Below are 104574 nucleotides of genomic sequence, written 5' to 3'. Positions count from 1 at the left end.
ATCGCCAGCGCGTCCTGCATCACCTGACAAAGCGCGCCGAAAAGCTTGGCATGAAGCTCATGCCTGCGCAGACCATCGAATAAAAAAGCAAATACAAAACAATCATTTGGTGTGTGTTTCTTGAGAGGACGTAGCCCCCACACCTAAAACTGATAATTTATGTTATGTAAAATATAATAAATCCCACCCAGGCACACCTCCTGCGCCGCCAACCCGTGCCGCCTCACCGGAGGAACCCATGACGTCCGCCCCCACATCCGGGCAACCCACCGGCGCCGGCTCGCACTCTGAGCCGACGCGCGCACAGCGCGTCGCCGCCTGGCTCGGTCTGTGCGCGGTGCCGCTCATCTGGCTGCTGCATCTGGCGCTCGGCGTCACGCTCGTTTCGACGGCCTGCGCCGACGCTGTCACGCAGGATCCGATGCCAGGCTGGCACGGCACGCAGTGGATCCTCGGCATCGCCTCGGTCTGCGCGCTCGTGCTTGCGCTCGCCATTACCTATGCCGCCGGCCGCGCCTGGCGCAAGATTGCCTACGTCGCGCACGAAAAGCACGACGCCAGGCGCTTCATCGCATGGTGCGGCGCGACCGCTTCCGTGGCCTTCACCTCCGGTCTCGCTTTTTCGATCTGCATACTGATCGCGGTACCGATCGAGCGCCTCTGCACGGCCTTCGACTAGGCATCGTGTTCTCCGCGTTGCAAACGCCGCCGAACAGCCCGAATGCGCCTGCATAGCGCGCGGCGTTTTCGCTTTGGACTGCAGAAGATAACTTCCATCCATTGCTCGACACACTCGCCGCAGCGGGAGATCCACCGCCGCCGCATGCCGGGAGTCTCGCCGCTATTTCCACAACCGTTGCGCGCGCACCGTAGTCTGAGGAAATGGGGAGCGCAAGTTTTACCGGGTTTAAAAGCTCACCGAGAAGGTCGAACGCTATCGCTGGTATCCCGTGGTTCAGGTGCGGTGACGTATCGCTTCCAGGCGCGCCTTCGCAAATCGATTCGTTATCCGATGGATTGGATGACGGGATCGTAGCGCCATCCCTCGCGACTCCATTGCATCGTATGCGTCGGCGCGAGCGCGGCGATGAAGTCGGCGTCGTGCGAGGCCACGATCAACGCGCCCGGGAAGTCGGCTAGCGCCCCTTCGATCGCGCGCACGGATTCCAGGTCCAGGTGGTTGGTCGGCTCGTCGAGCAGCAGCAATTGCGCCGGCGCGCCGCGCCAAAGCGCGCAGGCGAGCGCGGCCTTCAGCCGCTCGCCGCCACTCAGGTGGCGCGACGGTTGCGTCACGCGCGCAGCATCGAGTTGCAACAGCGCGAGCCGGCTGCGCAATTCCCCTTCTGCGAGCGGCGTGTCGAGCAACCCGAGCTGTTCGACGATCGACCGGTCCGGATCGAGTTGCGCGAGCTTCTGGTCGAGGTATGCGCTGCGGACATGCGTCACGCTGCGCCCCGCATTGGGTGCAAGTTGTCCCGCGAGGAGGCGCAGGACCGTCGACTTCCCGCATCCGTTCGGCCCCGTCAGCGCCACGCGCACCGGGCCGCTGCACGACCAGTCGAGCGTGGCGGCAGGATCGTCGTGTACAAACCACGGCAGCCTCGCCGCTTCGAGCGTGAAGACCTGGCGGCGCGCGCTAACCTCCGCGCCCGGCAGCGCCACCAGCACGGGCGCATCGGGTTCGACGCGCGCGGCGGCCTCGCTAACGCGCTCATCGAGCGCCGCCTTGTGCTCGCGTTGTTCGGCCCTCACCTGCCCCATCACATTGCGCGCACCGCCCTTGATCCCCTCTTTCGCCATCGAAGACAGATTGGCCGTCTTTGCGTCACGCAATGCTCCGGCGGCATGTCGCTGGATCGTATCGTGTTCGCGCTGAAGCCTGCGCGCGGCGCGCTCGCGTTCGGTACGCGCATGGCTGAGCGCGCTTTCTGCCGCTTCGTGTTCCGCATCGCGCTGGCCGCGGTAGCTGGCATAGTTGCCGCCATAGTTTCGCAGTCCTCTGGGCGTGACCTCGACGATGCGCTGCATGTGCGCAAGCAGCGCACGGTCATGGCTCACGACGACGAGGCCGCCGCGCCATCCCGCCAGCGCGCCGCGCAGCCACGCGCGGCCGGCGGCGTCGAGGTGATTGGTCGGCTCGTCGAGCACGAGCAAGCCGGCGTCCGCAAGCAGTGCGCCGATCAGCGTGACACGCGCAAGCTCGCCGCCGCTGAGCGTTTGCGCCAATGTGTCGGACTCCAGATGATCGAGCCCCGCCGCATCGAGCGCCGTGCGCAGGCGCGCGGCGAGATCCCAGCGCTCGCCGATTACGTCGAAATCGCCGGTGTCGGCCGTGCCGTTTGCCACCCGCGCCAAGGCCGCGAGCGGTGCGTCGAGCCCTGCGATCTGGGCGACGGTCTGGCTGTCGTGCGACGCGTCGAGTGGCTGCTGGGCCGCGAACGCGACCCTGACGTGCCGGTCGATCGAGCCGGACGTCGGCGCGATTCGCCCCGCGATCAGTTGCGCGAGCAGGCTTTTGCCGACGCCGTTGCGGCCGACAATGCCCGTGGGAACGCGATCGAGAACGAGGTCGAGCGAGTCGAATAGCGTGACGCCGCTATCGAACCGGAATGAAGTGTGATGGAGTGCGACAAGCGTCGCCGCTGGCGTGACTCGAGCCATAAGCTTCTCCCGAATGTATGAAACCACTCGCGCAGCGTGCATGACGCTGGCGCGAAAACATTTTTGGGGAAAGCTTAGTTGTCCACTTTGGCTGAAGTCCGGTGTGCAGGTATGGAAGGCGCATGATAACAACGAGCGATGCCTGGCACAAGCCGTACGCTTTAAAAGCGGTCGATCATGCCGAACTGCACGCCGCGCACTGGCGCGCCCGGCCATGACGGCGGCAGACCGGTGACGTTCACGCCGCGCAGCGTGAAAGTCGCCTCATTCCGATTGCGCAGCCACCCTGCGCTCGCATAGAGCAGCACGCGCTTCGAGAGGTCATATTCGCACGCGGCGCTGAACTGGTCGGCGTCGTTGTCGGCGCCCGAGAGGTCGTGCACCCACGCGTAACCGACTGAAGCGCGAAATCGCGAGGTGATCGCATAGCGCGCCGAGACCGAAACGCCGTTGTTGTGGTTGCGCGGCGTGCCGCCATCGCCGTTGAAGTAAGCGAGAAATCCGGTCACCGGGCCGAGCACGTACGACACGCCGCCCAGATTGGCTCGTAGGGCACCATCGCCGTTTTGCTGTTGATGTGCGTAGGAGATGCGAAACGGCCCGTGCCGCCACTCGACGGTTTCGATGTTGCCCGCCAGCCCGTTACTGCCCGTGGACGGATCGCGCAGCGAGGCCATCAGCGTGGTCGAGAAACCGTAGATGTCGGGAGACAGATACGTGATCGCGTTGCTTTCGTATGGCGTGATCTTCGAAAGATTGTTGAGGCCCGAAGCGATGGTGCCCGCGCCGAACGCGTCGAGTTGTCCCTTGAACGGAATATAGATCGGCGAGTATTGCCGCCCCACCCGCACCGTGCCCCACTGTGTGCCGAGGCCTATCCACGCCTGCCGGTTGAAGATGGTGTTGGCTACGGCAAAGGTGCCGTCGTTGGAGCCGAAGCCGTTTTCCAGCTCGAACAATATCTTGATGCCGCCGCCGATGTCCTCCACGCCGCGCAGCCCGAAGCGCGAGCCGCGATACGCGCCCGAGTCCATGCGCGCGACCCAGCCCGCGCCTGGATTCGTCACTTCGATGCTCGTGTCGAGTGCCCCGTACAGCGTGACCGAGCTTTGCGCGTGTGCGCTTATCGTGTGCAACGTGGCGAAGGTTGCCGCAGACAACACCGCCCAGGCGCGCATCGCGCGCAATGTTCGACTCATGAGGGAAAAGCGGGTGAAGCGCACTAGCGGTGCGTCGCGTGCTGCATGAAGGGCGGCAGGCGCCGTGCTTGTGGCCTGCCGCCGCGTGGAAAAACCGCAAGCGGCGGCCACCCGGTGCTGCCGGGCGGCCGCGCGTGGATTATTGCTTCGGCAGCGCGTAGGCAATCACGTAGTCGCCGAGCTTCGTGCCGAACGAGCCGTGCCCGCCTGCCGCGATCACGACGAACTGGCGGCCATTCACCGCGTAGGTCATCGGCGTGGCCTGGCCGCCCGCGGGCAGACGCGCTTGCCAGAGCCGGTTGCCGTTGTTCACGTCGAAGGCGCGCAGATAGTTGTCCGCCGTTGCGCCGATGAAAATCACGCCGCCCGCGGTCACCATCGGGCCGCCCAGCATCGGCATGCCCGTGCGGAAGGCCACGGGAATCGGCGAGCTGTCACGCGTCGTGCCGATGCGCTTCTTCCAGACGATCTGGTTGGTCTTGAGGTCGACGACGGAGATATAACCCCACGCCGGCTGCTTGCAAGGCAAACCAATCGGCGACATGAACGGATTCAGCGTCACGCCGTAAGGCACGCCGTATTGCGGCTGGATGCCCGCCTCCGTGCCGCTGCCCTTCGCGCCCGGTTGCGGCTCGAGCGGATTGCCGGGCCCGCGCGGAATGAGCCGCGAGACGAACGGCAGCGCGATGGGGTTCGCCACGGCGACCTGCCGGTCGGTGTCGATGGCGAGACCACCCCACTCGAACATGCCGAGGTTGCCCGGGAAGATCAGCGAGCCTTGCAGCGAAGGCGGCGTGAAGGTGCCTTCATAGCGCAGCTGGTGGAACATCACGCGGCAGATGAGCTGGTCGTACATCGTGGCGCCCCACATGTCGGCGTCGGTGAGATTCTTCGACGGCCGGAACGTGAGGGCCGAGAACGGTTGCGTGGCCGAGACGTGGTCGCCGGGCGCGGCGCCCTGCGGCACCGGCATTTCGGGCGCGGGCACGACGAGTGCGCCCGTGCGGCGGTCGAGCACGAACAGGTTGCCCGTCTTCGCAGGCGCGTACACCACCGGCACGGTCTTGCCGTCCTTGTCGGTGATGTCGGCGAGCGTGGGCTGCGAGGGCTGATCCATGTCCCACAGGTCGTGGTGCACCGTCTGGTAGAACCAGGCGAGCTTGCCGGTCGACGCGTGCAGCGCGAGCAGGCCCGTCGCGTAACGCTCGAGGTCGGGCGTGCGGTCGCCGCCCCAGATGTCCGGCGTCTTCACGCCCATCGGCAGATAAACGATGTCGAGCTTTGCATCGTAGGCGGCCGGCGCCCACGAGTTCGGCGAATTCCACACGTAGTGCTCGCCGGGGCCCGGAATCTTGTTCGGGTCCGCCGCGCCCGGATCGAACGCCCACAGCAGTTGACCCGTGCGCACGTCGAAGCCGCGAATCACGCCCGAGGGCTCGCGCGTCGAGAAGTTGTCTTCCACGGCGCCCGCCACGACGATCACCTTGTTCGTGACGACGGGCGGCGAGGTGGGCTCGTACATGCCCGGTGTCGTCACCGGCATGGCGTGCTGCAGGTCGAGGTCGCCGTTGTTGCCGAAGCCCGCGCAGCGCTCGCCCGTCAGCGCATCGAGTGCGTAGAGGTGGCCGTCGTTCACGGGCAGCAGGATGCGGCGCATGCAGGTGCCGTTCGCGGCGACCGGCGTCGCTGCGGCCGCGGGTGCGCTCGCGGGCGCGGCGGCTTCCGTCGCCGACGCGGGATCACTGGCTGGCGCAGCCGCTTCGGTGCCCGAAGCCGCCGCGGCATCCGATGCGGCCGCCGGCGTCGTCGCCGTCGCGCCCAGGTCCGCCGCCGCGGCGTTCACGGACGCCGCCGAAAGATCAACGAACGACACGCCCCGGCAGGTCACGTGCTGGAACGAGGGATCGGCCTGCAGCTTCGGATCGAACTTCCATTTGAGCTCGCCGGTTTGCGCGTCGAGCGCGAACAGGATCTGGTGCGGCGAGCACAGGTAAAGCAGATCGCCGATCTTGATCGGCGTGACTTCGTTGGTGATCTCGACCGGATCGTTGGGGCCTTTCGTGTCGCCCGTGCGGAAGGTCCAGGCCACCTGGAGGTTATGCACGTTCTCGGGCGTGATCTGCTGCAGCGGCGAATAGCGCGTGCCTTGCTGGTCGCGTCCATAGGCGGGCCATTCGGACGGCTCGATGCCGTCGACGTTCGGCGCGGGCGTGGCCCGCACAGCCGCGAGCGAGCCGTTGATCTGCTGCGGGTCGTTGAAGTGCGCATACACGAGCACGCCGCCCCACACGAGCAGTCCGACCACGAGCGCAAGCACGCCGAACTGGCGCGGGCGCTCGAGGTGCCAACTCATGAGCACGAGCAGCCAGATGCCGAACACCACCAGCACGCCCGAGCGCGGCACGAGCGCCCAGAAGTCCGGCCCCGATTCCCAGAGGCCCCAGATCGCGGTCCCGATCAGCACGATCGCATAGAGCACGAACGCCGAGGGGCTCGCGCGCCACAGCAGCCACGCGAAGACGAGCAGTAGCACGCCCGTCACGACGTAGTACGGCGAGCCGCCGAGCGACATGAGCCACGCGCCGCCAGCCAGCAGATACACCGCCGTGAGCAAGGTGAACAGCACGGAGATGACGCCGATGAAGCCCAGCGGTTTCGATAGTCTGGCCATGATCTCAACCTTTCTCGAAGAATGTCGTCTGCGATGGCGGAAAAAGCGCGGCGTCAGAACACGTGCATCATCCCGACGTAGGCGCCCGTCTGCGATTGGCCAGCCATGGGGCTGGTCGGCGTGCTCGAGTCGCGCGGCGTCGCGAACACCGAGAACGTGCCGTTCTTGCTGTTGTCCACATACGCGACCGTGCCATACAGGAAGGTGCGCGCACTGAGGTTGTACGTCGCGCCGAGCGCGTAGAGCATGGCGTGGCTCGCGGGGTCGTGCGAGGCGTCGCCACCGCCCTCGCCGACGTGAATATAGAAGCCCGCGGCGGTCACCGCCCACTTCGGCGTGGCCTGGTAGGTCGCGCCCAGCCAGTAGTGATCGGCGGTATCGGAAATGCCGGGCGGCGAATCAGGTGCGGAGTAATGCGTGTACGCGGCCTGGATCTTGAACTTCTGCACGCGCAGGTTGCCGCCCACGAAGTATTCGCGCGAGGCCGTGAAGATGTTGGAAAAGCGCCCGCTCGAATCGCGCAGTTCGTCGTAGATGCCGCGCAGGTCGAAGAGCGGCGAGTGATACGAGAGCATGATGCCGTCCGAGCGGCCGAACTCGCCTTCGGCGCCGGCGTTGAAGTTGCCTGGCTGGTTGCCGAACGAATACTGGCCCTGCAAGTCGAGGCCGTTCCATACCGGGCTGTGATATTCGATGTTGTTGCTCGTTTGTTGCCAGTTGCGCCCGCGCACGAGCGAGGCCGACGACACCGCCTGCTGCACGAACGGGTCGAATGCCCACACGCCGTCGCTGTCGATGAAGAGATTACGGCCGGCTTGCAGTTGCCCCCATGTGTCGTTCTTCAAACCGACATACGCGCGCCGCGACCAGAGCCGGCCGCCGCCCGTGGTGCCGTTCATGATCTGCACGGCGGTTTCGAGGTTGAATATCGCGGCGCTGCCGCCGCCGAGGTCCTCAGTGCCCTTGAGGCCGAACATGCTGGTGCCCCAGTCGCCGCCTTCGGCGCTCCAGCGGCTCGAACTGCCGCCGTTGCCGTTCGCGATGTGATTGAGGTATTCGATGCCGCCATCCACGCGGCCATACATCGTGACGCTCGATTGTGCGCTCGCGGCCGAACTGGCGGCGAGCAGGACCACTGCGCCCAGAGTCGTTTTCACGTTGGCTCCCTCGTGGAGTCTTCTTGCTTGGTCCGGTCCATGCCGGGGCGGATAACGTGGTTGAACGTGCAGACAAGCCGGCGTGGCCGGGCCCATGCCAGCCACATCGCGCACTAAAAAGCATAGCGCGTGGTGAGGAAAGCCGTATTCTGGCTGGACGGTGGACAGTTGCATGCGCGCGACGGCGCCGGTGGCGCTGAGCAAATTGCGTGCCGCGCCGCACCATGCGCGGCGCATCGTGGGGGCGCACACCACGCACGACAAACCGCACGCGAACGCGGCGCTGATCCGCGCGCATCACAACGCGACGCTTTCGAACATCCGCAGTTTCGGCCCGAAGATCCGCGCGGTGCGTACCGGCGAGATCGCGTTCGAACCTGCGGCGTGAGGTGATTGACGCTAGCGTGCGTCGTGCCGCGAATCGGCCTTCGCGGCGTCGCCACGCTGCGCCGGTTGCGGCTGAGCCGAGCGCACCGCGTGAAAAACCGGCAAACGCCAGCCGAAGTAGAGCGCGGCCAGCCGCAGCGACACGCAGGAAATCACGGCCACCCAGGGCGTCCAGAACGTCGACCAGCCCGCATACGTGAGCCCCACCTGCACGGCGGCCCCAAGCAGCGCCGCCGACGCATAGATCTCGCGCTCGAGTATGGCGGGCACGCGCGAGAGCAGCACGTCGCGCATCACGCCGCCGCCCACCGCGCTCACGATGCCGAGGATGATGGCCGGCTCCGCACTCTGGCTGTACGCGAGCGCCTTCTGCGCGCCCGCCACGGCAAAGAGCCCAAGACCGATCGCATCGAACAAGAGCACAGGATGACGCAGCCGCCGCACCTGCGGATACGCGGCAATGGTCAGTCCCGTCGCCAGCAGCGTGACGGCGAGGTAGGCCCAGTTCGCGAGCCCCGCGGGCGGCACCGCGCCGATGCACAGATCGCGGATGATGCCGCCGCCGCACGCCACCATGAAGCTCACGACGACGATGCCGAACAGATCCAGCCGCCGCTGCCGCGCGGCCACGGCGCCGGAGATCGCGAAGGCGAACGTGCCGATCAGGTCGAGTGCCGTATAGGCCGTGTGAGCGTTGAGATGCGCGCCCACGTGCGCCCCGAGTGCCGCGCTCACGCCGCCTCGCTTTCGCGGCCGACCCACGCAGCGGCCGCGCACAGCATCGCTTCGAGGCCGGTGCGCAAGGTGGGCTCGAGCACCGGCGCGAACTTCGGCGAGTGGTTGCTCGGGATTTCGTTGAGCTTCTTCGCGGCCCTGGCTTGTGCGTAGACCTCGGGGTCGGTGCTGCCCACGAACCAGAACGCGTACGGCACGCCCCATTCGCGGCCGAACACGCTGAAGTCCTCGCTGGCGGCGGCCGGCTGCGTTTCGTAGGCGCGCTTGCCGAACCATGCCTCGAAGGCCTTGCGCAGGCGCGCCGTGGTGGCGTCGTCGTTCACCGTGAGCGGGTAGCTCGACAGCGTCGTGAATTCCGGTTCGCGCGGTGCATTCGAGGCCGCGCATTCGGCGCAACAGATGCGGCGGATCGCGCCCAGCATGTACTCGCGCACGTCGTCGTCGAAGGTGCGCATGTTGAGCTTGAGCGTGGCGTCGTCGGGGATGATGTTTTCCTTCGTGCCCGCCTGCAGCGAGCCCACCGTGAGCACGGCGGCTTCGCGCGGCGAGATTTCGCGCGACACGATGGTCTGCAGGCGCAGCGTGGTGGAAGCCGCCATGATCACCGGGTCGATCGAGGTTTGCGGCTGCGAGCCGTGCGAACCGCGGCCGAACAGTTTCACCTTGAGGCTGTCGCCGGCCGAGAGGATCGTGCCGCTGCGATAGCCCACGGTGCCCGCCGGGCCCACCATCACGTGCTGGCCGAGGATCACGTCGGGCTTGGGAAAGCGCTCGATCATGCCGTCGCCCATCATGCTGCGCGCGCCGCGGCCCACTTCCTCGCCGGGCTGGAACACGGCAAGCAGCGTGCCGCTCCATGCGTCGCGATGCGACGCCATCAACTGTGCCACGCCCAGGAGCCATGTCACGTGCAGGTCGTGCCCGCACGAGTGCGCCACGCCGACCTGCACGCCCTCCTCGTCTTTCGCGGTCACGGTGCTCGCATACGGCAGGCCCGTGGCTTCGGCCATGGGCAGCGCGTCCATGTCGGCGCGCAGCATCACGACCGGGCCCTCGCCGTTGCGCAGCACGGCCACGACGCCCGTCACGCCCACTTCGCGGGAGACTTCGTAACCGAGCTTTTCCATGCGCTCCGCCACGAGCGCCGCCGTGCGGAACTCCTGCATCGAGAGTTCGGGATGCTGGTGCAGATCCTTGTAGAGCGCTTCGAGCTCGGGCAGCAGCGCGCCAATGGCGGGCGCCACGGTTTCGACCAGATTCGGCATGGACGACTCCTTCATGCGTATTTCATTGTGCAATGTGCGGCGTGCGCGCGGCGATCTCAAACACCGTCGATCAGGCTCTGCGCAAGCTTGGCGAGCAACTGATCGAGCGTCTTGCGCTCGTGATCGGTGAGGACGGCCGCGAGTTCGGCTTCGAGCTTCGAGCCGGCTTTTTCCGAGGCGTTCGCCACTTTCGCGCCCTCGGGCGTGACGCGCAGCACGACGCTGCGCCGGTCCTGCGCATGCGTGCCGCGGCCAATCAGGCCACGCGATTCGAGTTCGCCGAGCGTTTTGGAAAGCAGCGTTTTTTCGATGAGCGCGCGCTGCGAAACGGCCTTGGGCGTGATGCCCGGCTCGGCGCGGATGATGCGCAGCACGCGCATGGCGCGCACGTCGAGATCCCAGCGCTCGCGGTAGACCGCGTTGGCGCGATCCATCAGCAGCGCGCTCGTTTGATCGAGCCTGAAGGTGAGAAAATCGGAATACAAATGCGTGCTCCCCTCCGTACGCTAGCTGGACGCCAGTATAGTCAAATAGTTGAAAATTTCAACTATCTGGATCGAGGAAACACGCTTGAGCGGATGCAGGGATGCAGATGTGACAACGCGGCGGGTCCCCGTTTTAGAAGAAGCCCGCCGCGCCGTGGGAAACGTCCGGCGGGGGACAGATGCCCGCCGAAGTCATTGCCGAATCGACTTAGAACGCGTGACGCATACCCACCGTCACGGCGACCTGCGTATTGGTCGACGAAGGCGAGAGCGTGTTGATCATGGCGTGCGAAAGCACGGAGCCTTCCGGTGCGCCATGCACGTTCTGATACACGCCTTCGAGGTAGAAGTCGGTGCGCTTGCTGATGGCGTAGTCCGTTTGCAGCATCCCCGTGTTCCAGCCCGGGTTCGTGCCGTTGTAGGCGCCGTGCGTGTACGTATACGCACCCGAAACGCTCCATGCCGGCGTGAGCGCGTATTTCACGTTCGCTTCGAAGTTGTCGAGGCGCAGCGAACCGGCGAGCGAGCCGGCGGAGTCGTCGTTCGAGCCGAGATAGGTGCCCGTGCCGAACGAGTACACGCCTGCGGCGTTGTCGATCTGCGTATGGCTCCAGACGAGACCCACCGTGGCCGGGCCGTACGTGTAGTTGCCGCCGAGCGACCAGACACGCTGACGCTCCGCAAGGAAGTTCGCGCTCGTGTCGCTGGTGGTGACCGCGCCGCTGCTGTTGCCCGCGTTGTTGAACTGCAGGTAGCCGGCCGCGAGGTTCAGCGGGCCCTGGGTGTACGAAACAGCGAAGCCGTACGAGCGGTTGTTCGCGAAGTCGCCGGCCTTGTTGCTGAACGAGTACATTGTCTCGAACGTCACGCCGTACAACGTCGGGCTCGCGTACTTGACGGAGTTGTTGACGACCACCGAGTTCGCCGCGAGGTTGTCGTTCTCGAACGGGTGCGCCGCGAGGTTGCCGCCCCACGTGTTGGATCCAGCCGTGAGCGGGCCCACGAGGTCGTTCATCACGTCGAACTGGCGCCCGAACGTGAGCGTGCCGTACGGATCGCTTTGCAAGCCCACCCACGCTTGCGAACCGAAGCCGAGGCCCGAGAACGCCTGCGCGCCGTTGTTGAGCAGGAAGCCTTGTTCGAGCTTGAAGATCGCATGCAGACCGCCGCCGAGGTCTTCCGAACCCTTGAGGCCGAACACCGTGTTCTGCGTGGAGCTGCTGTTCAGCTGCCAGTTGCTATGGCCGAACTGGTTGTTCGTGTAGACGAGACCGGTATCGATCAGGCCGTAAAGGGTCACGCTGCTTTGCGCATGCGCCGAAATAGCAAAGGCGCTCAGCAGTGCCGCGGCGAGTAGCGATTTTTTCATGTTTTCAAGCTCCGGATTGGGCGGTGGGTCAATGCATCGAATTCAGGCGGCCGGCACCATCGACGTGCAATCTCATTCGCGTTCATTCCATTTCGGTGCAGATTCAAAAGCCAAAAGCTATCCGCCGATGATTATTGCGGGTTACGCAATTCATCGATGTTGAAAATGCAGTGGCAGAATGGAAATCGGGCGGTGAGTGCGGCGCGAATCGAATACCCGCATCATAGGGCGTCGAAAATAAAAATGGTGTCGAAATTCGAGCGACGTGGCGTCGATGGCACAACCGCGCCTGGCAAGGCTCGACGCGCATCGAGGAATGTGCGGGGCGTGAATATCGCCGGTCAAATTACATAAGGCTTTCGGGTTGTCGCATTAAAGCCGGCGAGAAAGGCCGATTATCCTCATCGAAAATCGCTGCGCTAATCGGCTCACGGAGCGAGTTGATGGCTCTTTTAATGCGCACTCTCTTTTGGCTTGATTCGTTTAAGCGGCCGGCGCAACCGAGGCGCCCGCTATTGCGTGGCGCACCAGGGCCTCTGCGACGAATCCCGATGCCTTCATCGTTTCGACGAACGCACCAAGCGCTTCGGCGGCCTGCGGACCGCGGCGCTTCGCGACGCCCATCGCCTGGCGAATCACCATGAAGCGTTCGTCGAGCAGACGCAAGCCGCCAACTTTCGCGGCATCGGCTTCGAGTTGCTGCTTTACGCCGGCGGCGACTTCGAGCCCTTGTTCGAGGAAGGTTTGCACGACGGTGGGCGAAGTCGGGGCGCGCACGATCTGCGCCTGCTTCAATTCGCGCGTGAGAAAGAGGTCATAGGCACTGCCCTTGCCCACGGCCACGCGATTATGCGGTTGATCGACTTCGGCATTGGTGCGCACCGGCGAATCGTCGCGAACCAGATAGAAGCCTTCGATCAGCACATAAGGCGCGGTAAACGCGATCGTTTCGCCTCGCTTGGGATCGACGGCAAAGAAGCCGAAGTCCGCACGTTCGTCGCTCACGGCTTCGACCGACTTGCCCGCTGCGTCGAATACGACAAGTTCGAGCGGCACGCCCAAATGCTGCGCGAAAGCACTCGCGAGATCGACGGAAACGCCGAACGGTTCGCCCGACGCCGCATCGCGATTCGCGAGTATCGGATTGCCGAGATTGATGGAGGCGCGCAACGTGCCCGTCGGCGCGAAGGCTTTGACGATAGCGGGATCGATGGTCATGGGGAGCGCGGGGCGAAATCGGGGTCTTTCGAGCATATCACCCCGCTCGCCTGTGCGCGCCCACCATCACGATGCGTGCATGGCTCAGCCCGTGTCGCCACCGGCGACCGGCAGGATCGAGCCGGTGATATAGCTCGCCTCGTCCGACGCGAGAAAGAGGATCGGCGCGACCTGTTCGTCGAGGCTGCCGTAGCGCTTGAAGAAGGTCGATTGCGTGACCTGGCGCACCGCCTCGCCCATCCAGGCCTTTTCCTGCTCGCTGTCGCCCGCGGCATTGCGCGGAACGCGGCGCGGCGGCGCTTCGGTGCCGCCCGGCGCCGTGGCGACCACGCGGATATTGTGCTCCGCGTATTCCATCGCCAACGATTGCGTCATCGCATTCACGCCGCCCTTCGCGGCCGAATACGGCACACGGCGAATGCCGCGCGTGGCGTTCGACGACACGTTGACGATGGTGCCGCGCCCGCGCTCGAGCAGATGCGGCAGCACGGCATGGCACGCGTATAGCGTGGGCATGAGCGAGCGGCGGATTTCCGCATCGATCTGCGCCGGCTCGAATGCCGCGTACGGACGCATGCGGATGGCACCGCCCACGCCGTTGATGAGAATGTCGATGCCGCCAAACGTCTGCGCGGCGAAATCCATTGCCGCTTTCGCGCCTTCATACGTTTCGAGGTCGGCGACGAAGCCCGCCGTTTGCGCGCCCTGCGCCTCGGCCGCGACTTCGGCGACGAAATCCGCGCGATCGACGAACACCACCTTGCCGCCTTCGGCCGCCGCCCGCAGCGCCACGCCGCGGCCGATTCCCTGCGCCGCCCCGGTGACGACGACGACCTTGCCTGCGAATCGTTGCATGATCATGCCGCCTTCGGGACTGCGTTGGGGGTGAACTTCTCGTAGTGGAAGCTGTTGGGCTTCACGCCTTCGTCGTCGAAATACTTGCGTACGGCGTCCACCATCGGCGGCGGGCCGCACAGATACACGTCGACGTCGCCATCGTTCAGGGCGTCGGCGGGAATATGCTGCGTGACCCAGCCTTTACGCGGATGAGTCGAGTCCGCGTCGGCGATCACGGTGGCGAAGCTGAAGTTCGGCAGCTTCGCCGCGTAGGCTTCGATGGCTTCGACCAGCACCAGGTCGAGGTCGCGGGTCACGCCGTAGATCAGGTGCACCTTCTGCTGCGCGTTGGTGCGCGCGAGCACTTCCAGCATCGAAAGGAACGGCGCCAGGCCCGTGCCGCCCGCGAGGAACAGCAGCGGCCGCTGCACGTCGCGCAGATAGAAGCTGCCGAGCGGCCCCGTCAATTCGAGCTTCACGCCCGCTTGCGCGGCTTCGAGCCACGTGCTCATCACGCCGCCCGGAATCTTCTTGATCAGGAAGCTGATTTTCGATTCGCCCGGCGCGGAAGAGAAGGAATACGAACGATGCTGACCGCTGCCCGGCACGTCGATGTTGACATACTGGCCCGGCAGGAACACGGGACCCGCTGCGTCGACGTCCAGTTCGAGCACGACCGCGGCGTCGTTGTGCTGTTCGACCTTAGCCACCGTGGCTGCAAACTTGCTCTGCGCTGTCTTGCAGACCGTGGAAGACGCGGGAATCGCGATCACGCAATCGCTTTCCGGCACCATCTGGCAGGTGAGCACGAGACCGCTGTCCTTTTCGTCTTCGGTCAACGCGTCCTCGATATAGTCTTCGCCCAGGTCGTAGCTGCCGCTTTCCGCGCGGCACTTGCAGGTGCCGCACACGCCGTCCGAGCAATCCATCGGCAGGTTGATGCGCGCGCGAAAGGCCGCATCGAGCACTTTCTCGCCTGCCTTGCAGTCGATGAAACGCGTTACGCCGTCTTCGAAATTGAGTGCAATCTTGTAGCTGGACATGGTGTCTCCTTCTATCCCATGTTGAAACTGAGGCTCGATGTCGAACGTGACTTCACACGTGATAGACGTCGAGCACCTGCCGGATGTAGTCGTTCTTCAGCACGATCTTTTTGTAGGCGATCAGGAAGCCGTCGCCGGCCTTACGCAAGGTGACGAACATCGTGCCGAAGAAATGATCCGTGGCCCGGTAGCGATGATTGAGCGTGTGGAAGTTGTAGCGCACTTCCACTTCGTCGCCGCGGTCCGCCAGCACTTCCACGTTCGTCACGTTGTGGCTCGTGCGCGGCTCCGGCATCGACGCGCCACTGCGTTCGGTCTTGATGCGGAATACACGGTCTTCGAGGCCGCCGCGATCGGGGTAGTACATCAGCGAGATCTGCGATTCGTGGTCGTCGGTGAGCTGGTCATCGTCGTCCCACGCGGGCATCCAGTACGTCACGTCTTCTGCGTAGCAGGCGAGCCACTCCTCCCACTGGCGATCGTCGAGCAGGCGCGCTTCGCGGTACAGCGCGGCGCAGATTGTCTGGTAATCGTTGCTCATGCCTGCGCTCCCGCTTGTTCGTGATTCCGTTCCTGCTCGAGGGCATCGCGCATGACGCGCACCCAGTATTCGTGCTGAACCACGAACAACCCTTCGTCTTCGCTGCGTTCGCCGGAAATGACCGGCTTGAGGCCCATCTTCTTCGCGTTGTCGTCCGCGCCTTCGACCCACAGCGGCGCGCCGCGCGAGAGATCGTTCCACATCGCCGTGGTGCCGGCGTAGCCCGCCTGGCAGGCGCGGAACTCTTCCAGGTCGTCGGCGGTGCCCATGCCCGTGACGTTGAAGAAGTCCTCGTACTGGCGAATGCGCGTCGCACGGTCTTCCGCGTTCTCGCCCTTCGGCCCGAAGCAGAAAATGTTCACTTCGGTCTTGTCCACGCTGATTGGGCGCACCACGCGAATCTGCGTGCTGAACTGGTCCATCAGGAACACGTTCGGGTAGAGGCACAGGTTTCTCGTCTGATTGACGATGAAATCGGCCTGCACTTCGCCCACGCGCGCCCTGATTTCGTCGCGATGCTTGTAGACCGGCCGCACTTCGGGGTTCATCGTGTTGGTCCACAGCAGGATGTGGCCGTGGTCGAAGCCGTAGACACCCGCCACCGACTTGCTCCAGCTATTGGCGTCCACCGCCTGGGTGCCGTCTTCCTTGCGGCGGCCCATGGTCGCGGCGTAATTCCAGTGCACGGTGCTGACGTGGTAGCCGTCGCAGCCGTTCTCCATCTGCATCTTCCAGTTGCCGTCGTAGACATACGAGGAGTTGCCGCGCAGCACTTCGAGGCCGGTCGGCGACTGGTCGACGATCTGGTCGATGATGATCTTCGCTTCGCCGAGGTAGTCTTCGAGCGGCTGCACGTCGGCATTGAGGCTGCCGAACAGAAAGCCCCGATAGTTCTCGAAGCGCGCGACCTTCTTCAGGTCATGCGAGCCCTGCTTGTTGAATTGCACGGGATACTCGGTGGTCTTTTCGTCCTTCACCTTGAGCAGCTTGCCGGTGTTGGAGAACGTCCAGCCGTGGAACGGACAGGTGAAGCTGCCCTTGTTGCCATGCTTGCGCCGGCACAGCATGGCGCCTTTGTGCGCGCAGGCGTTGATCACGGCGTTCAGCGTGCCGGTCTTGTCGCGCGTGATGACGACCGGCTGGCGACCGAGCCACGTGGTGTAGTAGTCGTTGTTTTCGGGAATCTGGCTTTCGTGCGCGAGGTAGACCCAGTTCTTCTCGAAGATGTATTTCATCTCCAGTTCGAACAGGTCGGCATTGGTGAAGATGTCGCGGCGGCAGCGGAACACACCGTTTTGCTTGTCGTCCTGCACGGCGGTGGACAGCAGGTGATCCAGGTCACTGGCTTTGTCGATGATGGCTGACATATTAGCTCTCCTATGCATACTCCACACGCGGTACGGAGTTCCTGCATCGGTGTCGATTGATGATCGCGGTGAAACGGGCGGCGGCGGCGTGACGCCGCCGCCGTGCGGGACGGTTACGCCGCGGCTGCTGCGCGCAGGCGGTGAACGAGCTGGTTGTCCGTGCCCTGGACCAGCGGCGTGAGCGTGAAGTTGAACTCGATGTCCTTGTACGTGTCGGCTTTCAGGCACGAGCGCCGTGCCGCCGGTCTTCTCGACCACCGGCGGAATCAGTTCTTCACGCGTCGCGTAGGCGAAGTCATCCCAGATCAGCGGGTCGCCTTCGATATTGAACTGCGTAGTGAGCTTGCGGCTGTTGTCGGCCGAGACGAAGAAGTGCACGTGCGCCGGGCGGTTGCCGTGGCGGCCGAGGCCGTCCAGCAGGCGCTGGGTCGAGCCCTGCGGCGGGCAGCCGTAGCCGACCGGCATGAGCGTGCGGAATTCGTACTTGCCGTCCGCGCCGGTCTTCACCGCGCCGCGCAGGTTGAAGTCGTCCTGTGCGCCGGTCGGGTCGAAGTGCGAGTAGAAGCCCTTCGAATTGGCGTGCCAGCATTCGACCAGGGCGCCGGCGAGCGGCTTGCCGTCGAGGCCGGTGACCGTGCCGTGAATGACGAGCGGGCCCGCATCGGCGTCGGCGTTGAGGTCGATGCGCGAAACGCTCTCGCGCACCGGCGCGCCTGCCACATACAGCGGGCCTTCAATCGTGCGCGGCGTGCCGCCTTCGAGACCCACCGCCTTGTCGGCGGCGTCCATGCGGATGTCGAGGTACTTCTCGAGGCCGAGACCGGCGGCCAGCAGCGCCGCTTCGCCGTCCTGGCCGAGCTTGTTCAGATAGTTCACGCCGGCCCAGACTTCATCGGGCGTGATGTCGAGATCGTCGATGGCCTTGAACAGGTCGCCCAGCAGTCGATAAACGACCTGCTGGAAACGCGCGTTGCCGCTGCCGCCGTTGAGATTCGCAGCGGCCTTCAGCAGGTCCTGCACTTCCTTCGTGTCGAATACTTTTGCGCTCATGGTGTTTGTCTCCTGGTGCTTGCTGGTATTGAGGGGGAATCAGCTCAGGCGTCGTTGTCCCTGACGGAGGACGGGTGGCGACACAACGGCGTGACGGTTATCTTCATGTACGGAAAAAGCGGCAAGGCGGTGAGAATGTCGTGCAGTTCTGCGTTGCTCTCGACATCGAAGATGCTGTAGTTCGCGTACTCGCCCACTAGTCGCCAGATATGGCGCCACTTGCCGCTGCGCTGCAGCTCCTGCGAGTACTCCTTTTCGCGCGCCTTGATTTCGTTGGCGACATTGGCCGGCATGTCGGCCGGGATGTTCACATCCATGCGTACGTGGAAAAGCATCGTCTTGTCCGTTTATCAGGTGTCCGGATTACTTCGTGACTTTCATGAGGCCATCGCGGGTGAAGCGCTTGACCTTCTCTTCGTCCAGTTCGATGCCGAGACCCGGGCCGTTCGGCACCGTCAGCTCGAAGTTGCTGTAGTCCAGCGGGGTCGTCAGAATTTCTTCGGTGATCAGCAAGGGGCCAAACAGTTCGGTGCCCCACTGCAGGTTGGCGAAGCTCGCGAACAGATGCGCCGATGCCACCGTGCTGAACGCGCCTTCGAGCATCGTGCCGCCGTACAGCTCGATACCCGCGGCGTCCGCAATCGTGGCCACGCGCTGCGCCGCGAACAGTCCGCCGCTTTGTTCGATCTTGATGGCGAACACATCGGCGCCCTCGTTCTTCGCGATCTCGAACGCGCTTTCCGGTCCCTGGAGGATTTCATCGGCCATCAACGCCACCGGGAACCGGCGCATGAGGCGCGACAGCGCCGCGGGCGAAGCCACCGGCTGCTCGACCAGCTCGCAGCCGGCTTGCGCCAGCGCGGGAATCGCCCAGGCCGCCTGCGTCTCGCTCCAGGCCATGTTGACGTCCACGCGCACGGCGGCACGATCGCCCACCGCCTTCTTGATGTCGGCCACGTGCTTGATGTCGGTCTTGAGGTCTTTCGCGCCGATCTTCAGCTTGAAGATCTTGTGGCGGCGCACTTCGAGCATCGCCTCGGCTTCGGCGATGTCCTTGGCGGTATCGCCTGAAGCGAGCGTCCATGCCACCGCCAGGCGTTCGCGGCGGCGGCCGCCCAGCAGTTCGCTCACCGGCACGCCGAGGCGCTTGCCCTGCGCGTCGAGCAGCGCGGTTTCCAGCGCGCACTTGGCGAAGTGATTGACCTTCACGAGCTTGCCCAGGTGCGCCATGAGCGCCTGGATACGCGTGGCGTCCTGGCCGATCATCGCCGGGGCGAAATAGGCGTCGATCGCCAGCTTCATCGCTTCCGGGCTTTCGGGACCGTAGGCCATGCCGGCAATCGTCGTACCTTCACCGATGCCGGTTACGCCATCGCTGCAATACACCTTCACCAGCATCAGGGTTTGCCCGTACATCGTGGCGACGGACAGCTTGTGAGGGCGAATCGTCGGCAGATCGACGAGGCGGGTTTCGATACGTTCGATCGTGGCGGAAGTCATGTCGAAGGCTGCGTAAGTGAGGAAAGTATGCTGGATTTATACACGCCGCGCCTGCGCACGATCCAATACTATTTGCGTCAAATTCAATACCTTTATAATATGGAAGCCCCGCAATCTCCCATGAACAGGCCGATATTGCGGCGCATCATATTCTCAGAGTATCGATAATTGGATGCTTCATTTGGGAAGGAACCATGGATCTCCGCCAGCTTCGTTACTTCGTTGCCGTCGTGCGCGAGCGCAATTTCACGCGCGCCGCGGAACAGCTTTGCATCGCTCAACCGCCGCTGAGCCGGCAGATTCAGTTGCTCGAACAAGAGATCGGCGTGCCCCTTCTGATTCGCAATACGCGACCGGTGCGCACGACCGATGCGGGGCGGCTCGTCTACGAGCAGGCCATGCAGATTCTCGGGCGCGTCGAACAACTGCAGGCCACCGCCAAACACGTGGGACTGCATCACCGCACCGTGTTGTCGATCGGCTTCGTCGCCTCCGTTCTGTATTCGGGGCTGCCGCCGTTGATGCGCAAGCTGCGCCAGAACGCGCCCGAACTCGACATCCAGATGGTCGAACTGATGTCGGTGCAGCAGATCGAGGCGTTGAAGGAAGGCCGCATCGACGTCGGCTTCGGACGCGTGCGCCACAGCGACCCCAACGTGGCCGGCATCGTCCTGCGCGAAGAGCCGCTGGCGGTGGTGGTGCCGATCGGCAGCGAGATGGCGCAGGAGTCGACGCCCATCCCCATCGAGCAACTGGCCGGACAGAAACTGATCGTCTACCCCAAGGAGCCGCGCCCCAGCTTCGCCGATCAGGTATTGAACGTGTTGCACGGCGACGGCGTGCAACCGGGTGAAGTGCTGGAAGTGCGCGAAATCCAGACGGCGCTGGGTCTCGTCGCGGCCGAGTTCGGCGTATGCGTGATCCCCGCTTCGGCGCGGCAGTTGCGCCAGGACGTGCACTACCGGCTGATCGACAGCGACCACGCGACTTCGCCCATCATTCTGAATCATCGCGTGAACGACAACTCCGTCTACGTCGATCTCGTGAAGCAACTGGTCAAGGAAATGTACGCCGAGCCCCAGACATGGCTGCCTGCGAAGAAGCAAAAGGCTTGAAGCGACGTGCCGCCTACGCCAGTTCGTTCAGGAATGCGCGCACGGCCGCGCCGATCTCGCGCGGCGAATCCTCCTGAACGTAATGGATTCCGCCACCACGGTTTCCCGCTGGGCACACCGTCACTGCGCCGCCAGCCGCTCCGCCGAAAAACGCAAGCCGTCGAAGAGCCGCTCTGCCACCCGCTCGGGAAAGCCTTCCGGCAGCGCCGCCGCGACTGCTTCGATCGCACCGGGCGTACGCGCCAGCACGCGCTCGATCAGCGGCCCCGCATCCGGCCCGTAGTGGCACAGCCGCGCGGTGGCGTCGAAATGCGTGCGCTTCACGTCGCGCATGCGATAGTGGCGCGCCTTGCCCCACACCGCCATGGCGAGCGACGCCTTGTGCCACGACCATTGATTGCCGCCGTCGCCCTCCACGGGCCAGATCGACATGACGTCATAGAGCGGCGCGAGCTGAAAGCGCCCTGCCGGCAGCAGGCGGATGCTGAAATTCTTCGCGTGACCGTCCGGCGCCGCGAGCATCCAGAAGACGATTTGCGCGGTGAGAAACGTATCGAGGTCCTCGCGCGCCTGCAGCGACTGGCGCAGGAGCCCCGCAATTTCGCGCACACCGGGGCCGCCGTGCGCTTCGTACTTGCGATGCGGCGGCACGCCGAGCGCCTGGCAGAAGTCCTCCTGCGGCAGCCGCAGCAGGCCACCGGTGCGCGAGCGCGTACGATCGAAGCGCTCCACGCTGAGCACCTTCTGCGCGCCGAACTGGAGGATCTGCGCCTGCGAAGCGGGCAACCCGTAGGCCCTCAGCAGTGCCAGGCAAAGCCATTCGTTCTCGACCGAGGTATTGAAGTCCACCTTGCGATGGCCGATCAGCCCCAGCGGCAGCTTGAGAATATGGGTGGTGGGCGTGGCGCCGCGCGGCAGCAGCCATTTGCCGCGGTGGCGCAGGAGCGCGGTCTTCTCCTGCGCGCCCGCCAGTGAAATGCGCAGATCGTCGGTCTCGAGCGCCCCACCGGGCAGCGCACCGGCCGTTTCGAGCAGCAGACGCTCGATGACGGCATCGCTCAGCGCCGTGCCTTCGATGCGGTCGATGCGCCCCGGCGTTTCGTCCTCGCCCAGCAGTTGCACCGCGCCCACGCAATCGCGCCCGATGGCCTTGAGCAGGTCGAAGGCCTCGAGCGTATCGGTGCGAAAGCGCGTGGCAATGCGGCGGCGAATGGGCTCGCTGTCGGGCAGGAGGTTGTCGAAATAGTGCGTCACGCGCTCGCCGCGCAACGGCACGTCGCCGATGCCGAACGGCAGCGAGAGCGAAAGCGGCCGGCCTACCGCCGAACGCTTCCAGGCGTCGTCATAGCGCAGCTCGGTGTCGCCGGCGGGCGTCATGACCCACGTGCCGACACGCTCGCCGTTGGCCCAGATCGATAGCGCGCGCGAATGCGATTTACGGCCCATGCTCACCACTCCGGCGCGCCGGCCGCCGCCTCGCGCGACTGCACGCAGAGTTCCAGCCCGTAGAGCGCGAACAAAGCGAGCATCTGCTCGAGCGAGAGGCTGGCGGCGCCCGTGGTTTCGAGCGCGGAAAGACGCGGCTGGCCGATGCCGAGATGCGCCGCGGCCTGCGCCTGGGTCAGGCCGCGCGCCTTGCGCGCCGATTGCAGAATCTCGCCAAGCCCGCCTGGCGTCTGGACGATGATCTTCATGGCATATTCCTGTGAGGCATAAATCGATTATATGCCTGTGGGGAATATTTCACAAATATCACTCACGCGAATAAATCGAAAACATCGCTCACACGAATAATCGCCCGGCGAGCCCCCTGGACCCGGCCCGCTTGCCGCGCACGGCGGCGCTCACGCGCGCGGACTCCTGGGCCCGCTCACGCGCACGCACGTCGAACGCACCGCCCGTCAAGGCCTGGTCGCGCAGCGTCACCGGCTTCTTGCCCGGCAGCAGCGGGAACACCAGTTCGGCGAAGCGGATCGCCTCTTCGAGGTGAGGATAGCCCGAGAGCACGAAGCTGTCCGCGCCGGCGTCCACGTATTCCTTCAGGCGCGCCGCCACGGTTTGCGGATCGCCCACGAGCGCCGTGCCCGCGCCGCCGCGCACGAGGCCCACGCCGGCCCACAGGTTCGGGCTGATCTCGAGCTTGTCGCGGCTGCCGCTGTGCAGCTCGGCCATGCGGCGCTGGCCCACCGAATCCATGCGCGCGTAGTTTTCCTGGGCGCGGCGGATGTCGTCATCGTCGAGCTTGCTGATGAGGCGCCCGGCGGCGGCCCACGCTTCGTCATTGGTCTCGCGCACGATCACGTGCAGGCGCACGCCGAGCCTGAGCGTGCGTCCATGGCGCGCCGCCCGCGCGCGGATATCGGCGAACTTCTGCGCGACGGCCTCGGGCGGCTCGCCCCACGTGAGATAGGCGTCCACGTGCTTTGCCGCCAGTTCGTGCGCCGCCGGCGACGAGCCGCCGAAATACAGCGGCGGATGCGGCGTCTGGACCGGCGCGTGAAAGTTCTGCGCGCCCTGCACGCGCAAATGCTTGCCCTCGAAGTTCACCGTCTCGCCGCGCAGCAGGTCGCGCCAGATCGTCAGGAATTCGTCGGCGGCTTCGTAGCGCTCGTCGTGCGAGAGGAACACGCCGTCGGCCGCGAGTTCGGTGGCGTCGCCGCCCGGCACGACGTTGAGCAGCAAGCGGCCGTTCAACGCCTGGTCGAGCGTGGCCGCCTGGCGCGCCGAAGCGGTAGGACCGCCGAGCGACGTGCGCAGCGCGACGAGCAACTTGATGCGCTGCGTGACCGGCGCGAGGCTCGCCGCCGTCACCCACGGGTCGAGGCAACTGCTGCCGGTGGGAATGAGGAGGCCGTCATAGCCGAGTTCTTCGGCGGTCACGGCGATCTGGCGCATGTAGGCGTTGGTCGGCGCGCGGCCGAAATCGGATTTGCCGAGGTAGCGGGTGTCGCCGGAAGTCGGCAAGAACCAGAAGATATCGAGGCTCATCAGTGATCCTGCTGCGGGTAAATGAAGGCGCGGGTGAAGACTGGAAGCGTGATGGCACGCGGCGCAATCGCGTGACTATCGCCGCCCGTGCGTCGAACTCAGTCGCGCCCTCATTGAAACAGCCTGCAGCGTTTTCCCCTACCAGTTAATCTGCAATTGCATATGATGTATTCGGCTAAACACCCGTATTTCCCCTTTCGCGAGGAACCCAGCCATGGACACCCGGACCGTCAAGATTCCCGGCCCCGATCATCCGATCACGGTCGAACCGGCGCACACGCGCGTGGTGGTGAAAGCAGGCGGCCGCGTGGTCGCCGACACGCGCCGCGCGCTCACGCTGCAAGAGGCGAGCTATCCTGCCGTGTTCTACATACCGCGCGAGGACGCCGACATGTCGCTGCTCTCGCGCACGGAACACAAGAGCTGGTGCCCGTACAAGGGCGAGGCTTCGTACTACTCGATCACGCCAGGCGGCGCGCGAGCCGTGAACGCGATATGGACTTATGAAACGCCGCATGAAGCGGTATCGGCGATCAAGGACCACCTTGCGTTCTATCCGAATCGTGTCGATTCGATCGAAACGTCCGACTGAGCGCCCTGCGCCGCCTTTCGATGCGTAGCGTATCGCCAGGCGAGGTGACATCTGCATCGTCGATGCCCACTCGGGCCCCAAGGTGTGCCAGGATTCGGTAATTCGTGCGGTGCAGCCCGCCGCACCCCGTTCCCTTACATCCAACCGACATGCAACAAGGCACCCCGGCCACCGCGGCCAGTTTTGCCAACATGGGCGTCGATCTGCTCGACTTCTTCGACGTGACGCCCACTTCGCTGTGGCTCGAAGACTATAGCCAGCTGCGCGCGCTGTTCGACCGCTGGCGCGCACAAGGCGTGACCAGCCTGCGCCAGTTCCTCGAAGACGATCCGCGCCGCGTGGCCGAATGCTCGGCCTGCATCCGCGTGCTCAAGGTCAATCGCCATACGCTCGATCTTTACGGTGCGCGGGACTACGAAGAACTCGCCGCGCATCTTCCGCAGGTGCTGCGCGACGACATGTTCCAGGCGCACGTGGGCGAACTCGAGCAGATGTGGGCCGGCCACGCCACGTTCGAGAGCAAGAGCGTGAACTACACGCTGCGCGGCCGGCGCATGGACATCCTGTTGCGCGGCGTGATCCTGCCGGGCCACGAAGCCGACTGGAGCCGCGTGCTCGTGGCCATCGAAGACGTCTCGGCGCTCGAAGAAGCGCGCCATCGGGCGACCGTGAGCGAGCAATACGCGCTCGGCGTTTTCGAACACTCGCCGGTTTCGCTGTGGGTCGAAAACTTCTCCGCCATTCGCGAGCTGCTCAACGAAGTCCGCGAGCAGGGCATCGTCGACTTTCGCACCTTCACCGACGTCCACCCTGAATTCGTCGAGCGCTGCATGAGCGAAATCCAGGTGCTCGACGTGAATCACTACACGCTGGGCATGTTTCGCGCACCGGACAAGGCCACGCTGCTCGCGCGCCTGCCCGAGGTGTTCCGCGACGAAATGCGCCCGCACTTCCGCGAGCAGTTGCTCGATCTCTGGGAAGGCCGCCTCTTTCAGCAGCGCGAGGTGGTGAACTACGCGCTCGACGGCAGCGAGGTCAACGTCCACCTGCAGTTTTCCGTGTTCCCGGGCCACGAAGCGCAATGGGACCTCGTGCTGCTCGCGCTCACCGACATCACGGCGCGCAAGAAAGCCGAGGCCTACCTCGAATTCCTCGGCAAGCACGACGTGCTCACGAAGCTCAAGAACCGCTCGTTCTATGTGGACGAACTCAATCGTCTGCATCGCAAGGGGCCGTTCCCGGTAAGCGCGATCGTCGTCGATATGGACAACCTGAAGACGGTGAACGACCAGCTGGGCCACGCGGCCGGCGACGCGTTACTGCGCCGTGCCGGTGAAGTGCTCGCGAAAGCGATCCAGAAGCCGTATCAGGCCGCGCGCATCGGCGGTGACGAATTCGCCGTGCTGATGCCCGGCGCCGACCTGCGCGATGCGGAAACCGTGGTGGACAGCATCACCAAACTGGTGGAGTTGAACAACCAGTTTTACGGCGGACCGAAGCTGAGCTTTTCAATGGGCTTTGCGAGCTGCGGGGAAGGCGAAAGCGTGGAAGCGATGCTGCGTGAAGCGGACGCGGCGATGTACGAGGCCAAGCGCCGCCGCAACGAAACGAGCCGCACGTCGCTGGAAGCCGACGCCGCGCGTGATGCGTGACGATCGAGAAACGCTTCGGATACCGTAAGAAAGGCGGGGAAGAAAAAGCGGCCGGCATGTGAACATGCCGGCTTGCCGTGGGCCTTGCGCCCTCGTTTCACGCACTCAGGCCAGCGGCGCGACGCCACCTGCCCGAGTGCGGGCCACCGCACTGGCGTGATGCTGCGCCGCGCGCCAGCAAGCTAGCCGGCAACGCGCGCGCCGCCATGACGGCGGACCTGGCATCACGACGCGTTGACGGCGTCCTTGAATGCCTTGCCAGCGGTGAACTTCACCGTCTTGGCGGCGGCAATCTGGATCTCCGCGCCCGTGGCAGGGTTGCGGCCCACGCGGGCGGCACGCTGGCCAGTCGAGAACGAGCCGAAGCCGACCAGTTGCACGGAGTCACCCGAGGTGACCGCACGCGTGACGACGTCGAGGATCGCGTCGATAGCTGCGCCCGTGGCTGCCTTGGTCTCGCCCGTGCTAGCGGCGACTGCGTCAATGAGTTCCTGTTTGTTCATCTGCTACCTGTGTTGAGTTGAGAAAACCTGCATACCCTACCTCACGCGGGCGAAACAGGCAAATCGCGTTGCATATGGAAACGCGCCGATCGCCCGCCCGGCACGTGTTTTGCCTCCGACGTGCATGACGGCGAAAGCCGAATCAATAGCACAACACGGAGTCAGTGTGTAGACAAAAACACGTTAAAAATGGGCAAAAATGCACAAAAACGACATTGCGGCGGTTTCAGGCGGGTTTATGCAGGAATAATTCGTGCAGATGGCCGCTGAGGCGTAGCGAAAATCGGCGATATTTCCGGTAATCACCAAGCCAGAAAAAAATGTCTCGCCGGGACTGCCGCCAGCCTGCTCTCCCCCCCTCGGAGAGGTCGCCCGGCAGCATCCGGCGAGCCAGCCGGGCCGCATCGACCGCGGCGCCTGGGTCGCCCCGCAGCTTCGGCGGCGTCCTCCGGAATGGGGATCGCGGCGGCCCGAATCGCATCCTGTCTTTCAGTTGCGCAACGTAAGGCGGCATGCGCGCCTTTCGACTCTGGTGTCGTCCGCGCAAAGGGAAATCGCGTCGTCAGCCAACGGATTGATCAGTGATGCTGATTACCGCGGTTCAGGTGAAAACCCATAGCACGCGCGCGGGCGCATCGGCGAGATTGGCGTAGCGAAAGCGGCAACGCGCTGGCAACTGGAAGCTGTCGTTGGCCCGCAGCGTCGCAGGCGCGTCGCTGCCCTCCACCCAGACCGTCAACTCGCCTTCGAGCACGAAGCCGCCCTGCTCGTCGCTGTCGTCCACGGGGCGCTCGCCGCTCGTCGCGCCGGGTTCGAGCCGGCTCTCCAGCATCGAGAAACCCGACGACATGCTGGGCGAAACGAGCACGTCCGTAATGCCGCCGCCATAGTAGAGCGTGCGCCGCTCGCCAGGCCGGGTGACCCACGGCAGCTCGCGCGGCATGCTCACGCTATAGAAGTACGTGGTGGGCGTCTGCAGCGCCTCGCCGATGGCCGTGAGATCCGCCACCGTGGGCCGCGAAAGCCCCCGCTCGACCTGCGAAAGAAAGCCGACCGAGCGGCCGATCTTTTGCGCGAGTTCGGCCAGCGTCACCTTCTTGTGCTTGCGCAGATCGCGAATGAGGATCGCGAGGCCTTCGATTTCGTCCTGCTGGTCCATGCGGTTCTCTCTGTCACACGACGTCGCGCAGGCGATACCACAGCTTGCCGAGCGCCTCGAGCGGCGCGGCGAAGCGCTCGCCGCCCGGAAAGCGCGGATTATGAATGCGCTCGTAGAGCGAGAGCAAATGCGGCTCGCCGAGGATGGCGTCGGCAACGGCACGCGCCGCCGCGAGCGTCGGCAGGATGCCGTGCCCGGAAAAGCCCTGCAGCCAGTAGCGATCGCGTGCGTGACCGACGTCGGGCGTGCGGCGAATGCTGATGTCGATATGACCGCCCCACGCGTATTCGAATTCGATGCCGCGCAACTGTGGAAACGCACGCTCGAGACTCGGCCGGATCGCGGCGCCGATGTCCTTCGGGATGCCGCCGAGATACGTGCACGCGCCGCCAAAGAGCAGGCGATCGTCCGGGCTCAGGCGAAAGTAGTCCGGCACGAACTGATTGTCGATCACGCAACTGTTGCGCGGCAGCAGCGAGCGGGCAAGCGCAGGGTCGAGCCTGCGCGTGGCGATCTGCCAGGTGCCCACGGGCAGCACGCGGCCCGCCAGCTCGCGATCGAGCCGGTCGATGTAGGCATTGCAGGCGAGCACCAGCGTGCCGGCGCGCACCGTGCCTTCCCGCGTGCTCGCCACGTAGCCCCCCGGCGTTTCGCGATAGGCGAGCACGCGGCTTTGCTCGAAGATGGCGCCGCCCGCGCGCTCGATGGCGTCGGCGAGGCCGAGCGCCAGCTTGAGCGGATCGAGATGCCCCGCCTCGGGATCGTAGAGCGCCGCGCGATAGCGGCGGCTGCCGATCCACTCCGGCATCTCTGGCTCGGTGATGACGCGCAGGCGATCGTAGCCCCACTTCTGCGCGGCCTCGTCGCGCGCGGCTTCGAGCATGGCGACACGCGAGCGCCGCACCGCCGCCCACAAGCTGCCTGGCCGGTAGTCGATGTCGAAGCCATGCCGCGCGGGCAACTCGCGCACCTCGGCGGCGGCCCAGCGCATGCTGTCCCACAGCGCCCGCGCGCCCGCCAGACCCAGCGCCTGCTCGAACGGCGGCATGTCGCACGACCAGCCGGGCAGCGCCTGACCGCCGTTGCGCCCCGAGGCGGCCCACGCCACGCGGCTCGCCTCGACAACCGCGACGCGGCGGCCGGCCAGCGCGAGCCGCAACGCCGTGTGCAGGCCGCTGAAGCCCGCGCCTACGACCAGCACGTCTGCGTGGTAGTCGCCTGCCAGCGCGGGGCGCTCGGGCAGCACCCCGCGCTGGGCGTAGTGACGGGCGTAATAGCTTTCGATATGACGAGTCGATTCGGCGAACATGACGGGTTCGTGAAATTTTTCATGTTAAATTTCATGAAAAACTAGCACGACAATTTCACGTGCGCAAATCGGCATATTCCCGGTGGCGACCCCCCCGGAGTCCGCTTAGCCTGGATCACGCCGGGCAAGTGAGGCCCGCGCCGGTGTTCGCGGTTATATCGTCATCCTCATCAACTGGTTAAAAGCCCGGCTCACGTCGCGTGAGCAGCGCATTGGCGATCCACTGCAACGCACCGCACAGCAGCAGATAGACGAGCCCGACGAACAGAAAGATTTGCGCCGGGTACACCAGAAGACGGTTATTGAGCTGATTGGCGAGGAACGTGAATTCCGGCACGCCGACGATATAGGCAAGCGACGTATCCTTGATCAACGCCACCCACTGGTTGACGAACGACGGCATCATGACCCGCACGGCTTGCGGCAGGATGACTTCGCGTAATGCCTGCCAGCGCGTCAAGCCCAGCGAAAGCGCTGCTTGCCGCTGGCCTTCGCTGATCGACGTGATGCCCGCATAGACCGAATGCGACAGATACGCGCCGCCGATCAGCGCCAGCGCGCACACGACGGTCGCAAGACCAGGAACGTCGATGTGCAGCAGGATCGGCATCAGGAAGAAGGTCCAGAAAATCAGCATCAGCACGGGTATCGCGCGAAAGAACGCGACCGCCGCGGTCAGCGCGAGACGGACGACGCCGCGCGTCATGGCGAGCGCGACGCCAAGCCCGAATCCGGTCAGCGCCGCGAGCAGCGCGGACACCACCGAGAGTACGATCGTCAATGCAACGCCTCCCAGCGGCCCCGCCGGAAATGCGCCGATCAGCAGATAACGCAAAGCGGGAAACCACGCGAACCCGTTCACGCACGGCCTCGCTGCAAACCGTGCAGGCCGGCGCGTTGCCAGAGCACCAATGCGACCTCGATGACCGCGATGGCCAGCACATAGAATACGGTCGCGGTGCCGAATGCCTGGAAGGTCCTGAAGCTTTCGGTATCGACCTGCCGCGACATGTACGACAGTTCGCCCACGCCTATCGCCATCGTCAGCGACGAGTTCTTGATCACGTTCATGTATTGGCCAGCGAGCGGCGGCGTGGCGATGCGCAACGCTTGCGGCAGGATCACGTAGCGCAGGGTTACGTACCGGCGCATGCCAAGCGCCGCGGCCGCCTGCCACTGCGCGTGGTTCACGCCGCGCAAGCCGGCCAGAAACTCTTCGCCGATGAACGCCGTGGTGTAGCAGGTCAATCCGACCCAGCCGGCGAACAATTCGAAGCTCGGCCAGCGCAGCGTGAGCGGCCCAAGCGTCGCCACGTGCGGCGTGTTAAGCCAGGTCATCCACCCGGACGGCAGAACGGCTGCGACGCCGAAGTACCAGAACAGCAATTGAACGAGCAGTGGAGAATTGCGGAAGACGAACACGTAGAGCGCCGCAGCGCGCGCAATCGCGCGAGTGCGGGCCGTGCGCGCAACTGCCAGCAGAAAGCCCAGCGGCGTCGCACACGACGCCGCGCAGGCAGAGAGCATCAGCGTGACGAAGAAGCCTTGTTCGAGCCACGCGAGATACTTCGGTTCAAGCCAGTTATGCATGAATCAAGCGCCGCGCTCAACTGTTCTTTTGCGGGTCGCCGATCTTGAAGAGACGGGGCAGCGGCGCTGCACTCTTCGGGCCGAACCACTTGTCGTAGATCTGCGCGGCCTCGCCGTCGCTTTCCAGGTGCGTCAGCGTGCTGTTCACCGCATCGAGCAGACGCGTCTCGCCTTTGGGCACGCCAACGCCTTCGTAGTCGTTCGAGATCGTGAACGGGGAAATCTCGTAGCCCGCCTTGTCCGGCGCGCGTGCCAGCAGCGCGACGAGCTTCGGGCCGTCCTGCGTGATGGCCTGCACGTTGCCCGTGCGCAGCGCAGCGAAAGCGAAAGGCGTGTCATCGTAAGCGACGATGGTTGCGCCCGGGAATTTCGCCCGCACTTGCTGTTCGTTGGTCGTGCCTTTGTCCGCGCCGATACGCAGGCCATTGAGCTGTTCCGAAGACTTCAGCACGCCCTTCTTCGCAATGAACTGGGTGCCCGACGCGAAGTACGGCGTGCTGAAATCCACTTCCTTCCTGCGATCGTCGGTAATCGTAAAGTTGGCGAATACCAGATCGACCTTGCCCGACTTCAGAAAGGCGATGCGATTGGCGGGATTGGTGGGCTGAACTTCGAGCTTCACGCCCAGGCTTTTGGCGACGGCGCGCGCATAGTCCACGTCGAGCCCAACGATCTGATTGTCTTGCGGATCGACGAAACCGAACGGCGGATTGCTGTCGAATGCAGCGACGCGCAATACGCCCGCCCGCTTGATGTCGTCCAGACGATCCGCCTGCGCGGACGTCGATGCCACCACCAGAAGTGCCGTCAACAGTGCGCCTGGCACTGCGCCCCAGATGCTGCTTTTCATTATCGCTTTTCCTTTTTTTCTCGTTGCCCTTGCGCTGCCGCTGAACCTGCGCGCCGGCGAAGTACGCAGCCTATCTGCATGATGGGTGCGAACGAACCAAGTATTTCTCAGATCGAAAGCATGGCTGGCGATATCGGCCAACGGCACGCCGCCTGCCGCAAGTAATGTTGACGCATGCTTCTCTGCATGCAGCCTCGCGCTGCAACTCTTGCCGGGAAAATCCATTGCGCCGGTAATGTCGACTATCGCGAATGCCATAGACATGCATTTCTTTCGCGCGAAAAAATTGAATGCGAATAGGTTCTTAAGTTCTTACAAATTCAAAGGGTTATCACTCTTGACCTGGGCACATCGGCTGCTTAGCATCAACGTGGGACTTTGCTTTGAGCTTCTTCATCGATGCGTCGATGAGTCAGTTTAAGACTTCAGCAAGACTCACTGTAAAGCCCGGTTTGTCTGCATTAGGGGGACTTGTATGTCTTACCGCCGCTGGACGTCTCCTGCCGAGACCGCAGAATGGATCATCCTCGTCGGCGCGGCGTTCGCAGTGCTGGGCGGGTGGATACCCTGGATGGGCCACGCGCCTTACTACTTCGTTGCCGGCGTTGCACTGATCGGCGCTGGCATCCTCATGCTATGGAACCGCTCAGCGGGACTATGGTGGTATTTCGGCATGTTCGCCGCCGCCCTGGGCTGGTCGATCTTCAAGGTTGGGCTGGATGGCTTTAGTCTGCTGCCGCGACTCTTCGTGCTCGCGCTGATCGGCATCGGGATAAGCCTGGTCGTTATCACCAGCAGTTCGGCAGTCGGCCGGCCGCTCCGCGTGGCGGCAATCATCACGGCAGTGTTCTACCTCGTCGCAATCGCCAGCATGCTCTGGTCCGCCATCGCCTGACCAGGATTGAACGCGACCGTTCGCGATCAAATTTTACGGGCTCGGCAATCGCCATGTTCGTCGTCGGTCGGATCTCCACGTAGTTGATCATTCAACGGACTAATCGAGCGGCAACTCATGCCGAAGGCCAAACGCATTCATGCGATGGTGCGGTGCGTTTTACCGCAAGTCCGTATTCCTCCTACCACCCTTTCACCAGGCATTAGTCGTCCGCCGCCAATTTCAAGCAATCGGAATACTTTCGCGCGCTGTGCGAGTTATTTCGATGGATCATATGGATATGCCTCCGATGTTCATACGTATCTCGTTCGGAGTCCATAGCGATAAGGAAAATGTGAGATTGACGCTCCGCCGAATCGGACTACCGGGACAACATGATGCGAAACTCACCGACCGAGACTGCTTTCCTTCCCGACGTCGCCGCCCGCGCGACCACGGGTAGCCTTCGCCACGAGATCCGCGTATGCAGCACCCACGCGGATTTCCTGAAACTGCGCCCTTGCTGGGAAGCCGTCTGCACGACGTGCCCGGCGACACTCGAGTTTACCTACTGCGAACTTGCGGCGGCCAAGGCATTCGCGCGCGGCGCGGCGGTCAGTGTCGCGCTGGTCTACGACGGCGCCGCGCTCGTCGCGCTCTGGCCGCTGTGCATTGCGCGCGAAGGCGCGTACCGGGTCGCACGCGCACTCGGCTGCGGCAGCAACGAGGAATATGGCGGCCCGCTCGTATCCGATCGAGGCGACGCGCGCTTCCATGACGCCGCCGTCGATGCGTTACGCAGCGTCGACGCCGACGTGCTGGAGATACGCTTCGTCGAATGCAATGGCCCGCTTCACGAGTCGCTCTCGCGTGCGCCTCTGTCGTGGGTCTTGCGCGCGCTGCCGGAGCGTTGGCGCCTGCTGTCCGGGTACTCCATGGAACTGTCGCGATTCCCCAGCTTCGACGCCTTCATCGCCACGAGGCCCGACTCGCTACGGCGACCATTGCGACGTCTGGCAAGGCGGCTTTCGGAGGACGGCGCAGTTGAATACGGCTGGTGCAAGGACGTCGACGACGCCCGAGCGGTACTCACGTGGCTCTTTGCGACCAAGCGCAACTGGGTGCTCTCTCGCGGCCTCGACGCCCCGTATCTGATGAATGACGACGTGCGCGACTTCTTCATCGAACTCGCCGGGCGGACCGATCTCGTCACGACTCCACTGGTCTCGTTCGTCAAACTGGACGGCGTTCCGATTGCGGCATCCGTCAATCTGACTGGGCCGCGCAGACTGGAGTATTTCATCACGACGTATGACGAGGCCTACGCCGCCCGCTCCGTCGGCAACCTGCTGGTGGACAGCATGGCGCGATGGGCGCTCGCGAACGGCCGTGATTTCGACTTCCGCCCATACTTCTCGAGCTACAAGGAGCGTTGGTCAAATCATAAAAGCTGGTACGAGTCGCATTTCGTCGTACTCACCTGGCGCGGCAGGCTCATTGAATTTCCCCTCGCCGCGGAGCAGCTTCGGCGCGTATTGCGCAGAGCGCGCGAGTTTGCCATCGACCCGCTGCGCGCGAAGCTGCACTCCCTCACGTCGGCGCGGTGAACGCCGCAGTCCGTGGTCAGCCGTCGCGCCGGTTTGACCAGGTCTTCACGTAAGCCGGAGCCTCGCGCTCCGGCGTTGCGGTATCGGCCACGGGCGGCAGCGGTGCGAGCGTCAGCGGCAGCACGCCTGCCCAGACGGGACGGTCCATGTCCTCCTCGTCGTCCTTCGGGCCGCCTGTGCGGATCTTCGTCACGGACTCCGCGAGCGCAATGCGCATGACCGTGGTCGCCGCCAGTTCCTTGCGGTTGCCCGCCCGCACTTCATGCCGGCGGCCCGGCGCGATGTGCTCCATGAAGGCATCGAGCACGGCTGCCTTGTGTTCCTCTGTCACGACCTCGAACACGCCGTAAATCACGGCGGAACGATAGTTCATCGAATGATTGAACGCCGAGCGCGCGAGCACGAGGCCATCGAGATGCGTCACGGTCACGCACACCTGGGCGCCGTCGGCCGCGAGGCGCAGCATGCGGCTGCCGTTCGAGCCGTGAATGTAGAGATGATCGCCCTCGCGCCAGCATGCAGTGGGGATGCAATGCACGCCGTGCTCGTCGCTGAAGGCGACGTGGCAGACGTAGGCTTCGTCAAGAATCGCATGCAGCGTCGCTGCGTCGTAGTGCGCGCGCTGCGCGACCCGGCGCACGCGCGTGCGTTGCGAAGGCGCCGCGCTGGTGTCGGCGGCGGGTTCGTTGACGGCATCGGCGAAGGACATCGTTTGGCTTCCTCTACGGTTCGGGTTGAGATGCCGCCTACGATAGACAAGCAGTGGCCCCATGGGTAGATCCAGACTTGCGTGGCGTGGTGGAGCCACGAAACGATCCAAAGCCGATTGACCGTAAGTAATACATCGTAAACCGTTAAACCTCTAACTAAATCACCCGCAATCCGCCTCATCGAGATTTGTCAGGAAAAAGCTGCAGGATCAAAAAATCTCCTGTACAATCCGGCCTCCTTGATTCCCCGATAGCTCAGTCGGTAGAGCGCCGGACTGTTAATCCGTAGGTCCCTGGTTCGAGCCCAGGTCGGGGAGCCAGACATGCGGGAGTAGCTCAGTTGGTAGAGCGCGACCTTGCCAAGGTTGAGGTCGCGAGTTCGAGACTCGTCTCCCGCTCCAGCATCCAGGCAGGCCATCCGCCTGCGATCGGCACAGCGTCTAAGCGCGCCTGCCACCGCCTCCGCCTCCGCCTTGAGGCAGCGAAAACCGGAAGCACGCCCCTTTCCCCTCCAGCGAAGCCGCTTCGATCTGTCCGCCATGCCCGGTTATTCCGGCCATTCGAGCGATTCGGGGTCGGCCAGGCGAGCGCCCCACGCCTCCAGCGACGCGGCGAGGATCATCGCCCCCGAATTCAACGGGACCTTGTAGCGGCGCGCCAGCGGCCGGAAAACCGCATCGCCTCGCTTGATGTGCTCGCCGGACAGCACACAGATGCCCGACTTTCTGGCGATTGCGCGCTTCCAGACCTGCTCGCGGTAGCTGCAGCGCGTCGGGTCGCTCCACGAGAGCGTAAACGACGAATTGGCCAGCCGCTCTTCTATCTTGACCGTGCAACTTGCGTAGGTGCTGTGATCCGCGGCGCGCAGATCGCTGCGCGTGCGCACTGCGGGCGCGCGGCGCGCAACGCTGGTTCTCGAAGCCGGCGAGGCCAGCAGGCCCGAGACCACGTGCGCCCACGGATTGCGCGTGCAATCCGGCGCTGCTGCTGCGGCGTCGCCATCCGGCGCGTGTGTTCGATCGTTGGGGTCATCGGCACCACACGGCTGCACGAGGCGCATGTTTTCGCCGGGGCCGCCGCCATCGAGCGCGCCTCCCGCGTATGTCGACCGCCACGAATCCAATCTCACCACGGCTAACTCCCATATTCTGGATGAGCGTGTATGTCACGCATGCCCCGTCTGCCGAAAGCGGAACGTCCCTGTGTCTTGCGCCCACTCATTGCGAATGACTGAAGCTTAAGGACAAGCGCGGCTGGCCGCTATTCTTCCCGCGCATAAACGGACAGACGCTTTTGGATGACGCCCCCATACGTAGGTATACCGTCGTCGTTCAGTGCACACAGAATAGCGGCAAGCGGATTACCATAACGGCCTCGCCGCATGACGGCAACGCACGAGATTCATAGAGGGCCTTTCCATGCATCAGCGGCTGTATGAGGCCCCTGCGCTGATTTATGTCCCGTCTTTCGCTTTCGCAACTCATTGTCAGGTACGCATTCATCGCGCTCACGCTAGCGGCCTGTGCCGCGGCGTTCGCATGGACCGCGGGCTGGATACACTGGCCCGGCGCCCGGGCCGCGCTCACGCCCGACCGGCTCATCGACGCATTCGAACGCAGCGCCGGCACGCATCCCGGGTTTCGCCGCAACCATGCAAAAGGCATCTGCGTGAGCGGCTATTTCGACAGCAACGGCAACGGCACGGCGCTGTCTCGCGCGAGCGTATTCGAGCGTGGCCGCACGCCGTTGCTCGGGCGCTTCTCCGCGCCCGGCGGCAATCCCGCTGAAGACGACGCGGACACGACCGTGCGCAGCTTTGCGCTGCGCTTCGCGATGCAAGACGGCGAGCAATGGCGCACCGGCATGAATTCCGCGCCCGTATTCGCGGTGCGCACGCCACAAGCGGTTTACGAACTGCAAGAGGCCATGGAGCACGACAAGCGCACGGGCCGCCCCGACCCCGCGAGACTCGACGCGTTCTTTGCGAGCCACCCCGAAACCAGCGCGCTGCGCGACTGGCTCGCCGCGCATCCGCCGGCTTCTGCGTTCTATAACGCGAGCTATTACGGTATCGATGCGTTTCGCTTCACCGACGCAAGCGGCAACACGCGATTCGTGCGCTGGAGCGTCGTGCCCGATGTGCCTTACGCGCCGCTAGATACGCGTGATCCGGACGCGAGAGACCCCGACTTTCTCGCGCACGACCTGAAGGTGCAATTGGAATCGGCTCCGGTGCGCTGGCACCTCATGCTGACGCCCGCGGGTGCGGGCGACCCGGTGGACGACGCGACCCGTGCGTGGCCCGACGAACGCGAGCAGCATCGCGTCGATGCGGGTACCATCGTCATCGAGCATGCCCAGTCGCAGATCGACGGCCCCTGCCGCGACATCAATTTCGACCCAACGGTGCTGCCGGTGGGCATCGCGCCCTCCGACGACCCGCTGCTCGCCGCGCGCGCCGCCGCTTACGCGGTGTCGTTCGACCGGCGCACGAGCGAAGAAGCGCGCGCCGGCACGAAAGGCCGCTGAAGGCCATTGAAGGCGGCGCGAACGCAACCCGAACGAAAGCATGGAATAAAGCCCACCGGCCAGGTGTTTCGTTACTAGTTCACCAAAATGGCCCGAGCCGCGCGCCCTTGACCAGACGGTCGCACACGACCGCAGCGCACGCCAGTCCGGATTGAACGGGGATCGTGGAGAAAACCCTTCGATGAGCGGTACAGACTTACCGGGGATGCTTCCCGCCATGATTCCGCGGCTTTGGGCATTTGCGCTGCGCCTGTCCGGGGACCAGCACGACGCCGAAGACCTCGTGCAGCGCGCCTGCCTGCGCGGGCTCGAACGCGCGCATCAGCTTCAACCCGACACGGCTCCGCTGAGCTGGATGTACTCCATCATGCATTCCACATGGATCAACGAGCTGCGAGCCCGCAGCGTGCGCAAGCGCGCGAGCTTCGAGTGGGACGACGATTTCCTCGAAAATCTCCCCGATCCCGTCGATAATGGCCCCGAAACACAACTCATGCACAGCCAGATCATCGAGGCAGTCGAGCGCCTGCCCGAAGCCCAGCGTGTGGTGATGCTGCTCGTCGCGGTCGAAGGCATGACGTACCAGCAGGCCGCCGACGTGCTCAAGATACCCATTGGCACCGTAATGAGCCGGCTCTCGCGAGCGCGGCAATCGGTCGGCGCCATGTTCAGCGGTGCAGCGCCCAAGGCGCCGCCCGCCCCGCAGCAGAAGGACTCACTCGCATGATTGCCGACGACGCACAGTTACTCGCCTATGTGGACGGCCGCCTGTCGCCGGACGAGCGCGCCGCGATCGAAGCGCAGTTGCGCGAGTCCGCCGAGGCGCGCAAGAAGGTCACGCTGCTGCGCACCTCGAAGGTCGATTTCGCCGGTGCCTTCGCCCAGCAAACGCTGCCGTCCGTGCCCGAATCGCTGCAACTTGGCATCGAGGAAATGGTGAGCGCGCAAACCGGGCAACCCGCGCAACCGTCTTCGAGTGCGAACGACGCCACGATGCCAGCCGCGGAGCAACAACCCTCGGCGCCCGTGAGATCGCGCCTGCGCCGCGTGCCGGTCTGGCTCGCGGCGGCATGCGTGACGGGCGCGTTCGTGGCCGGCCAGTTCGTGCGCTTCGACGCGCTGTTCGGGCCTGGCGGCCAGGGCTCCGGCGCCTCGCAACTCGCGAGCGCATCGGAGCCGTCGCCGTGGGTGAAGGCGGCGGTTGGCTACCAGAAGCTCTATACACGGGAAACCGTCGCCTACCGGCAGGACGATCCGGCGCTCGCCGCCCGGGTCGTCGAAGACATCCGCCGCGACGACCGTCTCGCGCTGCGCGTGCCCGATCTGAGCAGCGCCGGGCTCACCTTCAAGTCGGTGCAGCGCCTGCGCTTTCACGACAAGCCGCTCGTGCAGATCGTTTATCTGCCGCGCAGCGGGCCGCCCATCGCATTGTGCGTGATGAAGGACGCGCGCCCGGACGAAGCGGTCGCCTCGCGCACCGTCGACTCGATGGGCGTCACCACATGGCGGCAGAACGAGCTGGCCTACGCGCTGATCGGCCAGGCGGGCGACGTCGATCTCGCCGCGCTCGGCAAGCGCATCTCCAACCTCGATACGGCCGCGCTGTTCAGCGAGGCTCAGGAAGCCGTACCGCCGCATAACGGATAAGCGCCAGGGTCGGCGCGGAATAATTTCGCCGCCGGGCTGTTGTGTTGAAGAACCCTCGACCAATGGCTCGGCATGATTCATCGATTGCACTTCTGGGCAGCGGGCATCGTCATCGCGGCGGCGCTTGCGTCGCCCGCGCAGGCCGCCTGGCGGCTCGCGAGCACCGATGCACCCATCGGCGTCGTGCGCGGCGCGAACGTGACTTCGGCGGCGGCGGGCGACACCTTGCGCGACGGCGACCTGCTCGAATCGCTCGACGGCGTGGCGCATCTGCAGGACGAGCACGGCACGCTCGTCGCGCTCGGTCCGCGAACTCGCGCGATGCTCGTGGCCGACGCCCATGTCGCCTTGCTCAGCGGTTGGCTGAAGGTCGCCGCAGCCGCGTGTGCCACCGCGCCCTGTGCCCAGGTGCGCGTGGACACGGAACCCGGCGCGCTCGATGTTGGATCGAGCGCGGCGGCGATCATCGCAGCGCAAGAAGGCACGCAAACGGTCAACGTTTTCAGCGAAACCGGCACGCAGACCTTCGCGGCCAGGCCGCCCACGCAGATACCAACCGGCCGCTTCGCGAGCATCGGCAGCCCTGGCCATGTGCAGATATCGGCGCGCCCCACCGACGCTTTCGTCACGGGCATGCCGGTCGCATTTCGCGACGCCTTGCAGCCGCTCGCCGTCGCCAGGCCCGCACACACTGCGCCGCCATCGCACGCCGCCACTTACGACGACATCGCGCCGTGGCTGGACAGCAAACTGCCCGCGCGCAAGAGCTTTCCCGCACGTTTTCGCTCGCGTCTGACCGATCGCGCGTTTCGCCACGATGTTCAAGCGCATCTGAACACCCTGCCCGACTGGCGCGCCCTGCTCTATCCGCCCGAGCGCCCAGGCGTTCGCAAAGTGCGCTATCCATAAGGCTCGAACCTTCACTGCCATGAAGCCCGGACTCTCCCTCAGCGTCAAATTCAACCTGGTATTCCTGATCATCTTCGCAATCGCGCTGGTGGTGATCGGCGTGGTCTCCGACCGTCTGCTGCAAAAGCAGGCGCTCGAAGAAACCGCGCACGACGCCAACATCCTCGCGAGCGCCGCATCCTCGATGCAGAGCTACACCGCGGCGCACGTCACGCCGCTGCTCGCCACGCAGATCAAGTACAGCTTCGTGCCCGAATCGATCCCTGCGTTTTCGGCCATCGAGATGCTCAAGCTGCTGGGCAAGGACTTTCCGAACTTCTCGTACAACGCCACGATGCTCAACCCGACCAATCCGCGCGATCGCCCGACCGACTGGGAGACCGACGTCATCCGCCATCTGCACGATCATCCGGAACTCAAGGAGCTGACCGGCCAGCGCGATGCGCCGGGCGGCCGCTCGTTCTTCCTCGCGCGGCCCAGCAGCATTACCGACACTGCCTGCATGCAGTGCCATAGCACGCCGAACGCCGCGCCCGCGACGATGATCGAGAAGTACGGCACCTCGAACGGCTTCGGCTGGACCATGAACGAGGTGATCGGCGCGGAGTTCGTTTCCGTGCCGATGGCGCAGCCCATTGCGCGCGGTCGAGCCGTCTGGCGCACGTTCATGCTTTCGCTCTCCGCCGTGTTTGCGGTCGTGCTGATCGTCATGAACGTGATGATGCACGTGCTGATCACGCGTCCCATCCGCGCGCTGTCACGCGCCGCCGACGAGATGAGCCTCGGCAAGCTCGATGCGACCACGCTGCCAACGGGCGGATCGGACGAAATCGCATCGCTTGCGGTGTCGTTCGGACGCATGCAGACCAGCCTCATCGAAGCGTTCCGCATTCTCGACGAAGAGCAGACGTAAGCGATGTCCCACTCCGCCGACATCCCCACGACCTTCGACCGCTACGTGATCGAGCGCGTGCTCGGGCGCGGCGCAATGGGCGTGGTGTATCTGGCGTTCGACCCGCGCATCGAGCGCAAGGTGGCGCTCAAGACCATCGAGCGGCCTGCGGGCGGCGAAGCGGATCACGAACTCACCGCGCGCTTTCTGAACGAAGCGCGCGCCGCGGGACGTCTCGCCCATCCTCACATCGTTGCGGTGTACGACTATGGCGAAACGGGCGACACCGCCTTCATCACGATGGAATACGTGCGCGGCGCAACCCTCGCAGCGCATCTCGCGCTGCACGCGCGCGCGGGCACGCAGATGAATCCGCTGGCCGCCCTGCGCTGGTTCGCGCAACTGCTCGATGCACTCGACTACGCGCACGGCTCAGGCATCGTACATCGCGACCTCAAGCCCGCCAATCTGCTGATCTCGCCGCGCGGCGAATGCAAGGTCGCGGACTTCGGCATCGCTCAGCTCGACACGTCCAAGCTCACGCAAACCGGCACGCTGCTCGGCACGCCGAGCTATATGTCGCCGGAACAGTTCACCGGCGACGCCGTCGACGCACGTTCCGATCTCTTCAGCGCCGCCGTCGTGCTCTACGAAATGCTTACCGGCGTGTGCCCGTTCGCGGGCACGCCGGGCGCCGTGATGCGCAAGATTCTCGACGAGATGCCGCCTCCCCCTTCCGCTGTCGTGCGCGGCTTGCCTGCGTATGTCGACGCCCTGGTGATGAAGGGCATGGAGAAGCGCCCCCAGATGCGCTATGCCGGCGCGCGCGCATGGCGCGATGCGCTGCTTGCGGCACTCGCTGCCGATGTCCATGAGGATGCCGAACGAACCGTGCTCGCGCATGCGGCTCTCGAAGCGCCGATCCCCACGCCGCCCACGCAGACCCAGCTCGACCCCGAACTCGTCGCGCACCTGGAGAAGCGCCTCGCGAGCCATGTCGGGCCCGTGGCGTCGCTGCTGGTACGGCGGGCATGCGCAGGCGCGACGAACATCGACACGCTGCGCGAACGCCTGAGCGCTCACTTGCCCACCGACGATGCGCGGCGCGACTTCGATTCGCTGTTGCTTCCGGTGGGCGCCGGTGCGCCGCGCACGATCGGCGCGCAGACCATCAGCGCCGAAAGCGTCAACGCAGCCACCTCGCGCCTCTCGACGCTTCTCGGCCCCATCGCCCGTATCGTGGCGCGCCGCGCCGCCACCCACGCCACCGATCTGCGCGCCTTCCACACGCAACTGCTCGACGCCGTGCCGGAGCCGCACCGCGAAGCGCTGCGCCGCGAATGGGATGTCGACAGCGACTAGCGTGCGATATCGTAGGCTTCGAGCAGATCCAGGAACAAGCTCGCATCGAGCGCGCCCTCGTGTCGATGCGTTGCGCCATCCTCCTGAGTCCACCACATGCTGGCGCCTTCGCACGATGCCAATGCGACTGGCTGCTCGTGCAGCGTAGCAAGTTTCGACTCGAACGCCGTTAGTGAAAACGAAGGCGCCAGCGTCGAGAGGGCAAGCGCACATGCCTCGACGTGCCAGCGCGAATCGACGGCACGCGCTGCGCCTTCGATTTGCCGCGCAATCACGAATGGAAAATAGCGCCCCACGGCGTCGATGCCGGGCATGAGCACGCCGGTGCACGCGCAGTCGTCGATCACGGAGGGTGGCGCCGAAAAACGCCACACGGGCATCTCCAGATAGCGCTCGAGCCAGCCTCCGGCATGGCGCTCGCGCGCGGCCAGCAGGCCGCGTTGCAGCCACGCGTCCCAACGGCCGACGAAAGCTGCGGATAGTCCGCGTCCGACGAAATCGCCATGCGTGCGGACCTTCCCGTAAAAGCCGGCGTCGATTCGATCATCTGCGTTCATAGCGACGTCGGGCAACGAAAGCCACTGAGCACACCCGCGCGCAACGGATTGTTCACGCTGCCGGCCACGAGCGCGAGCATGACCTTGCCGCCGTCGAACGTGGCGTTGAAATGATCGGCCTGCCCGGCCTGCTCGATGCGCGCGGCGTCGAGCAGATGGAACAGCGCCCAGGGGCCTTCCGCGCGAGGCGGCGGCACAGGCGCGGGGTCGAGTTCGACATGTGCCTGCCCCGTGCCCTTCCCGCTCGGCCACTGGAACGCGGCGGTGGCGTTGGGCGCATCGCTCGTCGCGCTCAGTTGCGTGCCGTCGATATCGAGCACGAAGCGCTTCAGCGAAGGATCGAGCGAAACCACCTTTGCCGAGAAATGCACGGACACGTCGTGGCCGCCGTCGCGAAACAACGCATCCCGCAAGGTCGCCGCACGCTGGAACGCCACCGGCACATCGTCGGGAATACCGAGGGATTTCGCCTCGGCCCGCCACTTCCATACCGTGCCGGACGTATCCACCCGATTCTGCAGATTCTTCTGGAAGAACGCGTCGATCAAACCGCCCGGCGCCAGCACGCGCGCGAAGTCGTCGGGCGCGGCGTCGCGCGTCGAGGTCCTCACGAGCGGGTAGCGGCCGTCGAGTGCCTGCCTGCACGCGGGCGCGACCGTCGTGGCCCAGAGCGTCTGCAATTGCGCACGCTGGCCCTGGATCTGCACGGTATCGGCGTTGCCCGCTACGCCTTGCAGCACCGCCGCGAGCGGCGCGGGCGCGTTCTGCGAGAGCAGCTTCAGGTGGTCGAGCGGGCCCGTGGCGGGCGGCGGCAGCGACTGCCTGCGCGCCGTGTCTTCCGCCTGCAGGGTCGCCGCGGCGTCCTTGAGCGCGTTGATGTATTCGTCGAGCGCCGCGCCCGCCAGATCGTGCAGCGCCTGAAAATGCGTATCGACGGGCGTCGGCGCGGCGGGCGGCTCCGCCTGCGCGCCGATGCGGTTCTTGAGCGCGTCGAGCTTGCCGGGCGCGGCGGCCGGCGGCGTGAAGGTCGTTTCGCGCGCGACGCCCTGGATCAGCGCGCGCAACGGTGAATTCGCCGAGCCGAGCAGGTTCGCGATGCGCGCGCCCTGATCCGGCGCGCTGAACGGCACGACGGCGATATCGGCAAGCAATGCGTCCCACTGGCGGATCGCCTCCTCGCTGTAGAGCCGCGTGAGCGCCGCGCGCAATGCCTCGGTGCTTTGCGCATCCGTATGCGTCTGGCCCGCGCCGAGCACCCAGTCGTCCTTCGACAGATTGGCGAGCGCGTCATCGCGCAAACGCACGAACGCGTCGAAGCCCGCACGCGTGTAGGCGCCCTCGATGCCTTGCGTGAGCGGCGCGCCGCTGCGTCTCACGAACACGATCTGTCCGCTCGGCCCTGCCGCCTTCGCCACGGTGAAATCCGCCAGGCGCAGTTGTGCGAGTTGCTGATCGATACGACCTGTCAGGCGCTGCGCGAGCGGCACCCGGTTGAGCACGGCGCGCGCCTGGGCGATCAGGTTCTGATCGAGCGGCAAGTTCGCATCGAACTCGCCACGCCGGAACAACGCCTGCAAATGCTGCTCGATGTCCGCGCGCTGCGCGTCGCTCGCGTCTTTCATCGAAGCCGTTCGCCAGGTACGCAACGCCCAGACCTGCAGCGCGTCCGGGTCGAAATGCGTCGGGTCGCCCAGCATCAGGTACGCGCGCAGGGCTTCGTAGAGCGTGGCGGGATCTTCCGCGCTGCCGCGGCGAAGCTGGTCCTCCATGCTTTGCACGACGATCGGCAGCAAGGTCTGCCGCAACAAGCGCTGGTACACACGCTGCGCTTGCAGGCCGAGCTTCTCGCGCTGATCGAGGCCAAGGTGCGCCCACCACGGCGTGTCACGCGAAGCACGCTCCGCTTCGCCGCCGGGCAGATCGCGCGCGGCGTCGAGCAGCGGCAGAACCGTAAGCGGACCGTCGCCCGCGCTGGTCCTCTTCGCAAGCTCGGCGAGCGCGGCGGTCTGCTGACGGCTTGCATCGACGAAACGGCGATTCGCACGGTCGCTCGCGAACAGGGCGATCAGCCCCGCCGCCAGCAACACGGCGATGCCCGCGATCGTGGCCTGCTGAATGCGCGCGCGCCGCCGCACGGCGCGCGGATCGCTGCCCGCGATGCCCTGCTCGGCGAAAATCACGTCGCGCAGCAGGCGCTTGACGAAATACGCGCGGCCGCTCGAGGCGTCCGCCATCACGACCTCGCGGCTCAAGCCCAGCGATGCCGCCATCGCGCTCATCATGCGGTCGAGCGGACGTCCGCTCTGCGTGCCGCTCGTGAAGTACACGCCGCGCAGCGACGGCGCGCGCGCGAAACGCGATTCGCCGAATGCCTCTTCGAGAAACCGCCGCAACGCGCGCTCGATGCCCGCGAACTGCTGCGGGAATGCATAGATCAGCGCGCGCCGCCGCGCGTCGGTTTCCTGCTGCATGCGTTGCAGCACACGGCCTTGTAGCTGTGCATGCAAAAGGCCGAACTCTTCAGAGAACCGCGCGAGCGGCGCACTGCCTTCGCCGGCGTCGTTCTCCGCAGCGAGCGGGAACGTCATGCCCCAAACCTGCTCACGCTCGTCGCGGCCGAAGTCGTCGAAATACTCGGAGAAGCCCGCGAGCATGTCGGTTTTCGTCACGACGACGTACACCGGCAGATGCACACCGAGTTGCTGGTTCAGTTCGGCAAGTCGCTCGCGGATCGCGGCAGCATAAGTGGCGCGCTGCGCATCGGACTGTTGCAGCAGATCGGCGGCCGAAACCACGGCCATCACGCCGTCGAGCGGACGGCGCGGCCGGTACTTGCGCAGCAGCCCGAGAAAGCCGAGCCATGCGCCGCGATCGGCCTGCTCGTGGCTGTCCTGCGTGGTGAAGCGGCCCGCCGTGTCGAGCAGCACGGCGTGATCCGTGAACCACCAGTCGCAGTTGCGTGTGCCGCCCACGCCGCCCACCGCCTGCGCGCCGAGCCTGTCCGCGAGCGGGAAGCGCAGCCCCGAGTGGGCCAGCGCGGTCGTCTTGCCCGCGCCCGGCGCGCCGACGAAGAGATACCACGGCAAGTCGTAGAGCGTCTCGCGGCGCGGGGCGAGCCACGCGAACAGGTGCCGCATGCCGCGCGCGCCGCTGGCAGGCGCGCGCGACTCGCGCAGTGTCTTCAGGGCCGCCTCGAAGCGCGTGCGCAGTACCGCGACGTCGGCATCGGCGGCCTTGCGCGCGGGGTCCGGCGCGTGCTTCGCGGGATCGAGCGCATCGGACACGAGGCGCTGCACGAACGTCGAACTGGCGATGCGCGCCTTGGCAAACCGGACGCCCCAATAGAGCGCCCAGCACGCGAGGATGAACGCGATCACGGCCCAGCGCCTGGCGCTGCTCTCGAGCGGCGCCGAGCCATTGAACGCCACGAGCGGCCCTTCGAACCAGACCAGCGCGCAAAGCGCCAGTGCGCCCGCAAACGTGACGACAGCGGGCCTTTTGAACCACTGGATCCACTTCATGGCGCGGCTCCCGGCGCAAGGATGGCGATGGTCACGCGGCGGTTGCGCGCGCGGCCCGCCGCGGTGTCGTTCGATGCGACCGGCTCGGTATCGCCGCGGCCTTCGGCGCTCACGCGCGCAGGGTCCGCGAGATGCGCCGCGAGGATCGCGCGCACCGTCTCCGCGCGCGCCTGCGAGAGCGCGACGTTGGAAGGAAAGCGCGCCGACACGATGCGCTGGTCGTCCGTATGCCCGATCACGACGACATTGCCCGGCTTGTCCGCCAACGCCTCGCCGATGCGCTGCACGAGCGGCACGAAACGCGGGTCGAGTTCGGCGCTGCCGGACGCGAAGATCTGCGTGCCTTCGGCGCTGTTGTTGATGGTCACGGTCGTGCGGTCCCCCGATTCGCCGACGGTGACCAGCCCTTGCGCGATTTCCGGCGCGAGAAAGCCATCGAGCGCCGACCCGAACTTCGGCGCAGCCTGCGTCTTGGCCGCGAGCACGGGCGCGGGCGCCACCCGAATCCCGCGCATCGCCTCGAACACCGGGTCGGAGAACGCGTTGATGCGCAGCCCGAGCACGAGGCTGGTCGCCATCAGCACGAGGGCCGCGAGCGCCAGCGCGACCCACAGCGGCACGAAACCCAGCGTCCGTTCGCGCGCCTGCTCCGCGGGTTGCCAATGCGGCGACAGCGCGCGCTCGACCGGGCCGCGTTGCGCGCGGATCATCTGTTCGAGGCGTTCGCGAATCTCGTCGAGCTGACGCTTGCCGCCTTCGATGAGCCGGTAGCGCCCGTCGAAGCCAAGCGCGAGCATCACGTAGATCAGTTCGAGCAGGTCGATATCGGCGGCGGGGGTTTGCGCGAGCCGCTGCAACATGACGAACAGCCGCTCGCCGCCGGAGGCCTCGTTGTGAAACGTCACGAGCAGGCTCCTGCGGCCCCAGACTCCCGCGCCCCACGGCGTCGCCGCGATGGCCTCGTCGATGAAGGTGCACAGGCAATAGCGCGCCGGGCCGAGCTGCGTGTCGGGCACGCCGAACGCGCGGCCGTCGGCTTCGAAGCGGCGCACCATCTGGATCAGCTGCGCGCGCAGCGTGTCGAGGTCCGGGTGGCTCGGCAGGCGGCGCAGCGGCAGCGCGAGTTCCAGCAACGGATTGGCCGCGCGCAGCAGCGGGTTGCGCCCGGCGATCGCGGCATCGAGCGGCACGAGCGCGGGCCCGGCGGCTTGCGGCTTGCGCTGCGGCGCGGGTTCGGCTTCGGCGCCGGCCGCGCGCTCGCGCTTGCGCCCCGGCGTCGGCATGCGGATCGTGCGCGCCGCGTCGAGATAGTCCGCGTCGTCGAGCGGCGCGTTCGTGCTATCGGTCATGGCAAGGGTCCTCGATGCGAGACTTCAATGACGGATGGCCCAGAGTTCCATCGCGAGCCCCGGGAACTCGCCCGCCACGTGCAGCGCCATGCCCGCGGAAGCCGCCAGCGTTGCCCACGCTTCGTTGTGGTCGTCGAGTTCGAAATAGCTGTAGCCCGCATGGAACGGCAACTGGCGCGGCGCGACCGCCAGCGCGCGCAACGCGATGCCTGGCAGCTGCAGGTTCACGAGATCGCGGATCTTCTCGATGCTGCCGATCTTCACCTGGCTCGTGAACGCGGAAATCAGCGTGCCGGCCGGCACCTGCGCCCGCACCGCGAGCACGAAGGTCGCGCCGGCAAAGAGCGTGCGGTCCGCGACCCGCGCCACCCGCAAGCCATATTTGCGTTCTTCGAGCGCAATCGCCACGACCTGCGGATCGGCGACGCGCGACAGCGCGAGCCGCAGCGCATCGATCACGGGCTCGAACGTCTCCTTGAGCCGGTCGTGCCGGTAGGCCGCGAACGTGGGCGGCCGCCGCCCCGCCTGGCTGAAGGTGGCCAGCTCGCCCGCCAGCGCGATGCACGACTGATAGAACGCTTCGGGATGCAAACCATCCATCGCATTGAAGTGCGTGACGAGCGGCTGCGCGCGATTGACGATCTGCAGCAGCAGAAAATCGGCGATTTCGGCCATGCCCGCGCCATCGGGTTGGGCGAGGCGCCCGGCGAGCGCTTCGCCGCGCTGCTGAAGCAGGCCGCCCAGTTCGGTCGAGAAGCGCGCGAGGCGGCCCGCCACGCGATAGTCCAGGCACGGCGCGCAGTAGTCGTCGTCGAGTACGACGCGGCCGTCGCTACGGCGCTCGACCACGTGCGCCACGCCCGCGCACGCATGCGCATTGGCCACCTCGGGCGCGAGCGCGAGGCGCAGGCGCAGCTTGCCGATCTGCAGCAACGTGCTGGGCGCGTCGGCGTCGTTGCTGTCGTGCACTTCGAAGTCTCCCGCGCCGTAACGCGCGAGATCGTCAGCGTGCCCGTCGCCGCCCGACTCGGGCGCGCCGGCGCGGCGCACCGGCAGCGCGAGCATCACCGTGACGTTCGCGGCGTTTTCGGGAATATCGAGCGGTTCGGGCAGATCGTCGTCCGCGGGCAGGTTGAACGGCGTGCCGTCGGGCAGCACGCCTGCCGCCGCGCGCAACGCCAGTTTGCCGAGCTTGAGCAGCGCCTCGTCGATCTCCAGCGTCGTGAATCCCCAGCCATAGGCGCGCAGGCCGTTCACGCGGCCCGCGAGCAGCGCCTCGACGTGCCGGTCGTGCTGCTGGAGATGCTGCGGCTGAAGGAACATGCCCTCAGACCAGATGACTCTGTTGTTCCAGTACATGCTATGACTCAATCCTTCGGAAATTGCAGCGCGTCGAGCTGTGCCTGATAGGCGCGGCCGAACGGTTCGCCAAAGCGCTGCTGGAAATCGTCGCCCGCGTCGCGCGACACCTGCTCCCACGTCTTCACGAAGCGCTGCCACAGGCGCGCCCGGCGATTGCCGACGAGCGCCTCGAGGCCGGAGGGCGCATCGAGCGAGCGCTCGATCGCGGCGGGGTCGAGGCGCGCCATGGCGTCGTCGAACGCGGCGCGCATGCCGGCGACGAGCGCGAGTTCGTGGGCCTGGATATCGCGGTAGGCGGCGCGCAAGGCTTCGTCCGGCGCGAGATAGCCGCGCCCGGGCGCGCCCAGCATTTGCGTCAAGGCGCGGTCTGCGTCGGGGAAGAACTTGAGCGGGTTGTTGTCGCGCGCCTCGATCATCGTCATCGCCATGCGGGCCTCGCGCCGCGCCATCGCGCGCGAGCGCAACACGCTCATCGTGCCCTCCGTGGCTTCGCGCAGCAGCGCACCGGCGAGGCGCGCGACTTCCGGCGCGCTCAGGTGGGCGACATCGGCGGGCGCGATGCCGAGGCCCTCCAGCAATGCGTCGAGCACCGCGGAATCGTCCGCGCGCCGGGCCGCGGGGCGCGTCTTCGGCACTGCGGAATCGTCCGCGCGCGGGGCTGCGGGGCGCGTCTCCGGTGTCGCGACGCGCGCGTCCTCGGACCGGTGTACCGGTAGCGCAGCCAGCGCTTTTTCCGGCGACACATGCTCGAAACTGCGTGACGCCGCGGCTGGTTCGCGCGCCACCCGCGCGGGCGCGTCGCGCAACGGATCGGCGGCGCCCAGCACGTCCAGCAGCGCCTGATTCGCTTCGCCGCCGAAATGGCCCGGTTCGCGCAGCAGCGGCGTCGCCGCGAGCGGGTCGGGCGTGAACGGCGCGTCGTCGCGCAGTGGCGGCGGCGTGCCGGAAGCGCGCGGCGCATCCCAGTCGTCGGGGATGAGCGGCGGGCCCGGCGGCGTCTCGAACTCCGGCGTGCCCGGCAGGCTCGCCGCAGGCGGCTGCGTGGGCGTGGGTTGCGTCATCAGCGTTTGATCGAAGGGCGCCCAGCTTTCCTCGCCTTTTTCGAGCGAGACCGCAAGCGTATAAGCGCCGATCCGGATCTGGTCGCCATCGGACAACACCGCCTCGCGCGAGCCGTTCAGCGCCTCGCCGTTCAGGAGCGTCGGATTGCTGCCGGCATCGACCAGCACGTAAGTGTTCCCACGGCGTTCGATGCTCGCCTGCATGCGCGAAATACCGCGTTGCGCGTCGTTCAGCACCACCGTGCTTTCCGGCGCGCGGCCAATGGTTGCGCGTTCATCGATCTCCATGGTGTGAGGCGCGGCGTGCTCGCCGGCTTCGCCGCCCTCTACAGTCAGCGTCAATCTCACGGGGCCTCCTGATTGCGAATCTTGCTCGTGCCGTCGTCGGCGTCGCGCGGCGGCCTGGGCGGCGCGGGCGGCACGGCAAGCGGCACCGGCGGCACGCCCGGGCCGAGCGGAATCGGAAAGCTCGACATCTCGATCGTTTCCGGGCCGATGAGGATGTACGCCGCCCCCGCGCGCAGCGCGATGGTCGCGCTCGCCTCGATCTCCACGGCCGCGCCCGCCTTGATGTGCACGGCCGCGCCGGCGTCGAGCGAATACGCCTCGCCCACGAACTGCGCATGCGTCGTCATGCTCGCCGCCGAGACGCTGCCAAGCACACGCGACGTGCTGCTGCCCAGCACCGAATCGTTGCGCGCGCCGCGCGTCTCGCGAAACTCGCCGCCGCCGACGCGCAGATGCCGCTCGCCGGTGACGTTCATCAGCGCGTCGTGCTTGACCCATGTTTCGTGATCGCGCTCGGCGTGAAAGAACATCTGCTCGCCGCCCTTGCGGTCGTCGAAGCGGACTTCGTTGTAGCCGTTGCCGCCCTTCGTCGACTGGCTCTTGAGCGTGGACACCGCGCTCTGCGCGGGCAGGTCGTACGGCGGCATGTTGGTCGAGTTGTAGACCGCGCCGACGATCACAGGCCGGTCGGGATCGCCTTCGATGAAATCCACCAGCACCTCCTGGCCGATGCGCGGCAGGCACATCGCCCCCCAGCGCCGGTTCGCCCAGCCCTGCGCCACGCGCACCCAGCAGCGATCGAGCCGATCCGCGCCGCCTGCCTGCGAAAGCTGCTCCCAGTGGAACTGCACTTTCACGCGCCCGTACTTGTCCGTGAGAATCTCCTCGCCCGGCGGGCCGATCACGACCGCGGTCTGCGGGCCCGCCGCGCGAGGAACGGGCGTGATGCGCGGCGAACGGAACGAGTTGTCGCTGCGAATCGCCCTGAAATGGCAGTCGAACAGCGGCTGCGTGGGGTCGCTCGTGGAGACGTAGGCATCCGATACGATCTCGGCCTGATTCTCGATCACCAGATACTGGCGGTTCTGCGCGCCGCCCGGATGATCGCGCAGCCCGAACAAGCCGCCCGCCGCGATGCCGCGCGCGGTGGTACGCCCTTCCATCGCGTCGTTCTGCGTTTGATGGATCTCCACGTTGATGCGCGCGAGCCGCTCGCCGTCGCCCGCTTTCAGATGTCCGCTCAGATGCTCCTGCATCAGATAGCGCGGCGGATCGTAGGGTGCGCTGCGTGTCGCGCGCGAAACGAGCCCTTCGCTGTTGCTCACCGAGGCCTTTTCGAAGTCGTAGTCGTTGACTTCGTAGCGCCCCGTTTCGAGCGTCGCGCCCCCGTGCCAGCGATAGACGCATTCTTCGTCGGGTTCCGGCGTGTCCCAGCCCTGAAACGGCACCGACTCGTAGTGCGCGATGGGCCGATGCTCCGCGCCGGAATCGGCCAGCACGAGCGTATGCTTGCCGCCTGCGTGCTCGAAGAAGTAATGCATGCCCTCGCGCTCCATGAGGCGGCTCACGAAGTCGAAATCCGTCTCGCGGTACTGCACGCAATGATCGAGCGCGGGATAGCTCGCCGTACAGGCGTTGCGAAAGTCGATGTCGTACGTCTCCAGCACTTGCGCGACGATTTGCGGCGCCGTGCGCTGATGAAAGAAGCGCCGGTGCGAGGCGCGCGTGAGCAGCCACAGCCGCGGATGCACGACCGCCTCATAGCGCGCCATGCGGTTCTTCGTGGCGTCGCCGGGTGCGAGCAGACGCAGCGTCGTGACGATGCCGTTGAACTCGCGCGACCCGCCCGCCGGATAATCGAGCGTCACGGAAAGGTTCTGCCCGAGCACCGCACCCGGATCGATATCGTTGTGCAGGCTCAGAAATGCGATCTCGAAGCGGCTCAGGCGTCCCAGCGCCTCGCTCGTCGACATGCGCAGGAACACCGCTTCGTCGCCGAGCGCCGCACAGGTCATGCGCACATGGCGGTCAGTCGAAGGCATAGCCGAACTCCTCGCCCTCGACGCTCACGTGCACGCGTGCAAGCGCTTTGCCGTCCATCACGCGCGCAAGATACTCCGTGCTGATGCGCGGCAGCACGCTGTTGGTGAGGATGGCGTCGATCATGCGGCCGCCGCTATCCATGCGGGTGCAGCGCTGGGCAATTTGCGCCACCACGCTCTCGTCATACGTGAACGGCACGCCGTGCGTGAGCGTCACGCGCTCGGCCACGCGGCCGAGTTGCAGCCGGATGATGGCGCTCAGCATCTCGCTGGAAAGCGGGTAATACGGAATGGTCACCAGACGCCCGAGCAACGCGGGCGGGAACGTCTCCAGCAACTGCGCGTGGAGTTCGCGTTCGATCACCTCCATCGGCGGGTTCGTGCGCGGATCGCGGCACAGTTGCGCAATGCACTCGGTGCCCGCGTTGGTCGTGAGCAGAATCAGCGTATTGCGGAAGTCGATGGAACGGCCTTCACTGTCGTCCATGCGGCCTTTGTCGAAGACCTGGAAGAACAGTTCGTGCACGTCCGGATGCGCCTTCTCCACTTCGTCGAGCAGCACGACGCTGTGCGGCCGCCGGCGCACCGCTTCGGTCAGCACGCCACCCTCGCCGAAACCCACGTAACCCGGCGGCGCGCCCTTGAGCAGCGACACCGTGTGCGCTTCCTGGTACTCGCTCATGTTGATGGTGATGAGGTTCTGCTCGCCGCCGTAGAGCGCCTCGGCGAGCGCGAGCGCCGTCTCGGTCTTGCCCACGCCGGACGTGCCCGCGAGCAGAAACACGCCGACGGGCTTGTCCGGATCGTCGAGACCGGCGCGCGAAGTCTGCACGCGCCGCGCGATCATTTGCGTAGCATGCTGCTGGCCGATGATGCGGCGGTCGAGCACCTCGTTCAGGCGCAACACATTGCCGATCTCGTTCTTCAGCATGTTGAGCACGGGCACGCCGGTCCAGTCCTGCACGACCGCCGCCACCGCATGACGGTCCACGCCCGGCAGCACGAGCGGTGCGTCGCCCTGATGCGCGGCGAGCTGCGCCTGGCGTTCGCGCAACGCGGCCAGATCGGCGTGCGGTGCGCCCTCCCGCAGCGCCTCGCGGCGCACGAGGATGTCCTCGACCATCTCGCGCTCCACCTGCCAGCGCGCGTGCAGATCGGCAAGGCGAGCGGTTTCGGTTTGCAATGCCGCCGCCGCGGCGTCGCGACGTGCCGCCGTATCGATGCCGATCGCCGTTTCGCGCCCGATCACCGCCAGCTCCGTGTTGAGCGCATCGATACGCCGTTGCGCGTCGTCGACGGCAGGCGGCGTGGCGTGCTGGCTCACCGCAACGCGAGCGCATGCGGTATCGAGCAGGCTCACCGACTTGTCCGGCAGTTGCCGCGCGGGCAGATAGCGATGCGAGAGCTTCACCGCCGCCTCGATCGCCTCGTCGAGCACCTGCACGCCGTGATGAGTTTCGAGCGCGGCGGCCAGGCCCCGCATCATCGTCACGGCGCGCGCCTCCTCGGGCTCGTGAACCTGCACGACCTGAAAGCGCCGCGTGAGCGCCGGATCCTTTTCGATGTGCCTGCGGTACTCCGACCACGTCGTCGCCGCGACGGTGCGCACGCTGCCGCGCGCGAGCGCGGGCTTGAGCAGATTCGCCGCGTCGCCGGTGCCCGCCGCGCCGCCCGCGCCGATCAGCGTGTGCGCCTCGTCGATGAAGAGAATCACGGGATGCAGCGCCGCCTGCACGGCCTCCAGCACCTGGCGCAACCGCGCCTCGAATTCGCCTTTCACGCCCGCACCGGCCTGCAGCAGTGCAACGTCGAGCGCGCACAGGCTCACGTCGCGCAGCGCGGGCGGCACGTCGCCCGCCGCGATGCGCAGCGCGAGGCCTTCGACCACCGCTGTCTTGCCGACGCCCGCCTCGCCCGTGAGGATCGGATTGTTCTGCCTGCGCCGCATGAGGATGTCGACGACCTGGCGAATCTCCGCGTCGCGGCCCACCACGGGATCGAGCCGGCCCTCGCGCGCCTGGGCCGTGAGGTCGACGGTGAAGCGCTGCAAGGCGTCGTCGGTGCGATGCGCCGTGTCGGGTTCGTGCGCCACGACAGCCGCCGGCGTCGACGCTTCCGGCGAACCGTCGAGCACGTCGGCAAAGTTGGCGACGAGGTCGTCGAGCTTCACGCGGTCGAACTCGCGCGAAATGCCGCGCAATGCGTTGCGTAGCACCGGCGTCTGCAACATGCCGACGAGCACATGCGCGCTGCGCACCTTCGGCGCGTCGAAGAGCAGCGAAGCATAGACCCAGCCGCGCTCCACGGCCTCTTCCAGTTGCGATGAAATATCGCTGACGGACGCCGCCCCGCGCGGCAGCCGGCCGAGCGCCTCGGTCAGATCGCGCGCGAGCGCGGCGGGCTCGATATGGGCGTGGCGGATCACGCGATGCAGGTCCGAATCGGGCAACTGCAGCATCTGATGCAGCCAGTGTGCGAGCTCGACGTACGCGTTGCCGCGCAAGCGGCAGAACGTGGTCGCGCTCTCCATCGCGCCGAAACTGAGCGTATCGAGTTTGCCGAACAGGACGGCACGGCTGATGTCTGCCATTGAACTAGTCCTTTGCATGAGAGGGGGCCGACGGACGCAGCTTGAGTTGCGACGCGTCGGCCGTGGCCGCGCGCGCGTGCAGCCAGGTCGTGTAGCCGAGGCGCTGCTTGCGCCCCAGCGCGAGACGCGGCACCTGCGCGCGCCGCAACTGCAGGTTCACGTCCCATTCGAGTGGATCGCGCACGTACAGACGCACCCAGTCGGCGAGCCGCGCGAGGCTTGCGCCGCCCGGCAGGAAGCGCTCATAGTCGTCCAGCGAAAGCGGTCCGAGCACCACACGGAACTTGTGCTGCCGATCGAAGACTCTCGCCCCGAGCATCGTGCCGACGCCCATGCGGGCGCTTTCGTCGCGCAAACCGACGCGCGTCAGCGCAGTTTCGGGCAGCTTCATCCAGTGCCCCACGTTTTGCACGACCTCCACCGGCAAGCCGAAGAATCGCGACAGCACGATCCGCAAACCCGCCGCGTGGCGCGTGGGCCCCGCGAGCAGCCCCGCGAAATGCAGCTTGGCGAAATCGGGCACGGTATCGCGATGGCGCAGCGCGCCTTCGTTCAGGCCAAACACGGTGCCCACGTAGGCGGAGAACCGGTCGTCGTCGTCGCGGTCGAGGCTCACCACCGGCTGCGCCGTGGCCCACGCGCGATAGAACAGCGAGGCCATGCGGTGATGAAAGACGTCGAGAAAACGCGCAAAAGTCGGATCGCCCGCGTTACGCGCGCGGTGACGCACGTATTCGGTCAGATGCGTGGGCATCGGGCCATTCGGGCCGAGCAGACCGAAGAAGTTCACGGCGAGCTTCGGTGCGGTGTCCTGCGTGCTGGCGAAACGGCGCAGCGCCGTCGGAAAGAATATCAATTCGGCCTCCTGACCGAATCGCACCGCGTCGTCGCGCGGGCGCAGCGACGACCCCACGCGCGGCAACCCACGATGCGCGCATTCGACCAATCGCACGGCCTGAAAGAAGTCGAAGCGGTTCGCCTCGGCGGAAAAGCGCTCGAATAGCATCACAGCGTCCGGCATTGCCCGCTCCCCGGCGCCCAGCGCATGATTTCACCGCGTGTAGTCGAACTCACGCAGGTTTCGGTAAATGAATTCATCGACACGTATTGCTCGAAGAAGCGCGCGAGCACCGCGCCGAACAAAAACGCGCTCGCCCCTTCAAAACCGCTCTCGTCGAGCAGCACATCGAGCGCGAGGCCGCGGCCGAACACGATCGGCCCGCGTGACGGCAAGCGGCGCGTGACCGCCCGCGTGCCGATGGAGCGCAGGCCTTCGATCTGCCGCGCGGCCGCGCCGTCGCCTTCGGGCGCGTAGAGCGCGAGCAGGTCGCGCATGGCGCGCGCGCCGCTCCCGTTCGCGTCGTCCACGAGCGATGCGTAGTTGAGCGACAGGTGACTCAGGAGGCGCCACGCGACTGCCCCTTGCGCATAGGACGGCAACGGGCGGCTCGGGCCGGCGACACAGCGCACGCCGGAAACCGGCGCTTCCAATTCCAGCGTGAAGTCGGTTTCGCCGCGCCCGAGCGGCAGGGTCAGCGTGAGATCGCGGTTGGTGCACAGCACGCTGACACCGAGTTGATGCAGATCGCCGGGATACGGCGCTTCGTGCGTATCCACCAGCGCGATCCAGGTTTCGCTGCCCGCATACGACGAACGCGCGCCGCGCTCCTGCTCGCGGGCGGACGGCAGACGCTTCTCGCGCCGCACCTGATAAAACGCCGTGTCGGGGTCGCCTGCGCCGAGATCGCGCATGCGGTAGAACGGCTGAAACTCGACCGGCGCGCTGCCGCCCGAGCGATGGCCCGTCACGCTTTGCACGCGATAGACCTCGAAGTCGCGCGGCCGCGTGCGGTCCACCACCACGTGATGCTCGAACTGCTCACCCGTCACCGCGATACGATCGGCGCGGCGCGCAAACAGATTGATCGCGGGCGTGCAATGGAGCGCGAAATTCTCGTGGTCGACCCGTTGCTCGAGCGCGGTATCGCCCTTCGAAAGCAGGACGACCAGTTCGATCTCGCGGCTTTCACAGCGAGCGAAATGCGCATGCAATCCATCGATGCCGACGAACATGAAGCGCTGCGCGAATGCGAAATACTCCTGCAGCAGGCGATAGCCCGGAAACGATTGATCGCTCACGGGCAGCAGCGCTTCTTCGTCGGAGAAGCCGAGCGGGCGCAGCGACGAAGGCGGCAGCACGCCACTGGGCGTCGCGATGGCGAGCGTCGCGCTGACCAGCAGTTCATGGAGCTTCGCCGCCGTGCCGTCGCTGCCGCGCAGGTAGATGGGCAGACGATCGATGGCGAGGTCGTTGATCTTGCGTTCGCCGAGCGCGCGCAGTTTGAGGCGCAGGCCTGCCTTCACGCCGCGCGGCATGGCGGCGGGGACGCCGGGCAGCGCGCCGGCGTGCGTAAACAGGCGCGCCTCCACCAGTTCGAGCGGCGACAAGGTGAGCGCGTGCGCCGTGCGAAACTCGCAGCGCGTCGCACGCTCGCCGTCGAACCGGCCCTGCAGGGGCGTGCCGCGCGGCACGGCAACGCCGTCCGCAAGTGCGGGGTGAGTCTTGTCGGGCTGCAGTTGCACGACCGTCATCGCGGGCGTCGGCGCGAGATAGTGCGGGTACACCAATTCGGCGAGATGCTGCGTGAAGCGCGGGAACTCGGCATCGATTTTCATCTGCACGCGCGCGGCAAGAAAGCCGAAACCTTCGAGCAAACGCTCCACATAGGGATCGGCGCAGTCGAACCCTTCGAGGCCCAGCCGTCCCGCGATCTTCGGAAACGCCTTGGCGAACTCGCCGCCCATCTCGCGAACATGCTGCAGTTCGCGGCTGTAGTACTGGAGGAAGTCGGGGTTCATCGGGGCGTCACCTCTTCGTACACGTTTGCCTTGCCGGCTTCCAGATCGAGTTCCGTGCGCAAATAAAGCCGCTCGGGCACCGGATGCGCATGGAGATCGCCTTCGACGATGAACGCCAGCGCGTGGTGTGCGATATCCACGCCACCGGACTGAATGGCGCGCACGCGCAAGGTGCCGCGCACGATGCGCGGCTCGAACGCACCGATCGCTTCGGCGATCAGCCGTTCGACCCGCGTGACGTCCACGTCCGACGCGCTCTTGCCCGCCAGCTCCGCGAAGCCGAAGTTGAGCACCGAGTCGGCCACGCGCGGATAGCGCGCGATCTCCTGCGCCGACGCGATGCCCCGCGCATTGAGGAGCCAGCCGATATCGCGCATGACGCTCAGGCGCTGCGCACGCGCCGAACTGGCCCGATGCTCGCGGACTTCGCTGGTCGCTTCGGGCGCATGGTCGGTCAGCCGCTCCAGCAGCGAGGGCTGCACGCGCTCGGCGTTTCTCGTGCGCATGATCCGCTTACGCCGTGGCGCTGGCCGGAATGTTCCACTTGCACTCGACCACGCCGCCGAGCGCCGAGCCAGTGGTCGGGTCCTGCTGCTGGTAGGTCACGTGGAACTTCTCGAAGTTTAGCGTCACCGTTTCGGTGAAACGGTCCTCGCCGTCCGAGCCGCCCGTCGCGTAGTTCGTGACGAGCACCTTTTCGAGGTCGATCGTGTAGTACTCCAGCGGTTTGGTGCCGCCCGCCTTGCGCACGGTGAGTTTGCCGGTGGGGAAGTGCTTGCCCGTCACGCACGCGGTCATGATGGCCGGCGTGGCATGATCCGTGTACTTGGTGATCGACAGATCATGCACGTCGACCTTGCCGCCGCCACCGCCCGTGCCGAGGTGCATCGTCCCGGACTGATCCATGCTCCAGCTCCAGGAGAGCACGTCGATCTCGTCCTTGTGAGTCTGATCCAGCGACTCGCCCGTGACCGTGCCAAGTTTCAAAAAAATATCGACTGCCATTTGGATTCCTTATTGATCGGGTTGGTGCAGATTTGATGAAGGCGGTCGCTCAGGCCGCTTTGGCCGACGGCAGCCGCGAAACGAGCCGCAACGAGACGGTCAGGCCTTCGAGCTGATAATGCGGACGCAGATAGAATTTTGAGGTGTAGTAGCCCGGATTGCCCTCCACCTCCTCGACCACGACTTCCGCGGCCGCGAGCGGCCGGCGCGACTTCGTCTCTTCCGACGAGTTGGCGGGGTCGCCGTCCACGTACTGAAGAATCCAGTCCTGCAGCCAGCGCTGCATGTCGTCCTTCTCCTTGAAGCTGCCGAGCTTGTCGCGCGCAATGCACTTGAGGTAGTGCGCGAAACGGCTGCAGGCGAACAGATAAGGCAGGCGCGCGGCGAGGTTCGCGTTCGCCGTGGCGTCGGGGTCTTCGTATTCGATCGGCTTGTTGAGCGACTGCGCGCCGATGAAAGCTGCGATATCCGAATTCTTCTTGTGGACGAGCGGTATGAAGCCGTTCTTCGCCAGCTCGGCTTCGCGGCGGTCGCTGATGGCGATCTCCGTCGGGCACTTCATGTCGACGCCGCCGTCGTCGGTGGGAAACGCGTGGACCGGCAGATTCTCCACCACCCCGCCCGACTCGATGCCGCGAATGCGCGAGCACCAGCCCCACGTCTTGAACGAGCGGTTGATGTTCACGGCCATCGCGTAGGCCGCATTGGCCCACGCGTACTTCGACGCGTCCGCGCCCGCGGTGTCTTCCTCGAAATCGAACTCCTCGACGGGGCTCGTTTTCGCGCCGTAGGGCGTACGCGCGAGAAAGCGCGGCATGGCGAGGCCGATATAGCGCGAGTCTTCGGAATCGCGCAGCGAGCGCCATGCGGCGTGCTCGGGCGTCTGAAAGATCTTCGTGAGATCGCGCGGATTCGCCAGCTCCTGCCACGAGTCCATCAGCATGACGGCCGGGTCCGCGCCCGCGATGAACGGCGCGTGCGCGGCGGCGGAAATCTTGCCCATCTGCGTGAGGAAATCGACGTCGGGGCCGCTGTTGTCGAAGTAGTAATCGGCCACCAGCGCGCCATAAGGCTCACCGCCGAACTGACCGTACTCTTCCTCGTAAAGCCGCTTGAAGAGCGGGCTCTGGTCCCACGCCACGCCCTTGTACTTGCGCAGCGACCGGTGCAGGTCGGCCTTCGAAATGTTCATCACGCGCAGTTTGAGGCTCTCGTCGCTCTCGGTATTGGTGACGAGGTAGTGCAGCCCGCGCCATGCGCTTTCGAGCTGCTGGAACGGCTCTGCATGCAGGATGACGTTGATCTGCGCGCTCAGCTTTTCGTCGATGCGCGCGATCAGCGCTTCGATGGTCGCGAGCGCATCGTCGGACACGCGGTGCGTGTCGAGCAGCGCCTGCTCGGCGAGCGTGCGCACGGCGCTTTCCACCGCTTCGCGCGCTTTCTCCGTGCGCGGGCGGAATGCCTTCTGCAAGAGCTGTTGAAACTCGCCGGAGGGGCTTTCCGCGTCGGCTTCCTGCCTTTCTGGCTGCGCGAACGCGGATGGATCGAGTTGAGTGTCTGCCATCTTGGGTCCTTTATTCGGAGTCGGTCGCGTCCTGCGGCTTCGGCGCGGCGGCGAGCGCATTCATCAGCGCGGGGTCTTCGAGCAGGCGAGCGACGAGCTTTTCCGCGTCGGTCTTGCCGTCCATATAGGTCAGCAGGTTCTGCAACTGGCTGCGCGTTTCGAGCAGCCTCGCGAGCGGCTCGACGTTGCGCGCGATCGCGGCGGGCTCGAAGTCGTCCATGCTCGCGAAGGTCATGTCCACGCCGATCTTGCCCTCGCCGGTCAGCGTGTTGTCGACCTGCATCGCCACGCGCGGCTTCATCGAGCGCAGCCGTTCGTCGAAGTTGTCGATGTCGATCTCCAGAAACTTGCGTTCCGCAACGGGCGGCAGCGCTTCCTGCGGCTGCCCCGAAAGATCGGACAGCACACCCATCACGAAAGGCAAGTTGACTTTCCGCTCCGATCCGTACACTTCCACGTCGTACTCGATCTGCACGCGCGGCGCCCGATTGCGCGCAATGAACTTCTGACTGCTCTCCTTGGCCATTTGACCGTTCTCCTGGTTGAGTTGCGTTGCAATGCGGCTTCGATCATTCCACCGGCGTTTCGACGGCAGCCGTACCGACCACCTGGGTAAGCTGCGCGAGCCCTTCCGGCGCGAGGTCCTTCAAGAGATCGACGAAGGTCTTCTCGACGAGGCCGCGCGCCCTTTCGAGCAGTAACGGCACGGGGCTGGCAGGTTCGTGTTGCGCGTACCAGGCGCAGATCCGCTGCAGCGCGGCGGCCACGTCGGCGCGGCTGCCGATGGCATTGGTGGGGGCGTTACCGTTGGCGCCGACGGGCGACGCGACACCGGTCTCTTCTGCGTGCTGCATTTGCGCTTCGTCCCGGTGCACGCCCACGCCCGTTGCAAGCAGCGACGATGCGCGCGCCAGCAACGCCTTCAATGAGGCGAAATCGAGCGATTGGGTCGCGCCAACACGTTGGGCAAGCGTCGCTTCGATCGCGCGGACGCTGTCGTACGCGGTGTCGAACGCCTTCTTCGCGTTGCGCGCGGCATCAGGCGACACAGCGATCGACGCTTCGATCGCCGCGAGGCTCATCGCCGTGTGCCCCACGGGCGCGACGGCTTCGCCATTCGCATACGACCACTCGCGCAGCGTGACCGGGCAAATACCTCCCAGCAGCGGGCTATCCATCAGACCGGCGAGCACGCCGCCCGCCTCCGTCCATCCGGCAAGCGCGTTGATGCGGGCCGTCGCGTCGTCGCCGTCGCCGGCGTCGAGTTGCGGGTGCACGTGCCCCCAGTGGCGCTCCAGCAGTGCGGCAGTCAGGACGAGCCCGTCCGCAAGACCGGCAATGCCCTCGCGAACCCAGCGCGCCCGCGCCAGATGCATCACCACGCGAAGGTCTCGCGTGCGCGCCATCAACGCGGTGCCCAGCACATCGGCGGCCTCCCAGTCGGGCGGGACCGCGGCCACGAGCGTGGCGCCATACTCTGCCTCCGGACGCCCGCTGACCGCTTCTTCGAGTTCGCGCAATTGCGCGTCATATTCGAGGTCGGGGCCGCAGGGTTCGGCCTGCGTGAGTGGCTCGAGCCACGCGGTCCAGTCCTGATGCGTAATGAAATCGATGGTCATGGCCAGGTTGAATCGATTAACTTTGCATTCCGAACTAATTGTCGATCCATCTTTCCTGACGGACCGTACAGTGATCGGTCTTCTTACCGATAGAAGATGTAATTCGCGATATAAGGCGAACTACCCGACTCGTGCTCGACGGTGCACGGCGCAGCCGGCTTTACGCCGCCAACCGTCCTGACCCGTTGCACGTAGCGCACCGGGGCGAGCATGCCCTGCGATCCAGTGGAGTGCGCCTCGAGCAGCAGTTGAGGCACACTGCCTGGCGTATCACTGGGCGCTTGCGCGACGACTTTTCCCTCGATGCGGCTGCCGTCGCGCGCTTGCCACGACGGACCGGCCGAATGCTCGATCACCTCGGCGCCGTGTGCGTCGTAGAGCGTGGCGCGCGGCTGCTGGAAGACCCAGCCGAGTGCGTGATCCGCACCGTACTCGCAGGCGTAGATCTGCACGCCCGCTGCGGTCGTGCTCAGAAACGGCTGTGCGCCCGGCATGTCGACCGATTCGGCTTGTGCGGACGGTCCGCTCATCATCGAAATCAGCCCAGCCCCAATTGCAATGTGCTTCCCGCGTGAGAGGCGATGCATGGAGACGCTCCTTTGGCTCAGCGGGGTCGATCCAGTTCGATCCGCTCTTCCACAACAGCCCGGCGCGGAAAACTATTCCATTTGTTTTTGCAGCCGGGTGCCAGGCACTGACGGGAATATCTGGAAACGTCCGGCTGTTATGGCTGCATCCGCAATTGAATGGAGCCAGGCCATGAAAGCCCGCATGACGATTGCCAGTCTCGCTGTGCCCTTGGAGCGGATCAAACCCATCGGCGGGCGCTCCTCCAGGGGCACCGCGGGTCATCAGTTCGACCTGACGTTTCGCGCCGAGGTCAAGGCGCCCATGCTCGGCAAGCTCATGGCCGATGACATCGAATGTCCTCAACTGGAATGGAACGAGTGCATCGAATGGTTCAGGTTAGACACCGCGACGCAGAAATGGGACTTCGAAGGCAGGATCGTGCGAAACATGTATGCGCACAATCGCGAGTCGAATACCTTCAGGAACTGGCACAGGTCGCGTTATACGATCGCGACCGATGTGACCAACCGTCCGCCCGCCGCACTCATGGCCATGAAGCACGAGGAGGATGCAAAGAAGTGGATTGCGCGCCATGGCTTCAGCTGGAATCTCCACATCCGGGATATTCCCCAGATGGGCGTGCTCGGCGGCACCGGTGGCGGCGGTGGCCTGAGCCTCGTCACCGGGGATACGCGTCGCCGTGTCATCTATTTCGATCTGGGCTTCGAGGGCCAGCGGGAGCGCGCGCGGCTAGTGCAGATCCTGGAGACACAGCAGGGGCGGCTCACGATTCATCACCTGATTCGCGGCGACATCGAGAAGAAGACCGTGGATGAACTCTCGAATCTCGAGCGCTGGCGCTTTCAGTTACGCACGAGTCACGGCTAACGCCCGTGCGCGCTGCGCAACCTGCAATCAATATCTGGCCAGCTTCGGGATCATTCCGTGCGGGTGCGCGTGGCCGTGCCCTCTGTGCGGCGTCGTGACGGCCAGCCATACTCGGCCGCTTGCCAGGCAAGCAGCCCGGGCAGATAGAACATCAGATCGCGCACGCGCCTTGCGCCTGCGAGCGCGAGGCAAGTGGGCGCATCGAAGCCCAGCAGTCCGCCGATTATGACGAAGCCGCCCTCCTGCACGCCAAGGCCGGCCGGCACCAGAAACGCGATGCTGCTCAGCATCTGGATCAGGGCTTCGATCACGAACGCCTGCACGAAGGTCGCGTCCGTGCCGAGCACGCGCAACGCGATCCAGATTTCGAGCGCGTAGCCGAGGCATTGCAGCGTCTGCCAGACGAGCACGTAGCGCACGACTACGCCGGTCTGGCGCCAGATCAGCTTGAGGGATAGATCGACGCGCGCGGACTTGCCCACGAGATCGACGACCTTGCCGCTCGTGACGCGGTTGAGCGTGCGTGCCGCGCGCTCGAACGGCCGCGCATGCTGCACGAGTGCAAACAGCACGAGCAGCGGGATGAAGCCCGCGAGGCCCCATGCGAGCCGCCCCACGAACCGCGCGGTATCGGAAGAGGAGTGTTCGAGCAGATAGCCGGCTGCGAGCAACGCAAACAGCACCTGGCTGATCAGCGTGAGCTGCATGTCGGCGATGAGACTCGCGACCGCCGTGGCCGGCCGTACGCCCGCACGGCCAAGCAGGCGGAACGACACGAGTTCCCCGCCCACGCGCGCCACCGGCAGCAAGCCGTTGATCGACTCGCGAATCCACACGAGTTTGAGCATCGTCGCGAACGACGGACGCTGCGCCGCGCGAATCAGGCTGCCCCAGTCCCATGCATTCGCGCACATCGGCAGGATATGCACGATGGCCGCCAGCACAAGGCCCATGCCCGCGCCGCGCAACAGTTGCAGCACTGCCGCGGGATGTTCGCGCCATACGAGCCATACGGCGATCGCAAGACCGACCAGGGCGGCGATACGTCCCATGTGCTTCATCTGCGGGTATGCTCCCGTCTCATTGTGCCCCCCAATCTACTGTGACGCTCAGGTCTCGTGGACTGGCGAAAGCATGCCATTCCTGTCGACGCGAAAGCGCGTGCCGCGCCAAACGACGCCAGACGAACAAAAGCTCGCGACATAGATCGCGAACTGGACCATTTCCCAAAGCGGTAAGCATAGCAGTCCGCTGGACTTGTCGCCGGTCGCGCGATCGGTCCGCCAGATCAGCCACGCGCGCGCGCACAGCGCCACGGCGGCCAGGATCCACGCGGGCGCCGCGCCGCCGGACAAGGCCACGGCAAGCATGGCGAGCGCGAACGGATGCATCAGCACAGCGCCCAGATGTCCCGAGCGGTCCGCCGCGCGAACGGTGCGGCTCCAGCGCAACTCGTGCGCAAAGAGCTTGGCGAACGTATTCTCCACGCACGCGTGCCGCACGAGAATGGGCGGAATGGAAACTTCCGCGCCGGCGCGGCGCACGGCTTCCCCAATCGCGTGGTCTTCGGCGAGGTGATGCGCGAACTGCGCCAGACCGCCAATGCGGTCGAGCATTTCACGCGTCATGGCGATGGACTGGCCAAAGCACGGCCGCGCGCGCCCGATGGCGAGCCCCGTGACGACGCCGGGCAGGAAATGATAGTTCGTCAAGGCCGACGCGACGCGCGGCCAGAATCCCGGCGCGCACAGGCCCCGGTAAACCGCGCTCACGAGGCCGACGCCCGGTTGCTGCAGCGCCCCGACCACCTGGCGCAGATAGTTCTGGTCGACGAGCACGTCGCTATCGGCAAAGCACAGCACATCGTGCTCGGCCTTTTCGAGCATGTTCACGAGATTCGCGATCTTGCGGTTGGGACCGTACAGGCGCGCATCGGCGACGACCGTGATGTGTGCATCGGGATAACGCGCGCGTAGACGCTCGATGGCGTTGAGCGCCTCATCACGCGCATCGTGAACGCCGAACAGATACTGGACTTGTCCAGGATAGTCCTGCTCGAAAAAGCTCGCGAGGTGCTCCTCGAGGTGCCATTCGTCGCCGTGCAGCGGCTTGGCAAGCGTGATGGCCGGAAAGTGCTGCGGCGTCGCCACCTCGCGTGCGAAGAAACGGCCGACCAGCGCGCTCGCCGTGCAGGTATAGATAATGCCGACCACGGCGCAAACGCCGCTCAGGACCGCGAGCGAATCGAAGAGCAGGTGCGAGAAGCCCGGCAATTCAGCACGCATGACTTCGATTGCCGCAGAAGCGACCGCAAGCACCGTCACGGCCATCGCAACGATGGCGCCCGTTCGCCCCGTCGCATGCGCGCGGTCCATCATGCCTCGTGTGCGCGCAGGAAGCGGAAGAACTCCACGCCTTCGCGCAGACGCCGCTTCATCATGTCCCAGCTCGTGAGCATCTCGCGCACGATCTCCCAGATCTTCGACGGACGGAAATAGAACTGGCGATAGAACTGCTCCAGGTGGTGATAGATCTCGTCACGCGACAGATGCGCATAGCCGATCGCCGCCAGCTGCACGCCTTCCTTGCTCACCAGGTTGATGGTCTTGTTCTCTTCCATCCAGCCGTTTTCCACGGCCTGCTTGTAGAGCGTCGTGCCCGGATAGGGCGCAGCCAGCGACACCTGAATCGTATGCGGATTGATTTCCTTCGCGTACTCGATCGTCTTCCTGATCGTGTCCTGCGTCTCGCCCGGCAGCCCCAGAATGAAGGTGCCGTGCACCTTGATGCCGAGCTTCTTGCAGTCGGCGCTGAAGCGGCGCGCGAAATCCGTGCGCACGCCCTTCTTGATGTTCACGAGAATCTGGTCGTCGCCCGACTCGAAGCCCACGAGCAGGAGGCGCAGGCCGTTTTCCTTCATGACCTTCAGCGTCTTGTACGGCACGTTCGCCTTCGCGTTGCACGACCACGTCATGCCGAGCTTGCCGAGACCCATGGCGATCGCTTCGGCGCGCGGCAGGTCGTCGGTGAAGGTGTCGTCGTCGAACATCAGCTCCTTGACTTCCGGCATGTTCTCGCGGATCCACTTCGCTTCCTCGAGCACGTTCTCGACCGAACGCGTGCGGTAGACGTGGCCGCTCACGGTCTGCGGCCACAGGCAGAACGTGCAGCGCGACTTGCAGCCCCGGCCCGTGTAGATCGACACGTACGGGTAGTTCAGGTAGCCGATGAAGTAATTCTCGATCTTCAGGTCGCGCTTGTAGATCGGCGCGACGAACGGCAGCGAGTCCATGTCTTCCAGCACCGGACGGCCCGGGTTGTGCTCGATCGAGCCGTCCTTCGCGCGCCACGAAATGCCCTTGACCTCGGCGAGCGGCATGCCTTCGGCGATTTCCTTGCAGGTGAAGTCGAATTCTTCGCGGCAGACGAAATCGATCGCCTCGCTTGCCGTGAGCGAATTGTGCGGATCGACCTGCACCTTCGCGCCCACCAGCCCGATGACGATCGACGGCTTGCGCTTCTTGAGGTCTTCGCAGAAGAGCGCGTCGGTCGGGAACGACGGCGTGCTCGTGTGGATGATGACGAGGTCGTATGCGGCTGCAATCTTCAGCGTCTCTTCGACGGAGAGGCTGTCGGCCGGCGCGTCGAGCACGCGGCTGTCGGGCACGAGGGCCGCGGGCTGCGCGAGCCAGGTGGGATACCAGAACGAGCGGATCTCGCGCTTTGCCTGGTAGCGCGAGCCCGCGCCACCGTCGAAGCCGTCATACGACGGGGCCTGCAGAAACAGCGTTTTCATATTCCTCGATTGTCCGCGCAGTATGGTGAAACCCGGTTAGCGATCGCGTGCGCCTATCGGCTTGCACGGCCGGCGTCCCGCGCCGTGCAATTCCCTCGAAATGCATTACGAAAATCATACGATCAGCATTCCGGCTCGCATGTTTGTTGTCGAATTGAAGGACTTGGCGCCACGGGTGAACCCTAAGATATTAAGCCGAAAATCTGATGCTGACCTTAAGCGCTTTCCCTTCTTCCGATGTATTGAAACATGCCAAACCTCCAGTGTGACGCATTGATATGACAGTTTTCATCGCACCGCGCCAATTGATGTCCATTGTGATGACAATCAGTTACGAACCACGCATAACCCGCCCTCTGGCACCTGGAAATCGCGTCAATCGAACCAGGCCACGCAAGTCGTGTGCCATTCCGTGTGTGCGCCTTGCGTATTCCTCGGGAGAATTGACCGGCAAGGTTTCATCTGCTTTGCATCGCCTCCGCCATATCGGACAAGTTTTCGCTGATCACCGACATTGCGTAAAAACGCCTCGCAATCGGGTTACGATGCAGCAAACGGCGCGACTGCGAGTCCCCGCCGCGATTGTGCGAGCGGTTTGGCGCAGCCAACGCTGCCCGGCAGGTCAGGACGACTGTCCGGGATTTCATGCAGGCCAGGCACCCGTGGTGCGCTGCCTGCTCAACCAAGCGCCACCGTGAGCCGTCATTGTCCATGCGTATACTGTTCGTCATCGGCAACCTGGGCGACTATCACGTCCCTCGCTACGAGGCTCTCGTCAGCGCAGCCTCCAGTCGCGGCCACCAGGTGGCGCTGCTCGAGGTCTTCGCGCGCTCGGGCGTCTATGGCTTCCCGCAGGAACGCCGCGCGGCATTCTTCGCGAACCGCCCGCGTATGGCGGAAACGCTGGTCGAGAACGGCGCCGACAGCGACGGCCTCGGCGCGCTCGACACCGCACGCCTGATTGCGAAGGTGCGCAACTTCGAGCCCGACGTGGTCATCACGCTCGGCTACAACACCGGCTATTCGGCCGTGCTCTGTTTCCTCAGACATCTCACGCGGCGCTTCAAGCTCATCTACATGTCGGACTCGAAGGCCGACGACGGACTGCGCCAGCGCACCAAGGAGCGCCTCAAGCGTTTCATCGTGAGCCGCTTCGACGGCGCGCTCGTCGCGGGCGAGAAGCATCGCCGCTACGCGCAATCGCTTGGCATCCCGAAGGAACGATCCCGCATCGGTTTCGACGTGATCGACGTCGACTATTTTTCGGATCTCGCGCAGGCCGCGAGCGTCAACCCGGAGGCCGTGCGATCCCGCTTTGGCCTGCCGCAGCGCTATGTGCTGTGCGTGAGCCGCTTCGTCGCGCGCAAGAACGTCGACGTGCTGATCGACGCCTACCGCAAATCCGGGGTGTACAACGAAAATATCGGCCTCGTGCTGGTGGGTCAGGGTCCGCTCGAAGCGCAATTGCGCGCGCGCATCGATTCGCTCGGCCTCACGCCGCACGTGACGATACTCAGCTCACTCGCCAACCAGGAAATGCCGAATCTCTATGCGCTCGCGGAATTCGTCGTACTCGCGAGCGAATTCGACCAATGGGGCCTGTGCGTGAACGAAGCGTTCGCGGCCGGGTGCCCTGCCATCGTCACGCGCACCTGCGGCGTGGCTGGCGAAGTGGTGATCGACGGCGTGAACGGTTTCGTGGTCGAACCGCGCGACGTCTCGACGCTCGCGCAGCGTATCGGCGAACTGGGCGGCGAGCCTGAGTTGCGCGAACGCTTCGCCGTCGGCGCGCAAAGCACGATCCAGCGCTGGACCCCCTTGCTCTTCGCCTCGAGCGCGCTGGAACTTGCCGAGGTCACGACCCGCCGCGCAAGCGATCCCGCGCGGCACGAACTCGTGTAGCAGCGCGCCATATCGTTCGCTACACGACGCCCCGCCGCTCAGAGATTGGGGGCGAACACGCGCCCGGGCGCAATTTTCCGTTTAAGCGTACGCATCAGCAAATAAACCGTGCCGTGGCGCTCGACGCCCAGCCGCTGCGTGAGCGTCGCGCCGAATCCATTGAGGAAGCTGAATGTCGACGGGCTCGAAAAGCCGTCGAAGTCGAAAGTGAGCTTGCGCTCCAGCGCGCGGCCAATGCCGGTCCACAGCAGCAGGCTGATCGAGCCGCTGTGCGCGTCCTGCGCGCGCGACGACAGCAGGTAATACATGGCCTGATGGTCCCAGACGAGGCCGACCGCCGCCACGAGCTTCCCGCCTTGCCCGTAGGCGCCGAGCAGCATCCCCGCCTTGCGCTCGACGAACGCGTTGACGAGGTCGCGCATGACCGCATCCCCGTACGCGTTGGTACGCGAACGCGCCGCGAGATTCGCTTCGTAGAACGCGATGAACTCGGCGGGCGCGATGTCCGGCACGACGGTCAATTCACGGGAGGCGCTGCGGATCACGTTGCGCGTCTTGCTGTTCAGGCGCTTCCATGCTTCGTCGGCCGTCGTGTTCCGGTCGATGCGGAACGTATAGCGCGCCGTCACGGTAAAGCCGTGCAGCGCGAACGCCAGGGCGTCGTCGATGCGCGGGTCGAGCACCTGAAAAAAGCTGTCGCACTCGGGCAACTGCTCGATCAGCTTGCCGGTGACGTCGAGTTCATGATGCAGTTGGCGGGCCTCGCTGCCCGTCACGGACTTGATGACCGGCCCGAGCGTGCGCGTGAGCGGCGGCAGGTGCGAGACACGCCACAGTCGCGTGCGCTGCATCGCGTACGGCATCTCGCCGATGACCTCGTCGTCCTGCTTCACCACCGCAAGCTTCCAGTCGCCTTGCGTGGCGATGTCGAGCCACCAGCGCTCATGAAAGATCGAAGGCGCCGCGCGTACCGGCACCGGCGTAGCAGTCGCAGCCGGTGCCTCGAGAACGGGCAACGTCCGGTCGTTTATGGTCGTCATCGATCACCGGTATATTCTGACTGCAAGCGCCGCGGGATCACACATGCGCTCCACCTCCCCCAGCACCTACGCTCCTCAATGACTTCTCGTCGACGTGGCAGCGGCGTGTACTCAATATGACAGTTCACGCGGAGGGGTTTTGCCCCTCCCGGGTCTTGCAGGACTACACGCAAGACGGCGCTTCGGGCGTTTCTGTTTTCGTTTCCGGAGTCACCGGCTCGCGCTGCGATGGATTGCAAAGCTCCATGGCGGCGAACTGCCATTTCGTACACCGCCTTCAGTCTACGAATAGCCACCTGACCGTTTACGCCAAAACCAAGACGCATGCGAACAGGTTATCCCCTGGTCAATTTTCGTCCGATCATACTGCTCGATTTCGCAATGCAGCAATGCAGCAATGCGCGCGCCTGCTGAACGTCTGCACGCCAATCATCCAATGAGAACGATTCGCGATCAGAAGATTTAGTTAGGAATGCATTCGACTGAATCGATCCTCGCCCGTCGTCGCTCAAGCCAATGGTTGCGTCGTCATCGCTCGCGTGAGCCCATGCATGGGACGGCGCACCGCCACATCGAACGGGTTCGTTTGCGGCCCGATGATTTCGGCCTGCCGCTTGAGCAATTCGACGATCGTCGGCAACCGGTCTTCCGTGAGACGAGCAGCCAGCGTGCCCACGCTCAATGCGCCGACGGCGCAGCCGGTCTGGTCGAGAATCGGCACGGCCACGCCCGCCATGCCCTCGAGCACCCCGGTGTTGCGCCCCGCGTAGCCGAGCTTGCGCACGCGCTCGATCTCCGTGCGCAAGTACACCTCGTCCAGCACGCCGTAGCTGCGCAAGCGCGGCACGTTGAAACGAATGATTTCTTCGCGCTCGGCCTCGGGCTGGAAAGCGAGAATGGCAAGACTGCCCTGGCCCACGCCCAGCGCTACGCGCCCGCCGATATCGCCCGTGAACGAGCGGATCGGAAACGGACCTTCGCACATGTCGAGGCACACCGCGTCGAAGCTGCTCTTCACGAGCAGGAAGATGGTGTCGCCAAGGCTTGCGCACAGGCGCAGCAACGCGGGCCGGCATAGCGTGCGCATGCCGCTGGGATTGCCTGCCTGCGCTGCGAGCGCAAAAAAATCCACGCTCAGCCGATAGCGCCTCGTGCCTTCGTCCTGCTCGACCACGCCTTCGGCGATCAGCCCCTGCAGCAGCCGATGCACGGTAGCCTGGGTCAGGCCCACGGCCTTCGCGAGCGCGGTCACGCGGCTGCCTTCCGCCTGGCTCGCCCCCAGTGCGCGGATCACCGCGAAGGCGCGCTGCAACACGCCCGCGCCGCGCGCGTCGTCGGCCGGCGTTCCACTTTTCTCGTTCATTGACCTCATATCGACCTCGATCTATTCCATACAGCGGAATCTCCGCCGAAGCTCGTACGAATTGGCGCACTACCCGAAAGGTGGGACCGCCAAACGGCGCTGCGCTTGCGGCTAGATCGTTCAGGGATTTCCCGAAGTTCATCCGGTGAAACGATCAACAGACCAACTCGCACGCGCATTCCATCAAACGGAATATAAGTCAGATTCCTATCGCTTAATGGAATTTTAAATTGACGACCAAAAATTTGGCTAGCTACAGTCGGTTCAACGCCCTGCATCGCGATCCGCTCAGCGGGTGCCGGCGCAACCCAAGCACTGGAAGGCCACACCATGTCGTTCCTCACCCTGACCGATGTATCGAAATCGTTCGGCGACCTGCAGGCGGTCGCCGGCGTCAATTTGTCGGTGGAAAGAGGCGAGTTCGTCTCACTGCTCGGCCCCTCGGGCTGCGGAAAAACCACGACGCTGCAGATGATCGCCGGCTTCGTGGAAACCACGCGCGGGCGCATCACGCTCGACGGGCGCGACATCACGCACATGCCGCCGAACAGGCGCGGCCTCGGCATCGTGTTCCAGAGCTATGCGCTCTTTCCGCACATGAGCGTGGAGCAGAACGTGAGCTTCGGCCTCGAAATGCGCGGCGTGGACAAGACCGAGCGTCGGGATCGCATTCGCGAGGCGCTCGCGCTCGTGCGCCTCGACGCCTACGCGCAGCGCTTTCCGCGCGAGCTGTCGGGCGGCCAGCGCCAGCGCGTGGCGATCGCGCGCGCCATCGTGATCGCGCCGCCCGTTCTGCTGCTCGACGAGCCGATGTCCAACCTCGACGCCAAGCTGCGCGAAGACATGCAGTTCGAGCTGCGCGCCATTCAGCGCAAGATCGGCACGACCACGCTGATGGTCACGCACGACCAGTCGGAAGCGCTCTCGATCAGCGACCGCGTGGTCGTGATGGAAAGCGGCCGCATCACTCAGGTCGATACGCCTTATCGCGCGTATGAGCGGCCCGAGAACGACTTCGTCTCGCAGTTCATCGGCAAGGCCAACATGCTCGCGGGCCGCATCGTCGCGCGCGAGGGCGACACGATTCGCGTGGATCTCGGCAACGACCTCGCGGAAACGGGCTCGACGGCGCAACTCCCCGAACGCGGCCGCGCGGTGGGGGTGGGCGACGCGATCACGCTGTGCATCCGCCCCGAAAAGCTCAAGCTGTGCGCAACCGGTTCGGGACGTCTCGCCGGACGCGTGACGAGCCGCTTCTTCCTCGGCAGCCAGTGGCTCTATCGACTCGACAGCCGCGCGGGCGAAATGCTCGTGTGCTGCCAGAACGAGGGCAAGGAGCCGCTAGCTGAGGGCGACCAGGTGGGCATTGACTGGCATAGCGACGCGATCCGCTTCATCCACCAGGAGGGCGCCCGTGTCTAGTACGCTGCGCACTTCTCAGCCTGCCCCGCGCGCCACGGTGCGCGCCGGCTGGCAGGCTTACGTGCCGCTCTGGCTCATGAGCGCGCCCGCGCTGCTGCTGTTCGCCGCGCTCGTGCTCGTGCCGCTCGCCATGACCTTCGTGCTCACGTTCTACCGCTTCGATCCGATGAGCGGCCCCATCGCCGCGTTCGATCTGCACAACTACGTAGAAGTGCTCGGCTCGTCGTACTTTCACACGATCTTCCTGCGTACCTTCGGCATTGCCGCACTCACCACGCTGCTGTGCGTCGTGATCGGCACGCCCGAGGCGTACATCCTCTCGCGCATGCGCGACCCGTGGCGCTCGCTCTTCCTGCTCGTGATCCTCGCGCCGCTGCTGGTTTCCGTGGTGGTGCGTGCGTTCGGCTGGAGCATGCTGCTCAACATGAACGGTCTGGTGAACCAGTTCTTCGGCCTGTTCGGCGCGGGGCCCTTCAAGCTCGAATACACGACCTTCGCCATCGTCATCGCGCTCGTGCATGTGATGCTGCCGTTCATGGTGATTCCGGTGTGGACCGCGCTGCAAAGGCTCGATCCGCAAACCGAAAACGCGGCGCTGTCGCTGATGGCCTCGCCGGTCACCACCCTGCGCCGTATCGTGCTGCCGCAGCTCATGCCCGGCATTCTCTCGGGCAGTCTCATGGTGTTCGGCCTGTCGGCGAGCGCCTTTGCGATTCCGGGCCTGCTGGGCGGCCGGCGCCTGAAGGTGGCGGCCACCGCCGTGTACGACCAGTTCCTCAGCTCGATGAACTGGCCGCTCGGCGCGACCATCGCCGTGCTGCTGCTCGTCGCCAATCTCGTGGTGATGCTCACCTACTACCGCGTGCTCGAACGGCGCTACGCGCGCAGCATGGGCTAAGGCCCCAGGACACAACATCATGCGCAAAAACGGACCGCTCGCCCTCACGTTCCATAGCTTCGTCATCCTGTTCGTGCTGGCGCCGCTCGTCATCGTCATCCTCGTGGCCTTCACGCCCGACGAAACCTTGACGCTCCCCACGCACGGCCTCTCGCTGCGCTGGTTCCGCGCGATCCTCGACTACCCCGACTTCATCACCGCGTTCTTCAACAGCCTCAAGCTCGCGTTCGCCTCGGCCACGCTCTCGCTCGTGATCGCGTTGCCCGCGGGCCTCGCGATCGGCCGCGCGCGCTTTCCGGGCCGCGGCTTTCTCAACGCGCTGCTGCTTTCGCCGCTCGTGATTCCGGGGCTCGTGCTGGGCATCGCGCTGCTGCGCTTTTTCGCGCTGATCGGCGCGACCGGCTCGTTCGCGTGGCTGATCCTCGCGCACATGATCATCATCACGCCGTTCGTCATGCGGCTCGTGCTCGCCTCCGTGAGCGGCCTCGACCGCAGCATCGAGCATGCGGCCGCGTCGCTCGGCGCGAACGCGTGGACCACCTTCCGCCGCGTCACGCTGCCGATGATCGTGCCCGGCATCACGGGCGGCTGGCTGCTCGCCTTCATCAACAGCTTCGATGAATTGACGATGTCGATCTTCGTGACCTCGCCGCAAACCGTCACGCTGCCCGTTCGCATGTACATGTACGCGACCGAGTCGATCGACCCGAAGATGGCTTCCGTTTCCGCGCTCGTCATTTTCATCACCGCGGGCGCGATGTTCCTGCTCGACCGCGTGTACGGGCTCAACCGCATTCTGATCGGGCAGCACTGAACGCCGCCCGCCTCTTTCGATTCCAGCTGCCGCGCCACCGACCTTCCATGAGCACCGTCACGCTGCTTTCTCTTGCCCAGTTCGTCCGCGTTGCCGAAACCGCGCGCGCGAGCGTTTCCTTCGTGTTGGACGGCGTCGAAGTCAAGGCGCTCGCGGGGGATACGCTGCTCACCGCGATCCTCACGCATCAGCGGCACGTGCGCCGCAGCGAGTTCAGCACGGAACCGCGCGCGGGCTTCTGCCTGATCGGCGCCTGCCAGGACTGCTGGGTGCGCAGCGAAGACGGCACGCGCCTGCGCGCCTGCTCCACGCCGCTGCGCGAAGGCATGCGTGTGCTGACGCGCACCGCTTCGGAGACCGAATCTTATGACGGAGGTGCGCGATGAGCGCGGCCAGGCCTGATCGCATCGTCATCGTCGGCGCGGGCCCGGCCGGCATTCGCGCCGCGCAAACGCTCGTGGCCGCGGGATTGCGCCCCACCGTGATCGACGAAAACGCGCGCTGGGGCGGCCAGATCTATCGTCAGCCCGCCGACGGTGCGGGCTTCTCGCGCACGAAAATCGCGCTCTACGGCTTCGAGGCGAAGAAGGCCGATGCGGTCCATCGCGCCATGGCCGAACTGCTCCCGAAGATCGACTACCGGCCCGACACGCTGGCCTGGTCGTGCGAGCCGGGCCGGCTCGACACCTTGCGCGAGGGCCGCGAAGCGAGCGTGCCGTGGTCGCATCTGATCATCGCGAGCGGCGCCACCGACCGCATCGTGCCGCTGCCCGGCTGGACGCTGCCAGGCGCCTATACACTCGGCGGCGCGCAGGTCGCCCTGAAGGCGCAGGGCTGCGCAATCGGTCAGCGCACCGTGTTCGCCGGCACCGGGCCGCTGCTCTACCTCGTCGCTTATCAGTATGCGAAAGCCGGGGCGCACGTGGCCGCCGTGCTCGACACGAGCCCGTTCGCGCGCCAGGCCGCCGCCGCGCCGAAGCTGCTCAATCAGCCGGGAACCTTCGCCAAGGGCGTCTATTACGTTGCGTGGCTCAGGGCGCATGGCGTGCGCATGGAGCATGGCGTCTCGCTCGAAGCCATCGAAGGCGGTGCGGCCGTGCAATACGTCCGCTGGCGTGCGGCCGACGGCAAGGAGCACGCCATCGCCTGCGACGCGGTCGGCCTCGGCCACGGCTTGCGGCCCGAAACCCAGCTCGCCGATCTCGCGGGCTGCCGCTTCGCCTTCGACGCCCTCAACCGCTGCTGGCTGCCCGAGCGCGATGCGGCGGGCCGCAGTTCCGTGCCGGGCGTCTATCTGGCCGGCGACGGCGCGGGTATCGCAGGCGCCGATGCTGCCGAACTCGCGGGCCGCCGCGCCGCACTCGCGGTGCTCGAAGACATCGACATCGAAGCGCCAACGCACGATGCCGATTTGCCCGATGCGGCAACGATCGAGAAGCGCCTCGAACGCATTACGCGCTTTCGCGTGGGCATCGAGCAGGCGTTCGCCCCGCCGGCCAACTGCGCCGCCAGCTGGCCCGACGATCTGACCGTCTGTCGCTGCGAGGAAGTCGACGCGGGCACGCTGCGTAGTTGCATCCGCAACGGTTTCGCCACCGAGGTCAACCGCCTGAAGGCGCTCACGCGCATCGGCATGGGGCGCTGCCAGGGGCGCATGTGCGGCGAATCGGCCATGGCGCTGCTGAGCGCGGAGACCGGCAAGCCGCTGCACGAGGTGGGCCGCTTGCGCAGCCAGGCGCCCATCAAGCCGATTCCCATTTCACCAATGCTGTTCGACGACGGCGTGCAGGTCATCGAAGAGGAAGCCCATGATGAGTGACACGCGCCACTTCCAGGTTGTGATTGCGGGCGGCGGGCTCGTCGGCGCATCGGCGGCGCTCGCGCTCGCGCGCAAGGGCGTGAGCGTCGGTTTGTTCGAGCGGCGCTTTTGCGGCGCGCAGGCGAGCGGCGTGAACTACGGTGGCGTGCGCACCCACGGCCGCAGCGCCGAGCAACTGCCGCTTGCGGTGCGCGCCCGGCGCGTGTGGAGCCGCTTGCCCGAGCTGATCGGCAGCGACGGTGAATTCGTCGTCTCCGGGCACTTGCGCCTCGCGCGCCGCGACAGCGATCTCGAGGCGCTCCACGCATGGTCCGCCATGGCGCGCGATTTCGGCGTCGAGTCGCTGGTCATGAGCGGCGAAGCGTTTCGGCGCCGCTACCCGTGGCTCGGCAAGGCCGCCATTGGCGGGGCGTTCTGCGCGAGCGACGGCCAGGCGAATCCGCGTCTCGTCTCGCCCGGCTTCGCGGCGGCGGCGCGGCGCGCGAGCGCGCACGTGCAGGAGCAGACCGCACTCGGCGACCTGAGCTTCGACGGCCGGCGCTTCCAGATGCGCGCGGGCAACGAGCGCATCAGCGCCGACTGGCTGATCAACTCGTCGGGCGCCTGGGCCAATACGGTGGCGGGCGCGTTCGGCGAAACCGTGCCGATGAAGCCGATCTACCCGAACATGTGGGTGACCGAGCCGCTGCCGCGCTTTATCCAGCACAACCTGGGCGTGTACGGCGGCGGCGTCTACGCGCGCCAGGTGGAGCGCGGCAACTGCGTGATCGGCGGCGGACGCGGCCACGGCGACGGCGAATACGCGCAGCCATCCACTGCCACCACGCGAGCCGTCATGCGCGACGCCTGCGCGCTGGTGCCCGGCCTGCGCGACGCGCTGCTGATCCGCACGTGGAGCGGCGTGGAAGGTGAAACGCCGGACAGCAACCCGATTATCGGTTTCAGCAACACCACGCCGCGCCTCCTGCATGCTTTCGGCTTTTCCGGCGGCGGCTTCCTGCTGGCGCCGGGCGTGGGCGAAGTCCTTGCCGAACTCGTTACGGAAGGCACGACGAGCACACCCATCGAAGCGTTCGCAATCGGGCGCTTCGCGCAGTCTTCCGTTCAAGCCGCTCTCCCAATCAAATAAGGAGTCCCCTCGATGAAACTCACACGCACCCTGGCCTCGCTAGCCGCACTCGTTGCCTTGGGCATCTCGCAAGGCGCCTGGTCGCAAACGAAGACGATCTACATCGGCATGAACGGCGGCCCGATGGAGAAGGCCTACACGAGCCAGGTCCTGCCCGACTTCGAGAAGGCCAACAACGTGAAGGTGGTGGTCGTGCCGGGCACCTCCTCCGACGTGCTCGCGAAGCTCCTCGCCAACCGCAACAGCCCGCAGATGCATGTCGCCTTTCTCGACGACGGCGTGATGGCGCGCGCCGTGAGCATGGGCGTGTGCGAGAAGCTCGACGATTCGCCGGTGCTCAAGGAACTGTATCCGTTCGCACGCATGAAAGGCGACGTGGGCGCGGGCGTGCAGCTCGGCATGACCGGCATCGGCTACAACACGAAGGTGTTCGCGGACAAAGGCTGGGCGCCGCCCACTTCGTGGCTCGATTTCGCCAATCCGAAATACAAGGGCAAGGTGGTATTCCAGTCGGCTTCGAGCAGCACCTTCGGGCTGCACGGCTTTCTCGCCATCAACCGCCTGATGGGCGGCAGCGAGAGCAACGTCGAACCGGTCTTCACGAAGTGGGCGAGCACCGTGGGCCCGAACGTCGTCGAATATATTCCGAACTCGGCCAAGCTCTCGGAGATGATCCAGACCGGCGAAGCCGGCATCTTCCCGCTCACGCCCACCGCAGTGGGCGACCTGAAGGACAAGGGCCTGCCCGTGGCCTACGCCAACCCGAAGGAAGGCGCGGTGCTGCTGCTCGTGGACCTGTGCGTGGTGAAGAACAATCCCGACCCGCAACTCGCGCAAAAGCTCGCGCAGTTCCTGCTTTCAGCGCCTGCGCAAAGCAAGGCGGCCGCCGCCGGCAAGCAGATTCCGACCAACCAGAACACCACCATGCCGGCCGACATGCAAAAGAGCCTGGGCAATCTCGACCAGCTCGTGAAGAAGGTGACGGTGGTGGACTGGGATGTGATCAACGAGCACCGCGCGCAGTGGGATTCGCGCTGGAACCGGCAGATCGAGCAGTGATCGTTTGATTTTCGGGCATCGGCGAGGGCGGCGGGCGCGGCGCGTCCTGTATCATCCACGGGTTGTCGAACCGCCCGCTCGCCCATGCGCTCCGCCCTCGATTCTTCGTTTCGCCTTTCCGCTTTTGCCCGGGCGCCGCGCGCCCGCTTCTTCGCCCTGGCGCTAGCCGCCGCGTGCGTGCTGCCGGGATGCGCAACCGGCCCGGCCTCGCAGAGTCAGGCCGCGCAGGCACTCCCGCCCGATACGGTCACACTTTTCCCGATCGAGCACTACGACCAGAACGTCGATCACTGGATCGATCCGGCCAGCGCCGCTTACGACAAGCCCTTCCTTTCGCCCGACGTCCAGCGCGCGCAATTCGATGCGCTCGTCGCGCGCTATTTCGGTGCAGGTCCGAACGATCCCTCGCCGTGGAATCGCGCGTTTGTCGAGCAGCGCGTGTATCGCGACGGCGGCAGCGACATCGCCGCGCTGCAGACGCGCCGCCTCGCGTACTTCGACAACACCGGCAAGGCGCCGAACCGCGTTGGCTACGGCATGAATTTCCGGCCGCACACGAAGGCGTGGATCGACGCCATCGAGCGCAACGCCAACGTCAACCAGTTCGAGCAGGCCAGCGGCTTCGACGCCACGCGTCGCGCCATCGCCACGACGGCGCTGTACGTGCGCGAACTGCCCACCATCGACCCGTCGTTCTATTCACATCGCATAGCAGGCGAAGGCTATCCGTTCGACAACCTGCAGGTGAGCGCCGTGCGGCCGGGCACGCCGCTCTACGTGCTCGGCACGAGCACCGACGGCGCCTGGCGCTACGTGCAGACGCCGGACGTGCAGGGCTGGGTGCGCAGCGACGGCGTGGCGAGCGTCGATGAAAGCTTCGTGTCGACGTGGCGCGCGGCGGCGCACCAGTCGCTCGGCGTCGTGGTCGTGGCGTCCGCCGCGCTGCGCGACGACGCGGGCGTGTTCCGCTTCGATGCGCCCACCGGCACGCTGCTGCCGCTGCGGCCTGCTTCCGGCGCGAGGCCGGGCGAAGTGCTCGTGCCCGCCCGCGACGTAGACGGCCGCGCGGCGATCCGCACGGCGGCGCTCGATGGCAACGCGATCGCGCCCGCGCCGCTCGCGGCCACGCTGCGCCATCTCGCGCAGTTGATGAAGGCGCTGATCGGGCGCCCCTACGGCTGGGGCAACACGAACTTCGACAACGACTGCTCGGCCGAACTGCAGAGCATTTTCGCGGCATTCGGCGTGTGGCTGCCGCGCCATTCGTCCACGCAGATGAACGCCGGGGCGATGACCGATCTTTCGGCGTCCACGCCCGCGCAGCGCCTTGACTGGCTCGTGCAGCACGGGGCGCCGATGCGCACGCTGATCTATATAGGCGGTCACGTGATGCTCTACCTGGGTAACACGGAGCGCGACGGCAAGACGGTGCCGCTCGTCTATCAGGACGTGTGGGGCCTGCGCCCCGCCGACAACAGCCGCCGCGCCGTGATTGGCGGCTCGGTCATTTTCCCGTTGCTGCTCGCCTACCCCGAAGACCCGGGCCTCGAATCGCTCGCAGGCACGCCGGTATTCCAGGTCAGCATTCTCGGCGCGCCCGCGGGGAGCACGCCGCCGGCGCAGGACGAGGAGAATCCGGCGGGGTGAGTCAGACGCCCGTGTGTCGATTCATGCACCGGGTGCAACAAATTGATGCGCAAATGTGATCGTTTCTCCCAGGGTGACAGATTCCGCACGGTCGTACAAAAATAACCCCCATCGAACGTAGCATTCCGTCAACGTTGCACACCTCTCGTCAGGGGAGAAGCGATCGGTGAACGCGCATTCAATCCGGCTCATGCCTAGCCGCAAGCCCACGATGACCACGCGCTCGTCCACGCTGCTTCTGCGCACGCGAGAGGACCCCGGCCGCCGCGCCAGACCGCAGGTCTCCGCACAGTCCTGCGCGTAGTACTTCGAGCAGCACTCCCAGCAATCCGTTTCGTGTGGTTCTGCGAGGAACCCCGGCCCCCTTTTGCCCGAAGCTTTCTCCCCGGCTTTGCCTGGAGCATGGCCTGAAGCGTGCGCAACACCCTGTCACATCAATCTCAATCCATAAATAACACTAAGGATGACGAAATGTTACAACGCGACAACCTCGGCATGAAATGGCTGGTCCGCTGCCTTGCGGCGGCCGGTTTGATGGGCACAGTAGGTGTCGCAAGCGCACAGAGCAGCGTCACCCTGTATGGCATCGTCGACGGCTCGATTCTTTACACGAGCCATACGCTGAACACGCAGACGGGCCAGAACGCCGGTCATCAGTTCTCCTTCACGGACAGCGGCATGTCCGGCTCGAACTTCGGCATGCGCGGCGCCGAGGACCTGGGCGGCGGGATGCGGGCGGTATTCGCGCTCGAAAGCGGCATTAGCGTCGCGAACGGCCAGTTCGGCAATTCCAACGGCAACTTCTTCGGGCGTCAGGCGTGGATCGGCATGGAAAGCCCCTACGGTACGGTCAAGGCTGGTCTGCAGTACTCACCGTTCTTCCTGTCGCTCTACCAGACGGACCCGCGCGGCATGGCGTATTTCGGCAGCGGTCTCGTGAGCTACGTGAACAACGTCTACGTGACCGGCCTCTTCAACAGCAACGCGATTACGTATACGTCTCCGGAAATCGCCGGCATTCAGGCGATGGGCATGTTCGCCATGGGCGGCGCAGCGGGCAACTTCCAGGCGGGACGCCAGTATTCGGCGAGCCTGCGCTACCACATCGCAGGCTTCACGATCACGGGCGCGCTGTATAGCGGCAACGCCGGAGGCAGCGCGGCCACCACGCCGGTGCCGAGCACCATCGAGTTCGTGGGCCGCACGATCGGCGCGAGCTATCGCTTCCCGAACTCGCTCACGGTCTACGCTTCGTATGCGCTTTACAAGGTTGCGCAGTCGTTCGACAACAGCGTCTACTCCGGCGGACTCAGCTATATGATCACGCCCTACCTCGACGTCGACGCGGGCGTCTGGTACACCCGCGACGGCAACGACGGCACCAACCACTCGCTGCTGGCGTCGAGCGGCGTGCAGTTCTTCCTCTCCAAGCGCACGACGCTCTATGGCCAGGTCGGCTATGTGAACAATCACGGACGCATGGACACGGGCTTGTCGATCAACAACGCGCTCTTTGAAGTCTCCGGCTCGACCGTCGGCGCGAGCATCGGCATCCGGCATCTGTTCTGATGCGCGCAAGTGTTCCGCGGCGCGCGCGTGAAGTGACGCGACGCGACGCGACGCGGAACACGCGCTCGGGCTAGCTGCGACTCAGCGAGTTTCGCGCCACGCGCACACGTCACCTCGCGCAAGCTCGCGCGCGCCCAGCACGAACTGCGCCCCGTCGGGGGCCGGCGCCTGAACACGTTGCTCGCCAAAGTTGAAGGCGAAGCACAATCCGCCGCGTCGGCTCACGCGCAAGCCTTCGGGCAAGCGCTGCGTTGCGAGGCCCGCGCCGCGCGCGGCTTCTTCGAGCATGGCGAGGTGCAGTTCGCGCGCAAACCACGCTGCGGCGTAACGCACGCGGCCATGCGAGAGCAACGCTGGCCAGCCGTCTTCGAATTGCGCCTGAATACGCGTGGCGCCGTTGGCGCGCACGTGATCGCGCCAATGCAATGCTTCGCCCTGCTCGCCGGCTAGCGTGACCGCAGGCGCGAGCGTGGGCCGCAGCGATTCCGCCTCGAGCACCTGCAACGGCAGCACGCGTTGCAACGCGCCGGGCGGCAGGTCGCCGGGAATGGCGAAGTGCGCGGTCTTCGAGCCGCTGCGCGGCCCGAACACCCAGAGCCCGTCGCTGCGCTCGATCTGGTCGACGAAGGCGTCGTCGATCACGGCCAGCGACGGCACCACCACGAGCCGGTAAGCCGAAAGATCCGCATGGCGCGAAACGATCTCGACATCGAGGCCCAGTTCGCGCAGCGCGCTGTAGTAGTCGAACGCGAGCGTCTGATAGTCGAAGCTCGCGCCGTGGCGCTGGATCTCGAACATCCACTGCGTTTCGTAGTCGAACACCAGCGCCACCTGCGCGCGTCCCGCCGGCGCGAGCGTGCGCAACACGTCGCTCGCCGCGATCTCGCGCGCGGCCTGCTCGACCTCGCGGCCACCGGGAGACAGCTCGTTATTCGGCAGATTGAGGCCCGAATGCATCTGCTCCTGCGCATACGGGCACTGCCGCCAGCGGAAGTACGACACGAGTTCCGCGCCGTGCGCGAACGCTTCGTAGGCCCACAGCCGCACCATGCCCGGCGCGGGCACCGGGTTCCATGGCGCCCAGTTCACCGGCCCCGCCTGCTGCTCCATCACCCAGAAACGTCCGCCACCGATCGTGCGGTAACGGTCGTGATCGAACGACGAGACGTCCGGGTGCGCGGTGCGTGCGTAGCGCGCCTTTTGCGCTTCCGGCAAGCCGATCACTTCGGTGCGTGCGATCGGATAGCTGTCCCACGTCGCCACGTCGATGGCCTCGTCCGCTGCGAACCGGTAGTGGTCGAAGGTCGTGAAGAAGCCCATGAAGTTGTGCAGCACGTCGGCGTTCGGCGCGTGGCGGCGCAGCACGTCCGCCTGCTCGCGGTGAAAGCTCGCGACTTCATCCGACATGTAGCGGCGAAAGTCCAGATGATGTGCCGGATTGGCGTCGGTCGGCGTGCGCACGGGCAGCCCCACTGCTTCGAACGACGGGTACTCCATGCTCCAGAACACGTTGCCCCATGCCTCGTTGAGCGCCTCGATCGTGGAGTAGCGCTTCGCGAGCCACGTCTGGAAGCGGCGCTGCGCAGCACTCGACCAGCTCGGCACGGTGTCGTGGCAGCCCAGTTCGTTGTCGGTCTGCCATGCGACCACGGCCGGATGCGCGCCATAGCGCTGCGCCATCGCCTCCGTAATGCGCACGCAATGGGCGCGATAAGCCTCGCTCGCAATGTCGTAGTGGCGGCGCGAGCCGTAGTTCCAGGGCGTGCCGTCGGCGCGCACGGGGAGCATGTCGGGCGTCGCGTCGACGAGCCACTTCGGCGGCGAGGCCGTGGGCGTGCCGAGCACCATCTTCAGGCCCCGAGCCGCGAGCGTTTCGATCGCGTCGTCGAGCCATGCCCATTCATACACGCCGGCGCGCGGCTCCATGCGGCTCCAGGCGAATTCGCCAATACGCACGTGGGTAATGCCGAGTTCGGCCATGCGGCGCGCGTCGTCGGCCCACATCGTTTGCGGCCATTGTTCGGGGTAGTAGCAGACACCGATTTGCATGAGTGACAATCCGCCTCGGAATAACGTCAGTAATACGAATGAGATGAAAAAGGGCCTTCGGCTGCGGCCGGGCTCGATCAGCCCTTGCTCGCGCCGAAGGTAAGCCCCGCGACAAAGTGTTTCTGCATGGCGAAGAACATCAGCACCGAAGGCAGCGCCGCTAGCACCGAACCCGCCGCCACGAGATTCCACGCCGTGGTCCACTGCCCCTTGAGCGCGGCCACGCCCACCGTGATCGGCGCGGCGTCGTCGCCCTGGGTGAGACACAGCGCCCAGAAGTAGTCGTTCCATACGAACGTGAAGACGAGAATGCCGAGCGCGGCGAGCGCCGGCCGCACGAGCGGCATGACGATGCGCCAGTAAATGGCCCATTCGCTCGCGCCTTCCACGCGCGCGGCCTCGATCAACTCGAACGGCAGCTGCTTGATGAAATTGCGCAGGAACAGCGTGCAGAATCCGGTCTGGAACGACACGTGAAAGATGATGAGCGCCCACACGGTGTTGTAGAGTCCCACGCGCAGCGCCATGTCGCGCACCGGGATCATGAGAATCTGGATCGGCACGAAGTTCCCGGCGACGAAGGCGAACAGCACCGCCGTGTTGCCGCGAAACCGATACGTGGAGAGCGCGAAGCCCGCCATCGAAGCCAGCGCGATAGCGCCGATCACCGAAGGCACCGTGATCAGCACGCTGTTCGCGAAGTAATGGAGCATGGGCGTTTGCGTGAGCGCCGCGCCGTAGTTTTCCAGCAGCGCGAAGTGCTTCGGCCAGCCCCAGTAGTCGCCCTGCTGCAATTCCTCGGTAGAGCGTATCGACGTGACGAGCACGGCGAGCATGGGCAGCAGCCAGATGACGAGCGCAATGGGCAACGAGATCTTGTAGAGCGCGCGATTCGCGGGTTTCCAGCGATCGACGGGAAGCGGATACATGGGCAGCGACTCCGACGGGAAATTCAGCGTTCTTCGCGCAGCATGCGGCGCAAATGGAACACGATATAAACGAGCATGATGGCGAACAGCACGACGGCAATCGCCGCCGAATAGCCTTCGCGGTAATACTTGATCGCCTGGTCGTACATGAAGTACGCGAGCACGGTGGAGCTATCGAACGGGCCGCCGCCGCTCATCACGGCGATCAGGTCGAAGCTGCGCAGCGCGCCGATCACCGTGAGCACGATAGCCATGAACGTGGCCGGGCGCAGCTGCGGGAGCACCACGTGCCAGAAGAGCCGCCAGCCCTTCGCGCCTTCCATGCGCGCGGCTTCCACGATCTCGGGGTTGATGCCCGTGAGGCCCGTGAGATACAGGATCATGCAGAACGGCGTTTGCGGCCAGAGCGCGGCGAAGATGATGCCGAACGTCACGAGCTTCGGGTCGCCCAGCACGGGGATGCCGTGCCCGACGATCATCTTCAGTAGACCGAAGGTCGGATCGTAGAACCACGAAAACACGAGACCGACCACTACGCCTGAGATCACGAACGGCGCGAAGAACAGCGACTTCACCGCGCGAATGCCGCGCACGTGCTGGTTCAGATAAAGCGCGAACACGAGACCGAGCGGCGGCGCGAGCAGGAAGAACACGAGCCACAGCAGATTGTTCTTGAGCGCGGTATAGAACGTGTCGGTCTGGAACAGTTCGACGTAATTGGCGAGGCCGACGAATGTCTTCGCGGTCATGCCGTCCCAGTTATAGAAGCTGAGCGTGATGCTGCTGATGATCGGGTAGACCACGCACAGCGTGAAGAGCGCGCAGCCCGGCAGCAGGAAAAACAGCGCGGCACGATTCTGCTGCCGCCGCACAGTAGAGACGCGACGTGGCCGCGCCGCCCCGATGGGGCGCGCCAAGGTATCGGACATGGTGAAGTCTCGCCGGTGATCGAAGAAGGTGCGGCCGGCGGCGCAATGCGCCGGCCGCACCGCGGCTTTACTTGTGGTAGATGCGCTGGCGCGTCGTTTCGAGGCGCGCGAGCAGCGTATCGAGCTGAGACGGGTCGCTGTAGAACTGCTGCATGGCCTTCATGCCTTCGTCGGCCATTTCCTTCTGCATGTCGCGGTCGTAGAACTGCGCAATACCGCCGCGCGTGCTCGCGAGCGTCTGGAAGCCCACCTTGGAGATGGGATCGTCAGGCTCGGCGGCCTTGTTGTTCGAAGGCAGCTGGCCCCAGCCATGCGCGAGTTCGGCGTTGATCGCGGGCGTTTCCATGAAGGCAAGCAACCGGCGCGCGTCGGGTTTGTTCTTCGCCTTCGCCGGAATGAGCAGCACGTTCACGGGACCGTCTTCGGCCGTCGGCACGTTGGCGTCGATGATCGGGAAGCGGAAGAAGCCCACGTCCTGCTTCATGTTCGCCGGGAAGCTGGCCGAGAAGAACGTGCCCATCAGCATCATCGCCGCCTTGCCGTTCACGAGCACCGGCGCGATCGAATCCACGTCGTAGGACAGCGCGTTTTCCATGAAGCAATGGTTGTCCATCAGCGTCTTCCACGTCGTGTAGACCTTCTTCACGCGCGGATCGGTATAGGGAATCTGACCGGCCATCAGCTTCTGGTGGAACTCGTTGCCGTTGATGCGCAGGTCCAGATAGTCGAACCAGGCAGCGAGCGTCCAGCTGTCGCGCGCGGCCACGGCAATGGGCTGCACGCCGATGGCGTTGAGCTTCTTGCAGCTTTCGAGCAACTCGTCGAAGGTCTTCGGCTCGGACTTGATGCCGGCCTTGGCGAACAGGTCCTTGCGATAGAAGAAGCCATAGGCGTCATAGCCCAGCGGCGCGGCGTACTGCTTGCCGTTCCAGGTGGACGCACTCTTCACCGACGCGTACTGCTCGTTCCAGCCGTTTTTGGCCCAGTCCGGGGAGAGGTCTTCCAGCAGGCCGCGCTCGGCGTAATAGGCCATGCGCTCGCCATCGTGCCACGACACCACATCGGGCGGATCGGTCGCGAGCCAGCCGCCCATCTGCACCTTGTAGGCCTCCTCGGTGATATAGGAGACCTTGAGGTCGACGTCGGGATTGGCTTTCTTGAACTGGTCGAAGGCGTCTTGCCATGTCGAGCGCTGGTTGGCGCGCGCCGAGACGTTGACGGTCAGCGTCCCGGCGTCGGCGGCCATGCTCGTGAGTGCCGTCGCCGCCACGATCGCAACGGCGGCCGAGGCGCGGGCCAGCGAACCGAACGTTTTCAAGCGGTTGGAAAACATCTGTTGTCTCCTGTGTCGATCCATCCAACATGCTGTTGGACTGCCTTTGTCGACTGACGGCACTCGCGCCGCCAGACCTGGTGACCCGCTCTACCGGCGGGGTATAACGAAATCAGGCCAGTGCCGGCGCGTGCGCTGCCGCGAGCCGGCGCAACGCCGCGCCTTCCGCGTCGAACAGATGGCACGCCTGCGGCGGCACATGCACGCGGATGCGTTCGCCCACGCCAATGAGCGAATCTCCCGGCGCCTTCGCCACGAGCGTACCCGCCGCATGATCCGCATGCAGATAACTATGTTCGCCCAGGCGCTCGGCCAGCACCGTTGCGCACGCAATCGATTGATCGTCGCCAGTCAGCCGCAGATGTTCGGGCCGCACGCCCAGCGTGACCGGTTGGCCACGTTGCAAGGCGCGGCCGTCCACGCAGGCGAGCAGCGTCTGCCCGCCTTCGAGCGTGACGCGCACGCCCTCTTCATCGACCGAGTCGACACTCGCATCGATGAAGTTCATGCGCGGCGAGCCGATGAACCCGGCCACGAAGCGCGACTTCGGATGGTGATAGAGATCGAGCGGCGCGCCGCTTTGCGCCACGCTGCCGTGGCGCTCCATGTCGGCGCCCGCGTGCAGCAGCACGATGCGGTCGGCGAGCGTCATCGCCTCGACCTGGTCGTGCGTGACATACACGACGCTCGCATCCGTGAAGCGCTGGTGCAGGCGCGCGATCTCGATGCGCGTATGGCTGCGCAGCGCGGCGTCGAGATTGGAAAGCGGCTCGTCGAACAGGAACACGCCCGGTTCGCGCACGATGGCGCGGCCGATGGCGACGCGCTGCCGCTGCCCGCCCGACAACGCCTTGGGATGCCGGTCGAGCAGCGCCTCCAGTTGCAGGCTGCACGCCGCCTCGCGCACGCGCCGCTCGATCTCGGCTTTCGGCACCTTGGCGATCTTCAGGCCGAACGCGATGTTGTCGAACACCGTCATGTGCGGAAAGAGCGCGTAGCTCTGGAACACCATCGCCACGCCGCGTTCGGCGGCGGGCACGTCCGTCACCACGCGCGACCCGATGCGCAGTTCGCCTTCACTCAATTCCTCGAGACCCGCGATCATGCGCAGCAGCGTGGACTTGCCGCAGCCGGAAGGCCCGAGGAACACGCAAAACTCGTGAAGCCCGATGTCGAGATCGACCCGCCGCACCACCGGCGGATGATCGCCGTAGCGCTTGCCGACGCCCGAGAGCTGTATCGTCGCCATGTTCTCGCCTCGAAATTTAAGCGCTTAAATTTTTACGCAGAAAACGTCCCGTAGCCCTTGCGCAGCGGGCATTTAACCGCTTAAATTCGAATCCGGCATAATCGCGCATTCGTTGTCTCCGTTGATGTTGTGGGAGAAAAGTAGCAAACCCGGCCGCAGCATTGCAACATCTGAATCATCTTCCCTGAATGTGGGAAAGGTCCGACATGGTCACCTTGTCAGAAGTCGCGCGGCGCGCACGCGTCACGGCGGCTACCGTTTCGAACGTGCTGCGCAATCGCGAGAAGGTTCGCCCCGAGACGGCCGAGCGCGTGCTGCAGGCCATCGCCGAGCTGGGCTACCGGCCCAACCTCAATGCGCGCGCGCTGGCGCAGGGGCGCTCGTCCACGCTCGCGCTCATGCTCTCGAACATCTCCAACCCGTTCTATCCCGAGTTCGTGCTCGCGGCCGAGCGCGCCGCGCGCAAGGCGGGCCACTTCCTGATGGTCTGCAACACCGACGACGACGCGCAAATCGGCCGCGCCTACCTGAACCAGATCGCGGGCACCTTCGCGGACGGCGTGCTCGTGATGAACACCGACATCGCCATGAACGAACTGTGCATCTCGGCCATGCACAACGGCCCCATTCTGCTGGCGATGTGGGAGCACCCCGAGAATCCGCCCGTGCTGCCGTGCGTGGCCGTGGACTTCGCGCGCGCGGGCGCGCTCGCGGCGCACCATCTGCTTGAATTGGGACACCGAAATATCGCCATGCTGATCGGCGACGGCTGCGGCGGCCTGCAGGATGCGCGTTCGGAAGGATTCCGAATGGCCTTGCGCGAAGGCGGCGTAGATCCCACGGACGTGGCGCAGATGCAGGTGCGCGACTCGATCGACTCCGGCTACGCGGCCTGCCAGCAATTGCTCGCGCAACACCCGCGCGTGAGCGCGATCTTCGCGACCAACGACCTGCTCGCGATCGGCGCGATTCAGGCGCTGGTCAGCATGGGCCGCGCCGTGCCCGACGACGTGTCGGTGATCGGCATCACCGACATTCAGCTCGCCCATCAGATGCGCCCCGCCCTCACCACGGTCGCGATCCAGACCGAGGCCGTGGCCGAGCTGTCGATCCGCAGCCTGATCCGGCTGATCGACGAACCGGACCGGCAGCCGCCCATGGTGCTCGGGCCGCCGCCGGAGCTCGTCACGCGCATGTCCACGGGGCCGCGCAAGCGGCGCGCGCGGGCCTGACCCTGCGCGCTCCCCGCCTCGCTCGACAGGTGCGGGCGAAGCGCCGACAATGAATGCCCTTTACGGCGCGCCCGTCCCGCTCTGCGGGGCCGCGGCCCACACACGTTCGCGCGCCGCGGCGCGCACGGGGCACTACATGCAGGACACAAACGCAAGCAATCGACATTTCGACACGCTCATCGTCGGTGCAGGTTCGATGGGCATGGCGGCCGGCTATTATCTGAGCCGCCTCGGCAACAAGGTACTGCTGCTCGACGCCGGCGATCCGCCTCACGATCAGGGTGCGCATCACGGCGCGACGCGCCTCATTCGCCACGCCTATGGCGAAGGCGCTGCCTATGTGCCGCTCGTCTTGCGTGCCCAGCAGCTTTGGGAGGACCTCGAGCAGCAAACGCAGACCACCCTCTTCGTGCGCACGGGCGTCGTCAATATCGGCTCGCCCGACGACGTGTTCATGCGCGAAGTGCAGGCGAGCGCCGCCAGCCACGGCATCCCGCTCGAAACGCTCGACGCCGCCACGGCCGGCAAACGCTGGCCCGCGTGGCGGTTGCGGCCCGAGCAGATCGCGAACTTCGAACCGGGCGCGGGGGTGCTCTATTGCGAACGCGCGATCAGCGCCTACCGCCAGCTCGCGACCGCGCTCGGCGCCACGCTGGGCACGAATACGCGCGTCACGCGCATCGAGTGTCACGGGCGGGAAAGCGTCAACGTCTGGACCGACCGGAACGAAAAGTTCACCGCGCGCGACCTGATCGTGTGCGCCGGCAAATCGACGCGCGATCTGCTCGCGCCGCTGGGCGTCGAGGTGCCAGTCACGCGCGTGCGCAAGGGGTTCGCGTGGTTCGAGGGCGAGCCCGGCCTCTTTGCGCCGGAGCGCTTCCCGGGCTTTTTCGTCGCCTCGGAAGTGGGCGGCTATTACGGGTTTCCCGATCTCGACGGCAGCGGCCTGAAGCTGGGCCGTCACGACACCGGTGTGCCCGTCGCGGCGGACGCACCGCTCGCGCCATTCGGCGCCGAGCCGAGCGATTTCGGCGATCTGCAAGCCTTCCTGGAACGCTACTTACCGGGCGCGGGCAAGCTGCGCGCAGGCCGCGCATGCGAATACGACATGACGCCGGACGAGCATTTCATCATCGACCGCGTGCCCACCTGCCCGAACGTGCACGTCGCGACCGGCTTTTCCGGGCATGGGTTCAAGTTCGCCAGCGCGATCGGCGAGGCGCTCGCCGAGCGCATCACGCAAGGCGAAAGCCGCATCGACCTCGCCATGTTCGCGCGCAAGCGCTTCGCGTAGCGACGCCGCTCACGCCTAGTTCGCGGGAATCGTCACGACCGGCGCCTTGCTGCTCGTTTCGGCCTCGGCGAGCGCCATGAGGTTCTGCAGGACCGTGAACGCGTATTTCGAGTCGAAGTCGGCACGATCGACCCAATACGCCGTCCCCTCGTACTCGATCGCAACATAGGCGTCCGCGGGCGCCTTCGGCCCCTGGTGCACGATGATGATCGGCCGCGTTTCGCCCCCGATCAGCCCGACGGTCGGTTTGGTCGCGCCGCTCTGCACCTGGGCGTCCGGCACCTGGATCTGCGCGCCGATATTCGTGAGGATGCCGAGCACCGAGCGCGTCACCATCGGAATGCGATTGCCGCCCTGCGCCGAAGGCCCATAGACGACCTCGTAAGTACGCGTGTCCGCCGCGAGATGGAGCAGTTCGCGCACGCGCGCCAGGTCCGCCGAAACTTGCGGCGACTGCGCGCTGTTCGTCGCGCCGAGCGCGAGATACACCGTGTTCTTGCCGTTCTCGCTGCGCGACTCCACGTTCAGCTCGCCGGCCAGCTGCAGGCGCCGCAGCGCCTGCAGCAACTGGAAGAAGCCCGCCGAGCCCGCGCTGCCCTCTCCGCCCAGCGCGCTGCCGTTCTGCAACCCGCCGATCGATTGCGCGCCGATACGCAGCAGCAGATCGACCGGCATGCCGCCTTCGGCGAGCGGCATCATGAGTTCCGGCGCGAGCGGCCGGATGTACGCGGAGGCGAACGCTTCGCCCGTGGTCGGCGTGAACGTGAAAGTCGGCCGATTCGACCAGGAGATATTACCGGTCGCCAGCGCATAGTTCGGTTGCGCGCCCGAACCGAGATTGCCTGTGGCGCCCGCCGTCGAATCGAATTGATACGCGGCGATGATCGAAGTCACCGAGAGAAAGGCGGGCGCGTCGCCGTAACGCAACCCGATCACCGCGGCGAGTATGCCGCGCTTTTTTGCATCGCCGAGCGCTCTTGCGTAGTCGACCTGATCGGCACGCAAGCGCGTCGGACCGAGATGCACACACGCCGTGCCCAGCAAGGCCGAGCACGAAACCGCCAGAATCGTCGTTTTTGAAATCATCGAAGCCTGCGCGCCGGGCCGCGCAAAGTGAGTGGGTTCGCGCGCACAGGTAGCAAGCGTTGTGCCCCGATATTTCAGAAGCGCAAGCGTGACCCTTCCGGCGACGGCGCCCTCAAGCGCGCGGCGCGCACGATTGCGCCCGCGCCAGCAGCACTTCCCGGTCGCGCGCGTTTTGCGTGAGCGCGGCCGCGCGCTCGAATTCCGCGCGGGCTTCGGCATGGCGCGCCAGCTTTTCGAGCAGATCGCCGCGCGCGGCCGGCAGCCACGGATAGTGGCGCAGCGCGGGTTCCGCGCACAGTGCATCGACGAGGTCGAGCGCCGCTTGCGGCCCCTGCGCCATGCCCACCGCCACAGCGCGATTCAGGCGCACGACGGGCGAAGCATCGAGTTCGAGCAGCGCGTCGTAGATCGAGACGATCTGCGCCCAGTCGGTCGCCGCCGCGCTCGGTGCGCGCGCATGGCAAGCCGCCAGCGCCGCCTGCAGCGCGTACGGTCCTGGCGAGCCCGCGCAGGCCGCACCGCGCGCGATCGCGGCAAACCCGCGCCGGATCAGGAGCGCGTCCCAACGGCTGCGGTCCTGGTCGGCGAGCAGCACGGCGCGCCCGGCCCGGTCCACGCGCGCGGGCAGGCGCGAAGCCTGCAGTTCCATCAACGCGACGAGGCCGTGCGCCTCGCCCTCGAGCGGCACGAGTTCCGCCAGCATGCGGCCGAGCCGCAGCGCTTCTTCGCACAGCGCGGGCCGGGTCCAGTCCGGGCCCGCCGTGGCCGCGTAACCCTCGTTGAAGATCAGGTAAATCACTTCGAACACCGAAGCAAGTCGCGGCTCGAGGTCGGCCAGGCGCGGCACTTCGAACGGGACCTTCGCGGCCGCGAGCGTGCGCTTGGCCCTCACGATGCGCTGCGCGACGGTTGCCTCGGGCACGAGGAACGCGCGCGCGATCTCGGCCGTGGTGAGGCCGCCCAGCAGCCGCAGCGTGAGCGCGGCGCGCCCTTCCTTCGGCAGCACCGGATGGCACGCCACGAACACGAGCCGCAGCAAGTCGTCGCCGATCTCGTCCTCGCGCGCGGCGTCGAGCGCCTCCACGAAGTCGGGCGCGAAGTGCGCTTCGAGCGCCTCGAGGTCGGCGCCCAGCGCCTCGTGCGCACGCGCATGCGAGGCCGCGCGACGCAGCCGGTCGAGCGCGCGATGTTTCGCGGCGGTCATGAGCCACGCTCCGGGGTTCTCGGGAATGCCGCTCGCGGGCCAGCTTTCCAGCGCGGCGACGAACGCGTCCTGCGCGATTTCCTCGGCCACGCCCACGTCGCGCACGATGCGCGCGGCGTGGGCGATCACCTTCGCCGACTCGATGCGCCACACGGCCTCGACCGTGCGGCGCGTCGCCGTGAATGGGTCGTGAGGATCGCGCGCTTGCGTCACGAGCCGTGCGCGCCCTTTTCGACCGCCGCCGGCGACATGTACATCAGTTCCCAGATGTGGCCGTCGGGGTCTTCGAAGCTGCGGCCGTACATGTCGGTGCCGCACTCCATCGGCGGGCGCTTCGAGCTGCCGCCCGCCGCGAGCGCCTTCTCGACGAGCCCGTCCACTTCCTCGCGCGACACGCACGAGAGGCAGGTCAGCACCTCGGTGCTTTCGCGGGCGTCCACGAGCGCCTTGTCGGTGAAGCCGCGCATGAAATCGAGAGTGAGCAGCATGGCGTACATGTTCTCGCCCAGCACCATGCAGGCGGCCTGGTCATTGGTGAATTTCGGGTCGAACCTGAAACCGAGCTGGCCGAAGAAGTCCATCGAGCGCTTGAGGTCGCGCACGCCCAGATTGACGAAGATGTGCTTATGCATGATTGAAGCCTCGTGTGATCGGGTCAATGTTCAGGATGCCTTACGCTCTTCCTGGAGCTGGCGAAAGCTCTCGACGCCCTCGCACTGCGGAAGTTCGTCGAGTTCATAGAGTTGGCGCACTTCGACCTCGCCTTCGGCGTGCTTGCCGAAGGGCGACGGGAAGCGGCGCGCCCATTCGAGCGCTTCGTCGCGCGAGCGGACCTGGATCAGCGTATAGCCGGCGATCAGCTCCTTCGTTTCGGCAAACGGGCCGTCGAGGATCGTGGGCTTGCCATTCGTGTAGTGCACGCGAAAGCCGCGCGAGCTGGGCTGCAGACCCGAGGCGTCGAGCAGCACGCCGGCCTTCGCCAGTTCCTCGTGATAGCGGGCCATCTCGGCGAATACTTCCACGTCGTCGGGCGGCTCGCCCGCTTCGGTCAGCGCGTTGGCGCGCACCATGATCATGAATCGCATTGTCTTCTCCTGAATGTGACGTTCGGGGTCGTTCGAAGCAAGCGGCACCCTTGGGTGCGCTCATGAACACGACGCGTGGGGCGCACGGAAATCGACAACGGACAGCGAATTTTTTACGTGCCTGGGGAAACTACCAGGAGTAGCGCGGCTTCAGCGGAAACACGGACCGGTCTCCCGCACTTCGACGCTCGCCCATTGCGCCGCGGGACAGCGCTGCGCAATGGCGAGCGCCTCGTCGCGCGTGGCGCAATCGACGAGGAAAAAGCCGCCGATCATCTCCTTCGCCTCGGCGAACGGGCCGTCGACGATGCTCGTGCGGCCTTCGCGCACCTGCACGCGCGCGCCGCGGGTGTCGGCGGTGAGCGCGTGCGCGTCGATCAGCTTGCCTTCGGCGGCGAGTTCGTCGGCGAACGCAACCATGCGCGCGTAAAGCGCCTCGCCTTCGGATGGCGTGCGCGTGTCGCGCTGGCCGCGCGGCTCGGCGATGAGCAGCATGAATGGCATGAACGTGTCCTCTCAGTCAGCCTGCGATCCTGAAAGGCAAGAGTCTATGCCAGAAGAACCGTTGCGCGCCGGGGCCGCGCGCGGTCAGGCGCTCACGCGTAGCGCGCGAGGAAAAGATCGGCCGACGACTCGGCAATCTGGCACTGCTGCGCGTCGTCGAGCGGCGGCTGGCCCATCGCGACCTGCGGCCAGAAGGCGAATGCCTTCACGATGCCGTGCAGCTGCTGCGAGGCGAAGGCCGGATCGGTCGTCTTCAGGCGGCCATCGGCGGCGGCGGCACGCACCCAGACCGTGACGTCCTCTTCGCGCTCGCCGATGCGGGCCACCATGTCGCGCGCACGTTCGGGCGAATGGATGCCCGCCGCGATCGCCACACGCGCGAGCTTGAAGAACGCTTCGTCGCTCAGGAGCCGCAGCTTGCGCATCAGCAACTCGACGAGCTGCGTGCGCAGCGGCTCGCCGGCGCGGTAGGCCGGCGCGTCGGCGGTCGCGCTCGCGTCCCAGAGCTGGCACAGGATCGACGCGAACAGCGCCTCCTTGCTCGGGAAATGGTTGTAGACCGTGCGCTTCGAGACGCTCGCGCGCGCCGCAATGCGGTCCATGCTCGTGGCGTCGAAGCCGGAGGCCAGAAATTCGTCGATGGCCGCCGCGACGATGGCGGCGCGCTTGCGGTCGGTCAGGCGTTGGGGGGTAGCGGGGATGCAATCCATTCCCAAATCTTACACCAGACAGTTTACTTTTCGCCAGAATAAACTACACTGTGCAGTCTACTTCCTGTTTCCAAAGGCAGCCGCCGACATGACCTCGCCTTTCGCATCGCTGAGCCGTACCTTGGGCCTGAGCGCCGCACAACGCGGCCGCGAGCTCTCGTCCACCTCGCCGCAACATGATGGCGAGCGCTTTCGCAACGTGCGCCCGCGCCCGGCCGAGGGCCTCGGCAAGACGCTGAAGATCATGTGGAACATGATCTTCCACAAGCCGGGTGGCACCATCCCCGCCGGCGCGCTGCCCGTTCAGGCGCTCACGCGCAGCCAGCTCGAGGCCGCGCCCGACCGCAGCGTCTACCGCCTCGGCCATTCCACGCTGCTCTTCAAGCTGCGCGGCCACTTCTGGCTCACCGACCCGGTGTTCGCCGAGCGCGCCTCGCCGTTCCAGAACCTCGGGCCCAAGCGCTTTCATGCGCCGCCCATTGCGCTTGCCGATCTGCCGCCGTTGCGCGGCGTGATCCTGTCGCACGACCATTACGACCACCTCGACCGCGAAACCGTGCTCGCGCTCGCCGCCAAGACGGGGGTGTTCCTCACGCCGCTCGGCGTGGGCGACCGCTTGATCGAATGGGGCATCGACGGGGCGAAGGTGCGCCAGTTCGACTGGTGGCAAGGCGCGAATGTCGAAGGCGTCGAGTTCACCGCCACCCCCGCGCAGCATTTCTCGGGGCGCAGCCTGTTCGACGGCAACAGCACGCTGTGGGCGTCGTGGGTGATCGCCGACGCCAACCTGCGCGTGTTCTTCAGCGGCGACACCGGCTACTTCGACGGCTTTCGCGCGATCGGCGAGCGGCTCGGTCCGTTCGACGCGACCTTCATCGAGACCGGCGCCTACGACCCGCAATGGCCCTACGTCCACATGCAGCCCGAGGAAACGGTGCAGGCGCACGTGGATTTGCGCGGCGAGTGGCTCGTGCCGATTCACAACGGCACGTTCGATCTCGCGATGCATCGCTGGCAGGACCCGTTCGAACGCGTGACCGGCCTCGCGCTCGCGCGCGGCGTGACGCTCTCCACACCGCGTATGGGCGAGCGGCTCGACCTGGCCGAGCCGCATCGTGGGGAGCGCTGGTGGCGTGAGGTGGCCGAAAGCGCAGAGCCGCCGCGCACGGCGCGTCGGTGGTTCGCTTGCCGCGACGCGCGCGAGGCGCGCTCGTAACACCCAGCCCCACATCTCCCTCGACTTCCCGCGCGCGATACCAACGCGCGCGGGCACGCCCGCTGCTCGTTCCCCGCTTCTTCCCCTTCGCGGCCAAAGTCTCCTAAGCTTTTGCATCAGGGCCCGCATCGCGCCGGCGCCCTTCATCCTGCCCCTTTACGCTTAACGGGATTTCCCCAGGCTGACAGCCCCCGATTTCTGGCATTAAATAAATCAACTTGATTTATTTAGTCGGTCGCGCAGTTCCAGGCCGACCCTCTCTTTAGCTTTGCATGGGACCGGAGTCAGCGCTCAAGCGCCCACTCCGGATCGACCGGAGGAGACACGTGAGAAGTCCGCATATCGGTCAGGGCAGCAATTCCGCCAACGTCCGCCGCTTCAACGAACGCCTGCTGCTGCAGGCGCTGCGTCGCGCGGGCGAGGCGTCGAAGGCCGATCTCGCGCGTCTCGCGAATCTCACGAGCACCGCGGTGGGCACCATCATCACCTCGCTCACGGCCAATGGCCTGATCGAGGTGAGCGGCCGCCGCGACGGCCAGCGCGGCCAGCCCGCCTCGCTCCTGCGCCTCTCGCCGCGCGGCGCGTTCGCCATCGGCGTGCGGCTCGACCGGACCAACATCGAAACCGTGCTCGTGGATTTCGCGGGCCAGATGATCGAGCGCCGCTCGCGCGACATGCTGCTGCCGCAACCCTCGGTCGCGCAGGAGATCGTGCAGCGCGACATCGCCGAGCTGTTAGGCTTGCTCACGACCGAGGAACGCAGCCGCCTCGCCGGCATCGGCGTGGCGCAGCCGTACAACCTCGGCAGCTGGCTGCGCGAACTGGGCCTGCCTGCCGACACCTTCCGCGTCTGGAACGACGTCGATTTCGCGGGCGAACTCGCGCGCGCCACGGCGCTGCCCGTGTTCAGCGAAAACGACGGCAACGCAGCTGCCATCGCGGAAATCTTCTACGGCTGCGGGCGCCAGCGCGACGACTTCCTCTACCTGTTTCTCGGTGCGGCGATCGGCGGCGGCATTGCCATCGACGGCGACTGCGTGCGCGGCCTCACCGGCAACGCGGGCGATTTCGCGGTGATGCCGGTGCCGCCGAGCCGCCTGCCCTCGGCGCACAAGCCGCCCGGCCAGTGGGACATCCTGCTGTCGCGCGCGTCGCTCATCGCGCTGCGCCGCCATCTGCAGTATTGCGGCGAGACGATCGACAGCCGCGCCGATCTGCAAGCGTGCATCGCGCGCGGCCACCCCGGCGTGCAGGAATGGCTCGACGACTGCATCGATGCGCTCGCCCCCGCGCTGCGCTCGGCGTTCTGCGTGCTCGACGTGCCGGCCGTGGTGCTCGACGCCGACGTGGACGCGGGCCTCATCGACACGCTCATGCAGCGCCTGCGCCTCGCGGTCGCCGCCACCGCGCCCGAGGCGCGCGGCACGCCCGCCCTGGTGCGCGGCACCTTCGGTCCCGATGCGGGGGCGCTCGGCGCGGCCACGCTCCCCATGTTCTTCAACTTTTCGCCGCGCGCGGGCATCCTCATGGGCGCCGGCGCACAAACTTACGCACAAGCGCAGGAGGAGAGCCATGTCGCCCTCTGAGTCCACGCCGCCGCTGCTGGAAATGCGGGGCATCACCAAGACCTTCCCCGGCGTGCGCGCACTCGACAACGTGCGCCTCACCGTCTACCCCGGCGAGGTGCACTCGCTCATGGGCGAGAACGGCGCGGGCAAGTCCACGCTGATGAAGATCCTCTCGGGCGCCTATCAGGCCGACCCCGGCGGCGAGATTCTCATCGAGGGCAAGCCGGTCGTGATCGACGGGCCGCATGCGTCGCGCGAGCTGGGCGTGGCCGTGATCTATCAGGAGCTGAGCCTCGCGCCCAATCTCTCCGTGGCCGAGAACATTCATGCGGGTCGCGAACTGCGCAAGGGCGGCCGCCGCTTCGGCACGGTCGACCGGCGCGCCATGGAGCGCGGCTGCGAAGACGTGCTCAAGCGCCTCGGCGCGAGCTTCGGGCCCACCACGCTGGTCGGCTCGCTTTCCATCGCCGAGCGTCAGCTGGTGGAAATCGCACGCGCCGTGCATAGCGACGCACGCATCATCGTGATGGACGAGCCCACCACGCCGCTCTCCTCGCGCGAAACGGAACGCCTTTTCAAGCTCATCAACCAGCTGCGCGACGAAGGGCTTGCGATCATCTACATCAGCCACCGCATGGCCGAGGTGTACGAGCTTTCGGACCGCGTGTCCGTGCTGCGCGACGGCAGCTACGTGGGCACGCTCATGCGCGACGCGCTCAACGCGGAAAGCCTCGTGAGCATGATGGTGGGCCGCGATATTTCGGGCTTCTACAAAAAGGCGCACGCCCCTTACGATCCGGGCAAGGTCGTGCTCACTGTGCGCGATGTGGCCGACGACAAGCGCGTGCGCGGCTGCAGCCTCGACCTGCACGCGGGCGAAGTGCTCGGCATCGCGGGCCTCGTGGGCGCGGGCCGCACCGAGCTTGCGCGCCTCATCTTCGGCGCGGAGCCGCGCGTGCGCGGGCAGATCGCCATCGACGGCAAGACGCTCAACGTGCACACGCCGCGCGACGCGATCAACGCGGGCCTCGTCTACCTGACCGAAGACCGCAAGCATCAGGGCCTCTTTCTCGACATGAGCGTGCGCGACAACATCAACGTCGCCGTGGCCGGGCGCGACGCGCGCATGGGCGTGCTCGACCTCGCGCGCGGCGGCGAGCGCGCGAAGGAAGCCATCCGCTCGCTCTCCATTCGCGTGCCGAACGCGCGTGTGAACGTGGGCGCGCTCTCGGGCGGCAACCAGCAAAAGGTGCTGCTGTCGCGCCTGCTGGAAACGAAGCCGCGCGTGCTGATACTCGACGAGCCCACGCGCGGCGTCGATATCGGCGCGAAGTCCGAGATCTACCGCATCATCAACGACCTCGCCAAAACCGGCGTGGGCATCATCGTGATTTCGAGCGAGCTGCCCGAGATCATCGGCGTGGCCGACCGCGTGCTCGTCATGCGCGAAGGCGTGTTCGCCGGCGAGCTTGGCGGCTACACCGGCAAACCCATCAGCCAGGAGGCGATCATCGAACTCGCCACCGGCTCGCAGCACCCGCTCGACGAAGCCGCTTGACCTTCACCGCATACGCAAGAAACGTCCCTCAGGAGTACGACATGAAAAGCATTCTTCCCCGGCACGGTGTCGCGGCCTCGCCCACACAGCCCGCGCAAGGCGCTCAACCCGCACGCAGCGTCGCGGTCGACGGTCATCGCCAGCGCATGAAGTCGCTCGTGCGCACCGCCGGCATGCTGCCCGTGCTGGTGCTGCTGTGCATCGGCTTCGGTCTGCTCAACGATGGCTTCTTCACGCTGGAGAATCTTTCGATCGTCACGCAGCAGGCGTCGATCAACATCGTGCTCGCCGCCGGTATGACGTTCGTGATTCTTACGGGCGGCATCGACCTCTCGGTGGGCTCGGTGCTGGCCGCGGCAGCCATGGCCGCCATGATCGGCTCGAACTTCGCGGGCTGGGGCTGGGTCGGCGTGCCCATGGCGCTCGCGGTGGGCCTCGGCTTCGGCCTCATCAACGGCGCGCTCATCGCGCTCCTGCGCCTGCCGCCGTTCATCGTCACGCTCGGCTCGCTCACGGCGGTGCGCGGCATCGCGCGCCTCATGGGTCACGACACCACGATCTTCAACCCGCAGCTGTCGTTCGCGTTCATCGGCAACGGCACGGTGCTCGGTGTGCCCTGGCTCGTCATCATCGCGCTCGTGGTGGTGGCCGGCTCGTGGTTCGTGCTGCGCCGTACCGTGCTCGGCCTGCGCATCTACTCGGTGGGCGGCAACCCGGAAGCGGCGCGCCTCTCGGGCATCAAGGTGTGGGGCATCGAGATGTTCGTCTATGCCGTGTCGGGCCTGCTCGCGGGTCTCGGCGCGGTGATGTCGGCGGCCCGTCTCTACGCGGCCAACGGCCTGCAACTGGGCCAGTCCTACGAACTCGACGCGATCGCCGCGGTGATTCTGGGCGGCACGAGCTTCGTGGGCGGGGTGGGCTCGATCATCGGCACGCTGATCGGCGCACTCATCATCGCCGTCCTGACCAATGGCCTCGTGCTGCTCGGCGTCTCGGACATCTGGCAGTACATCATCAAGGGCCTCGTGATCGTCGGCGCCGTGGCGCTCGACCGCTACCGCCAGCGCGGCTCGGCCCGCACCTAAGCGTGCATCGAATACACCATCAGCCGGAAACAGGCGCGAGCGCAGGCGGTCCTGCTGCGCTCGCCCGGAAAGCACCCAAACAGGACCCCTCAGGAGACAACCTCATGTTCAAGAAGAAAGTCGTTCTCGCCGCTGCCGCCCTCACGTTCGGCTTCGCACTGCAAGGCGCGCATGCCGCCGACAAGCAGCTCAAGTCGATCGGCATCACCGTGGGTTCGCTCGGTAACCCCTACTTCGTGACGATCGTGCAGGGTGCGGAAGCGAAGGCGAAGCAGATCAACCCGAGTGCCAAGGTCACGGCCGTTTCCGCCGACTACGACCTCAACAAGCAGTTCACGCAGATCGACAACTTCATTTCGGCGCACGTGGACATGATCCTCCTGAACGCGACCGATCCGAAGGCGATCCTGCCTGCGGTGAAGAAGGCGCAGGCGGCCGGTATCGTGGTGATGGCCGTGGACGTGGCCGCCGCGGGCGCCGACGCCACCGTGCAGACCGACAACGTGAAGGCCGGCGAGATTTCGTGCGAATACCTCGCGAAGAAGATCAACAACACCGGCAACGTGATCATCCAGAACGGACCGCAGGTCTCGGCCGTGATCGACCGCGTGAACGGCTGCAAGCAGGTGCTCGCGAAGACGCCCGGCATCAAGATCCTCTCCGACGACCAGGACGCCAAGGGCTCGCGTGAAGGCGGCATGAACGTGATGCAGGGCTACCTCACGCGCTTCCCGAAGATTGCCGGCGTGTTCGCCATCAACGACCCGCAGGCCATTGGCAGCGACCTTGCCGCGAAGCAGCTGCATCGCAGCAACATCGTGATCACGTCGGTGGACGGCGCGCCGGATATCGAAACGGCGCTCAAGACCGATACGCTGGTGCAGGCCTCGGCGAGCCAGGACCCGTGGAAGATGGCGCAAACGGCCGTGCAGGTGGGCTACGAGATCATGAACGGCAAGAAGCCCGCCAACCCGATGATCGAAATGACGCCGCAGCTCGTCACGCGCGACAACGTTGGCAGCTACAAGGGCTGGTCGTCGCAGCACTAAGCCCTGGCATTGCATGAGCACGGGGCGCCCGTGCTCGCGCGGTCAGGCGAGCACGGCGTCCTTCGTCACCACGCGGCGCGGAATGATCTTCAGATCGTAGAACGTGTCCGCGATCTTCTGCTGCTGCGCGATCACGGCGGCGTCGATGGGCCGGTATTCATGCGCGTAGTGCGTGAGACCGGTCTGGATCGTCGCCGCGTCGAGGCCCTGGATCGGTGAGAGTTTCGCGGCCGCTGCCGCCGTGTTGGCGCGCACCCATTGCCCCGTCTTGCCGAGTTCGTCCAGCGCGATCGCCAGCGCGTCCTTGCGGTTTTGCGCGAATTCGCGCTGGCTCAGGAAGAACTGATGATGGCTCGCCACGCCGCTGGCGTCGGCAATGAGGCGTGCGCCGTCCTGCGACTCGACGGCGGCCAGGAACGGGTCCCAGATCGCCCATGCGTCGATGGCGCCGCTTTGCAGCGCCGCGCGCGCATCGGCGGGCGCCAGATACACGGGCTGCACGTCGCCGATCGAAAGGCCCTGCTTTTGCAGCAGCGCGACGAGGAACCAGTGCACGTCCGAACCGCGATTCAGGCCGATCTTCTTGCCCTTTAGTCCTGCCACGTCACGGATCGGCGAGTTTTTCGCCACCACCACGCCTTCCGCGTGCGGCGTGGGCAACTCATACGCCGTATAGACGAAATCCGCACCCGCGGCCTGGGCAAACACGGGCGGCGCCTCGCCCACGTAGCCAAAGTCGATCGCGCCCACGTTCAGGCCTTCGAGCAATTGCGGGCCGGCCGGGAATTCGGTCCACGACACCTTGATGCCGAGCGGCGCGAGGCGCGTTTCGAGCGTGCCGTTGGCCTTGAGCAGCACGAGCGTGCTCGCGGCCTTCTGGTAGCCGATGCGGAACTGGTCGGGCTGATATTTCGCGAACGCGGTGGCGGGCAGCGCCGCGCTGGCGAGCGTCGCGCCCAGCGTGGCGAGGAAGTGGCGGCGGGTATAGGGTCTGGGCGGCGTGGGGCGAGTCATCTTCAGCGCTTCCGTGTTGGCATGGGGCATGCGCCGACACGGCGCAGCCATCGAAGCGTTGATGCTACCGGGCCGCACGCGTTCGCCGAACCGATGTTTGGCGCTAAGCAAATCACGCCGGCAGGAATACGCGGGCGCCCTAGGTGCCGGCCGTCATGTGCGGATTGGGCGACATATGCGCCCCGTTCGCGCGATACCAGCGCACGAACGCCTCCGACGGCATGGGCCTCGCGTAGAAAAAGCCCTGGATATAGGTGACGCCGCGCGCGCATAGATAGTCGCGCTGCACCTGTGTTTCCACCCCCTCGGCCACGAGCCGCGCGCCAAGGCTATGCGCGAGATCGATAATGGCGTCGAGCACCGCCGCCTTGCCGCCCTGCGCGTCGATGGTCAGCACGAAGCCGCGATCGATCTTCAGGATATCGAACGGAAATTTCTCGAGATACGAGAGCGAGCAATATCCCATGCCGAAGTCGTCGATGGCGACCCTCACGCCCTCGCGCCGCAAGGTCACGAGATTGCTGCGCGCCTGCTCGGTATTGCGCACCAGCGTGCGCTCGGTGATCTCCAGCGTGATCGTCGCGCCGTGCGGCGCCACGGCCGCGCGCAGCGCCTGCACGTCGCTCACGAGCTCTACGCCCGACAGATGCTCGGGCGCGAAGTTGACGCCGAGGTGAAATCCCCGTGCGACGTCCCACGTGGCGACATCGTGCTCGATGAGCTTCAGCAGATGCTGCGTGAGCGGCACGATCACGTGCTCTTCTTCGGCCACCTGAATGAACTCGTCCGGACGGATCGCGCCGGTGCCTGGCCGCACCCAGCGCAGCAACGCCTCCGCGCCCTCGCAGCGCCCCGTCTCGACGCCGTAGAGCGGCTGGTATTCGACATGGAATTCGTTCGCGCGAATGGCCCGCAGCAGTTGTTCGCGGCGCGATTGCCCGCTTTGCTGCAGGCGGCGCACGAGCCAGACGAGGCACGCGGAGAAGGCAGCCGCCCACGGCATGTAGCGCAGCAGCAGGGCGCGCCAGTATTGCAGAATACGCTCGGGCCGCCCGTAGATCTTCAGATCGATCGTGGTGCCCGACATGCGCTTTTGCAGATCGACCAGCAACGGCGCGCCTCGCACGTTCACGAGCGCCATGGCTTCGCGCAACACGGTGCCCCCGCCCACCCTCAACTCGGCCTGGCGAAACACCGTGAGCGGCGCCGCGCCATGCAGGAGGTCCATCAGATACTGCACGTCCACCACGGCCACGACCGCGCGCCCCGCTTCGCCCGCGACGCCAACCAGCAGCGAGGGGCGGTTGCGCACCATCGGCGTGTCGTCGACGATCAGGAGCCATTCGTCCTGCGAGGCCGGCACGCTGCCATTGAGCCAGCCGCGATTGGGCACCGCCTGTTGCGCGTACGCGGACGAGCAGTCGATGCGGCCTTCGTAAAGGATATTGAGCGTGCGCACATAGGGCACGGCGGCGGCCTTGCGCGTGAGATCCGGCGAGAGCGTCTCGCACGCTTCGTTCGCACGCGGCGCGAACGAGCGCGCCGCGCTCTGCGCCGTCTCGACGATCGAGACCACCTGCCCGACGATGAACGCGGAAGCAAGGCTCGCCTCACGCTGCGCAATGCGTTCGGCCTCGTAACGCCCGAGCGCCACACACAGCAGGATCGGAATCAGCGCCACGACCAGCAGCACGAGCAAACGCGAGACTCGCGAGCGGACCGCGCCGGGGTTGGGCGAGACTTCGGGCAAGGCGTCCTCCGCACCAGGGCCGTCATGGGGGCCGCTACGGTATGACGCCAACATACACCAACGCGCCAGCCGCGGGCGCGTGCGGTGCCCGGCGCACGCCAACGTCAGCTAACGTGGGCGCCCATCATGCCCAGACGCGTGAGGCCGTCGGTTGCATCGCGCGCACCGGCAGTCCTGCAGCTGCCCCGCAAGCCTCAGGTGTCGCCGCGGCGGCGGAACACCCA

90 protein-coding genes, 2 tRNA genes and 2 pseudogenes (1 of these 94 running past the window's edge) are annotated in these 104574 nt (G+C 65.8%); 33 read left to right on the top strand and 61 right to left on the bottom strand.

From position 1 onward, the window contains the following. Positions 1 to 238: 238 nt before the first annotated feature. Positions 239 to 679 (top strand): hypothetical protein, encoded by a 441-nt coding sequence (locus AB4Y42_RS14115; RefSeq protein ID WP_368694522.1) that lies wholly within the window; start codon positions 239 to 241, stop codon positions 677 to 679. Between the two features lie 326 nt (positions 680 to 1005). Here AB4Y42_RS14115 and AB4Y42_RS14110 read toward each other — a convergent pair whose 3' ends face one another. From AB4Y42_RS14110 to AB4Y42_RS14095, 4 genes are all read right to left on the bottom strand, one after another. After that, the gene (locus AB4Y42_RS14110) at positions 1006 to 2661 is read right to left on the bottom strand and encodes an ABC-F family ATP-binding cassette domain-containing protein (RefSeq protein WP_368694521.1); all 1656 of its coding nucleotides are present in this window, start codon (positions 2659 to 2661) and stop codon (positions 1006 to 1008) included. 161 nt (positions 2662 to 2822) lie between these two features. Then, a complete protein-coding gene (locus AB4Y42_RS14105; protein WP_368694548.1) occupies positions 2823 to 3839 on the bottom strand; it encodes a porin in 1017 nt (338 codons plus the stop codon). A gap of 160 nt (positions 3840 to 3999) precedes the next feature. Continuing rightward, a complete protein-coding gene (locus AB4Y42_RS14100; RefSeq protein ID WP_368694520.1) occupies positions 4000 to 6531 on the bottom strand; it encodes a glucose/quinate/shikimate family membrane-bound PQQ-dependent dehydrogenase in 2532 nt (843 codons plus the stop codon). A gap of 53 nt (positions 6532 to 6584) precedes the next feature. Further along, positions 6585 to 7688 (bottom strand): porin, encoded by a 1104-nt coding sequence (locus tag AB4Y42_RS14095; RefSeq protein ID WP_368690450.1) that lies wholly within the window; start codon positions 7686 to 7688, stop codon positions 6585 to 6587. 244 nt (positions 7689 to 7932) lie between these two features. Between AB4Y42_RS14095 and AB4Y42_RS14090 the strand changes: the two are divergent. Then, a pseudogene (locus AB4Y42_RS14090) lies at positions 7933 to 8076 on the top strand (cysteine hydrolase); the annotation flags it as partial. 11 nt (positions 8077 to 8087) lie between these two features. Here the strand turns inward: AB4Y42_RS14090 and AB4Y42_RS14085 are convergent. The 12 genes and pseudogenes from AB4Y42_RS14085 to AB4Y42_RS14030 all read right to left on the bottom strand — a co-directional run bounded on the left by AB4Y42_RS14085 (position 8088) and on the right by AB4Y42_RS14030 (position 19485). After that, the gene (locus AB4Y42_RS14085) at positions 8088 to 8810 is read right to left on the bottom strand and encodes a trimeric intracellular cation channel family protein (RefSeq protein ID WP_368690451.1); all 723 of its coding nucleotides are present in this window, start codon (positions 8808 to 8810) and stop codon (positions 8088 to 8090) included. Continuing rightward, positions 8807 to 10075: a M20 family metallopeptidase gene (locus AB4Y42_RS14080; protein ID WP_368694519.1), complete on the bottom strand. Its 1269-nt coding sequence runs from the start codon at positions 10073 to 10075 to the stop codon at positions 8807 to 8809. Before AB4Y42_RS14080 ends, AB4Y42_RS14085 begins: the two co-directional genes overlap by 4 nt. A 56-nt stretch (positions 10076 to 10131) precedes the next feature. After that, the gene (locus tag AB4Y42_RS14075; RefSeq protein WP_368694518.1) at positions 10132 to 10560 is read right to left on the bottom strand and encodes a MarR family winged helix-turn-helix transcriptional regulator; all 429 of its coding nucleotides are present in this window, start codon (positions 10558 to 10560) and stop codon (positions 10132 to 10134) included. Positions 10561 to 10768: 208 nt separating this feature from the next. Next, positions 10769 to 11929: a porin gene (locus AB4Y42_RS14070; RefSeq protein WP_368690454.1), complete on the bottom strand. Its 1161-nt coding sequence runs from the start codon at positions 11927 to 11929 to the stop codon at positions 10769 to 10771. Between the two features lie 483 nt (positions 11930 to 12412). Next, positions 12413 to 13147, bottom strand: coding sequence for an ABC transporter substrate-binding protein (locus AB4Y42_RS14065; protein WP_368694517.1), 735 nt, complete (start codon positions 13145 to 13147; stop codon positions 12413 to 12415). Between the two features lie 84 nt (positions 13148 to 13231). Further along, positions 13232 to 14008, bottom strand: a complete 777-nt coding sequence (gene benD, locus AB4Y42_RS14060) for a benzoate diol dehydrogenase BenD (protein WP_368690457.1) — start codon at positions 14006 to 14008, stop codon at positions 13232 to 13234. Then, a complete protein-coding gene (gene benC, locus AB4Y42_RS14055) occupies positions 14005 to 15027 on the bottom strand; it encodes a benzoate 1,2-dioxygenase electron transfer component BenC (RefSeq protein ID WP_368690458.1) in 1023 nt (340 codons plus the stop codon). Before benC ends, benD begins: the two co-directional genes overlap by 4 nt. 52 nt (positions 15028 to 15079) lie before the next feature. Beyond that, positions 15080 to 15568 (bottom strand): benzoate 1,2-dioxygenase small subunit, encoded by a 489-nt coding sequence (gene benB, locus AB4Y42_RS14050; RefSeq protein WP_368690459.1) that lies wholly within the window; start codon positions 15566 to 15568, stop codon positions 15080 to 15082. Then, entirely contained in the window at positions 15565 to 16935 is a 1371-nt protein-coding gene (locus tag AB4Y42_RS14045) for a Rieske 2Fe-2S domain-containing protein (RefSeq protein ID WP_368690460.1), read from the bottom strand. Before AB4Y42_RS14045 ends, benB begins: the two co-directional genes overlap by 4 nt. Before the next feature lie 113 nt (positions 16936 to 17048). Continuing rightward, positions 17049 to 17985 (bottom strand): annotated as a pseudogene (catA, locus tag AB4Y42_RS14040) (catechol 1,2-dioxygenase). 44 nt (positions 17986 to 18029) lie between these two features. Next, the gene (gene catC, locus AB4Y42_RS14035) at positions 18030 to 18320 is read right to left on the bottom strand and encodes a muconolactone Delta-isomerase (RefSeq protein WP_254317753.1); all 291 of its coding nucleotides are present in this window, start codon (positions 18318 to 18320) and stop codon (positions 18030 to 18032) included. Positions 18321 to 18348: 28 nt separating this feature from the next. Further along, positions 18349 to 19485, bottom strand: coding sequence for a muconate/chloromuconate family cycloisomerase (locus AB4Y42_RS14030; RefSeq protein WP_368694516.1), 1137 nt, complete (start codon positions 19483 to 19485; stop codon positions 18349 to 18351). A gap of 194 nt (positions 19486 to 19679) precedes the next feature. Here AB4Y42_RS14030 and AB4Y42_RS14025 point away from each other — a divergent pair, with 194 nt between their 5' ends. Then, the gene (locus AB4Y42_RS14025; protein ID WP_368690463.1) at positions 19680 to 20600 is read left to right on the top strand and encodes a LysR substrate-binding domain-containing protein; all 921 of its coding nucleotides are present in this window, start codon (positions 19680 to 19682) and stop codon (positions 20598 to 20600) included. Between the two features lie 120 nt (positions 20601 to 20720). Here the strand turns inward: AB4Y42_RS14025 and AB4Y42_RS14020 are convergent, their stop codons facing one another. From AB4Y42_RS14020 to ssuD, 3 genes are all read right to left on the bottom strand, one after another. Further along, on the bottom strand, positions 20721 to 22046 hold the full coding sequence (locus tag AB4Y42_RS14020; protein ID WP_368690464.1) for a type II toxin-antitoxin system HipA family toxin: 1326 nt from the start codon (positions 22044 to 22046) through the stop codon (positions 20721 to 20723). A 2-nt stretch (positions 22047 to 22048) separates the two neighbouring features. Beyond that, a complete protein-coding gene (locus tag AB4Y42_RS14015; protein ID WP_342923347.1) occupies positions 22049 to 22294 on the bottom strand; it encodes a helix-turn-helix transcriptional regulator in 246 nt (81 codons plus the stop codon). An 88-nt stretch (positions 22295 to 22382) separates the two neighbouring features. Continuing rightward, positions 22383 to 23588 (bottom strand): FMNH2-dependent alkanesulfonate monooxygenase, encoded by a 1206-nt coding sequence (gene ssuD / locus AB4Y42_RS14010; RefSeq protein ID WP_368694515.1) that lies wholly within the window; start codon positions 23586 to 23588, stop codon positions 22383 to 22385. A gap of 214 nt (positions 23589 to 23802) precedes the next feature. Between ssuD and AB4Y42_RS14005 the strand changes: the two genes are divergently transcribed. Continuing rightward, on the top strand, positions 23803 to 24180 hold the full coding sequence (locus AB4Y42_RS14005; RefSeq protein WP_368690466.1) for a DUF427 domain-containing protein: 378 nt from the start codon (positions 23803 to 23805) through the stop codon (positions 24178 to 24180). A gap of 149 nt (positions 24181 to 24329) precedes the next feature. After that, positions 24330 to 25832: a diguanylate cyclase gene (locus AB4Y42_RS14000; RefSeq protein ID WP_368694514.1), complete on the top strand. Its 1503-nt coding sequence runs from the start codon at positions 24330 to 24332 to the stop codon at positions 25830 to 25832. A 224-nt stretch (positions 25833 to 26056) separates the two neighbouring features. On the opposite strand, the gene AB4Y42_RS13995 is transcribed toward AB4Y42_RS14000, so the two are convergent. The 6 genes from AB4Y42_RS13995 to AB4Y42_RS13970 all read right to left on the bottom strand — a co-directional run bounded on the left by AB4Y42_RS13995 (position 26057) and on the right by AB4Y42_RS13970 (position 31243). After that, positions 26057 to 26335 (bottom strand): HU family DNA-binding protein, encoded by a 279-nt coding sequence (locus AB4Y42_RS13995; RefSeq protein WP_028207645.1) that lies wholly within the window; start codon positions 26333 to 26335, stop codon positions 26057 to 26059. A gap of 601 nt (positions 26336 to 26936) precedes the next feature. After that, a complete protein-coding gene (locus AB4Y42_RS13990) occupies positions 26937 to 27494 on the bottom strand; it encodes a helix-turn-helix domain-containing protein (RefSeq protein WP_368694513.1) in 558 nt (185 codons plus the stop codon). Positions 27495 to 27507: 13 nt separating this feature from the next. After that, the gene (locus AB4Y42_RS13985; protein ID WP_368690470.1) at positions 27508 to 28803 is read right to left on the bottom strand and encodes an NAD(P)/FAD-dependent oxidoreductase; all 1296 of its coding nucleotides are present in this window, start codon (positions 28801 to 28803) and stop codon (positions 27508 to 27510) included. Between the two features lie 178 nt (positions 28804 to 28981). Then, positions 28982 to 29665: an amino acid ABC transporter permease gene (locus AB4Y42_RS13980; protein WP_368694512.1), complete on the bottom strand. Its 684-nt coding sequence runs from the start codon at positions 29663 to 29665 to the stop codon at positions 28982 to 28984. Beyond that, a complete protein-coding gene (locus AB4Y42_RS13975) occupies positions 29662 to 30393 on the bottom strand; it encodes an amino acid ABC transporter permease (RefSeq protein WP_368694511.1) in 732 nt (243 codons plus the stop codon). The genes AB4Y42_RS13980 and AB4Y42_RS13975 overlap by 4 nt, the downstream gene beginning before the upstream one ends. A gap of 16 nt (positions 30394 to 30409) precedes the next feature. Then, positions 30410 to 31243 (bottom strand): ABC transporter substrate-binding protein, encoded by an 834-nt coding sequence (locus AB4Y42_RS13970; RefSeq protein ID WP_368690473.1) that lies wholly within the window; start codon positions 31241 to 31243, stop codon positions 30410 to 30412. A 475-nt stretch (positions 31244 to 31718) separates the two neighbouring features. Here AB4Y42_RS13970 and AB4Y42_RS13965 point away from each other — a divergent pair, with 475 nt between their 5' ends. Further along, positions 31719 to 32138, top strand: a complete 420-nt coding sequence (locus AB4Y42_RS13965; RefSeq protein ID WP_342923355.1) for a hypothetical protein — start codon at positions 31719 to 31721, stop codon at positions 32136 to 32138. Between the two features lie 374 nt (positions 32139 to 32512). Beyond that, positions 32513 to 33724 carry a GNAT family N-acetyltransferase gene (locus AB4Y42_RS13960; RefSeq protein WP_368694510.1) on the top strand — a complete coding sequence of 404 codons (1212 nt, stop codon included), beginning with the start codon at positions 32513 to 32515 and terminating at the stop codon, positions 33722 to 33724. Positions 33725 to 33740: 16 nt separating this feature from the next. Here the strand turns inward: AB4Y42_RS13960 and AB4Y42_RS13955 are convergent, their stop codons facing one another. After that, entirely contained in the window at positions 33741 to 34433 is a 693-nt protein-coding gene (locus AB4Y42_RS13955; protein WP_368690475.1) for a pyridoxamine 5'-phosphate oxidase family protein, read from the bottom strand. A gap of 245 nt (positions 34434 to 34678) precedes the next feature. On the opposite strand from AB4Y42_RS13955, the gene AB4Y42_RS13950 reads away from it, so the two are divergent. Both AB4Y42_RS13950 and AB4Y42_RS13945 read left to right on the top strand, forming a co-directional pair. Further along, positions 34679 to 34754, top strand: a tRNA-Asn gene (locus AB4Y42_RS13950). A gap of 5 nt (positions 34755 to 34759) precedes the next feature. Beyond that, positions 34760 to 34835, top strand: a tRNA-Gly gene (locus tag AB4Y42_RS13945). Between the two features lie 146 nt (positions 34836 to 34981). On the opposite strand, the gene AB4Y42_RS13940 is transcribed toward AB4Y42_RS13945, so the two are convergent. After that, on the bottom strand, positions 34982 to 35566 hold the full coding sequence (locus AB4Y42_RS13940; protein ID WP_368694509.1) for a DUF3331 domain-containing protein: 585 nt from the start codon (positions 35564 to 35566) through the stop codon (positions 34982 to 34984). 323 nt (positions 35567 to 35889) lie between these two features. On the opposite strand from AB4Y42_RS13940, the gene AB4Y42_RS13935 reads away from it, so the two are divergent. From AB4Y42_RS13935 to AB4Y42_RS13910, 6 genes are all read left to right on the top strand, one after another. Beyond that, the gene (locus AB4Y42_RS13935; RefSeq protein WP_368694508.1) at positions 35890 to 36963 is read left to right on the top strand and encodes a catalase family peroxidase; all 1074 of its coding nucleotides are present in this window, start codon (positions 35890 to 35892) and stop codon (positions 36961 to 36963) included. Between the two features lie 181 nt (positions 36964 to 37144). Further along, positions 37145 to 37690, top strand: a complete 546-nt coding sequence (locus AB4Y42_RS13930) for an RNA polymerase sigma factor (RefSeq protein ID WP_368690478.1) — start codon at positions 37145 to 37147, stop codon at positions 37688 to 37690. Further along, a complete protein-coding gene (locus AB4Y42_RS13925) occupies positions 37687 to 38610 on the top strand; it encodes an anti-sigma factor (protein ID WP_368694507.1) in 924 nt (307 codons plus the stop codon). The genes AB4Y42_RS13930 and AB4Y42_RS13925 overlap by 4 nt, the downstream gene beginning before the upstream one ends. A 72-nt stretch (positions 38611 to 38682) precedes the next feature. Further along, positions 38683 to 39519: a hypothetical protein gene (locus AB4Y42_RS13920; RefSeq protein WP_368694506.1), complete on the top strand. Its 837-nt coding sequence runs from the start codon at positions 38683 to 38685 to the stop codon at positions 39517 to 39519. Between the two features lie 19 nt (positions 39520 to 39538). Beyond that, positions 39539 to 40432 carry a DUF3365 domain-containing protein gene (locus AB4Y42_RS13915; protein ID WP_368690481.1) on the top strand — a complete coding sequence of 298 codons (894 nt, stop codon included), beginning with the start codon at positions 39539 to 39541 and terminating at the stop codon, positions 40430 to 40432. Between the two features lie 3 nt (positions 40433 to 40435). Next, a complete protein-coding gene (locus AB4Y42_RS13910) occupies positions 40436 to 41773 on the top strand; it encodes a serine/threonine-protein kinase (protein WP_368694505.1) in 1338 nt (445 codons plus the stop codon). On the opposite strand, the gene tagF is transcribed toward AB4Y42_RS13910, so the two are convergent. From tagF to AB4Y42_RS13835, 15 genes are all read right to left on the bottom strand, one after another. After that, a complete protein-coding gene (gene tagF / locus AB4Y42_RS13905; RefSeq protein ID WP_368690483.1) occupies positions 41770 to 42330 on the bottom strand; it encodes a type VI secretion system-associated protein TagF in 561 nt (186 codons plus the stop codon). The two genes, AB4Y42_RS13910 and tagF, sit on opposite strands and share 4 nt — an antisense overlap. Further along, positions 42327 to 45851, bottom strand: coding sequence for a type VI secretion system membrane subunit TssM (gene tssM, locus AB4Y42_RS13900; RefSeq protein ID WP_368694504.1), 3525 nt, complete (start codon positions 45849 to 45851; stop codon positions 42327 to 42329). The genes tagF and tssM overlap by 4 nt, the downstream gene beginning before the upstream one ends. Beyond that, complete coding sequence (gene tssL / locus AB4Y42_RS13895; RefSeq protein ID WP_368694503.1) at positions 45848 to 47200, bottom strand: type VI secretion system protein TssL, long form; 1353 nt, start codon at positions 47198 to 47200, stop codon at positions 45848 to 45850. Before tssL ends, tssM begins: the two co-directional genes overlap by 4 nt. 24 nt (positions 47201 to 47224) lie before the next feature. Continuing rightward, complete coding sequence (gene tssK, locus AB4Y42_RS13890; RefSeq protein ID WP_368690486.1) at positions 47225 to 48559, bottom strand: type VI secretion system baseplate subunit TssK; 1335 nt, start codon at positions 48557 to 48559, stop codon at positions 47225 to 47227. A gap of 8 nt (positions 48560 to 48567) precedes the next feature. After that, entirely contained in the window at positions 48568 to 49971 is a 1404-nt protein-coding gene (tagH, locus tag AB4Y42_RS13885) for a type VI secretion system-associated FHA domain protein TagH (RefSeq protein ID WP_368690487.1), read from the bottom strand. Next, positions 49968 to 51953: a type VI secretion system Vgr family protein gene (locus AB4Y42_RS13880; protein ID WP_368694502.1), complete on the bottom strand. Its 1986-nt coding sequence runs from the start codon at positions 51951 to 51953 to the stop codon at positions 49968 to 49970. Before AB4Y42_RS13880 ends, tagH begins: the two co-directional genes overlap by 4 nt. Then, positions 51940 to 54543: a type VI secretion system ATPase TssH gene (gene tssH, locus AB4Y42_RS13875; protein WP_368694501.1), complete on the bottom strand. Its 2604-nt coding sequence runs from the start codon at positions 54541 to 54543 to the stop codon at positions 51940 to 51942. The genes AB4Y42_RS13880 and tssH overlap by 14 nt, the downstream gene beginning before the upstream one ends. 4 nt (positions 54544 to 54547) lie before the next feature. Further along, entirely contained in the window at positions 54548 to 55564 is a 1017-nt protein-coding gene (gene tssG / locus AB4Y42_RS13870) for a type VI secretion system baseplate subunit TssG (RefSeq protein ID WP_368694500.1), read from the bottom strand. Next, the gene (tssF, locus tag AB4Y42_RS13865) at positions 55549 to 57402 is read right to left on the bottom strand and encodes a type VI secretion system baseplate subunit TssF (RefSeq protein WP_368694499.1); all 1854 of its coding nucleotides are present in this window, start codon (positions 57400 to 57402) and stop codon (positions 55549 to 55551) included. Before tssF ends, tssG begins: the two co-directional genes overlap by 16 nt. Further along, entirely contained in the window at positions 57399 to 57908 is a 510-nt protein-coding gene (gene tssE / locus AB4Y42_RS13860) for a type VI secretion system baseplate subunit TssE (protein ID WP_368690492.1), read from the bottom strand. The genes tssF and tssE overlap by 4 nt, the downstream gene beginning before the upstream one ends. Before the next feature lie 7 nt (positions 57909 to 57915). After that, positions 57916 to 58407 carry a type VI secretion system tube protein Hcp gene (locus AB4Y42_RS13855; RefSeq protein WP_069268864.1) on the bottom strand — a complete coding sequence of 164 codons (492 nt, stop codon included), beginning with the start codon at positions 58405 to 58407 and terminating at the stop codon, positions 57916 to 57918. Between the two features lie 49 nt (positions 58408 to 58456). After that, positions 58457 to 59971, bottom strand: coding sequence for a type VI secretion system contractile sheath large subunit (gene tssC / locus AB4Y42_RS13850; RefSeq protein WP_368690493.1), 1515 nt, complete (start codon positions 59969 to 59971; stop codon positions 58457 to 58459). 10 nt (positions 59972 to 59981) lie between these two features. Then, complete coding sequence (gene tssB / locus AB4Y42_RS13845; RefSeq protein ID WP_368694498.1) at positions 59982 to 60497, bottom strand: type VI secretion system contractile sheath small subunit; 516 nt, start codon at positions 60495 to 60497, stop codon at positions 59982 to 59984. Positions 60498 to 60540: 43 nt separating this feature from the next. Continuing rightward, positions 60541 to 61590, bottom strand: a complete 1050-nt coding sequence (gene tssA, locus AB4Y42_RS13840) for a type VI secretion system protein TssA (protein WP_368690495.1) — start codon at positions 61588 to 61590, stop codon at positions 60541 to 60543. 83 nt (positions 61591 to 61673) lie between these two features. Beyond that, complete coding sequence (locus AB4Y42_RS13835) at positions 61674 to 62177, bottom strand: DUF3455 domain-containing protein (RefSeq protein WP_368690496.1); 504 nt, start codon at positions 62175 to 62177, stop codon at positions 61674 to 61676. On the opposite strand from AB4Y42_RS13835, the gene AB4Y42_RS13830 reads away from it, so the two are divergent. After that, entirely contained in the window at positions 62176 to 63048 is an 873-nt protein-coding gene (locus tag AB4Y42_RS13830) for a hypothetical protein (protein ID WP_368694497.1), read from the top strand. The genes AB4Y42_RS13835 and AB4Y42_RS13830 overlap by 2 nt on opposite strands. Positions 63049 to 63098: 50 nt before the next feature. Here AB4Y42_RS13830 and AB4Y42_RS13825 read toward each other — a convergent pair whose 3' ends face one another. The 3 genes from AB4Y42_RS13825 to hpnJ form a co-directional block, all read right to left on the bottom strand. Next, positions 63099 to 64109 (bottom strand): lysylphosphatidylglycerol synthase domain-containing protein, encoded by a 1011-nt coding sequence (locus tag AB4Y42_RS13825; RefSeq protein ID WP_368690498.1) that lies wholly within the window; start codon positions 64107 to 64109, stop codon positions 63099 to 63101. Positions 64110 to 64157: 48 nt separating this feature from the next. After that, entirely contained in the window at positions 64158 to 65333 is a 1176-nt protein-coding gene (gene hpnI / locus AB4Y42_RS13820; protein ID WP_368694547.1) for a bacteriohopanetetrol glucosamine biosynthesis glycosyltransferase HpnI, read from the bottom strand. 89 nt (positions 65334 to 65422) lie between these two features. Next, positions 65423 to 66844 (bottom strand): hopanoid biosynthesis associated radical SAM protein HpnJ, encoded by a 1422-nt coding sequence (gene hpnJ / locus AB4Y42_RS13815; protein ID WP_368694496.1) that lies wholly within the window; start codon positions 66842 to 66844, stop codon positions 65423 to 65425. A 711-nt stretch (positions 66845 to 67555) separates the two neighbouring features. Between hpnJ and AB4Y42_RS13810 the strand changes: the two genes are divergently transcribed. Continuing rightward, positions 67556 to 68746, top strand: coding sequence for a glycosyltransferase family 4 protein (locus AB4Y42_RS13810; protein WP_368690500.1), 1191 nt, complete (start codon positions 67556 to 67558; stop codon positions 68744 to 68746). Positions 68747 to 68784: 38 nt separating this feature from the next. On the opposite strand, the gene AB4Y42_RS13805 is transcribed toward AB4Y42_RS13810, so the two are convergent. Continuing rightward, the gene (locus AB4Y42_RS13805) at positions 68785 to 69786 is read right to left on the bottom strand and encodes a GNAT family N-acetyltransferase (protein ID WP_368694495.1); all 1002 of its coding nucleotides are present in this window, start codon (positions 69784 to 69786) and stop codon (positions 68785 to 68787) included. Between the two features lie 508 nt (positions 69787 to 70294). Continuing rightward, positions 70295 to 71158, bottom strand: a complete 864-nt coding sequence (locus tag AB4Y42_RS13800) for an IclR family transcriptional regulator (RefSeq protein WP_368690502.1) — start codon at positions 71156 to 71158, stop codon at positions 70295 to 70297. A gap of 321 nt (positions 71159 to 71479) precedes the next feature. Here AB4Y42_RS13800 and AB4Y42_RS13795 point away from each other — a divergent pair, with 321 nt between their 5' ends. The 9 genes from AB4Y42_RS13795 to AB4Y42_RS13755 all read left to right on the top strand — a co-directional run bounded on the left by AB4Y42_RS13795 (position 71480) and on the right by AB4Y42_RS13755 (position 81506). After that, positions 71480 to 72571 (top strand): ABC transporter ATP-binding protein, encoded by a 1092-nt coding sequence (locus tag AB4Y42_RS13795; RefSeq protein ID WP_368694494.1) that lies wholly within the window; start codon positions 71480 to 71482, stop codon positions 72569 to 72571. Continuing rightward, positions 72564 to 73469: an ABC transporter permease gene (locus AB4Y42_RS13790; RefSeq protein ID WP_368690504.1), complete on the top strand. Its 906-nt coding sequence runs from the start codon at positions 72564 to 72566 to the stop codon at positions 73467 to 73469. Before AB4Y42_RS13795 ends, AB4Y42_RS13790 begins: the two co-directional genes overlap by 8 nt. A gap of 19 nt (positions 73470 to 73488) precedes the next feature. After that, positions 73489 to 74283: an ABC transporter permease gene (locus AB4Y42_RS13785; RefSeq protein ID WP_368694493.1), complete on the top strand. Its 795-nt coding sequence runs from the start codon at positions 73489 to 73491 to the stop codon at positions 74281 to 74283. A 47-nt stretch (positions 74284 to 74330) separates the two neighbouring features. Continuing rightward, entirely contained in the window at positions 74331 to 74669 is a 339-nt protein-coding gene (locus AB4Y42_RS13780) for a (2Fe-2S)-binding protein (RefSeq protein WP_368690506.1), read from the top strand. Further along, positions 74666 to 76102: an FAD-dependent oxidoreductase gene (locus AB4Y42_RS13775; RefSeq protein WP_368690507.1), complete on the top strand. Its 1437-nt coding sequence runs from the start codon at positions 74666 to 74668 to the stop codon at positions 76100 to 76102. The genes AB4Y42_RS13780 and AB4Y42_RS13775 overlap by 4 nt, the downstream gene beginning before the upstream one ends. Next, positions 76095 to 77231, top strand: a complete 1137-nt coding sequence (locus tag AB4Y42_RS13770) for an NAD(P)/FAD-dependent oxidoreductase (RefSeq protein WP_368694546.1) — start codon at positions 76095 to 76097, stop codon at positions 77229 to 77231. The genes AB4Y42_RS13775 and AB4Y42_RS13770 overlap by 8 nt, the downstream gene beginning before the upstream one ends. A gap of 12 nt (positions 77232 to 77243) precedes the next feature. Continuing rightward, a complete protein-coding gene (locus AB4Y42_RS13765; RefSeq protein WP_368694492.1) occupies positions 77244 to 78290 on the top strand; it encodes an ABC transporter substrate-binding protein in 1047 nt (348 codons plus the stop codon). A gap of 84 nt (positions 78291 to 78374) precedes the next feature. Further along, positions 78375 to 79937, top strand: a complete 1563-nt coding sequence (locus AB4Y42_RS13760) for an SH3 domain-containing protein (RefSeq protein ID WP_368694491.1) — start codon at positions 78375 to 78377, stop codon at positions 79935 to 79937. A gap of 495 nt (positions 79938 to 80432) precedes the next feature. After that, a complete protein-coding gene (locus AB4Y42_RS13755) occupies positions 80433 to 81506 on the top strand; it encodes a porin (RefSeq protein ID WP_368694545.1) in 1074 nt (357 codons plus the stop codon). Between the two features lie 81 nt (positions 81507 to 81587). On the opposite strand, the gene AB4Y42_RS13750 is transcribed toward AB4Y42_RS13755, so the two are convergent. From AB4Y42_RS13750 to AB4Y42_RS13730, 5 genes are all read right to left on the bottom strand, one after another. Next, positions 81588 to 83555: a beta-galactosidase gene (locus tag AB4Y42_RS13750; protein WP_368690510.1), complete on the bottom strand. Its 1968-nt coding sequence runs from the start codon at positions 83553 to 83555 to the stop codon at positions 81588 to 81590. Between the two features lie 77 nt (positions 83556 to 83632). Then, a complete protein-coding gene (locus AB4Y42_RS13745) occupies positions 83633 to 84484 on the bottom strand; it encodes a carbohydrate ABC transporter permease (protein WP_133187218.1) in 852 nt (283 codons plus the stop codon). Between the two features lie 23 nt (positions 84485 to 84507). Continuing rightward, entirely contained in the window at positions 84508 to 85413 is a 906-nt protein-coding gene (locus tag AB4Y42_RS13740) for a carbohydrate ABC transporter permease (protein WP_368690511.1), read from the bottom strand. A 67-nt stretch (positions 85414 to 85480) separates the two neighbouring features. Beyond that, positions 85481 to 86746, bottom strand: coding sequence for an ABC transporter substrate-binding protein (locus AB4Y42_RS13735; protein WP_368694490.1), 1266 nt, complete (start codon positions 86744 to 86746; stop codon positions 85481 to 85483). Positions 86747 to 86858: 112 nt separating this feature from the next. Beyond that, the gene (locus tag AB4Y42_RS13730) at positions 86859 to 87995 is read right to left on the bottom strand and encodes an ABC transporter ATP-binding protein (protein WP_368694489.1); all 1137 of its coding nucleotides are present in this window, start codon (positions 87993 to 87995) and stop codon (positions 86859 to 86861) included. Positions 87996 to 88201: 206 nt separating this feature from the next. On the opposite strand from AB4Y42_RS13730, the gene AB4Y42_RS13725 reads away from it, so the two are divergent. Beyond that, complete coding sequence (locus tag AB4Y42_RS13725) at positions 88202 to 89227, top strand: LacI family DNA-binding transcriptional regulator (RefSeq protein ID WP_368690514.1); 1026 nt, start codon at positions 88202 to 88204, stop codon at positions 89225 to 89227. 49 nt (positions 89228 to 89276) lie between these two features. Next, positions 89277 to 90521, top strand: coding sequence for an N-methyl-L-tryptophan oxidase (gene solA, locus AB4Y42_RS13720; RefSeq protein WP_368694488.1), 1245 nt, complete (start codon positions 89277 to 89279; stop codon positions 90519 to 90521). A 15-nt stretch (positions 90522 to 90536) separates the two neighbouring features. On the opposite strand, the gene AB4Y42_RS13715 is transcribed toward solA, so the two are convergent. The 6 genes from AB4Y42_RS13715 to AB4Y42_RS13690 form a co-directional block, all read right to left on the bottom strand. Continuing rightward, positions 90537 to 91607, bottom strand: a complete 1071-nt coding sequence (locus tag AB4Y42_RS13715) for a hypothetical protein (RefSeq protein ID WP_368694487.1) — start codon at positions 91605 to 91607, stop codon at positions 90537 to 90539. A 112-nt stretch (positions 91608 to 91719) separates the two neighbouring features. Further along, positions 91720 to 93024 carry an RNA polymerase sigma factor gene (locus tag AB4Y42_RS13710; protein ID WP_368694486.1) on the bottom strand — a complete coding sequence of 435 codons (1305 nt, stop codon included), beginning with the start codon at positions 93022 to 93024 and terminating at the stop codon, positions 91720 to 91722. Beyond that, positions 93021 to 93443, bottom strand: a complete 423-nt coding sequence (locus AB4Y42_RS13705; protein ID WP_342922843.1) for a VOC family protein — start codon at positions 93441 to 93443, stop codon at positions 93021 to 93023. The genes AB4Y42_RS13710 and AB4Y42_RS13705 overlap by 4 nt, the downstream gene beginning before the upstream one ends. Before the next feature lie 30 nt (positions 93444 to 93473). Continuing rightward, positions 93474 to 93896, bottom strand: a complete 423-nt coding sequence (locus AB4Y42_RS13700; protein ID WP_368690518.1) for a YciI family protein — start codon at positions 93894 to 93896, stop codon at positions 93474 to 93476. A 150-nt stretch (positions 93897 to 94046) separates the two neighbouring features. Continuing rightward, positions 94047 to 94400, bottom strand: coding sequence for a YciI family protein (locus AB4Y42_RS13695; RefSeq protein WP_368690519.1), 354 nt, complete (start codon positions 94398 to 94400; stop codon positions 94047 to 94049). Between the two features lie 92 nt (positions 94401 to 94492). Then, positions 94493 to 95110: a TetR/AcrR family transcriptional regulator gene (locus AB4Y42_RS13690; protein WP_368690520.1), complete on the bottom strand. Its 618-nt coding sequence runs from the start codon at positions 95108 to 95110 to the stop codon at positions 94493 to 94495. Between the two features lie 88 nt (positions 95111 to 95198). Between AB4Y42_RS13690 and AB4Y42_RS13685 the strand changes: the two genes are divergently transcribed. The 5 genes from AB4Y42_RS13685 to AB4Y42_RS13665 all read left to right on the top strand — a co-directional run bounded on the left by AB4Y42_RS13685 (position 95199) and on the right by AB4Y42_RS13665 (position 101586). Continuing rightward, positions 95199 to 96326: an MBL fold metallo-hydrolase gene (locus AB4Y42_RS13685; RefSeq protein ID WP_368694485.1), complete on the top strand. Its 1128-nt coding sequence runs from the start codon at positions 95199 to 95201 to the stop codon at positions 96324 to 96326. A 326-nt stretch (positions 96327 to 96652) separates the two neighbouring features. Beyond that, positions 96653 to 97912 (top strand): ROK family protein, encoded by a 1260-nt coding sequence (locus tag AB4Y42_RS13680; protein WP_368690522.1) that lies wholly within the window; start codon positions 96653 to 96655, stop codon positions 97910 to 97912. Then, positions 97899 to 99452: a sugar ABC transporter ATP-binding protein gene (locus AB4Y42_RS13675; RefSeq protein WP_368694484.1), complete on the top strand. Its 1554-nt coding sequence runs from the start codon at positions 97899 to 97901 to the stop codon at positions 99450 to 99452. Before AB4Y42_RS13680 ends, AB4Y42_RS13675 begins: the two co-directional genes overlap by 14 nt. 41 nt (positions 99453 to 99493) lie before the next feature. Continuing rightward, complete coding sequence (locus tag AB4Y42_RS13670) at positions 99494 to 100537, top strand: ribose ABC transporter permease (protein ID WP_133187246.1); 1044 nt, start codon at positions 99494 to 99496, stop codon at positions 100535 to 100537. A gap of 104 nt (positions 100538 to 100641) precedes the next feature. Then, a complete protein-coding gene (locus AB4Y42_RS13665) occupies positions 100642 to 101586 on the top strand; it encodes an ABC transporter substrate-binding protein (RefSeq protein WP_368690524.1) in 945 nt (314 codons plus the stop codon). A gap of 42 nt (positions 101587 to 101628) precedes the next feature. Here the strand turns inward: AB4Y42_RS13665 and AB4Y42_RS13660 are convergent, their stop codons facing one another. The 3 genes from AB4Y42_RS13660 to AB4Y42_RS13650 all read right to left on the bottom strand — a co-directional run. Next, positions 101629 to 102600 carry a sulfonate ABC transporter substrate-binding protein gene (locus AB4Y42_RS13660; protein ID WP_368694483.1) on the bottom strand — a complete coding sequence of 324 codons (972 nt, stop codon included), beginning with the start codon at positions 102598 to 102600 and terminating at the stop codon, positions 101629 to 101631. Positions 102601 to 102739: 139 nt separating this feature from the next. Further along, positions 102740 to 104350, bottom strand: a complete 1611-nt coding sequence (locus AB4Y42_RS13655; RefSeq protein WP_368694482.1) for an EAL domain-containing protein — start codon at positions 104348 to 104350, stop codon at positions 102740 to 102742. Positions 104351 to 104544: 194 nt separating this feature from the next. Next, positions 104545 to 104574, bottom strand: partial view of a transporter gene (locus AB4Y42_RS13650; RefSeq protein ID WP_368694544.1) — the 3' end only. Its footprint extends 1014 nt past the window's final position; 30 of the gene's 1044 nt are visible here — the last part of the coding sequence; the start codon falls outside the window, past its right edge; it ends in the stop codon at positions 104545 to 104547.

This window comes from Paraburkholderia sp. EG286B (genome assembly GCF_040965655.1).
GTDB lineage: Bacteria > Pseudomonadota > Gammaproteobacteria > Burkholderiales > Burkholderiaceae > Paraburkholderia.
This window is presented reverse-complemented; position numbering and strand designations above follow the sequence as displayed.

Excerpts from the sequence above, each read along its gene's own strand:
- AB4Y42_RS14020 (WP_368690464.1), bottom strand. The coding sequence starts at position 22,046 with ATGGGCCGTAAATCGCATTCGCGCGCGCTATCGATCTGGGCCAACGGC.
- AB4Y42_RS14070 (WP_368690454.1), bottom strand. The coding sequence starts at position 11,929 with ATGAAAAAATCGCTACTCGCCGCGGCACTGCTGAGCGCCTTTGCTATT.
- AB4Y42_RS14030 (WP_368694516.1), bottom strand. The coding sequence starts at position 19,485 with ATGACTTCCGCCACGATCGAACGTATCGAAACCCGCCTCGTCGATCTG.
- AB4Y42_RS13915 (WP_368690481.1), top strand. The coding sequence starts at position 39,539 with ATGAAGCCCGGACTCTCCCTCAGCGTCAAATTCAACCTGGTATTCCTG.
- AB4Y42_RS13920 (WP_368694506.1), top strand. The coding sequence starts at position 38,683 with ATGATTCATCGATTGCACTTCTGGGCAGCGGGCATCGTCATCGCGGCG.
- AB4Y42_RS13700 (WP_368690518.1), bottom strand. The coding sequence starts at position 93,896 with ATGCGATTCATGATCATGGTGCGCGCCAACGCGCTGACCGAAGCGGGC.
- AB4Y42_RS13910 (WP_368694505.1), top strand. The coding sequence starts at position 40,436 with ATGTCCCACTCCGCCGACATCCCCACGACCTTCGACCGCTACGTGATC.
- tssM (WP_368694504.1), bottom strand. The coding sequence starts at position 45,851 with ATGAAGTGGATCCAGTGGTTCAAAAGGCCCGCTGTCGTCACGTTTGCG.
- AB4Y42_RS13990 (WP_368694513.1), bottom strand. The coding sequence starts at position 27,494 with ATGGACCAGCAGGACGAAATCGAAGGCCTCGCGATCCTCATTCGCGAT.
- AB4Y42_RS13730 (WP_368694489.1), bottom strand. The coding sequence starts at position 87,995 with ATGGCGACGATACAGCTCTCGGGCGTCGGCAAGCGCTACGGCGATCAT.
- AB4Y42_RS13755 (WP_368694545.1), top strand. The coding sequence starts at position 80,433 with ATGAAATGGCTGGTCCGCTGCCTTGCGGCGGCCGGTTTGATGGGCACA.
- AB4Y42_RS13775 (WP_368690507.1), top strand. The coding sequence starts at position 74,666 with ATGAGCGCGGCCAGGCCTGATCGCATCGTCATCGTCGGCGCGGGCCCG.
- AB4Y42_RS13965 (WP_342923355.1), top strand. The coding sequence starts at position 31,719 with ATGTCTTACCGCCGCTGGACGTCTCCTGCCGAGACCGCAGAATGGATC.
- AB4Y42_RS13830 (WP_368694497.1), top strand. The coding sequence starts at position 62,176 with ATGGAGACGCTCCTTTGGCTCAGCGGGGTCGATCCAGTTCGATCCGCT.
- AB4Y42_RS14115 (WP_368694522.1), top strand. The coding sequence starts at position 239 with ATGACGTCCGCCCCCACATCCGGGCAACCCACCGGCGCCGGCTCGCAC.
- AB4Y42_RS13935 (WP_368694508.1), top strand. The coding sequence starts at position 35,890 with ATGTCCCGTCTTTCGCTTTCGCAACTCATTGTCAGGTACGCATTCATC.
- AB4Y42_RS13745 (WP_133187218.1), bottom strand. The coding sequence starts at position 84,484 with ATGTATCCGCTTCCCGTCGATCGCTGGAAACCCGCGAATCGCGCGCTC.
- tssA (WP_368690495.1), bottom strand. The coding sequence starts at position 61,590 with ATGACCATCGATTTCATTACGCATCAGGACTGGACCGCGTGGCTCGAG.
- AB4Y42_RS13760 (WP_368694491.1), top strand. The coding sequence starts at position 78,375 with ATGCGCTCCGCCCTCGATTCTTCGTTTCGCCTTTCCGCTTTTGCCCGG.
- AB4Y42_RS13685 (WP_368694485.1), top strand. The coding sequence starts at position 95,199 with ATGACCTCGCCTTTCGCATCGCTGAGCCGTACCTTGGGCCTGAGCGCC.
- AB4Y42_RS13985 (WP_368690470.1), bottom strand. The coding sequence starts at position 28,803 with ATGTTCGCCGAATCGACTCGTCATATCGAAAGCTATTACGCCCGTCAC.
- AB4Y42_RS13800 (WP_368690502.1), bottom strand. The coding sequence starts at position 71,158 with ATGAGGTCAATGAACGAGAAAAGTGGAACGCCGGCCGACGACGCGCGC.
- AB4Y42_RS14045 (WP_368690460.1), bottom strand. The coding sequence starts at position 16,935 with ATGTCAGCCATCATCGACAAAGCCAGTGACCTGGATCACCTGCTGTCC.
- tssG (WP_368694500.1), bottom strand. The coding sequence starts at position 55,564 with ATGCCGGACGCTGTGATGCTATTCGAGCGCTTTTCCGCCGAGGCGAAC.
- AB4Y42_RS13970 (WP_368690473.1), bottom strand. The coding sequence starts at position 31,243 with ATGAAAAGCAGCATCTGGGGCGCAGTGCCAGGCGCACTGTTGACGGCA.
- AB4Y42_RS13975 (WP_368694511.1), bottom strand. The coding sequence starts at position 30,393 with ATGCATAACTGGCTTGAACCGAAGTATCTCGCGTGGCTCGAACAAGGC.
- AB4Y42_RS14005 (WP_368690466.1), top strand. The coding sequence starts at position 23,803 with ATGGACACCCGGACCGTCAAGATTCCCGGCCCCGATCATCCGATCACG.
- AB4Y42_RS14025 (WP_368690463.1), top strand. The coding sequence starts at position 19,680 with ATGGATCTCCGCCAGCTTCGTTACTTCGTTGCCGTCGTGCGCGAGCGC.
- AB4Y42_RS13735 (WP_368694490.1), bottom strand. The coding sequence starts at position 86,746 with ATGTTTTCCAACCGCTTGAAAACGTTCGGTTCGCTGGCCCGCGCCTCG.
- AB4Y42_RS13930 (WP_368690478.1), top strand. The coding sequence starts at position 37,145 with ATGAGCGGTACAGACTTACCGGGGATGCTTCCCGCCATGATTCCGCGG.
- AB4Y42_RS13660 (WP_368694483.1), bottom strand. The coding sequence starts at position 102,600 with ATGACTCGCCCCACGCCGCCCAGACCCTATACCCGCCGCCACTTCCTC.
- AB4Y42_RS14110 (WP_368694521.1), bottom strand. The coding sequence starts at position 2,661 with ATGGCTCGAGTCACGCCAGCGGCGACGCTTGTCGCACTCCATCACACT.
- tssF (WP_368694499.1), bottom strand. The coding sequence starts at position 57,402 with ATGAACCCCGACTTCCTCCAGTACTACAGCCGCGAACTGCAGCATGTT.
- AB4Y42_RS13955 (WP_368690475.1), bottom strand. The coding sequence starts at position 34,433 with ATGTCCTTCGCCGATGCCGTCAACGAACCCGCCGCCGACACCAGCGCG.
- solA (WP_368694488.1), top strand. The coding sequence starts at position 89,277 with ATGAATGCCCTTTACGGCGCGCCCGTCCCGCTCTGCGGGGCCGCGGCC.
- tssC (WP_368690493.1), bottom strand. The coding sequence starts at position 59,971 with ATGGCAGACACTCAACTCGATCCATCCGCGTTCGCGCAGCCAGAAAGG.
- AB4Y42_RS13705 (WP_342922843.1), bottom strand. The coding sequence starts at position 93,443 with ATGCATAAGCACATCTTCGTCAATCTGGGCGTGCGCGACCTCAAGCGC.
- AB4Y42_RS14065 (WP_368694517.1), bottom strand. The coding sequence starts at position 13,147 with ATGACCATCGATCCCGCTATCGTCAAAGCCTTCGCGCCGACGGGCACG.
- benB (WP_368690459.1), bottom strand. The coding sequence starts at position 15,568 with ATGAGCAACGATTACCAGACAATCTGCGCCGCGCTGTACCGCGAAGCG.
- AB4Y42_RS13695 (WP_368690519.1), bottom strand. The coding sequence starts at position 94,400 with ATGCCATTCATGCTGCTCATCGCCGAGCCGCGCGGCCAGCGCGACACG.
- AB4Y42_RS14015 (WP_342923347.1), bottom strand. The coding sequence starts at position 22,294 with ATGAAGATCATCGTCCAGACGCCAGGCGGGCTTGGCGAGATTCTGCAA.
- AB4Y42_RS13765 (WP_368694492.1), top strand. The coding sequence starts at position 77,244 with ATGAAACTCACACGCACCCTGGCCTCGCTAGCCGCACTCGTTGCCTTG.
- AB4Y42_RS13750 (WP_368690510.1), bottom strand. The coding sequence starts at position 83,555 with ATGCAAATCGGTGTCTGCTACTACCCCGAACAATGGCCGCAAACGATG.
- AB4Y42_RS13855 (WP_069268864.1), bottom strand. The coding sequence starts at position 58,407 with ATGGCAGTCGATATTTTTTTGAAACTTGGCACGGTCACGGGCGAGTCG.
- AB4Y42_RS13960 (WP_368694510.1), top strand. The coding sequence starts at position 32,513 with ATGATGCGAAACTCACCGACCGAGACTGCTTTCCTTCCCGACGTCGCC.
- tssH (WP_368694501.1), bottom strand. The coding sequence starts at position 54,543 with ATGGCAGACATCAGCCGTGCCGTCCTGTTCGGCAAACTCGATACGCTC.
- AB4Y42_RS13805 (WP_368694495.1), bottom strand. The coding sequence starts at position 69,786 with ATGACGACCATAAACGACCGGACGTTGCCCGTTCTCGAGGCACCGGCT.
- AB4Y42_RS13675 (WP_368694484.1), top strand. The coding sequence starts at position 97,899 with ATGTCGCCCTCTGAGTCCACGCCGCCGCTGCTGGAAATGCGGGGCATC.
- AB4Y42_RS13810 (WP_368690500.1), top strand. The coding sequence starts at position 67,556 with ATGCGTATACTGTTCGTCATCGGCAACCTGGGCGACTATCACGTCCCT.
- hpnJ (WP_368694496.1), bottom strand. The coding sequence starts at position 66,844 with ATGAAAACGCTGTTTCTGCAGGCCCCGTCGTATGACGGCTTCGACGGT.
- AB4Y42_RS13795 (WP_368694494.1), top strand. The coding sequence starts at position 71,480 with ATGTCGTTCCTCACCCTGACCGATGTATCGAAATCGTTCGGCGACCTG.
- benD (WP_368690457.1), bottom strand. The coding sequence starts at position 14,008 with ATGATCATGCAACGATTCGCAGGCAAGGTCGTCGTCGTCACCGGGGCG.
- AB4Y42_RS13995 (WP_028207645.1), bottom strand. The coding sequence starts at position 26,335 with ATGAACAAACAGGAACTCATTGACGCAGTCGCCGCTAGCACGGGCGAG.
- AB4Y42_RS13690 (WP_368690520.1), bottom strand. The coding sequence starts at position 95,110 with ATGGATTGCATCCCCGCTACCCCCCAACGCCTGACCGACCGCAAGCGC.
- AB4Y42_RS13925 (WP_368694507.1), top strand. The coding sequence starts at position 37,687 with ATGATTGCCGACGACGCACAGTTACTCGCCTATGTGGACGGCCGCCTG.
- hpnI (WP_368694547.1), bottom strand. The coding sequence starts at position 65,333 with ATGCGTGCTGAATTGCCGGGCTTCTCGCACCTGCTCTTCGATTCGCTC.
- catC (WP_254317753.1), bottom strand. The coding sequence starts at position 18,320 with ATGCTTTTCCACGTACGCATGGATGTGAACATCCCGGCCGACATGCCG.
- tssK (WP_368690486.1), bottom strand. The coding sequence starts at position 48,559 with ATGTACTGGAACAACAGAGTCATCTGGTCTGAGGGCATGTTCCTTCAG.
- AB4Y42_RS13825 (WP_368690498.1), bottom strand. The coding sequence starts at position 64,109 with ATGAAGCACATGGGACGTATCGCCGCCCTGGTCGGTCTTGCGATCGCC.
- ssuD (WP_368694515.1), bottom strand. The coding sequence starts at position 23,588 with ATGAGCCTCGATATCTTCTGGTTCTTGCCGACTTCCGGCGACACCCGC.
- AB4Y42_RS14080 (WP_368694519.1), bottom strand. The coding sequence starts at position 10,075 with ATGCCGAATCTGGTCGAAACCGTGGCGCCCGCCATTGGCGCGCTGCTG.
- tssL (WP_368694503.1), bottom strand. The coding sequence starts at position 47,200 with ATGACCGATAGCACGAACGCGCCGCTCGACGACGCGGACTATCTCGAC.
- AB4Y42_RS14100 (WP_368694520.1), bottom strand. The coding sequence starts at position 6,531 with ATGGCCAGACTATCGAAACCGCTGGGCTTCATCGGCGTCATCTCCGTG.
- AB4Y42_RS13665 (WP_368690524.1), top strand. The coding sequence starts at position 100,642 with ATGTTCAAGAAGAAAGTCGTTCTCGCCGCTGCCGCCCTCACGTTCGGC.
- AB4Y42_RS13835 (WP_368690496.1), bottom strand. The coding sequence starts at position 62,177 with ATGCATCGCCTCTCACGCGGGAAGCACATTGCAATTGGGGCTGGGCTG.
- AB4Y42_RS13785 (WP_368694493.1), top strand. The coding sequence starts at position 73,489 with ATGCGCAAAAACGGACCGCTCGCCCTCACGTTCCATAGCTTCGTCATC.
- tssE (WP_368690492.1), bottom strand. The coding sequence starts at position 57,908 with ATGCGCACGAGAAACGCCGAGCGCGTGCAGCCCTCGCTGCTGGAGCGG.
- AB4Y42_RS14000 (WP_368694514.1), top strand. The coding sequence starts at position 24,330 with ATGCAACAAGGCACCCCGGCCACCGCGGCCAGTTTTGCCAACATGGGC.
- AB4Y42_RS13740 (WP_368690511.1), bottom strand. The coding sequence starts at position 85,413 with ATGTCCGATACCTTGGCGCGCCCCATCGGGGCGGCGCGGCCACGTCGC.
- benC (WP_368690458.1), bottom strand. The coding sequence starts at position 15,027 with ATGTCCAGCTACAAGATTGCACTCAATTTCGAAGACGGCGTAACGCGT.
- tssB (WP_368694498.1), bottom strand. The coding sequence starts at position 60,497 with ATGGCCAAGGAGAGCAGTCAGAAGTTCATTGCGCGCAATCGGGCGCCG.
- AB4Y42_RS13715 (WP_368694487.1), bottom strand. The coding sequence starts at position 91,607 with ATGATTTCAAAAACGACGATTCTGGCGGTTTCGTGCTCGGCCTTGCTG.
- AB4Y42_RS13770 (WP_368694546.1), top strand. The coding sequence starts at position 76,095 with ATGAGTGACACGCGCCACTTCCAGGTTGTGATTGCGGGCGGCGGGCTC.
- AB4Y42_RS14105 (WP_368694548.1), bottom strand. The coding sequence starts at position 3,839 with ATGCGCGCCTGGGCGGTGTTGTCTGCGGCAACCTTCGCCACGTTGCAC.
- AB4Y42_RS13725 (WP_368690514.1), top strand. The coding sequence starts at position 88,202 with ATGGTCACCTTGTCAGAAGTCGCGCGGCGCGCACGCGTCACGGCGGCT.
- tagF (WP_368690483.1), bottom strand. The coding sequence starts at position 42,330 with ATGAACGCAGATGATCGAATCGACGCCGGCTTTTACGGGAAGGTCCGC.
- AB4Y42_RS13880 (WP_368694502.1), bottom strand. The coding sequence starts at position 51,953 with ATGCCTTCGACTGACCGCCATGTGCGCATGACCTGTGCGGCGCTCGGC.
- AB4Y42_RS13670 (WP_133187246.1), top strand. The coding sequence starts at position 99,494 with ATGAAAAGCATTCTTCCCCGGCACGGTGTCGCGGCCTCGCCCACACAG.
- AB4Y42_RS13780 (WP_368690506.1), top strand. The coding sequence starts at position 74,331 with ATGAGCACCGTCACGCTGCTTTCTCTTGCCCAGTTCGTCCGCGTTGCC.